Origin of the sequence: Streptacidiphilus pinicola (genome assembly GCF_003258295.1) — a bacterium.
GTDB classification, from domain to species: domain Bacteria; phylum Actinomycetota; class Actinomycetes; order Streptomycetales; family Streptomycetaceae; genus Streptacidiphilus; species Streptacidiphilus pinicola.
Map to the genome: position 1 here is coordinate 1 of NZ_QKYN01000037.1, position 115,343 is coordinate 115,343.

89 protein-coding genes (1 of these 89 running past the window's edge) are annotated in these 115,343 nt (G+C 71.3%); 47 read left to right on the top strand and 42 right to left on the bottom strand.

Translation table 11 applies throughout. From position 1 onward, the window contains the following. Positions 1 to 295: 295 nt before the first annotated feature. The 3 genes from DN069_RS09400 to DN069_RS39960 all read right to left on the bottom strand — a co-directional run bounded on the left by DN069_RS09400 (position 296) and on the right by DN069_RS39960 (position 1,926). Positions 296 to 634 (bottom strand): NmrA family NAD(P)-binding protein, encoded by a 339-nt coding sequence (locus DN069_RS09400; RefSeq protein WP_165845440.1) that lies wholly within the window; start codon positions 632 to 634, stop codon positions 296 to 298. Positions 635 to 645: 11 nt separating this feature from the next. Next, positions 646 to 1,173: a P-loop NTPase family protein gene (locus tag DN069_RS09405; protein ID WP_111500422.1), complete on the bottom strand. Its 528-nt coding sequence runs from the start codon at positions 1,171 to 1,173 to the stop codon at positions 646 to 648. A gap of 318 nt (positions 1,174 to 1,491) precedes the next feature. After that, positions 1,492 to 1,926, bottom strand: coding sequence for an RICIN domain-containing protein (locus tag DN069_RS39960; RefSeq protein ID WP_165845441.1), 435 nt, complete (start codon positions 1,924 to 1,926; stop codon positions 1,492 to 1,494). Between the two features lie 416 nt (positions 1,927 to 2,342). Between DN069_RS39960 and pqqA the strand changes: the two genes are divergently transcribed. From pqqA to pqqB, 5 genes are read left to right on the top strand one after another with little or no spacing between them, the layout of a single operon-like run. Then, positions 2,343 to 2,528: a pyrroloquinoline quinone precursor peptide PqqA gene (gene pqqA / locus DN069_RS09420; RefSeq protein WP_165845442.1), complete on the top strand. Its 186-nt coding sequence runs from the start codon at positions 2,343 to 2,345 to the stop codon at positions 2,526 to 2,528. A gap of 56 nt (positions 2,529 to 2,584) precedes the next feature. Beyond that, the gene (gene pqqC, locus DN069_RS09425) at positions 2,585 to 3,322 is read left to right on the top strand and encodes a pyrroloquinoline-quinone synthase PqqC (protein WP_243639035.1); all 738 of its coding nucleotides are present in this window, start codon (positions 2,585 to 2,587) and stop codon (positions 3,320 to 3,322) included. A 20-nt stretch (positions 3,323 to 3,342) separates the two neighbouring features. Then, entirely contained in the window at positions 3,343 to 3,606 is a 264-nt protein-coding gene (gene pqqD / locus DN069_RS09430; RefSeq protein ID WP_111500580.1) for a pyrroloquinoline quinone biosynthesis peptide chaperone PqqD, read from the top strand. Beyond that, positions 3,599 to 4,741, top strand: coding sequence for a pyrroloquinoline quinone biosynthesis protein PqqE (gene pqqE / locus DN069_RS09435; protein ID WP_111500581.1), 1,143 nt, complete (start codon positions 3,599 to 3,601; stop codon positions 4,739 to 4,741). The genes pqqD and pqqE overlap by 8 nt, the downstream gene beginning before the upstream one ends. 15 nt (positions 4,742 to 4,756) lie before the next feature. After that, positions 4,757 to 5,776, top strand: coding sequence for a pyrroloquinoline quinone biosynthesis protein PqqB (pqqB, locus tag DN069_RS09440; RefSeq protein ID WP_111500426.1), 1,020 nt, complete (start codon positions 4,757 to 4,759; stop codon positions 5,774 to 5,776). Here pqqB and DN069_RS09445 read toward each other — a convergent pair. Then, entirely contained in the window at positions 5,689 to 6,531 is an 843-nt protein-coding gene (locus DN069_RS09445) for an SAM-dependent methyltransferase (RefSeq protein ID WP_165845443.1), read from the bottom strand. The two genes, pqqB and DN069_RS09445, sit on opposite strands and share 88 nt — an antisense overlap. Before the next feature lie 230 nt (positions 6,532 to 6,761). Here DN069_RS09445 and DN069_RS09450 point away from each other — a divergent pair, with 230 nt between their 5' ends. Both DN069_RS09450 and DN069_RS09455 read left to right on the top strand, forming a co-directional pair. Beyond that, on the top strand, positions 6,762 to 8,933 hold the full coding sequence (locus DN069_RS09450; RefSeq protein WP_133259864.1) for a hypothetical protein: 2,172 nt from the start codon (positions 6,762 to 6,764) through the stop codon (positions 8,931 to 8,933). Between the two features lie 126 nt (positions 8,934 to 9,059). Next, positions 9,060 to 9,572, top strand: a complete 513-nt coding sequence (locus DN069_RS09455) for a hypothetical protein (RefSeq protein WP_133259865.1) — start codon at positions 9,060 to 9,062, stop codon at positions 9,570 to 9,572. Positions 9,573 to 9,595: 23 nt separating this feature from the next. On the opposite strand, the gene DN069_RS09460 is transcribed toward DN069_RS09455, so the two are convergent. From DN069_RS09460 to DN069_RS09470, 3 genes are all read right to left on the bottom strand, one after another. Next, positions 9,596 to 10,147 (bottom strand): hypothetical protein, encoded by a 552-nt coding sequence (locus tag DN069_RS09460; RefSeq protein ID WP_133259866.1) that lies wholly within the window; start codon positions 10,145 to 10,147, stop codon positions 9,596 to 9,598. A gap of 98 nt (positions 10,148 to 10,245) precedes the next feature. After that, complete coding sequence (locus tag DN069_RS09465) at positions 10,246 to 11,214, bottom strand: phosphotransferase family protein (protein ID WP_111500431.1); 969 nt, start codon at positions 11,212 to 11,214, stop codon at positions 10,246 to 10,248. Between the two features lie 363 nt (positions 11,215 to 11,577). Beyond that, positions 11,578 to 12,447: a DUF11 domain-containing protein gene (locus DN069_RS09470; protein WP_165845444.1), complete on the bottom strand. Its 870-nt coding sequence runs from the start codon at positions 12,445 to 12,447 to the stop codon at positions 11,578 to 11,580. 815 nt (positions 12,448 to 13,262) lie between these two features. Between DN069_RS09470 and DN069_RS09475 the strand changes: the two genes are divergently transcribed. Next, positions 13,263 to 16,412, top strand: coding sequence for a putative bifunctional diguanylate cyclase/phosphodiesterase (locus DN069_RS09475; RefSeq protein WP_111500433.1), 3,150 nt, complete (start codon positions 13,263 to 13,265; stop codon positions 16,410 to 16,412). Between the two features lie 17 nt (positions 16,413 to 16,429). Beyond that, positions 16,430 to 20,569 carry an amino acid adenylation domain-containing protein gene (locus DN069_RS09480; protein ID WP_165845445.1) on the top strand — a complete coding sequence of 1,380 codons (4,140 nt, stop codon included), beginning with the start codon at positions 16,430 to 16,432 and terminating at the stop codon, positions 20,567 to 20,569. 59 nt (positions 20,570 to 20,628) lie between these two features. Here the strand turns inward: DN069_RS09480 and DN069_RS09485 are convergent, their stop codons facing one another. The 5 genes from DN069_RS09485 to DN069_RS09505 form a co-directional block, all read right to left on the bottom strand. Next, complete coding sequence (locus DN069_RS09485) at positions 20,629 to 22,098, bottom strand: glycosyltransferase family 2 protein (RefSeq protein ID WP_207892103.1); 1,470 nt, start codon at positions 22,096 to 22,098, stop codon at positions 20,629 to 20,631. Next, complete coding sequence (locus tag DN069_RS09490; RefSeq protein ID WP_111500435.1) at positions 22,095 to 23,201, bottom strand: HEAT repeat domain-containing protein; 1,107 nt, start codon at positions 23,199 to 23,201, stop codon at positions 22,095 to 22,097. Before DN069_RS09490 ends, DN069_RS09485 begins: the two co-directional genes overlap by 4 nt. Next, positions 23,198 to 23,572 (bottom strand): response regulator transcription factor, encoded by a 375-nt coding sequence (locus DN069_RS09495; RefSeq protein WP_111500436.1) that lies wholly within the window; start codon positions 23,570 to 23,572, stop codon positions 23,198 to 23,200. Before DN069_RS09495 ends, DN069_RS09490 begins: the two co-directional genes overlap by 4 nt. Before the next feature lie 480 nt (positions 23,573 to 24,052). Next, positions 24,053 to 25,615, bottom strand: coding sequence for a S53 family peptidase (locus DN069_RS09500; protein ID WP_165845446.1), 1,563 nt, complete (start codon positions 25,613 to 25,615; stop codon positions 24,053 to 24,055). Between the two features lie 257 nt (positions 25,616 to 25,872). After that, positions 25,873 to 26,469, bottom strand: a complete 597-nt coding sequence (locus tag DN069_RS09505; RefSeq protein ID WP_133259867.1) for a hypothetical protein — start codon at positions 26,467 to 26,469, stop codon at positions 25,873 to 25,875. Positions 26,470 to 26,870: 401 nt separating this feature from the next. Between DN069_RS09505 and DN069_RS09510 the strand changes: the two genes are divergently transcribed. Further along, entirely contained in the window at positions 26,871 to 27,842 is a 972-nt protein-coding gene (locus DN069_RS09510; RefSeq protein ID WP_111500439.1) for an NAD-dependent epimerase/dehydratase family protein, read from the top strand. 66 nt (positions 27,843 to 27,908) lie between these two features. Further along, complete coding sequence (locus DN069_RS09515) at positions 27,909 to 29,129, top strand: glycosyltransferase family 4 protein (protein WP_111500440.1); 1,221 nt, start codon at positions 27,909 to 27,911, stop codon at positions 29,127 to 29,129. A gap of 724 nt (positions 29,130 to 29,853) precedes the next feature. Here the strand turns inward: DN069_RS09515 and DN069_RS09520 are convergent. Continuing rightward, positions 29,854 to 30,561 (bottom strand): DUF2637 domain-containing protein, encoded by a 708-nt coding sequence (locus tag DN069_RS09520; RefSeq protein ID WP_165845447.1) that lies wholly within the window; start codon positions 30,559 to 30,561, stop codon positions 29,854 to 29,856. A gap of 881 nt (positions 30,562 to 31,442) precedes the next feature. On the opposite strand from DN069_RS09520, the gene DN069_RS09525 reads away from it, so the two are divergent. The 6 genes from DN069_RS09525 (at position 31,443) to DN069_RS09550 (ending at position 38,329) form a co-directional block, all read left to right on the top strand. After that, on the top strand, positions 31,443 to 32,924 hold the full coding sequence (locus DN069_RS09525; RefSeq protein WP_111500442.1) for an ANTAR domain-containing protein: 1,482 nt from the start codon (positions 31,443 to 31,445) through the stop codon (positions 32,922 to 32,924). Positions 32,925 to 33,272: 348 nt separating this feature from the next. Beyond that, complete coding sequence (locus DN069_RS40870) at positions 33,273 to 33,500, top strand: hypothetical protein (RefSeq protein WP_133259868.1); 228 nt, start codon at positions 33,273 to 33,275, stop codon at positions 33,498 to 33,500. Next, positions 33,497 to 34,315 carry a class I SAM-dependent methyltransferase gene (locus tag DN069_RS09535; protein ID WP_111500444.1) on the top strand — a complete coding sequence of 273 codons (819 nt, stop codon included), beginning with the start codon at positions 33,497 to 33,499 and terminating at the stop codon, positions 34,313 to 34,315. The genes DN069_RS40870 and DN069_RS09535 overlap by 4 nt, the downstream gene beginning before the upstream one ends. 166 nt (positions 34,316 to 34,481) lie before the next feature. Next, entirely contained in the window at positions 34,482 to 35,918 is a 1,437-nt protein-coding gene (locus DN069_RS09540; RefSeq protein ID WP_111500445.1) for a tyrosine-protein kinase domain-containing protein, read from the top strand. Beyond that, on the top strand, positions 35,918 to 36,922 hold the full coding sequence (locus tag DN069_RS09545; RefSeq protein WP_111500446.1) for a GDP-L-fucose synthase family protein: 1,005 nt from the start codon (positions 35,918 to 35,920) through the stop codon (positions 36,920 to 36,922). The genes DN069_RS09540 and DN069_RS09545 overlap by 1 nt, the downstream gene beginning before the upstream one ends. Before the next feature lie 33 nt (positions 36,923 to 36,955). Then, positions 36,956 to 38,329: a UDP-glucose dehydrogenase family protein gene (locus tag DN069_RS09550; RefSeq protein WP_111500447.1), complete on the top strand. Its 1,374-nt coding sequence runs from the start codon at positions 36,956 to 36,958 to the stop codon at positions 38,327 to 38,329. Between the two features lie 163 nt (positions 38,330 to 38,492). On the opposite strand, the gene DN069_RS09555 is transcribed toward DN069_RS09550, so the two are convergent. The 4 genes from DN069_RS09555 to DN069_RS09570 form a co-directional block, all read right to left on the bottom strand. Further along, entirely contained in the window at positions 38,493 to 38,930 is a 438-nt protein-coding gene (locus DN069_RS09555) for a hypothetical protein (protein WP_111500448.1), read from the bottom strand. Between the two features lie 161 nt (positions 38,931 to 39,091). Further along, positions 39,092 to 40,312 (bottom strand): glycoside hydrolase family 16 protein, encoded by a 1,221-nt coding sequence (locus tag DN069_RS42585; protein WP_111500449.1) that lies wholly within the window; start codon positions 40,310 to 40,312, stop codon positions 39,092 to 39,094. A gap of 274 nt (positions 40,313 to 40,586) precedes the next feature. After that, positions 40,587 to 40,829: a hypothetical protein gene (locus DN069_RS09565; protein ID WP_111500450.1), complete on the bottom strand. Its 243-nt coding sequence runs from the start codon at positions 40,827 to 40,829 to the stop codon at positions 40,587 to 40,589. 113 nt (positions 40,830 to 40,942) lie between these two features. Then, a complete protein-coding gene (locus DN069_RS09570) occupies positions 40,943 to 41,509 on the bottom strand; it encodes a hypothetical protein (protein ID WP_111500451.1) in 567 nt (188 codons plus the stop codon). Between the two features lie 2,054 nt (positions 41,510 to 43,563). On the opposite strand from DN069_RS09570, the gene DN069_RS09575 reads away from it, so the two are divergent. The 4 genes from DN069_RS09575 to DN069_RS09590 all read left to right on the top strand — a co-directional run bounded on the left by DN069_RS09575 (position 43,564) and on the right by DN069_RS09590 (position 49,583). Continuing rightward, entirely contained in the window at positions 43,564 to 44,613 is a 1,050-nt protein-coding gene (locus tag DN069_RS09575) for a ParA family protein (RefSeq protein WP_243639041.1), read from the top strand. Further along, complete coding sequence (locus DN069_RS09580; RefSeq protein ID WP_111500453.1) at positions 44,610 to 45,620, top strand: ParB/RepB/Spo0J family partition protein; 1,011 nt, start codon at positions 44,610 to 44,612, stop codon at positions 45,618 to 45,620. Before DN069_RS09575 ends, DN069_RS09580 begins: the two co-directional genes overlap by 4 nt. Positions 45,621 to 45,791: 171 nt before the next feature. After that, positions 45,792 to 48,557, top strand: a complete 2,766-nt coding sequence (locus DN069_RS09585; protein WP_111500454.1) for a hybrid sensor histidine kinase/response regulator — start codon at positions 45,792 to 45,794, stop codon at positions 48,555 to 48,557. Between the two features lie 81 nt (positions 48,558 to 48,638). Further along, positions 48,639 to 49,583, top strand: coding sequence for a site-specific integrase (locus DN069_RS09590; protein WP_111500455.1), 945 nt, complete (start codon positions 48,639 to 48,641; stop codon positions 49,581 to 49,583). A 228-nt stretch (positions 49,584 to 49,811) separates the two neighbouring features. Here the strand turns inward: DN069_RS09590 and tpg are convergent, their stop codons facing one another. Genes tpg through DN069_RS09605 form a run of 3 tightly spaced genes read right to left on the bottom strand, consistent with a single transcriptional unit; the run spans position 49,812 to position 55,360 of the window. Continuing rightward, positions 49,812 to 50,366 (bottom strand): telomere-protecting terminal protein Tpg, encoded by a 555-nt coding sequence (gene tpg / locus DN069_RS09595; protein ID WP_111500456.1) that lies wholly within the window; start codon positions 50,364 to 50,366, stop codon positions 49,812 to 49,814. Positions 50,367 to 50,369: 3 nt separating this feature from the next. Then, positions 50,370 to 52,643: a telomere-associated protein Tap gene (gene tap / locus DN069_RS09600; RefSeq protein WP_243639044.1), complete on the bottom strand. Its 2,274-nt coding sequence runs from the start codon at positions 52,641 to 52,643 to the stop codon at positions 50,370 to 50,372. Further along, positions 52,640 to 55,360: an ATP-binding protein gene (locus tag DN069_RS09605; RefSeq protein ID WP_165845449.1), complete on the bottom strand. Its 2,721-nt coding sequence runs from the start codon at positions 55,358 to 55,360 to the stop codon at positions 52,640 to 52,642. The genes tap and DN069_RS09605 overlap by 4 nt, the downstream gene beginning before the upstream one ends. A gap of 493 nt (positions 55,361 to 55,853) precedes the next feature. Here DN069_RS09605 and DN069_RS09610 point away from each other — a divergent pair, with 493 nt between their 5' ends. The 3 genes from DN069_RS09610 to DN069_RS09620 all read left to right on the top strand — a co-directional run bounded on the left by DN069_RS09610 (position 55,854) and on the right by DN069_RS09620 (position 58,106). Next, positions 55,854 to 56,186 (top strand): hypothetical protein, encoded by a 333-nt coding sequence (locus DN069_RS09610; RefSeq protein ID WP_111500458.1) that lies wholly within the window; start codon positions 55,854 to 55,856, stop codon positions 56,184 to 56,186. 48 nt (positions 56,187 to 56,234) lie between these two features. Next, positions 56,235 to 57,641, top strand: a complete 1,407-nt coding sequence (locus DN069_RS09615; RefSeq protein ID WP_207892105.1) for a DUF4331 domain-containing protein — start codon at positions 56,235 to 56,237, stop codon at positions 57,639 to 57,641. A gap of 102 nt (positions 57,642 to 57,743) precedes the next feature. Further along, a complete protein-coding gene (locus DN069_RS09620) occupies positions 57,744 to 58,106 on the top strand; it encodes a hypothetical protein (protein WP_207892106.1) in 363 nt (120 codons plus the stop codon). 33 nt (positions 58,107 to 58,139) lie between these two features. Here the strand turns inward: DN069_RS09620 and DN069_RS09625 are convergent, their stop codons facing one another. Next, positions 58,140 to 59,381 carry a hypothetical protein gene (locus DN069_RS09625; RefSeq protein ID WP_133259869.1) on the bottom strand — a complete coding sequence of 414 codons (1,242 nt, stop codon included), beginning with the start codon at positions 59,379 to 59,381 and terminating at the stop codon, positions 58,140 to 58,142. Between the two features lie 194 nt (positions 59,382 to 59,575). Between DN069_RS09625 and DN069_RS09630 the strand changes: the two genes are divergently transcribed. Next, complete coding sequence (locus DN069_RS09630; RefSeq protein ID WP_165845450.1) at positions 59,576 to 62,080, top strand: choice-of-anchor D domain-containing protein; 2,505 nt, start codon at positions 59,576 to 59,578, stop codon at positions 62,078 to 62,080. On the opposite strand, the gene DN069_RS09635 is transcribed toward DN069_RS09630, so the two are convergent. From DN069_RS09635 to DN069_RS09650, 4 genes are read right to left on the bottom strand one after another with little or no spacing between them, the layout of a single operon-like run. Further along, a complete protein-coding gene (locus DN069_RS09635) occupies positions 62,067 to 63,320 on the bottom strand; it encodes a glycosyltransferase family 4 protein (protein WP_111500462.1) in 1,254 nt (417 codons plus the stop codon). The genes DN069_RS09630 and DN069_RS09635 overlap by 14 nt on opposite strands. Further along, a complete protein-coding gene (locus DN069_RS09640) occupies positions 63,307 to 64,287 on the bottom strand; it encodes a D-glucuronyl C5-epimerase family protein (RefSeq protein ID WP_111500463.1) in 981 nt (326 codons plus the stop codon). The genes DN069_RS09635 and DN069_RS09640 overlap by 14 nt, the downstream gene beginning before the upstream one ends. Next, the gene (locus tag DN069_RS09645) at positions 64,284 to 65,471 is read right to left on the bottom strand and encodes a glycosyltransferase family 4 protein (protein WP_165845451.1); all 1,188 of its coding nucleotides are present in this window, start codon (positions 65,469 to 65,471) and stop codon (positions 64,284 to 64,286) included. Before DN069_RS09645 ends, DN069_RS09640 begins: the two co-directional genes overlap by 4 nt. A gap of 29 nt (positions 65,472 to 65,500) precedes the next feature. Next, a complete protein-coding gene (locus DN069_RS09650; protein WP_133259871.1) occupies positions 65,501 to 68,248 on the bottom strand; it encodes an O-antigen ligase family protein in 2,748 nt (915 codons plus the stop codon). Positions 68,249 to 68,396: 148 nt separating this feature from the next. Here DN069_RS09650 and wecB point away from each other — a divergent pair, with 148 nt between their 5' ends. From wecB to DN069_RS09665, 3 genes are read left to right on the top strand one after another with little or no spacing between them, the layout of a single operon-like run. Further along, the gene (gene wecB, locus DN069_RS09655; RefSeq protein WP_279387887.1) at positions 68,397 to 69,503 is read left to right on the top strand and encodes a non-hydrolyzing UDP-N-acetylglucosamine 2-epimerase; all 1,107 of its coding nucleotides are present in this window, start codon (positions 68,397 to 68,399) and stop codon (positions 69,501 to 69,503) included. Continuing rightward, positions 69,500 to 70,813 (top strand): glycosyltransferase family 4 protein, encoded by a 1,314-nt coding sequence (locus tag DN069_RS09660; protein WP_111500467.1) that lies wholly within the window; start codon positions 69,500 to 69,502, stop codon positions 70,811 to 70,813. The genes wecB and DN069_RS09660 overlap by 4 nt, the downstream gene beginning before the upstream one ends. Continuing rightward, positions 70,810 to 71,421: an acetyltransferase gene (locus DN069_RS09665; protein ID WP_111500468.1), complete on the top strand. Its 612-nt coding sequence runs from the start codon at positions 70,810 to 70,812 to the stop codon at positions 71,419 to 71,421. The genes DN069_RS09660 and DN069_RS09665 overlap by 4 nt, the downstream gene beginning before the upstream one ends. Positions 71,422 to 71,525: 104 nt before the next feature. On the opposite strand, the gene DN069_RS09670 is transcribed toward DN069_RS09665, so the two are convergent. Genes DN069_RS09670 through DN069_RS09690 form a run of 5 tightly spaced genes read right to left on the bottom strand, consistent with a single transcriptional unit; the run spans position 71,526 to position 77,634 of the window. Beyond that, positions 71,526 to 72,848 carry a nucleotide sugar dehydrogenase gene (locus DN069_RS09670; RefSeq protein WP_111500469.1) on the bottom strand — a complete coding sequence of 441 codons (1,323 nt, stop codon included), beginning with the start codon at positions 72,846 to 72,848 and terminating at the stop codon, positions 71,526 to 71,528. Further along, the gene (locus tag DN069_RS09675; protein ID WP_116513678.1) at positions 72,848 to 74,059 is read right to left on the bottom strand and encodes a Gfo/Idh/MocA family protein; all 1,212 of its coding nucleotides are present in this window, start codon (positions 74,057 to 74,059) and stop codon (positions 72,848 to 72,850) included. Before DN069_RS09675 ends, DN069_RS09670 begins: the two co-directional genes overlap by 1 nt. Then, on the bottom strand, positions 74,056 to 75,297 hold the full coding sequence (locus tag DN069_RS09680) for a DegT/DnrJ/EryC1/StrS family aminotransferase (protein ID WP_111500470.1): 1,242 nt from the start codon (positions 75,295 to 75,297) through the stop codon (positions 74,056 to 74,058). The genes DN069_RS09675 and DN069_RS09680 overlap by 4 nt, the downstream gene beginning before the upstream one ends. Continuing rightward, positions 75,290 to 75,982: a sugar transferase gene (locus DN069_RS09685; protein ID WP_207892107.1), complete on the bottom strand. Its 693-nt coding sequence runs from the start codon at positions 75,980 to 75,982 to the stop codon at positions 75,290 to 75,292. The genes DN069_RS09680 and DN069_RS09685 overlap by 8 nt, the downstream gene beginning before the upstream one ends. Then, complete coding sequence (locus DN069_RS09690) at positions 75,979 to 77,634, bottom strand: polysaccharide biosynthesis protein (RefSeq protein ID WP_207892108.1); 1,656 nt, start codon at positions 77,632 to 77,634, stop codon at positions 75,979 to 75,981. The genes DN069_RS09685 and DN069_RS09690 overlap by 4 nt, the downstream gene beginning before the upstream one ends. A 936-nt stretch (positions 77,635 to 78,570) precedes the next feature. Between DN069_RS09690 and DN069_RS09695 the strand changes: the two genes are divergently transcribed. From DN069_RS09695 to DN069_RS09725, 8 genes are all read left to right on the top strand, one after another. Beyond that, on the top strand, positions 78,571 to 80,049 hold the full coding sequence (locus DN069_RS09695; RefSeq protein ID WP_111500472.1) for a polysaccharide biosynthesis tyrosine autokinase: 1,479 nt from the start codon (positions 78,571 to 78,573) through the stop codon (positions 80,047 to 80,049). A 49-nt stretch (positions 80,050 to 80,098) separates the two neighbouring features. Then, entirely contained in the window at positions 80,099 to 80,728 is a 630-nt protein-coding gene (locus DN069_RS09700) for an arsenate reductase/protein-tyrosine-phosphatase family protein (RefSeq protein ID WP_165845453.1), read from the top strand. Beyond that, on the top strand, positions 80,725 to 82,473 hold the full coding sequence (locus tag DN069_RS40875) for an aminotransferase class V-fold PLP-dependent enzyme (protein WP_111500474.1): 1,749 nt from the start codon (positions 80,725 to 80,727) through the stop codon (positions 82,471 to 82,473). The genes DN069_RS09700 and DN069_RS40875 overlap by 4 nt, the downstream gene beginning before the upstream one ends. 389 nt (positions 82,474 to 82,862) lie before the next feature. Next, positions 82,863 to 83,741 carry a lysozyme family protein gene (locus DN069_RS41445; protein ID WP_243639047.1) on the top strand — a complete coding sequence of 293 codons (879 nt, stop codon included), beginning with the start codon at positions 82,863 to 82,865 and terminating at the stop codon, positions 83,739 to 83,741. Between the two features lie 107 nt (positions 83,742 to 83,848). Further along, positions 83,849 to 85,087 carry an MFS transporter gene (locus tag DN069_RS41450; RefSeq protein WP_243639048.1) on the top strand — a complete coding sequence of 413 codons (1,239 nt, stop codon included), beginning with the start codon at positions 83,849 to 83,851 and terminating at the stop codon, positions 85,085 to 85,087. 796 nt (positions 85,088 to 85,883) lie between these two features. Further along, positions 85,884 to 86,312, top strand: coding sequence for a hypothetical protein (locus tag DN069_RS09715; RefSeq protein WP_133259872.1), 429 nt, complete (start codon positions 85,884 to 85,886; stop codon positions 86,310 to 86,312). Positions 86,313 to 86,397: 85 nt separating this feature from the next. Next, positions 86,398 to 88,113 carry a DUF4012 domain-containing protein gene (locus DN069_RS09720; RefSeq protein WP_111500477.1) on the top strand — a complete coding sequence of 572 codons (1,716 nt, stop codon included), beginning with the start codon at positions 86,398 to 86,400 and terminating at the stop codon, positions 88,111 to 88,113. 635 nt (positions 88,114 to 88,748) lie between these two features. Beyond that, positions 88,749 to 89,753 carry a right-handed parallel beta-helix repeat-containing protein gene (locus DN069_RS09725; RefSeq protein WP_133259873.1) on the top strand — a complete coding sequence of 335 codons (1,005 nt, stop codon included), beginning with the start codon at positions 88,749 to 88,751 and terminating at the stop codon, positions 89,751 to 89,753. A 71-nt stretch (positions 89,754 to 89,824) separates the two neighbouring features. Here the strand turns inward: DN069_RS09725 and DN069_RS09730 are convergent, their stop codons facing one another. From DN069_RS09730 to DN069_RS39980, 3 genes are all read right to left on the bottom strand, one after another. Beyond that, on the bottom strand, positions 89,825 to 90,907 hold the full coding sequence (locus DN069_RS09730; protein WP_165845454.1) for a WxL protein peptidoglycan domain-containing protein: 1,083 nt from the start codon (positions 90,905 to 90,907) through the stop codon (positions 89,825 to 89,827). Positions 90,908 to 90,938: 31 nt separating this feature from the next. Then, positions 90,939 to 92,051 (bottom strand): hypothetical protein, encoded by a 1,113-nt coding sequence (locus DN069_RS09735; RefSeq protein ID WP_111500480.1) that lies wholly within the window; start codon positions 92,049 to 92,051, stop codon positions 90,939 to 90,941. Positions 92,052 to 92,336: 285 nt separating this feature from the next. Then, positions 92,337 to 92,933: a WxL domain-containing protein gene (locus DN069_RS39980; protein ID WP_165845455.1), complete on the bottom strand. Its 597-nt coding sequence runs from the start codon at positions 92,931 to 92,933 to the stop codon at positions 92,337 to 92,339. A 369-nt stretch (positions 92,934 to 93,302) separates the two neighbouring features. Between DN069_RS39980 and DN069_RS39985 the strand changes: the two genes are divergently transcribed. From DN069_RS39985 to DN069_RS09750, 3 genes are read left to right on the top strand one after another with little or no spacing between them, the layout of a single operon-like run. Next, a complete protein-coding gene (locus DN069_RS39985) occupies positions 93,303 to 93,647 on the top strand; it encodes a hypothetical protein (protein WP_165845456.1) in 345 nt (114 codons plus the stop codon). Further along, entirely contained in the window at positions 93,644 to 95,104 is a 1,461-nt protein-coding gene (locus tag DN069_RS09745; RefSeq protein WP_111500482.1) for an FAD-binding oxidoreductase, read from the top strand. The genes DN069_RS39985 and DN069_RS09745 overlap by 4 nt, the downstream gene beginning before the upstream one ends. Positions 95,105 to 95,161: 57 nt before the next feature. Continuing rightward, the gene (locus DN069_RS09750; RefSeq protein WP_111500483.1) at positions 95,162 to 96,340 is read left to right on the top strand and encodes a ferritin-like domain-containing protein; all 1,179 of its coding nucleotides are present in this window, start codon (positions 95,162 to 95,164) and stop codon (positions 96,338 to 96,340) included. Positions 96,341 to 96,402: 62 nt separating this feature from the next. On the opposite strand, the gene DN069_RS09755 is transcribed toward DN069_RS09750, so the two are convergent. Next, positions 96,403 to 97,752, bottom strand: a complete 1,350-nt coding sequence (locus DN069_RS09755; RefSeq protein WP_111500484.1) for a ricin-type beta-trefoil lectin domain protein — start codon at positions 97,750 to 97,752, stop codon at positions 96,403 to 96,405. Between the two features lie 616 nt (positions 97,753 to 98,368). Between DN069_RS09755 and DN069_RS09760 the strand changes: the two genes are divergently transcribed. From DN069_RS09760 to DN069_RS09770, 3 genes are all read left to right on the top strand, one after another. Continuing rightward, positions 98,369 to 99,694, top strand: a complete 1,326-nt coding sequence (locus DN069_RS09760) for a uracil-xanthine permease family protein (RefSeq protein ID WP_111500485.1) — start codon at positions 98,369 to 98,371, stop codon at positions 99,692 to 99,694. Positions 99,695 to 99,760: 66 nt separating this feature from the next. Beyond that, the gene (locus DN069_RS09765; protein WP_111500486.1) at positions 99,761 to 101,200 is read left to right on the top strand and encodes an amidohydrolase family protein; all 1,440 of its coding nucleotides are present in this window, start codon (positions 99,761 to 99,763) and stop codon (positions 101,198 to 101,200) included. Continuing rightward, complete coding sequence (locus DN069_RS09770) at positions 101,197 to 101,907, top strand: sulfite exporter TauE/SafE family protein (RefSeq protein ID WP_111500487.1); 711 nt, start codon at positions 101,197 to 101,199, stop codon at positions 101,905 to 101,907. Before DN069_RS09765 ends, DN069_RS09770 begins: the two co-directional genes overlap by 4 nt. On the opposite strand, the gene DN069_RS09775 is transcribed toward DN069_RS09770, so the two are convergent. Further along, the gene (locus DN069_RS09775) at positions 101,891 to 102,928 is read right to left on the bottom strand and encodes a LacI family DNA-binding transcriptional regulator (RefSeq protein WP_111500488.1); all 1,038 of its coding nucleotides are present in this window, start codon (positions 102,926 to 102,928) and stop codon (positions 101,891 to 101,893) included. The genes DN069_RS09770 and DN069_RS09775 overlap by 17 nt on opposite strands. Before the next feature lie 180 nt (positions 102,929 to 103,108). On the opposite strand from DN069_RS09775, the gene DN069_RS09780 reads away from it, so the two are divergent. Together DN069_RS09780 and DN069_RS09785 are read left to right on the top strand one after the other, a co-directional pair. Further along, positions 103,109 to 103,747, top strand: a complete 639-nt coding sequence (locus DN069_RS09780) for a dihydrofolate reductase family protein (RefSeq protein ID WP_111500489.1) — start codon at positions 103,109 to 103,111, stop codon at positions 103,745 to 103,747. A 41-nt stretch (positions 103,748 to 103,788) separates the two neighbouring features. Next, on the top strand, positions 103,789 to 104,526 hold the full coding sequence (locus tag DN069_RS09785; RefSeq protein WP_111500490.1) for a VOC family protein: 738 nt from the start codon (positions 103,789 to 103,791) through the stop codon (positions 104,524 to 104,526). 7 nt (positions 104,527 to 104,533) lie between these two features. Here the strand turns inward: DN069_RS09785 and DN069_RS09790 are convergent, their stop codons facing one another. From DN069_RS09790 to DN069_RS09805, 4 genes are read right to left on the bottom strand one after another with little or no spacing between them, the layout of a single operon-like run. Beyond that, positions 104,534 to 105,166: a sarcosine oxidase subunit gamma gene (locus DN069_RS09790; protein WP_111500491.1), complete on the bottom strand. Its 633-nt coding sequence runs from the start codon at positions 105,164 to 105,166 to the stop codon at positions 104,534 to 104,536. Further along, positions 105,156 to 108,014, bottom strand: a complete 2,859-nt coding sequence (locus DN069_RS09795) for an FAD-dependent oxidoreductase (protein ID WP_111500492.1) — start codon at positions 108,012 to 108,014, stop codon at positions 105,156 to 105,158. The genes DN069_RS09790 and DN069_RS09795 overlap by 11 nt, the downstream gene beginning before the upstream one ends. Continuing rightward, a complete protein-coding gene (locus DN069_RS09800) occupies positions 108,011 to 108,304 on the bottom strand; it encodes a sarcosine oxidase subunit delta (protein ID WP_111500493.1) in 294 nt (97 codons plus the stop codon). Before DN069_RS09800 ends, DN069_RS09795 begins: the two co-directional genes overlap by 4 nt. A gap of 41 nt (positions 108,305 to 108,345) precedes the next feature. Further along, positions 108,346 to 109,566 carry a sarcosine oxidase subunit beta family protein gene (locus DN069_RS09805; RefSeq protein ID WP_111500494.1) on the bottom strand — a complete coding sequence of 407 codons (1,221 nt, stop codon included), beginning with the start codon at positions 109,564 to 109,566 and terminating at the stop codon, positions 108,346 to 108,348. Between the two features lie 228 nt (positions 109,567 to 109,794). On the opposite strand from DN069_RS09805, the gene betA reads away from it, so the two are divergent. Both betA and DN069_RS09815 read left to right on the top strand, forming a co-directional pair. Continuing rightward, the gene (gene betA / locus DN069_RS09810; RefSeq protein WP_111500495.1) at positions 109,795 to 111,453 is read left to right on the top strand and encodes a choline dehydrogenase; all 1,659 of its coding nucleotides are present in this window, start codon (positions 109,795 to 109,797) and stop codon (positions 111,451 to 111,453) included. A 102-nt stretch (positions 111,454 to 111,555) separates the two neighbouring features. Next, positions 111,556 to 112,281 carry a Type 1 glutamine amidotransferase-like domain-containing protein gene (locus tag DN069_RS09815; RefSeq protein WP_111500496.1) on the top strand — a complete coding sequence of 242 codons (726 nt, stop codon included), beginning with the start codon at positions 111,556 to 111,558 and terminating at the stop codon, positions 112,279 to 112,281. 46 nt (positions 112,282 to 112,327) lie between these two features. Here the strand turns inward: DN069_RS09815 and DN069_RS09820 are convergent, their stop codons facing one another. Both DN069_RS09820 and DN069_RS09825 read right to left on the bottom strand, forming a co-directional pair. After that, positions 112,328 to 113,515 carry an NAD(P)/FAD-dependent oxidoreductase gene (locus DN069_RS09820; RefSeq protein WP_111500497.1) on the bottom strand — a complete coding sequence of 396 codons (1,188 nt, stop codon included), beginning with the start codon at positions 113,513 to 113,515 and terminating at the stop codon, positions 112,328 to 112,330. Beyond that, entirely contained in the window at positions 113,512 to 113,832 is a 321-nt protein-coding gene (locus tag DN069_RS09825) for a bifunctional 3-phenylpropionate/cinnamic acid dioxygenase ferredoxin subunit (RefSeq protein ID WP_111500498.1), read from the bottom strand. The genes DN069_RS09820 and DN069_RS09825 overlap by 4 nt, the downstream gene beginning before the upstream one ends. Positions 113,833 to 113,952: 120 nt before the next feature. On the opposite strand from DN069_RS09825, the gene DN069_RS09830 reads away from it, so the two are divergent. Further along, positions 113,953 to 114,741 carry an IclR family transcriptional regulator gene (locus tag DN069_RS09830; RefSeq protein WP_207892109.1) on the top strand — a complete coding sequence of 263 codons (789 nt, stop codon included), beginning with the start codon at positions 113,953 to 113,955 and terminating at the stop codon, positions 114,739 to 114,741. 134 nt (positions 114,742 to 114,875) lie between these two features. Here DN069_RS09830 and DN069_RS09835 read toward each other — a convergent pair whose 3' ends face one another. Beyond that, positions 114,876 to 115,343, bottom strand: partial view of an APC family permease gene (locus DN069_RS09835; RefSeq protein ID WP_111500499.1) — the final stretch only. Its footprint extends 1,071 nt past the window's final position; only the last 468 of its 1,539 coding nucleotides appear in the window; its start codon lies off the right edge, out of view — the gene reads right to left on this strand; the stop codon is at positions 114,876 to 114,878.

Genomic DNA, 115,343 nt, shown 5'->3' on the forward strand with positions numbered 1-115,343 from the left:
CCCACAAGCACCGGCCGATGCGACACCGCCAACTGCGCCCCCGCAAGCTCCCCCTCAAACCCCACATCCCCCGCAACCACCACCCGCCCCAAAACCCGCCCCCGCAAACCCTCAACCACTTCACCGTCCAACACCACACCCGACTCCACGCCACCCACGCCACCCACGCCAGACGCACCCATCACAAACCCCTTCCAACACACCGCACCACGCGGCCCAGTCATCGAAACCAGCTCGCTGCAAGCCGGCCCACACGCACACGCGCGCACACACACCCGCGACGGAAACAACATCACTACCCCGAACCGGTCGAGCGCGACTCGAACGAGCAACACCCCCCACGCCAGTCTGCCCACAACCAGCACCCCCAGCCCGGGATGCAGGACAAACCCGCGACATGCCGGTCGAAGGCCCACACCTCTTCCAGCGGCACGTGGTGGTTGCGCGCGGAAAGTCGTGTGTGGCGGCCAAAGACCTCCGCGATCTGAGGCAGGGTCAGGAAGTCGCCGGCCAGCGGGACGGCACAGCCGAGGAGCTGCTCGGGGCGGTCGAAGGCGAGTGCCGCGAACACGCCGATGTCGCGCGTCGAGATCAGTGAGAGCGGGATGTCGGCGCGGACAGGGAGGTCGGCCACCACAGCACGGGTCAGTCGCCGTTCCCCGCCAGGCCGCTGTCCCGGAGCACCAGGTCGACGGTTGCCTGCAACGAACTCGTGCTCGGCACCACCGTCTCGACCGCACCCGGGAGAAGGTCGAGCTCGCGATACCACGCACGCATCTCGGACGCCCCGAACTCGGCGGACTCGGGTTTGCCCGCGTGGCGTACCAGGGTCTCCTCGAACGGGACGTCCAAGTAGTACATGCGGGTCAGCCCACAGTGATCACGCCGCAAGGCCTCGAGCATCGCTCCGTACCGGTCGCTGTTCAGGATTCCTTCGACGACCACGTGAAACCCGTGGTCGAGTGAGTAGCGCGCCACCGTGTCGATCAAACCGATCGCGTGACAGCCCGGGATGTCAGGCTCCCGCAGCACCTGCCGACGAAGAACGTCCTGCTGGACCAGCGCCACACCCCGGCCGAAACGCCGCCGGATCCCCTCCGCCACCGACGACTTCCCCGAGGCCGAGTTGCCGCGCAGGATCACGAGTCGGGTGGTTGGCTCGCCTACCGTCACGTGCCCACCGTAACGACCCAGACCGTCACCAGGTGACCCGCCTCACCTCGCCTCGACCGATCACAAACCGGGCGCGCCGGCCCGCCGGGCTGCTGTTCGCCTCCGAGATGCTCCTGAAGAGCAACCACGGCGGCACCTGGCGCCGCGCCGACTACACCGAGTGGCTCACCCGGGCCATGGCCTGTCTGGCATCGGCGCAGCATCCGCCAGCCCGGAAGCCGGCCCCGCTACCCGAAAACCGATCGGCTACGACGAGCTGACGTCCCGGGCCGGCTCGCCAACCGAGTCACACAACGGCGCCGCGGGCCGGAGGTCGGCTCACCTCGCTCCGGCGAGTCGCCAGGCCTGCCTCCCGACGGGGCCGTCGCCGCAGTCGGAGAGGAACACGTAGCCGAAACGCTCGGTCGTGAGGCACCGGCCGGTGGCCGCGTTCATGAGCTTGCCGTTCGCGCGCTGCGTCCACAGCGAGTTGTCACTCAGGCACGAGCGCACGACGGCTACGGTGCGATAGCCCTCGCTCTCCAGGCAGCCGCCGTCCGACGAGAAGATTCGTTCCACTGCCGCGTTCCTGTGGGTGGCGCGCACCTCCCACAGCTGGCGGAGGCTGTCGAATCCCATCCCGCAGCCTCCCGTACGGACAGCGCCTCCGTAGCGGTCCGCTTCCAGGCAGCGTCCGGTCAAAAGATTGACCATCCGCCCCCGCTCGTCGGCGTGCGCCGCCGTGGCGGTACCGGTGAACAAGGCGAGGGCCACGGAGGCGACGACAGCGGCGCGGCACCGCTTCATCCACGACGTTCGGCTCATACGGCATCCCTTCAAAGGGCCATGACAAGGAGGACCCGTTCGTGCCAGAGCCTCCAGGACGACGGATCGTCGCTCATCGAACCAATGGCGGATCCAGAAGTAACGCACGCCGCCCGCCTGTCGCGTGTCGAACGCCCGGCACTCGATGAACCTCCCCACCGCGCTTCGGCCTTCCATCGACGAGCGCAGCGACAAGGTCGACGCCGAGCGACCAGAGCGCCGTGGGCCGTTCGGGTGGGTCTTGGAGCCAGTCTGTGGTCTGCCCCCGCGCACGCGGAAGCACTTTCAGGGCAAGCCCCCGCGCAGTGTCACGGTGGGCACCCGCCGCGCCCCGAGCGCCGACCGCCATGCAAGGAGTGGTCCCTGTGGTCCGCAAGTCCGAGAAGACCGAGAAGACCGCCACACCGCCGCAGCCCGAGCCCGAGACCGGCTCACAAACGCCCGAGCAGCAGGCCGTCCAGCCCGCGTCGGTTCGGGCCGCGTGGGACCGGCCCGATTTCCAGTCCGTCGACACGGCCATGGAGGTCACCGCTTACGCGGGGCGCGACTGAGCCGTCCCGGAAACCTCTATGAGCATCCTTCAACTCATCGTCGTCCCGGAGGAGTCGTGCGCCTGCTCAGGACCGAAGCGCCCGCCGTTGCGGCGCCCCCGCTCACGGGCGCCGAGTTCCGCGCCGCGCTGTCCGCACTGGAGCCCCGCTACTGGGACGCCCACCCCTTCCACACGCGGCTGCACCAGGGCCTGCTCGACGAGGACGGGTTGCGCCTCTGGGTGGCGAACCGCTGGTACTACCAGCGGTCCATTCCACAGAAGGACGCCGCCATCCTCGCCAACTGCCCACTGGCGGAGGTCCGCCGCCAGTGGCTGCCGCGGATCGTCTACCACGACGGCGCCGACGCGGGATCGGGTGGCACCGAGATGTGGCTGCGGCTGGCCGAAGCGGTGGGGCTGAGCCGGGCAGCAGTGCTGTCCGAGGAGCACGTCCTGCCGGGCGTGCGCTTCGCCGTGGACGCCTACATCTCCTTCGCGCGCCGTCAGCCGTGGCTGGAGTCGGTCGCGTCCGGCCTGACGGAGCTGTTCTCGCCCGGCCTGTTGCGCCACCGGCTGCGGCGACTGCGCGAGCACTACCCGTGGATCGCCGATCAGGGCCTTGCCTACTTCACCGCCCGCCTGGACGTCGTGGAGGCCGAGGGCGCGGGAACGCTGGACCTGGTGGTCCGCCACGCCACCACGCGCGCCCAGCAGGACGCCTGCGTGGCCGCGCTGTCGTTCAAGTGCCAGGTCCTGCAGGCCGTGCTGGACGCCGTCGACTACCGGTACACCGCCGCACAGGCGAAGCCGTGACGACCGGCCCGACGGCCGCCGTGGGACCAGCTCCGGCCCCACGGCTTGGACCAGGCGTCCGGTTCACCCATGACGCCGCCCGTGCTGCCGACCTCCTCCTGCTCCCGGAGAAGGTCCTGGTGCTGAACACCACCGCCGCGGCCGTGCTGGCACTGTGCGACGGGAGCCGCGGCCTCGACGAGATCACGGCAGCGCTGAAGGACCGCTACGAGCACGTCAACAGGCAGGATGTCATCGACCTGCTCGCCAGGCTCGAACAGCACCGTGCGGTCGCGCATGGCTGAGGCAGACCGGCCCTGGGAGGTTGCGGCTCCCTTCGGGCTGCTGGCCGAACTCACCCACCGCTGTCCATTGCACTGCCCTTACTGTGCCAACCCAATTCAACTCACCCCGCGGGCCGACGAACTGACCACGGCCCAGTGGAAGGACGTGATCTCCCAGGCCCACGCGATCGGCGTCGTGCAGCTGCACCTCTCCGGTGGTGAGCCTCTGGCCCGCGCCGACCTGCCCGAGCTGGCTTTCCACGCCCGCAGCTCGGGCGCCTACGTCAACCTGGTCACCAGCGGCGTCGGGCTGACCCGCGAACGAGCGTTGCTCCTCGCCGATCGCGGTGTCGACCACGTCCAGCTCTCCCTCCAGGACGCGGACGCCGGCCCCGCCGACTACGTCGCGGGAGCCCGCGCACACCAGTGCAAGCTGGCCGCAGCGAAGGCGATCACCGGCGCCGGGCTGCCGCTGACCGTCAACATCGTCCTGCACCGCGGCAACATCGGTCGGACCGCACGCATCATCGACCTCGCCGTCGCCCTGGGCGCGGACCGCGTCGAGCTGGCCAACGCCCAGTTCTACGGATGGGGTCTGCTCAACCGCTCCACGCTGCTCCCCACCCGGGACCAGCTCGACGCGTCGCTCGTGGCCGTCGAACAGGCACGCACCCGGCACGCTGCGGCCGGCCGCGGACCGCACATCGTTCACGTCGTCTCCGACTACTACGCCGGCCGCCCCAAGCCGTGCATGGACGGCTGGGCGCGACGGCAACTCACCGTGACCCCGTCCGGGGACGTGCTGCCCTGCCCCGGCGCCTCGGTGATCCGCTCTCTGCCGGTGGAGAACGCGCTGCGCCGTCCGCTCGCCGAGATCTGGTACGACTCCGAGGCGTTCAACGCGTTCCGCGGCACCGGCTGGATGTCCGACCCGTGCCGGTCCTGCCCCAGCCGGCACGAGGACTTCGGCGGCTGCCGCTGCCAGGCCTTCCACCTCACCGGCGACGCGGCCCGCACCGACCCCGTCTGTCGCCTCTCCCCCGACCGCGCCCTGATCGACTCCGCGCTGGCCCAGGCAGGCGGACTCCCTCAGGCGGACCACGTCATGCGGACGCCGCCAGTGGCCGACGCGCGAACCGCGTCGGAAGGACGCTGACATGGGGACCGCCGCGTGAAGGTGATCGTGCTCGGGACCGCCGCCGGAGGAGGCTTCCCCCAGTGGAACTGTGCCTGCGCCCTCTGCGCCGCGGCGAGGCAGGGACGCCTGCCGGCCCGGACCGGGGACTGCGTCGCCGTCAGCGGCGACGCACGCTCCTGGTGGCTGCTCAACACCTCACCCGACCTCTGCGCCCAACTCCTGGCCACCCCCGCCCTCGCACCTGGCCCCGGCACGCGCGACACACCCCTGCGCGGCGTGCTGCTCACCGATGCGGAGGCCGACCACATCCTCGGCCTCCCCCTCCTGCGCGGCGGCCCGCCACTCGAAGTCCTCGCCGGAGCCACCGTCCTCGAAGCCCTGCCGCTACGGGAGGTCATCGATTCCTATACGCCCTGGCACTGGACCGCGCTGACACCGGACACCCCCTACGAACTCGCCGGAGGACTGACGGTCACGCTGCACCCGATCGGCCGCAAAGCCCCGAAATTCGTCAACTCCCCTACTGAATACGCCAGCTGGGTCTGCGCCTACCGCATCGAAGCCCGCCCCGACGGAGGCACACTGCTCTACGCGCCGTGCTTCGACACCTGGAGCCCAGCACTGGACGCACTGGTGGCAAGCGTGGACTGCGCCCTGCTCGACGGCACGTTCCACTCCGCCGACGAACTCGCACCAGTCGCACCCGGCGCCACCGCGCAGCGAACCATGGGTCACCTGCCGATCACCGGCCCGGGTGGCAGCCTCGCAGCGCTGACCCGCCACCCGCGAGTACGCCGGATCTACACCCACCTCAACAACACCAACCCCCTGCTCGACCCCGACTCCCCCGCCCACCGGTCGGTCACTGCGGCCGGAGTCCAACTCCTCCCAGACGGGACAGAACTGACCCTGCCCCGGCCAGCACACCAGCCACTCCACGACCCCGGCCGACCCACCGAACCACCTCACTTCACCGAAGCCGCCCCCGCAGCCGGCACCCCCCAGGGCTTGCACCCCACACCTGCCAGACCACTCAGACGCGCAGGCCCGTAACGCGCTCCGGCCAGGTCGGCACGCCAGTCGCGGGTCGGCACCAGTCCCGGCTCCACCAGTTCCCAGCCGTTGAAGAAGGCCGCGATCTCGCTGCGGGTGCGCAGATGGATCGGTGCGATGTCCTGCGAGTGGACCCGCGCCGCCTGGAATGTGCCGGCCAGCCGTTGGGTGTCCTCGGCGTGGCTGAGAGCCAGGCAACTGCCTGGCGTGAGAGCGTCGCAGTAGCGCGCGACGACGTCGGCCGGCCGGCCCGCGTGGGGGATGCCGTGCAACACAGCGATCATCAGCACCGCGGTCGGTCGGTCCGGATCGAACAAGCGCCGCGCCTGGGGCGAACCCAGCACGCCGGCGGTGTCGCGCAGATCGGCCCGCAGCGCGGCGCAGGTCCCCTCGGGAAGCAGGAGTTGGTTGTGCGCGACCACGACGGGGTCGTGATCGACGTACAGGACGCGCGCGTCCTCGACACCCGCCTCACGGGTCACCTCGTGGGCTGCGCCTCTGGTCGCCAGCCCCGACCCGAGGTCGAGGAACTGGCGGATCCCCGCCGCGGCCAGGAGGCGGACCGCGCGAACAGCGAAGGCGCGGTTCACCCGCACCACGTTCGGCAGATCGGGCATCGCCTCCGCGAGCCGACGAGCGGCCTGCCGGTCCGCCTCAAAGTTCACGGTCCCGCCGAGGATGCAGTCGTAGACCCGGGCGATACACGGCTGGGTCGGGTCGACTGCCGACGGAACCGGACCAGGCCCCTGGCTCACACGCACCCTCCTTTCACGTCCGGCCGCCAACCCGACAGCCGTATCCGCCCAAATTCACTGAGCGCCGACACCCGGAGCCACGCGGCCCGCCGACCAAGCCGACTGACCCTCGATGCCGAACCTCGAAACCGTTCGCGCGCGGCTGCTTCCGGACCAGACCCGCGCGCGTGGCCGAACCACCTCCTCGTCGGCGAACTACGTTATGCGTTGTTCGTTCTACTCTGTGTCATATGACCGGAATCGACCAGAGCGAGCCCGGCGAATCGCCCCGCCGGCGGCCGCAGGGTCGGCTGCCGCACGGACCCCGCAGGCGCCTGGTGCCGCTCGTCGCCGCATTGATTCTGCTCGCCGCGGCCACAGGCATCGGCGTGGCGATCACGCAATGGACGCACACCGCCCCCGGGCCCTCCAGGGCACCGGCCGTCCGGGAGATCAGGGGACTGCACGCGATCGCGACCGCCGACGCGTCCGGCTACGCACTGTTCACCACAGCCGGAACCGTCCGGTTCCTGCCCGGCGTCGACCTCGGTGCCACCATCCCGGGGCACCAACCCGGCGAACTCGCCATCACCGTCGCCGACTACACCAGATGGTTCGACCAGATGGGCCGGCTCGGGATCCACGCCGTGCGGATCTACACCATCCACCCTCCCGACTTCTATCGCGCACTGCGGGGCTACGACACCGCCCACCCCACCGACCCGATCTACCTGGTCCAGGGCGTCTACCTGCCCAACGACGTCTACCTCCAGAAGCAGAACCTCTACGATCCGCAGGCCACGGAGACGTTCCGTCAGGAGCTGCGTGACGCCGTCTCAGCCGTCAGCGGGAAGCTGATCCGCCCGCCACGGCCCGGGTTCGCGAGCGGGACCTGGACCGCCGATCTGTCACGATGGACGGCCGGCTGGGTCATCGGCGTCGAGTGGGACCCCTACGCCACTGCCGCCACCGACCGGGCCAATCCCCACGCGCCCGCCGTCCACGGGCGCTATTTCGCCAGCACTCCGGACGCCACACCGACCGAACGCTGGATCGCCGCCCGCATGGACGACACCGCCTCAGCCGAAGCGGCCGAGGGATGGACCGCACCACTGGCCTTCGCCAACTGGCCCACCACCGACCCGCTGCGCCACCTCAACGAACCCAACCCGCAGGAGGACATGGTCGGTGTGGACGCCTCCCACGTGCTCCCGACCCGCAACTGGCCCGGGGGCACCTTCGCGAGCTTCCACGTCTACCCGTACTACCCGGACTTCCTGCAGTACCAGCCGAGCCTGCAGACCTACCTCCGGGCCGGGCGCGTGGACCCCTACGCCGGCTACCTGCACGACCTGCTCGCGCACTTCAAAGGCGTGATGCCCGTGATGATCACCGAGTTCGGCGTGCCGTCGTCACTGGGGTCGGCCCACAACGCGCCACTCGGCCGGACGCAGGGCGAGCACAGCGAGCAGGACTCCATGCGGACCGACGCGCAGTTGCTGCTCATGATGCGCCAACTCGGCATGGCGGGAGCGTTCGTCTTCGAGTGGACCGACGAGTGGTACAAGAAGACCTGGAACACCCAGCTCCACCAGATCCCACTGGACCGGCTGCAACTGTGGCACGACACCTTCACCAACGAGCAGTACTTCGGCGTCCTCGCCACCGACCCGGTCCCCTTCGGCCCTCCCCAGACCATCTACCGGAACCCCGGCGCGACGACCGTCCAACAGGTCACCGCCACCCTGGACGCGTCCTTCATCCACCTCGCCGTCACCTTCGCCCGCCCGCCCAGCACAGGCATCACGCTCGGTCTGGACACCGTCCCCACCCGCGCCACCACACCACCCCCCGGCTCCACCGACCGGCACGCCGCCTACGCGGTCGTCCTCGACCCGCTCCATCACACCGGCCAGACCTGGGTACGCGACGAACTCGACCCCGACCAGGTCGACTACGCACCCATCCCGGACGACGCCCGCCCCGCGGCGCAGGACGGCTGGCGCCCCCTCGAACTCGTCACCGACCGGCCCTGGACCCTGCCGCTGACGCACGTGAGCACCCGCATGCAGTTCGACAACGTCGGCCTGCTCCGCTATGGAGACTGGGCACCTGACGCCCCGAACTACGACAGCCTCGCCCTGTGGCACCTGACCGGCGCCGAGCTCGATCTGCGCATCCCCTGGGCCATGGCCGGGATCAGCGACCCCTCCTCACACCAGGCACTCGTCCCCCGGGGCATGAACCAGGCCACCAGCCGCACCGTCTCGGACATCAGCCTCACCGTCACCGACGACGCCCCCACCGCACAGCAGGCCGGCGCCCTCCGCTGGTCCGACTGGCAGACCGTCCAGTACACCGAGCGCACCAAACCCGCGGCAGCGGCACTCCACGACGCCTTCACCGCGGTCAGCACACCCTGACATCCACACCGGCGCGTCCTCGGGTTCCCCCGAGGGGGCCGTCCCCCTTGCCAGCATGGAGCACAGATGACCGGCCGTTCCCTCCGACTCCGTTGTGCCGCGATCACCGCAACCCTTGCGGCCGGGATGACAGGCATCACCACCGGCTGCTCGTCCTCCAGCGGCTCAGCCGCGTCGAGTTCGGCATCCAGCTCCGCGGTGCCGCCCCGCGTCAGCGCGTCCGGGGGTACCACCGTCGTGCACCTGTACGGCGTCCAGCAGTCGAGTGGGGTGTACCAGCCGAACGGGAGTGCTGTGGCCGATCCGAGTGCCTCACCGGCGCCGGGCAGCTACCTGGTGGGCACCGACACCGATTACGACGGCGACCACACCAGCCACTCGGCCCAGGCGGTGGGCACCGACCACCTGTACTGCCTGATCACAGAGGCCCCGACCACCGGCACCTGCTCCGCCGAGATCGAGTTGGGCACGGCGATGCTGATCTCCGACGGCTCGACCCAGGACCTCTCGGCCAACGGGGCGATGACCTTCCCGATCACCAACGGCACCGGTCGCTTTGCCGGAGTCCACGGAACCGTGACGGTCACCGGGGTCACCGGCACCAACAACTCCGACTTCACCATCACATACTCCCGTTGACTGAACCTGGCGGGCAGCCCCGATCACGGGTGATCGCGCAACCCCTGCTCGATCTGCACCCAGATCGCCTCCAGATCCATGTCGCCGGCGGCCGCGAGCGCCCATGCCTGCCACGCGGTGACCTCGCCGAGCCTCAAGACCACCTCGAACAGCGCCTCCTGGTCATCCGCCAGCAGCTTCTCCAGGACCTGCGCACCGAAGGTGCCGTCCAGAAGGTGATCCAGCACTTTGGCGACGTGTGCACCGTTCCTCCCGGAGCCGCACTGCGCCGCCAGTTGACGAGCCAGCTCCCGGGGGTCGCCGGCATCCGTCTGGGACGCCAGCGCCGGGACCAGCCAGCTCAGCACGAGCACCACTCCGGCCGTCAGGTGAGCGATGCCGTCGAACGTCCCCGCGTCGGCATCCCGGTACAGGACCTCCGCGAGGATCCGTCCGGCCGCGTAGTCCTTGAGGTCACTATCCCGACACGAGGCCGGATACAGCGAGGCACGCAGCAGCGGCACCACGCGACCGGCCGCGGCCGCACGGGTGGCCCCCACCCGGGGTGCGAGTTGCAGCGCCAGGGAGTCGGTCATGCGCTCCAGTGTGGGGGCGGTGCGCGCCACACGCCCGGGTTTGCAGGAAGTTCCCCAGGCCGCTCACTGAACGGCCAGTGCGGTCGACGTGCACAGCCTCACCAACCGGTGCGGTGCCGGAGCCAGGCACGCCCGATCTCGGCCATCTGCCGCTGGTAGGGGCGCAGGCGTGGGGCCCGGGATGGAGCCGGGAGCCGCCAGGAGTTCTCCCAGTAGCCGGTGAGGGCGATGGCGAAGAAGGTGATGGCCTCGGGGGGAGCGTCTGCCCAGGCGGCGACGTTGCTACTCATGAGCGCCTCGGCCTCTTCGGGGGTGTGCCCGGCCTGGATGAGGTGGGGCAGGAACAACGCCGGATCGATCCACGCGGCGCCCCGGTGCAGATAGGCCCAGTCGACGACGACGTCGGTCCCGCTCTGGCCGAGGAGCATGGTGTCCGGCCCCAGGTCGGCATGGAGCAGGATGGTGCCGTCCGCGTAGGGCAGCCAGAAGCGCTCAGTGGCGGCAAGCCGGTCGAGGTTGCGCGTGGCCCAGGGATCGAGGGCGGCAGCCGTCTCCGCGAACTGCCGCCATCCGCGGAATTCCTCGCCCAAGACCGTGATGAAGCCGGGCGCTTCCGGGACCGGTGCCGGCGTGACCGCGGCGGTGAGGCGGTCCAGGAGTCCGAGGGCGCGGGCGAGGTCGGGAGAGCCAGGGGTGAGGTCCGGGTGCCGAGCTCCGGCGATGCCCTCGAAGGCCATCAGCCACCAGCCGGACGTCCGCCATGCGTGGCGCAGTCGTGGAACCGGCACCCCGGCGGGCACCAGCAGTTGGTTGATCGCACTCTCCTGCCGGTAGCGCTGGTACAGGACGTGCTCAGTGGGGATGCCCTTGAGGAACAGCCGGGCGCCGGTGGCGAAACGCAGGCGGGCGGCGAGGCCCGCGAAGCGTGCGCCGGCAAGTGTGTGGACCTCGACGACCGGGGCTCCCGCCAGTGACTCCACCTCCGCACGGACCTTGGCGGGAAGCAGGAACCAGTCGGTTCCCGCGTCGGCGTCCGCCAGGTTGTTGACGACGTTCTCGTCGGCCACCAGTCCCCTCCAGCCATTGGGATGTTGGAGATCTTAGAGCCCAAGCCTCGACAAATTCTTCACAATTGGGGATCTGCATGCGGTCTGCTTCGACGGAGAAAGGTATAGACCTCCTGCTCAGTGAGGCTGCGGCGGCGCCCGAAGCCGGAAAGGCGGGTCTCCACACATCGCACACATATGAGATGGTCGGCCGCTGCCGCAGCGGCCTTGGGCGCACGGCTTCCCACCGCCGAGCGTAGAGCGCCATCCGTCAGGCCGACAGGACTGTCGTCACGTCAAGGCCCGGACGTGCCAGGCCCCGCATCCGTCCGGGATGCGGGGCCTGGGTCTCATGCCACGTCGGGTGTCACCCGCGCGCCGGCACTAGCAGTGCCGGTGCCGGGACTTGACGATGACGGTCTTGTGGATGTGGAACTTGGTGTCCACCTTGGTTCCGACCTTCGTCGCCTGGGCCTGGAGTTGGCCTTCGTGCTGGCCCTGGCCCTGGTGCTGGCCCTGACCCTGGCCCTGACCCTGGCCCTGGTGCTGGCCCTGGTGAGCAGTGGCGTGCGCCGAGGTGTGGTTCAGGTTCAGCGCGGTGCTGTTGTTGTCGTTGTGGCTGTTGTTGCGGTTGTCGATCTTGATGTTGACTCCACCCTTGCCGGAGCCCGGGTCCTCGTCGCCGGAGAGGATCCGGGTCGGGTCCGACGCCGAAGCGACGGGCACGAGGCCCTCACCGAAGTCGAAGGACAGCGCGGCCGTGTTGGTGACGAACTCCGGCGCGTCGTCCGCCACGTTCACGGTCAGGTAGATCGTCGGGAACTCGGTGGCCGAGTCCAGGGACCCGCCCCGCTCGCACGTCAGCGTGGCCAGCTGGCAGTCCCAGCCGACACCGCTCATCGAGGTGGCGGTCATCGACGCAGGCAGGTAGTCGGTGACCAGGAAGCCCCCGGTGGCGTCCAGGCCGGAGTTGCCCACCGTGATCATGTAGGTGGCGTTGTGCTGGCCCTGCTTGAACGGCCCGATGTGGGACTTGGCGATGGACAGGCCCAGCCCGGGGATCACGGGCTGCTTCGGGGCCGGCTTGGCCCGGCCGGCCGGACGTCCTGCGCGAGTGGGTCGCGGCTGAGACTTCTCGACCGCGCCGAGGACGTGCGCGAGCGGCCGCTCATGGCCGGGCGAGAGGGCGACGTTGACTCCCTCCGAGGCTCCGAGGCCGGGCCCCTGGCCCAGCGCCGAGGCCGGCGCGCTCATTCCGAGGACTCCAACGCCCGCTGCCACCACTGCCGCTATGCACGAACTGCGCATGCAAATCCCTCCTTCTTCTCCGAGCACAGCCGCGCAGGCTCGTCGCTCTACGCAATCAGTTAGCTACGCTCCGTTGCGAGCGAGCATATGGTGATCACCGCCGGTTTTCCCGCCGCGCATCCGGTCGTCCTGACCGAGGCGCCGCGTGGGCGGCTCGTCCCTCCGGCATAAGCGGTCGTCGCGGGGCGCCGACTCGGCCACCGAACAGGGGCCTTTCGACGACGTGCGGGAGCCACCTCGCCAAGCGCGGTGGCATCCTGGCCGGCGCTTCTGGAAGCCGAACGCGACACAGCATCTTTGTCCTTTTGCCGCACGTGAGTTGGAACCCGGCCGGTCGGACGCGACTCGGGATTCGCGGGTGCGCCGCGGGACCCGTGCGGGAGCCTGGGGAGCACTCCTCACTCACCGGTTCGCGCGGACGCCGCAAGAAGGGCGGCCGCCGGTTCCACCGACCTACCGGAGCGCGAAATCCAGGTCGGCATCCGGGCGACGGCGCTCGGCGAATACGGCCACCGCGTGCTCACGACTCCCCAGTTGATTGATCCCTGGTCAGAACCGCTCCGCCCCGTGGCGATGTCAGCAAGTGCAGGTCAAAGGCGGCGGGTATAGCGTGGTGACGGGCCGATCTGTGGACCGCGAAGGAGGCTTGGGACAGGTTACGGAAGTCGCGTACCCGTCTGCATGCGGCTGCGCCGGCCCCCGCCACGCCGCGACGTTCTCGTCGGCCTCTGGCCTGCCGAAGGGGCCGGGGAGGTGCGGTCGTGAGATCTCAACGGCGATCACATCCTTATCTGCTGACCGGCTTCGGCCTGTGGGCGGCTCTCCTCATCTGCCTCTACTACGCGTTCTCCAGCCAGCGGCTGATATTCGTGGCCATCGGCCTGAGCGGCGTGTCCGCCATTCTGTTGGGCGTCGCCGTCAACCGGCCGGCCGGCCGCTTGCCGTGGCTGCTTCTCGCCGCCGCGAATCTCAGCTTCGCGGCCGGGGAGTTCGCCCAGATCGTGCTCATCCAGTTCCTGCACGAGAACCCGTTCCCCTCGACGGCGGACGCCTTCTACCTGGCCACCTACGTCCTGTACGCGGCAGGGCTGCTCGGCTTCGTCCGGTGGCGTTCGGCCCGGCGGGACCGCGCCAGCTTCGTCGACGCGCTGACGCTGACCGTCGGCCTGGCCCTGCTCTGCTGGATCTATGTGATCGTTCCCTACGCGCACACCGCCGGACTGACGTGGCTCCAGAAGGCCATCACCATCGCCTATCCACTGGGGGACATCCTGGTACTGGCGGTGCTGCTGCGTCTGCTGGCTCCGCGCGGCGGCAAGAGCGTCTCCGTGGTGCTGCTCACCGTAGGTACCCTGGGCCTGCTCGCCTCCGACATCGCTTACGCGCTGATCCAGCTGTACGGCACGTGGCGGACCGGCACCGTGGTCGATCTGGGCTGGGCCGTCTTCTACACCGCCTGGGGCGCAGCCGCCCTGCACCCGTCGATGGTGACGCTGACGCAGCCCGTCGCGGTGAAGCCGGAGACTGGCCGGGGGCGACTGGGTCTGCTCACCCTCGCCTCTTTGATCGCGCCCGGCATGCTGCTGCTGGCCGCCGCCCGCGGCGACACCAGGAACGCCGGCGTGATCGGAGCCTTCTCCGCCGTCCTGTTCTTCCTCGTGCTCTACCGGCTCTCCGGGGTGGCGGCCACACACCGCCAGTCGGTGACCCGCGAGCAGGTGCTGCGGGTCGCGGTGGCGGAGCTCGGTCAGGCGACGTCGCCTTCCGATGTCGCCACGGCCGTCCACGCCGCCACGATCGCCCTGCTCAGCGGTTCCGGCCAGGAGGCCGTGTTCACGGCCAGGGATGAGGCCGGCGTCTGGCTGTCCAGGGCGACACGCGTCGAATTCGAGCAGTCGGCACCTCTGGCGGGCCCGGCATTGTGCGCGCTGGTCGGAGACGGCCGTCCACGCCAGTTGGCCTCCGACCGTCTGCCGGAGCCGCTCGTGGCCCAAGTGCCGCGTCGGCGAAGCGCGCTGGTCTGCCCGATCGCCTTGCCTGAGGCGGATGCGGAGGATCCCGTCATCGGTGCGCTGGTCGTGGTCGGGGACGAGCGGGAACTGCTGGTGCTCCACGACAGTCTGGTGACCCTCACCACCCAGGCCGCGCAGGCCCTGCAACGCATCCTGCTCAGCCACGAGGTCAGCAAGCGCAACAGCGAGGCGTACTTCAGGACCCTGGTGCAGAACGCGTCGGACGTCGTCCTCATCCTCGACGACGACCGGATCCGGTACGCGAGCCCGTCGGCCGACCAGGTGCTGGGCTCGCCCACGCTGGCCGGGAGCCGCCTGACCGACCTGGTCCCGCCGCAGGAGAGCCGCGCGGTGGTCCGCGCTCTGGATCAGATGCGGGAGCCGGAGTTCCAGGGTCGCCGGGTGCACTGGCGCATGCTGCGGGCCGACCAGACCACGATCGAGGTCGAGGTCCGCTGCAGCGATCTGCGGGAGGACCCGACCGTGGGCGGGCTGGTGCTGACCCTGCGCGATGTGACCGAGCAACGCAAGCTCGAGCGGGAGCTGACCCACCGGGCCTTCCACGACCCGCTGACCGGTCTGGCGAACCGGGTGCTGTTCGAGGAGCGCATCTCCCACGCGCTGACGCAGAGCCAGCGCGCCGGGAGGGTGGTCGGCGTTCTCTTCGTCGACGTGGACGACTTCAAGGTTGTTAACGACGTACAAGGTCACGCGGTCGGCGACGAGCTCCTGGTCGCTCTGTCGCTGCGTCTGTCGACCACCGTCCGTGCCTCCGACACGGCCGCGCGGATCGGCGGGGACGAGTTCGCCCTGCTCGTCGAGGACCCGATGACCCCCGAGGACGTGGAGACCTTCGCGGACCACGTCCTCGAGGTCTTCGCGGAGCCCTTCCGGCTCAGCGTGGGGATGGTGAGTGTCTATGCGAGCGTAGGCATCGCGACCACGGAGGACAGCTTCGACGCGGTGGAGCTGCTGGCCCACGCGGATCTCGCGCTGTACGAGGCGAAGACGGCCGGCAAGCGCCAGTGGCGCCGCTACCACCCCGCCCTGCAGAGCGGCATGGTGGAGCGGCACGCACTGCAGGAGAGCCTGGACCGGGCGGAGATCGAGTCGTTCAAGGTCGTCTACCAGGCCATCGTGGAACTCGGCTCGGGGCGGGTCGCCGGGTTCGAGGCGCTGCTTCGCTGGCCGCACTCCACCCGGGGCATGGTGATGCCGGAGCAGTTCATCCCGCTCGCGGAGGAGAGCGGGCAGATCGTGCCCCTGGGCAGCTGGGTGCTCGTGCAGGCGTCCAAGGAGGCCGTCGCGTGGCACGCGATGCTCACCGAGCGGAACCCGGGGCCGCCCGGCGTTGCCCTCGGCGCCAAACTGCCGTACGTGAGCGTGAACGTCTCGCCGCGGCAGTTCCGGGATCGCAGCTTCTTCGAGGTGATGCAGTGGTCCTTGGACCGCAGCGGCATCGACCCGTCCAGCCTGGTGCTGGAGCTGACGGAGGGTCTGCTGCTGCGGCGGGACGACCGCGTCCTCAAGGAGATGCGGGCCCTGACCGAGCTGGGCATCCGGATCGCGATCGACGACTTCGGAACGGGCTACTCGTCGCTGAGCTACCTGCGCGAGTTCCCGATCTCGATCCTCAAGATCGACAAGTCCTTCATCGACGAGCTCGGCCACTCACCCCAGCAGTACGCCCTGGTCGAGGGGATCACGCATCTGGCCGACACCCTCGGCATGAAGGTGATCGCCGAGGGCGTGGAGAACACCACGCAGCGGGACCTGCTGATCTCGATGGGCTGCCCGCTCGGTCAGGGCTTCCTGTTCTCCCGGCCACTGGACTCCGAGTCGGCACAGTCACTCCTGCTGGCCGAGTCGTCCGGGATCCCGACACACGGCACGTTGTGACACCTGGAGGTCCCAAGGTGACGGAAGAGCAGCCCTTCGATGACCGCCGCGAGGCGCATGTCCTGCTGCGCGACGACGGAACGCACCGCGCCGTGTGGCCGGCGCACCTGCCCCTGCCGGAAGGCTGGCAGCAGGTCGGCGAGGACGCCCCGTCAGCCGCCGACTGCGCCGCCGCCCTCCGCGGGGAGCAGGCCAGGTCGCCGCTCGGCCGTCGGGTCGCCGACGAGGACGGGGCCCGCGCGCCGGCCCGGCCCGGCAACGCTGCGACGGTGTCCGCGACGATCCGGGCACTCGCGCGGTCCTGCCCGCAGGCACCCGCCGTGCTGTGCGAGGACGCCGAACTCGACTACCGGGAGCTGGACGAGCGCGCCGACCGTCTCGCCGACCGACTGCGCGCCCGCGGCGTTCGGCCGGACGCGGTGGTGGCGGTGTGCCTGGACCGGACGCCCGATCTGGTCGTCTCGCTCCTCGCGGTGCAGCGGGCCGGCTCCGCCTTCCTCCCGCTCGACCCCGCCGCGCCCCCGCAGCGGCTGACCCGGCTCGCCACCGACGTCCGCGCCACACATGTCCTGACGAACCGCCGGCACGCCCCGCTGTTCGCGGCGCTGTCCGCGGATGCCGCGGAACGGTCCGACCCCGGGGCCGAGGGCTTGCCCTCGGTCGTCGCCGTGGAGGATCTGCTCGCCGATCCGGCGGATGTCGGGGACCCCTCGGACCGGCCGTCGCACGACCCCGATCCTGACGGTCTGGCCTACGTCATCTACACCTCCGGGTCGACCGGACCGCCGAAAGGGATCGCGGTCACCCACCGGGCCCTGGCCGGCTCCCTGTCGGCGGCGGCGGACTACTACGGCCTGGGCGCGGGAGACCGGGTGCTCCACCTGGCCGCGCTCGGCTTCGACACCTCACTCGAGCAGATCTTCGCACCGCTCACCGCGGGAGCCGCCGTGGTGCTGACCGGCGAACAGGTGTGGGCGCCCACCGAACTTCTGCGGGGCGTCCCCGAACACGGCGTCACGGTCATCGACCTCACCCCCGCGTACTGGCGTCGACTGCTCGATCTGCTGGGCCCGGGCCAGGAGCGGCTCACCTCGGTGCGCCTGGTCATCCTGGGCGGCGAGATCGTGCATGCGAAGGACTGCGAGGCCTGGCTCCGGCATTTCCCCGGCACCAGGCTGGTGAACGCGTACGGCCTGACCGAGACGACCATCACCTCGACGGCGGGCGACCTCACCGAGCAGGTCCTCACCGCGCCGGGCGGTGCGCCCGCGCCGGTGGGCCGCGCGCTTCGGGGCTCGCAGGTCCATGTCCTCGATCCGCAGCTGCGCCCCGTGGCGCCCGGCGAGCGCGGTGAGGTCTACGTCGGCGGGTCCCACCTGGCCGAAGGCATCTGGGACCGGCCCGACCTGACCGCCCTGCAGTTCCTGCCGGACCCCTACGCCGGCATTCCGGGAGCGCGGATGTACCGCACGGGCGACACCGGGCGTTGGCGTGCGGACGGAAACCTGGAGATCCTCGGCCGGGTCGACGACCAGGTCAAGATCCGCGGGTTCAGGATCGACCCGGCGGAGATCGAGAGCGTGCTGCGCTCCCAGCCGGGCGTGGTCCAGGCGGTGGTGACGGTACGCCCCGCCCGCCAGGGCGGTGACACGGAGTTGGCGGCCTTCTACACGCTCGCAGGAGGCCCCTCGGCGCAACTGGACCCCTCGCCCGAGCGGCTGCGCTCGGCGTTGGCGGACGTCCTGCCCGGCTACATGGTCCCGGCGGTGTTCACCGCGCTGCCGCAGCTGCCGCTGACCCCGAACGGCAAGATCGACCGCAAGTCCCTGCCGCACGCCGAACCGGTCCTGGTCTCCGTCCAGGGGCGACCGGCGCTGCCGCCCACCCCCGTACACGCGGGGATGGCCGAGCTGTGGGGGCGGATCCTGGACGTGCCGCAGATCGAGGCCGAGGACGACTTCTTCGAGCTCGGTGGGAACTCCCTGCTGGCGATGGAGATGCTGGCCCGCGCGAGGATCATGTTCGGCATCGACATCGACCAGACCCGCGAGCTGGCCCGGTCCCTGCTCCACCACTCCACTCTCTCCGCCTTCGCGGAATGCGCGCGGCAGGCCCGGGCGGGCACCCTGGCCGAGGCCGAGCACGTCGTGACGGACTTCGCCGCCGAATCCCAGCTGCTCCTCAGTTGGAGCCGCAGCGAGGCTCGGCCGCCGATCTGGCAACAGCCGGCCGACGTGCTGCTCAGCGGCGCCACCGGCCTGTGCGGCTCGCACATGCTCGCCCACCTGCTGGAGCACAGCCGGGCACGGGTCCACTGCCTGGTCCGGGCGGCGGACGCGGAGCAGGCGTGGGAGCGCATCCGGGCCGCCCACCAGCGGTACCTGCGGCACGACCTGGACGTCGACCTGCGCGACGAGCGAATCCTGCCGATCGTAAGCGACCTGAGCCGTCCCCGGTTCGGGCTCCCCCAAGGCACCTTCACCCGCCTCGGGGACACCGTCGACGTCATCTACCACTTCGGCGGCCTGGTCAACTTCATCTACCCGTACCAGGATCTGCGGGCCGTCAACGTCGACTCCGTCCGCGAGATGGTACGCCTGGCCGCGCCGCGGTCCGTCCCCCTGCACTACACCTCCAGCATGGCGGTCTTCGCCGGCTTCGGTCCGGCCGGCGTCCGGACGGTCAGCGAGGACACGCCGCTGCACTACGCCGACTACCTGTCGGTCGGATACGTGGAGACCAAGTGGGTGGCCGAGGCGATGCTGCAGCAAGCCGCCCGGGAAGGCGTTCCGGTGGTCGTGTACCGGCTCCAGGACGTCACCGGGTCGACCAGTACCGGCGTCCTCAACACCTCCACCGAGATCTGCGCGCTGATCAGGTTCATGGCCGACACCGGTCGCTGCCCGGCCGTCGACCTCCCCCTCGACTTCCTTCCGGCGGACGTCTTCGCGCAGGCCGTCGGGCACATCTCCACGACCCGCCCGGCCCGTGGCGGCGTCTACCACCTGACCAACCCGAGGCCGGCGCTGGTGAGTTCGCTTGCCGACTGCCTGCGGTTGCGGGGCTATCCGGTCGAGCTGGTCCCCTACGCCACCTGGGTCGCCGACCTGGTCCAGTTCGCGGCCGGCCATCCCACACATCCCATGACGCCGTTCGTGCCCTTGTTCGTGGACCGGTGCAACGGAGCCGATCTCACCGTCAGCGAGATGTACCTGCAGAACGTCTTCCCGGCGTTCACCCGGGTCAAGGCCGAACGGGCCCTGCTCGACAGCGGGGTCGAGATCCCGCCGGTGGACCTGCGCATGCTCGACAGCTATGTGGACTTCCTCCAGTCGGAGGGGTACCTCGAGCCGCCGCGCGGTCCGGTCCACGGGCGGCAGCACGTCGGCTGGGCCGAGATCGACCTGTCCCAGGCCGCCCGGGAAGGGCCGGTGGCGTTCGGTGGCGAACTCGGTCCCGACCAGCTCATGGCGGCCTACAGGGCGGGGGCCTTTCCGATCCCCGTCACCGACGACGCCAGCCGTGCCCGTCAACAGGCAAGCTGCGCCGAGGGTGTGGCGGCCGGCAGGATCCCGTTCGCCGGGCCCCGCACCGGCGATCCCTGGGCGGTCGCCTGGTGGTCGCCGGATCCGAGACCGGTCCTGCCCCCTGCCGAGGTGCACCTCAGTCGCAGACTCGCGCGGCGCCTGCGCAACCGGCTGCAGTGGACGACCACCGTGGACCGTGACTTCGAAACGGTCGTCCGGTCCTGCCGCGACGGGCGGGATCCGGTGTGGCTGACCGACGACCTGGTCCGCAGCCTGGTGCGCCTGCATGAAGCCGGCCGGGCGCACAGCGTCGAAGTCTGGGACGGCGAGCAGCTGATCGGCGGCGTGTTCGGGGTTCGGCTCGGCCGGGTGTTCAGCCTCGACTCGATGTTCGGCCGTCAGGTCGGCGCCGCTCAGGTCGCGGTGGCGGATCTGGCGCGGCGGTTCGCGCAGGCCGGCGGGGCCGTACTGGACGCCCAGTGGGACAGCCCGCATGTGCGGGCGATGGGTGCTGTCCTGCTGCCCCGGGCCCGGTACCTCGCGCTGTTGCGGGACCGCACCGGCCCGGAACTGCCGCTGCCGGCCGGGGTCGAGAAGGCCGCGCGGCTGGTGTCGGAGCCGATCTCCTGACCGCCTGCGCGGGAGCCGTCACACCACCGGGAGGTGCGCCCGCCACCGGAGGCCGGCACTCACCGCGCATCCTCGTCGCCCGTGTCCACGGTGAAGCCGCGCCGGCTCATGGCACCCCAGACCTGCGGGGCTCCGCGCAGGGCGTCCCACATGCCGCGGACCCGCCACCAAGCCGTGAACTGGCGGTAGCCGATGTTCTCGGCCAGCGCCCCCACGAGTGCGCCGCCCAGGTCGCGCCAGCGGGGGTACCGGTGGAACGCGTACTCCTCGGCGACGAGGGCGGCCAGGCTGACGACCATGGCGTAGCCGTAGGCGACGAGCAGGAAGCGCCACAGGAACGTCAGGTCGACGGCGCCCAGCAGGAGCCCGAGCGGCACCAGGACCAGGCCGGAGAGTTCGACCACGGGGGCCAGCAGCTCGAACAGCACGTAGAATGGGAGCGCCAGCATGCCGACCCGGCCGTAGCGGCGGTTGCCGATCAGGCGCCGGTGTTTGAGCAGGATCTCGGTGAGGCCGCGATGCCAGCGCCGACGCTGCCGACCGAGGATCAGCGGGGTCTCCGGCGCCTCGCTCCACGAGATCGGCTCGCCCACGAAGACGATCCGGTAGTCGCGGTGGTGCTCACGCTGGTGCCGGTGGAGTCGGACGACCAGTTCCGCGTCCTCGCCCAGACAGTCCGGGTCCATGCCGCCGATCGCGACCACGGCGTCCCGGCGGAAGAGCCCGAAGGCCCCCGCGATCACCAGCAGTCCGCCGACGCGGGACCAGCCCGTCCGGCCGAGCAGGAAGGCGCGCAGGTACTCGACCGTCTGGATCCTGGCGAGCAGGCGTTGCGGCATCCGGACCTGCGCGATGCGTCCTGCCAGCACGGTGCAGCCGTTGGCGACGCCGACGACCCCGCCCGCCGCCACCACGTGCAGGGGGTCGTCGGCGAAGGGCTTGGCGATGGCGAGCAGCGCCTGCGGGTCGAGGATCGAGTCCGCGTCGACCATGCAGAGCAGCGGATAACGGGCGAGGTCGATTCCGAGGTTGAGGGCGTCCGCCTTGCCGCCGTTGCGCTTGCGGGCGACCAGCAGCGGTACGGCCCCGCCCCGCGGCAGGTGGACCGACTCCACCTCGCCTCGCGCGGTCACCTCGCCGGGGACCACGTACGGCACCTCGGTCAGGTCGAACGCCTCGGTCAGCCGTTCCAAGGTGGCGTCCGTCGAGCCGTCGTCGACGACGATCACTTCGAAGCTGGGGTAGCGGAGCAGCAGCATCGCCTCCACTGCGGAGACGATGCCGGCCTCCTCGTTGTGCGCGGGCACGATCACCGAGACGGGCAGGGTGAACGGGCTTGCCGCGATGTCGTCGTAGCCCGCGAACGGCGCTCGGCGCAGATGGCGCGCGAAGTCGCCTGCGGCGATCAGGACCAGGACGAGGTAGGCGGTGTTGATGGCGAGGAAGTAGCCCAGGATGGCGGCGTCGGTGACGTGGATGACCTGGATCAGGACCTCGTGCCCCGGCACCGGGAACAGTGCGCCCCTCACGTCTCCACCGTCGGGTCCCCGGCCGGGCGTGCCCTGCCCTTGCTGATCGCGGCCTGGGCGAGCGCCGCGCCGGCCTGTCTGGCGGCCCGATCGCCGTGGATGCCCCCAAGAACGCGGCGCAGCTCCCACTCGCCCCCCTGGCCGAGCCGCGCCATGGAACGGGCCGCGGTGGCCGCCACGCGCGGAACCGGGTCGCCGAGCAGTTCCCCGAGCCGCCCGGCCACACCTGGGTCGCCGAGGCGACCCAGCGAGCCGGCCGCCACGGCGCGCAGGCTCTCGGGCCGATCCGGGCCCAGGGCGTCGAGCAGCGGTTCCAGGGCCTGCGGCGCACCGAGGGATCCGAGGGCGCGGGCTGCCCTGATCTGTACCTCGGGATGGGGGTCGGTGGTCAGGGCGAGGGCGATCCTCGGCGCCCAGGCGGTCGCGCCCACGGCACCCAGGACCTCGACGGCGACGGCCCGCACCAGTGGCTGCGAGGCGTCGAGGCCTTCCGCGACCAGGGGTTGGCTGTCCGGACCGAGAGCGGTCAGCGCCAGCACCACCACCGACGGCGGAACCGCGAAGCGCCCGTGGAGCGCACCGAGGAGGGCGGGCACAGCGGAGGCGTCCCCCATCCGTCCCAGGGCCCTGGCCGCCACCACCCGCAGGTCGGGGTCCGCGTCGCGCAGCAGCGGCAGCAACGCCCCCACCGCCGCCTGATGACGCAACTGGCCCAGGGTCTCGGCGGCTCGTGCGCGCCGGATCCGGCCCTCTCGCCCCAGGTCCGACATGGCCCGTTCGGCGAGTCCGCGCCGCTCGAAGAGCTCGACGAGCGAGCTCGACGCCTGACCGGTCACCTTGCCGAGGAAGACCTGGGCGACCGGCTCCAGCGCGGTCCAGCTGTGGTCGTCCAACTCGGCCAGCGTGTCGAGGATGCCGGCCCTCTCGTCGTCCTCGGCGCACAGGAGCGCGAGCAACCGGGCACGGTGGGGCTCGGCGGCCCGCTCCGCGCGGACCTGCCGGACCTGACGCCGGACGCGCAGACCGACCAGAACGGCCAGCAGCACCGCGCCCGCCACGGCGAGCACCCCCGCGGCCACGTCGAGCAGTCCGAGGGAGCTCATCGGGCGAGCCTCGCGAGCACGGCCTCGACCCGGCTGATGAGCTCGCGAGGGCTGAAAGGCTTGACGATGTAGTCGTCGGCGCCTGCCGCGAAGCCCGTCTCGACGTCGGCCTCCTGGGAACGCGCGGTCAGCAGGATCACCGGCAGGGCTCTTGTCGCCGCGTCGGCCCGCAGTTCGCGGCAGACATCCAGGCCGGACATCCCCGGCATCCTGACGTCGAGGAGCACGAGGTCCACGTGGTGTTCGCGGACCGACTTGAGGGCGGCCAGCCCGTTCTCGGCGGCGATCACGTCGTGGCCCGCGTGGGTGAGTTTGTAGGACACCAGATTGCGGATGTCGATGTCGTCATCGGCCACCAGGACGGCTGCCATCGCCCCCTCCTTTCGCTCGTGATCGGTCCTCGAGCGGCTCCGCACCGGCGCAGGCACGGTTCGGGTGGAAAGGACAGGTGCCCGGCCAGGATGACGGGGGGTGAACGTCGCGGGCCCCAGACCTGAATGAGGCCCGCGACGTCGTCTGTCCATGGTCGGGCCGCTCTGATGCGGAGGCAGGGCAAGAGCCACGCGGACCGGCACATCCATGGACAGGCGATCCCGCTTCGGAGTTGACCGTGCAGCGCGGCGGCCGACCGGGGGCGTCTCCCTGCTGCCAGGTTGGGGCAGTGGAGATCATCGGTCGCCGCGTGAGCACGTGAAGGGCGCCCAGCCCTCCGAAGCGGTCACGACCGGCCCAACGACAGCCGGCCGCGCAGGGTGCGGCCGCTCCCCCGGGCGAGTGATCCACACCAGCCATTCGGACCTGCGGCGAGTCGGGCGAGTTGGTAAGGGCGACCGCAAGCCCTGGCCAATTCCTCATCCGTGCAACCGATTCGGGCGGGACGGCGCGGCCGCCCGCGCCCCGTCGAACGGGACCCACCCGCCTGCCTGGAGGACGCCGGCCACAGCACCTCGGCCCAGGGTGAAGCGGTAGAGGGTGGGCGGGGCGAAGCCCAGCCGTGGTTGCTGAAGAGACGCGGCCCGCTGGTCGTAACCCGCCGCCAGCGCGGTCCACAGCGCTGTCGCGACGCCGGTTCCGCCCGCCGTCCGCCACCGGCCGTCGGCGTGGACCACCGGCCCCCGCACGACCCGCGCTGTCACGTCCGGGACCTCGCGCCGCCCATAGGGATCGACTCCAACCCAACGCGCCTGCCACCAGGGCTGCGCGAAGACCGCGGACCGACCGCGCCCGCTCTCGGTGCCGCCAGTCGCGGCGTCGTCCGCGGCTCCCACCGCTGTCACATGGGGGTCCGATGCGGGGAAGAGCACACCGCCGCCGGAGTCGTCTGATGCTTCGGAACCGTGATCCGCCGGGGCGTAGAAGCCGACTCCTTCCGCCGCGCCCTCCTCCAGGACCAGATCGATCGCCCGCATGCCACTCCCCGTCCGCTGTTCCTCGGGGGCGCCCCATCCGGTCATCGCCACCGGGATGCCGGCGTCGATAACGCTCTGCCAGGCGTCGACCTCTCCCGCCGCGCTGTTCTCGGCGGAGAACACCACCGTCGCGGTGTCCGGTGCCACCGCCTGGACTGTCTCGATCTCGGCCTCGACCGCTGCACGGCCGGCGTCCCCGTCGACCGGCCCTCCGTCGACCAGTCGCAGTTCCGGCGCGGGCGACGCCAGGGCGAACCGGCGGTCGTACGCGGCGACGTCCTGCGGGCGGAAGCCCGCGAACTCCGCGAGGGCCACCCGTGGTCGCGGCCCGCTGCGATCCCCCCGGGTGTTCGACACGGAGCCCTGGGCGTCGCGGAGCTGAGCGGGCGTCAGGCCGTCGGCCCCGCCGAAGCTCACAGTCGGCCGGCGCACGGCGCGATCGGTCAGACCGGCGATGTCCGCGACGAGATACCCCGGGTCCGCCGGGAGCTCCGGGGGCGTGGCGTTGCCGTAGAACACACGGCCGGAGGCGGGATCGCGCCAGGTGTCCAGACGGATCCCGAGGGTCCGCTCCACATCGGCCGCGCTCGCGGAGGCGTCCACCACGAGGCGGCCGGAGTGGACGTCGTCGATGTGGAAGCCGTTGCCCTCGAGGTAGGCGCGCAGACGCTCGATCTCGGCGACCGTGCGGCCGTAGCGGGCGGCAAACTGGCTTCCCCGCAGGTACTGCCGGTAGCGGGGCGAGTCGGGGTCGTCGACCTCGGCGACGTAGGTGTCCAGGTCCGCCCTGTCCCGTGCGGCCAGCGTGAAGGCGAGCCGAAGGTAGGCGCGGTGAGGCAGGTGCCCCAGATGCTGAGCTCGGCCGGTTCCGGGAAGCACGTCGTCCCGCAGGACACGGGGCGGCGCGGTGAGCTCCGCGGCGTGGGCCGCCGGCAGGACGGCGGACAGCGCCACGAGAACGGCGAAGGCACCGGCCTTGAGTCGCGCGACGGGGCGCAGGCGCACGGGGTTCCTCCCAGCGGGATCCGCCCGGCGTGGAACCGCCGGTCCATGTGGTGTTCCGAGCCTGGGCGGGCCACACGCGACCGGGGCCGAAGGATGGGTCGCGTGTGGCCTGGAATCAAGTCCGCCCCCAACTACGGCGTCCCGCAACCGGAAGGCGTCCGCTCGGGGCACACAAGGCCAGCCGACGAGTCAGTTCGGGTGCGCTTTTGCGGAGTTGAACCTGAGGGCCCAAAACGGGCCTTGGGCCCGCCCGTTGGTCAGTCGTCGTGGCGCGGGCGCCTGCGGCGCAGGGCCCACCCTCCCAGACCGGTGCCGACCGTCATCGCCCCGGCGGCCAGCAACGGCCTGGTGAACTGCTGGGCCTGGCGCGTCTGGACGGGTGGTTGAGCGGTGTCCTCCACTCCTACCCGCGCAGACGCGGTACCACCGGAGGCACTCGACAGGACCTGGAGCGGGGTGGCCGCCAGGACGTGGTGGCTCTTGGTCGTGGCCAGCATGAGCAGGTGGTCGCCAGGGGCCGTTCCAGCCGGGATGGTCACCGATCCGCAGACATGGCCGTGGGCGTCCGGGACGAGCGTGGCCAGTGTCTGCGGCGGCCGGTCGTGGCGCTTCGGCACATCGGCATGCGGGCTCCCGGACGGCGACGGACCGGGGAGCGCCGGCAGGGTCGGCAGGGCCAGTTCGACCACGATGGGCTCCCCGAACGGAAGCGTCGCGGTGAAGGTGAGCCGCCCGCCGGAGATCACCAAGGTGGTGCTCACGACGAACGGCCCGCCGCCGGGCGGATAGGCCTCCGCATCTGCCGCGGAGGCGCCGGTCACCGCGCCCAGGCACGACAGTCCCGTCGCAGCCACGACGATCCCTGCTCTCCTCGCCAGCTTCGGCCACGCAACCATCTTCCCCACTCCTCCGACTCGCGGATTCGAACTCCTCGGCGCACGGGCGGGTCAACGCACCGCACGGCACCATCTGTACGGAGCCCGGGCACCGCTCCCACCTGTGCGGACCTCGAATCCTCCGAACGGCTCAGCCACGGGGGCTCGAAGCACTCGGTCGGCCGTCGTCGGGCGGATCCCCGGTCGCGACGACACTCGGCCGAGTTCCCCACTCAGTGCAACGCTCAATGAACTGGCCTGGTCGGCGTGTTGGCCCCATGTGCAGCCCTTCGGCTCGCCGGACCCGAGACACTTGTCCCGACGACATGTTTGAGCGGTCCGCGTGAGTCCGCCCGAGAGGATTGCCATTGCGCGCAGTAGTGACGGGAGGGGCCGGCTTCATCGGCTCCCATCTGTGTGAGCGTCTCCTTGCGCGGGGATGCCGGGTCGTGTGCGTGGACAACTTCTCCACCTCCGTCTGGTCCAACGTCCAGCACCTGACCCAGCGCCCTGACTTCCGCCTACTGCGCTGGGATGTGACCCGGCCGGTGCGGGTCAGCGGAACCGTGGACGCCGTGTACCACCTGGCGTCGCCGGCTTCGCCGCGGGACTACCTGGCCATGCCGCTGGAGACCCTCCGCACCGGCGCCCTGGGCACCTGGAACACACTGGAACTGGCGGAGCAGCACCGGGCACGGTACCTCCTGGTCTCCGCCTCCGCGTCGTACGGCAACCCCCAGGTCCACCCGCAGCCGGAGGGCTACTGGGGAAACGTGAACCCGGTGGGGCCGAGCTCCGTCTACGACGAGGCCAAGCGTTACGCGGAGGCGCTGACGACGGCCTACCGGCAGCGGCGTGACGTGGACGCGAAGATCGTGCGCGTCTTCCACGCCTTCGGACCGCGCATGCGGCTCGACGACGGGCGCGCGATCCCGACGTTCGTCCGGCAGGCGCTCCTGCGGCAGCCCATCACGGTGACCGGCAGGGGCACGCAGTCCCGCTCTCCGTGCTACGTCGCGGACATCGTGGACGGACTGCTGGCCATGATGGACAGCGACGCGTCCGGCCCCCTGAACCTGGGCAGTCCGCATGAGCTGTCCATGCGGCAGCTGGCTCACCGAATCGCACGTCTGGCCGGTTCGCCCGCCCCGATCAGGCTCGTCCCACGACGCCGGGAGGACCCGGAGCGGCAGTGCCCGGACATCACGGCCGCTCGGCGCGTCCTGCGGTGGGAGCCGAGAACGCCGCTCGATATCGGGTTGGGCCTGACCGTCAACTGGTTCCGGCAACAGCTCAGGGTCGACAGGGCGCTGCCGCCCACCATCGCGCCGGAGCCGGCGGGCTCCGGCTGACGACCCCGCCGCGGCGGCCGGGTCGCGGGCACCCTCTTCCCCCAATCCCCTTATCGTGAGGCCCTGATGCAGGTCAAGAGCTCGCCGGACGCGAGGCGCCGTGGTCGGCCCGACCTCCCCCTGCGCATCGCGCTGGTGCACGGTTTCGGCAGCCCGGCGCACCCCCGTGGCGAGGATGAGGCGGTGCGCGACCAGGCCGCCGCCCTCCGGCGGATCGGCTGCGAGGTGTCGATCGTGGGCGCGAGCACGGACGACCGCCCGCGCGGGCTCCTCCGTGCGGCGCGTACCGGTGCGGAGCTCGCCCTCGGCCTCGGCCGGTGTCCGGACCAGGAGTTGCGGCAGTTGCAGCCCCATGTCGTCCATGTGCACAACCTCTTCCCCGCCTTCGCGCGCGGCTGGCTGCGCCGCTGGGCCGGGCCGTTGATCGCCACCGTCCACAACTACCGGCCGATGTGCGCGGCCGCCACACTGTTCCGCGACGGACAGGTGTGCACGCGGTGCCTGGACGGCTCGCCCTGGACGGGCGTCCGTCACCGCTGCTTTCGCCAGTCAGCGGTGGCCACGGTCCCGCTGGCCCTGGCCGCCCGGCGCGGGGCCGCCAGGGACCCTTTGCTCAGCCGCGCCGACCGGATCGCGGTCCCCTCCCAACTCAGCTGGGACCTGTACCGCAAGGCGGGGCTCCCGGTGGAGAGGCTGGCGCTGCTGCCCCACTTCGTCCCGCAACCTCCGTCCGCCGGCGCGCCGACCGACGGCGTCGGCCGCTGGGCCTACGTGGGACGCCTGAGCCGCGAGAAGGGCGTGGTGGACATGCTGCGCCGCTGGCCCACGACGGAGCCGCTCGACGTCGTCGGGGACGGCGACCTGGCTCGGGAGTGCCGTCGCGCCGCCCCGCCCTCGGTGCGCTTCGTGGGGACGCTCGATCGGGAGGAGGTGCGCCGGCGGATGCCCTGGTGGACTGGTCTCGTCTTCCCGAGCCGGGGCTTCGAGTCGGCTCCGCTCGTCTATCCCGAAGCGCTGGCGGCCGGCCTTCCGGTCGTGGCCTGGGCCGGATCGTCCGTGGCCTACGCGGTGCGCCTGCACGAGACCGGCGCGGTGGTGGGGCGCGGCGAACGCCTCGGCCCGATCCTCGACTCGGTCCGACACCGACGCCCCTCGCTGCGCGAGCACTGCCGTCACGCGTACCAGGCGGAGTTCTCCGAAGCACGCTGGGCCGAGCTCACCCTGCGCGTCTACCGGCAGGCGGCACAGCGCCGCGTGGCGCTGCAGACGGAGCGAGGCACAGGGTGACGCGGCGACGCGTGCCCTTCGCGCGGTCCTGACGAACGGGACCCGTACCGGCTCCCCCACGGCACAGCGGACATGTCATACGACAATCGCCTGGCGCAGGTCAGATTTGCAGAATTTGCGGCGCCCATCGCCCGACTCGTCCGAAGCCGCGCAAGGAGTCGGAATCAGGGTGCCGCCCTTGGGGCAGACTCACCTGGACGCGACAGGCCAAACCGGTCCGCCAACCGGACGAACCCAGGACTATGACTATGTTTTCGGCATATGCCGAGGTCTGACCGCCCTCCGAATAGTGACATACGCATTTTCAGGACGGGCACGCCACGGCCGGGAAAATCGATTCGGCATCACGGCTACGGCGATGGCTGCCACCAGGCCGAGGAAGACCATCGCGGATCCGAGGGACGCCTCCGGCGTCCCGGGCCGCGGGAGACCAACGCATGCCACTCGGGATCCGGCTCGCCAGGGACCTGGCGCCCGTGCGAGTGCCACAGCCGGGCCAACTGATCGAAGAGGGGCGTGGATCCCTGCGGATCCACCGGCGACACCGCCACGGCCAGCGACTCCACGGGATCGAGTCGCGTGGTCTCCCACGTTGCGAGGCCTCCCACCAGGCTGACGGGGCCTTCTCCGAACTCCGTCCAGGTCATTGCGTGTTCTCCTCTCCATTGATGCTCTCCGGGCCGCCCGAGCGGCTGCGGCACCGCCGGTGGGCGGGGTCCCCCGCTCAGCCCCTTCGCCCGCGGTGCCGGCGCGCCCGCGACGCCTGACGGCGCTGCCCCCGACTCATGCGGAGCTGGCGCACGAGTTGGTGCAGGGCCACCGCCGCGGTGATCGGCGGAAGGCCGGCGACGACCGTGTCGACCGTGGTGCGCGGAACGTCCGCGATGCACAACACGGTTGCGACCGACGAGAACGCGACCACCACGCACCAGGAATGCACGACGCGGCGCCCGTCCAGCGCCGCCCGCAGCAGGGACAGACAGGCGGCGAGCCACGGGCCGTAGATCACGACGGGCCAGGGCTGGGCGAGACTCTGCGGCACCCGCGGTTCCGCGAGGTGGTGCAACGGGCCGTAGGACAGCAGATACCCGAGGGCGCACACCGCGGTTGCGATCAGCGCGGTGGCACCTTCGATGAGCGAGCACACCACGGTCGGCCGGTTCGGGCGCTTGGCCTGCCTGCGGTGAGAACGGCGGGAAGGCTCCTCAGGGATCGTCCCACCGTTGCGCCGGGACGTGGATGGGGCGCCGCCCTGGGCCTCGGCCCCGTCACGCGAACGCAGGCCCTCGTCGGACCGGCACGCCGACAGAGCGTCGCTCCACCAGTGCTCGACGAGGGTGTCCTCGGCGGACGGCCAGCCGTCGGCCGAGGCCTCGAAACCCGTCAGCGGCCCGGTGAACGGACCGAGGGGGTCAGCGACCGGCCGGTACACCGGGCACCCCTGATCCACGACGTCGCAGCGGCTTCGACGGGGTCGGTCCGCCCCGGCCCGAGCGGGAAATACCTTCCGGCGACCGCCCTTCTTCTTTACTGCACCGCGAACGGCACGGCAATACGGCTGAAGCAGGGAGTTTCTCCGGCGTCGGCGCTCCGCACACTGAATTCACATCGGAGGAAACGACCTTCGATCTCCGACGGATGCGCCCCCCAAGGGTGACATTCAATATGCAACCGGTTTGCGGCTCGACCAAATCGGCCATCCCCCGGGGATAATCAGCGAGCCGGGACGGCCAAGAACAACTCCACGAAGGGCCAGGATTAGGCGCGCCGGCCCGTTCGAACGCCGGACCGCTCACCAGCCGCTAAGCGCGCATTATTCGCATTGGTTTTCGAGCGACCCATACCCGGCTGTGGTGCACACTCGCTCTCCGTCCGGCCGACCTCAACCGCGCGTCCGCGACCTTTCCCATGACCCTCCCGAGGCCGTCGAAGCTCGGCGACACGCGGCACGAAGTGCCAGGTCAGAGCAGACCTGCCAGAACATCGGCCGAGGCTGCGCGACGCTCTGCGACCGAAACTGGTCGTGCTCGACGAAACTACCCATGACATGACTAGACAAACCGACCAAAGCCACAGCACAGGACAGCGACGATCTTGATCAACGCGTGTGCGCTCGGTGGAATTACCCAGGGGAGGCGAAGAAAGGCGCCAGAACTTTTTGCCCCTCTGTTACCTTCATAAGATTCCAGAGAAACCTTTCTTCAAAAGCGATCTGTGCGCCTTCGTGTTAACGTCTCGGACACATCGCCGCGGAAGGGGAAACGCAGTTCCAAACGCGCGAAGGGTATCGGCAAGCTTGCGAGGAGCCATGCAATGTTGACCCGTGAGGAATACAACGAGGCTCGCGTGCTGCAGAGCCAGGGCTGGTCGGTGTCCGCCATCGCCCGACACCTGTCCCGAGATCGCAAAACGGTGAGGTCGTATCTCACCGGACGCCGCAAGCCCGGCGTCAGGCGCGCCCCCGAGGACTCCTTCCAGCGCTTCGCCCCCTACTGCACACAGCGGCTGACGGACGCGGCCCACCTCCCGGCCAGCGATCTGTACGAGGAGATCGTCGAACTCGGCTACACGGGTGGCTACTCGACCTTCACCCGGGCGCTGCGCAAGCACGACCTGCGGCCCCTGTGTCCGACGTGCAACCGCCGGGCCGGCGCTGCGACCCAGTCCGCGGAGCCCCGGACCACGGAGAGCGTGTACCTCACCGTGCTCCGACTGCTGGATCCGCCCCTGCACTGGGGGTTCGGCAAGTGCGCCTACCTCGCCGTCGGCAGGCTCGGCACATCGGGGCGCTGGCGTTCCGTCCTTACGGAAAGCGACGGCTTCGCCTACATGGTGGAGGCGATCGACGAGGTGCTGCGGCGCCTGGGCGGGACAGGAGCCCGTTGGATCCTCGACCCTTCCGTGGTCGCCGACACCAGGACCGCCGGCCGGAACCTGCGCGAACTCGCGTCGGCCGCCGAGTACTACGGGGCCTCGGTCGAGACCGCTCCGCCGCGCGGCGAACGCGGCGGCGGCCTGTCCGAGGAGGATCTGCGCCAGATCATGTGCGCCTGGCGCACCATCAGCTCGACCTGCCCGCTACGGGCGGCGCAGGAGCGGTTCGATCAGCTGGGCCGGCGCCTGGACACCAGGCGGGCCCAAACCGCACAGCCGCGCGGCGCCGAGAGGGCGCCCTCGCTGCTGCCGCTGCCGGACACGCCCTACCCGGCGCAGATCTGCGCGATGCGAACGGTGGCACCGCGAGGGCTGGTCCCGTTCCGCGGAAACACCTACACCGTCGCCCCCGATCTGGCGGGCGCGGCCGTGGAGGTCCGCTGGCGTCTCGGGGAGGCCCAGGTCTCGATCGCCGCCACCAGTGGGGCTGTCATCGCCCGACAAGTCCTCGCTCCGCGGGGTTCCCGGCGCACCGTCAGCGGACCGACCGAGCCGATCACGCTCGAACGACAGGTGAGGCCGCCACGCCCACAGGGCACGCTGTGCCGGCGCAGCGGCTACGTTCCCCTCTCGGCGGCGGCAGCCGCAGAGGCCCGCAGGCTGCGGACGGAGGATCCCGAGGTCGCCAGACGCTGGTCGGACCAGCAGGCCTGGACGGCCATCGCCCAGGCCAAGGGACTCCTGGCCGCACACCGGGGCATCAGCGTCGAGGAAGCCTTCAACGTGTTGAGCGACTGGGCCCGCACCCATCGGCTGGGGCTCGCGGCCCTGGCGCGCGACATCGTCAACGGGACGGGCACCTCCGAGCTCGTCCTCGGGGCGCGGCACGGCGCCGAAGTCAGTTGGCCCCTGAGTTCCTGAGCCGTTCCAGGCGCGCGAAAGCGCGCTCGGCGCACGTCGGCGGAGCTCGGGCACGCTTATATTCACCTGAATTCCGCTAAACGAAAATCCTCGCCCGTCCGGGGGCGCGGCCGCTCTTGGCGCGTCGTGCCCCCGTGCTACGATCCAGCAGCCGGAAACAATTTTGATCCGTCCACGGACCGCATGAGAGGAATCGGGGCCTTGACTATTTCGGCCTCGGTTCGTGAATCAACCCGGCAGCAGGCCGTGGGAATGACTCGCGAACAGGTGTCGGCAGCCACGGAGCAGGCCCGCACACTCGAAAGACTGCGCATGTGGGCGAGTTCTTCAGAAGGCGATCGGGCGATCATGAGCGAAATCGAGCAGTGCCACGAGGAATGGCTGCGGATCGCTGTCCTCATGGCAGCGCAGCGCATGACCACCTATCAGCTCGAAGGGGACCCCTTGGCCAGGCTGCAGATTTTCGCGGCGAGCGGCGGGCGCACGCCGGAAGTGTTGCCCGGACCGGTGGCCGGTGGGATTCCCGAACGCTCCCGCCCGACCGTGCCTCGGGCCCGCTCCGCCGCCGGGCGATGACCCGCACGGATCCGCGGACGCGCCTGCGTCCGCTGCCGCTCGGCATCCCCCCTGTCGCGGGCGAGGACGTCCTGTGGCTGCGTGGGCAGAGCCTGCGCGACGCGGTCGTCGCCGGGGCCCACGAGCTGGTGACCGACGTCCTGGACCGCACCGGATCCTGCCTGGCCATGGAACTCGGGGCAGGTCGTGGCAGGCTGACGGACCATCTCGTGGCCGCCGGCTGCGAGGTCGAGGCCGTCACCGCCAGCGATCCAGGTGCGGCGATCCTGCGGCATCGTTTCCGGCACAATCCACGGGTGCGCGTGATCCACGATGCGGATCACCGTGACTTCGCCACCGGCCGGCCGCTCGGCGCCGCCGTCTGCGTTTCGGCGCTTCCGCTCGATCCCGACTACCTGTTCACCGTCCGGCTGCTCATCTCCAGGCTCCGGCCGGGCGGCTCACTGCTGTGCACGCACGTGCCTCCCCCGCAGTCCGCGCGAAGGAAGTTCGGCCTGGTCATTGGCAAGGGGCTCGGCATTCCGCGGCAGATCGGAAAGGGCGGCAACCTGGTGGCCCGGCCTCCCTGGGCCGGTTGCCTGGGCCCTGCGTATGCGGGATGCGACCTTCCCCCGCACCCCGAATACGCAGGGCCGCCGTCGGGGCTGACCGCCGAGTACCTGGCGGCCTTTCTGCAGAAGCGGTTCCGCTACGTCGACGTCAGATACCACAGCGTGTTTCCCCGGATGGTGCGCTCCACGACGCTGCGGGGCTTTGCGCCGTCGGCTTTCACTATCTTGGCCGTCGACCTGCGCGCCGGGCACGACATGAATTGATCAGCCCGGCGCCGGCAAATACGGGGAAGTGCTCGTCCAATTTACCCAGAGGGCGAGCTAATTCCGTCCGACGTGTGCTGCAAATGGGTGTGACAGGCGCGGTCCGGTGCTCCGGACGACCTATCTTGACAGCTGACTCACCCCCAGTCTCGAGGGACGGCCATTTGTGGACTTGCGCGACTACATCATGCTGTTGGCCCGGCGTTGGCGCATCGTAGCCGCCGTGCTGCTGCTCGGCGCCGTGGTCGGGTATCTCGGTGGACATGCGGAAACTCCGCAATACAAAGCGACCGCAACCCTATTCGTGCCGCCGCCCCCGGCAGCCTCCGGGTCCCGGGCGCCGTCGTACGCCGCCATCGCCGCCAGTCCTCAGGTCACCGCCCCGGTCGTCCACGAGTTGGGGCTGCCGCTGACTCCGGGTCAGCTGGCCCGCCGCATCAGCGCGGACGCACCACCCGGCACCGCCCTGGTGCGCATCTCCGCGGACGACCCGGTTCCGGCCGCCGCGACGCGCATCGCCAATGCGGTGGCGCAGCGCCTGGCCGTGATCGTCGAGAGGCTCGATCGTCCAGCCGGTGGCGGTTCCGCGCCGGTGAGACCGACGGTCGCGATCCCGGCCTCCGTACCGTCGGCACCGCATCTGCCGACCCTGCTGCTGGACCTGACGATCGGCCTCCTGGCCGGGCTCGTGGCGGGCCTCGTGCTCGCGCTGTTCATGGACGGCGCCGACAGCGTCCTGCGCACGGCCGACGCGCTCGCCGTGGAGCTGGATCTCATCGGCGGCCCGCCCCTGCTCGGCACCATTCCGAAGGACGGCCGCGTGGCGCGGCGTTCTGTCGCCGTGCTCGCCGACCCGCACGGCCCGCGGGCGGAGGGCTACCGCAGAGTCCGGACCAACCTGCGCTTCGTCCCGTCCGATCGGGGCGCGAAGGTGCTTGCGGTCACCAGCGCTCTGCCCGGGGAGGGAAAGACCAGCACCGCCGTGAACCTGGCGGCCGCCCTGGCCGAGACCGGCGCCCGTGTCTGCCTGGTCGACGCCGATCTGCGTCGTGCGCGGGTCGCCGACACGCTCGGTCTGACGCGCAGCGCGGGGTTGTCCACGGCCCTGCTCGGGCAGGCCGGGCTCGACGACGTCCTGCAGCACCTGGACACCTTCACCGTGCTCGCCAGCGGGCCTCTCCCGTCCAACCCCACCGAGTTGCTCGGGACCGAGGCCATGCGGCGCACGCTGCTGGACCTCGCCGAGCGCTTCGACCATGTGCTGGTCGACACCGCACCTCTGCTCCCGGTGGCGGACGCCACCGTCCTGGCGCCGGCCGTGGACGGCTACCTTCTGGTCGTCCGGGCACACCGGACCACCCGGCGCGAACTGGCCCGATCCGTGCGCGCCCTGCAGCACACGGGAACCGCGCTGACCGGAACGGTGCTGAACGGGTCCTCGGGGCGCGGCGATGCGGGGTCGTACCGGTGCCGCCGACCGACCTTGGCCAGGGTGCCCGCCCCGCGCCGGTACCGCCCCGTGTTGCAGCTGCTGGCCCGTCCATGCGGACCGACGCCGCACGCCATCGCCCCCTTCCCCACGACTGAGAGCGCACTGCCGTGATGACTGCACCCCCTTCTCTGCTCGCCGCCCCGGACCCTGCCGCCCGCGCAGGGCTCCCACGATCCACTCGGATCTTCGTCGCGGGTGCCGGCGGGATGGTCGGCAGGGCGATCTGCGACCAGCTGCGGCGGGAGGGGTTCAGCGACCTGCTGCGCCCGGACTCGCGGCAACTCGACCTGCGCAACCGTCAGGCCGTCTTCGACTGGTTCTGCACGCACCATCCGGAGGCGGTGATCCTCACCGCTGCCCGTACGGGCGGGATCAAGGCCGTCACGACCAGACCGCTCAGCCTTCTCTCCGACAACCTGCGCATCCAGGTGAACGTCCTGGACGCCGCGGCGCAGTCGGGGGTCGGCCGACTGCTCTTCCTCGGTTCGAAGTGCGTGTACCCGCAGGACGCCGCCCAACCGATCGGCGAAGAAGCCCTTTTCACCGGCGCGTTGGAGCCGGCGGACAGCGCCAACGCCGTGGCCAAGATCGCGGGGATCGAGCATGTGCTGGCCGTGCGCCGGCAGCTCGGACTCCGGTGGATCACCGCCGTGCCCTGCAACCTGTACGGCCCGCACGACAACTTCCATCCGGAGCAGGCGAGGGTCGTACCCGCGCTGATGCGCCGCTACCACCGAGCCCGGCTGTCGGGCCAGCAGATCGTGCGCAACTGGGGCACCGGCACCCCTCGACGCGAGTTGTTGCACGTCGACGACCTCGCCCGGGCCTGCCTGCTGCTGCTGGAGCGGTACGACGACCCGAGTCCGATCAACGTGGGCACGGGCGAGGACGTGACGATCAAGGAGCTGGCCTCGATGGTCGCGGCGACCGTGGATTACCGGGGCGCGGTCGTGTGGGACGCGGATCAGCCCGACGGTTCGCCGGGCGGGCGTCTGGACGTCTCCCGGATCACCGCCCTCGGCTGGAAGCCGCAGGTGTCCTTGGGGGAAGGGCTGGCGCGCACGTACGCGTGGTTCTCCCCGGGCTTTGCCGCAGGCACCGTCCGCGGTAGCTGACGATCCGTCCGTCTCTTCGAAAGGTCCTCATCAGTGAGGCTCACCGTCATCGGCTGTGGCCACCTCGGGGCCACTCACGCCGCCTGCATGGCCGAACTGGGTCACGACGTCCTCGGCGTCGACACCGACCCGGAGCGCGTGCACCTGCTCAACCGAGGCAAGGCGCCCTTCTTCGAAGCGGAGTTGGACGAACTGCTGGTCCGGCACACGTGCTCCGGAAAGCTCCGCTTCACCACCTCGTACGCCCAGGCGGGCAGCTTCGGCGAGGTCCACTTCCTCACCCTCGGCACCCCGCGGGCCGACCGCGGCAACGCGACGGACGTCTCCCACCTGCTGTCCGCTGTCCGGCAGTTGTCGCCGCACCTGCGCCAGCCGTCGTTGGTCGTGGGCAGGTCCACCGTTCCGGTCGGCACCGCCGCCCGGATGGCCGGCTACCTCAAGCGCATCAGCTCGGCCGGGCCCGAGACGCATCTGGCGTGGAACCCGGAGTTTCTGCGCGAGTCCACCGCGATCCACGACACCCTGTATCCCGACCGCATCGTCGTCGGACTGGACAGCGAGGACGCCGCCGTCGACGAGGCGATGCTCCGTCAGGTGTACCGGCCCATCCTGCGCAAGGGCGCGCCGTTCCTGACCACCGATCTCGCGACCTCCGAGCTGGTGAAGTGCGCGGCCAACGCCTTCCTGGCCACGAAGATCTCGTTCATCAACGCCATGGCCGAATTGTGCGAGGCCGCCAACGCCGACGTCTACCAACTCACCGAGGCGCTCGCGCACGACGAACGCATCGGCGCCGGTGGAATGTGGCCGGGGCTGGGCTTCGGCGGCGGGTGCCTGCCCAAGGACATCCACGGGTTCATGGCGGCCGCCGCCTCACTGGGCACCGGACAGTCGCTCGCCTTCCTGCGCGAGGTGGACGCGGTGAACACTCGTCGCCGAAGCCGGGTCGTGTGGCTCGCCCGTCAGCGCTGCGGCGGAAACCTGGACGGCAAGCGCATCGCCATCTGGGGTGCCGCGTTCAAACCCATGACGGACGACGTGCGGGACTCGCCCGCTCTGGCCGTCGCCCACTCCCTGTTCCGCAAGGGCGCCCGGGTCGTCGTGCACGATCCGATGGCTCTGGACAAGGCACGCAAGTCGCACCCGCATCTGACCTTCTGCGAGGACCTCACCGAGAGCACCGTCGAGGCGGACCTGCTCCTCCACCTCACCGACTGGCCGCAGTACCGGCGGGCGGCGCCGGAACAGCTGATGCCCCGGGTGGCGAGGCCCTACGTGATCGATGCCAGGGGCGCTCTGGATGCCGGGCGCTGGCGGCGTGCGGGGTGGACCTACGACTGCCTGGGCCGGCCGCCGTTCCCGGGGCAGGCGGTCGGGCCGGACGGCCATCTGACACGGAACCGATGATCGGCGCAGCGCCTCGCGCGTCGTCGGGGCCCGCAGGTTGCTCCTGGCGGGCCCCGACGACGTGGGTCCGGACAGTTCCCTCGGAACACGGGCCACGACCATGACCACTCTTCGACGTGGAGCCGTTCCCTGTCCGGGCCTCAGGCGGCCGGCATCCGCGCGATCAGTGGCCCCGCTCGGAGCCCCGGTGCACCGTGATGGTGAACTCGGTCGTCTCGATCTTCAGGAGCACGACCTGGTGGAACACGTGGATCTTGACACTGTCGTGCTTCTCCGCCTCGAGCGGGTCGGTCATGCCGTGCTGAGGAATGGGGTGCTCCGGCCGGGTCTGCGGACCCTTCTCCGGCGTGATGAAGACCGGACGGATGGTGTCGACCGCGGGCATGGCCCCGGGCAGGCTGTGCTGCCCCTGGGTGTGCGCCTGCGTGGAGACGACGGAGTGCCCGTCGCACGACGCGTCCGCGGTGATGTTGACGACGTGTGTGGCGGGCAGGGCGATGGGGGCGGCGCTCGCCGCGCCTCCGGCCGCCAGCGTGAGGCCGAGAGCCGCGGCCGGAAGGCCCGCTGCGGCCAGTAGCCGCCCGCACTTCGAGGAAACCATGTGACTACTCCTTGGCGTGGCGTTGCTGGCCCCGTCGGTGCAGGGGCCATCGAGCAGCCACATCTGTACGATCGGCCTCCATGGCCCACACCCCGGGGGGCGGCAATGGGGCCGAACAGGGCATGAGGTTCCCTCGTGCAGCCCAAGAACCAAGCCGGCCACTAACGGTAGACGCGCACGTAGTCCGCGGCGAAGGAGAAGGGTGCGGTGCTCGTCGGCGAGGGGTGGTATTCGCCCGCGGAGACCGACAAGTTGAGGATGAGGTAGGCGGACCAGCCGGCGCCGACACCCGTCCCGTCCTGGTACACCATGCGGCCGTTGACGTACCACTGGACCGAGTCGGCACCGTAGGAGGTGCCGATGGTCACCCACTGCCCCGGCCTTATCGCGCTCGAGTCCGTGTAGTAGTCGTGGGCCGGGTTCACATGGTTGGTGAACTCCAGCAGGTTCGGGTTGTCCGGGTGGTACTCGAAGGAGTCGATCTCGTTGTTCCCGTCCCGCCAGGTCCACAGCGCCGGCCACGCGCCCACCGCGGTGGGCAGTTTCACCCGGGTCTCGATGTAGTCGCCGGTTCTGACCTGGAAGCCCTGGGAGGTGCCCTCCGTGGTGAGCAGACCTGTCGTCCAGGCGCGCAGGCCGTTCTCCAGGACGTGACTGCTCGGCTGGGCGGTGAAGGTGACGGCCCCGCCGCCGACCGCGACGTCGGACGGCAACAGCCAGTCGAGCTTGTTGTCGTCGGGGTTGTGGTTCGCGTACCGGTAGGACGACGTCGTGGAGCTGTTCCACTTGGCGGGCGACAGGGCCGAGCCGAACTCCTCCGACCACGCCAGGCTCTTGCCCGTGGTGGGGCCGGTGGTGGGCGCGGCCCCGACCACCATGGTCGCGGAGGGCAGGTTGATCCAGGCGTCGGCGACCTCGTACGCGCCGAACACGGTGTAGGTGCCGGCGGCGAAGGCTCGTGTGCCGGTGGTGAGGGAGTAACCAGAGGGACACACCCGCGGGTTGTCGGTCCCGGGGAAGTCGAGGTTGTCGCCCTTCGCGTCCCTGACCGCGACCACCACACGCTGCGGCGTGAAACAGGAGCTGGACCGCAGTTCCAGGGTCGCCTGGACGGGCACGTTCGCGGTCGCGTAGGCGGGGCCGAGTTCGATCTCGGTGACGGTGGGTCCGGTGGTTCCGAGCAGTCCGCTCGCCCAGAGGCCCACCGCCAACAGCCCGCCGGCGGGCAGGACGAGATAGCCGACCAGCCGGTTCCGGTGGCCTCCGGGCCATCGTCCGGCCGCCCGACGAGCGGCGCTGCGGAGGTCGGCCGACGTGGGTATCGAGGTCGTGCTGTCCGGTTCCTCATCGCGGCCGCGGCTGCGGCCGAAGACTTGCTTCATGGCTCGGGCCTCACATGTCCCCAGGGAATCGTCAGGCCCCCGACCGCGCCGTGGGCGCGCCTGTCCCATCCGTAACACGGGGCGCAGGAGGCCGCATCAGCTGCGAGGACGGCGAACTGCGCTGGAAGGAACGGGCGCTCACGGAATCTGGGCAACGCCAGGGTAGGTGTCGGCCGACCCGGGCACCGTTCGGCCGACACCCGGCTGTCGCCTTGCTCACCGAACTTCCCCACCGCACTGGGATTTTCCGGTGGGCTCCGAGGCAGTGCCCCGCTCACACGGCGACCGCCCGGGCACTCCCGCCGTTGTCCTCGACGCGGTGCAGGGCTTGCACGAACTCGACCAGGAGGTCGCAGGAGTAGGCCAGCGTGACGCGTCCGCTCCCGTCCCAGAGATAGCCTGCGCGCTTCTCGCCGTCGGTGTTCCACCGGTCCGGCACCAGCACCCACGAGCCGAGTCGGCAGACGGGATACCTGGACAGGTCGGTGGGGATCGGCGGGTTGGGATTGATCACCATGTCTCGCCAACGACCGTGCGCTGCAGGCGTGTGCGAGCCGTTCGGGCTTCCTTCCATCATCTGTTTCGCGGCGACCGGTGAAATTCCCCGGCGGTCGGCTCTCCTGCGTCCCCTCAGCCGCCGTTCACGGCGTGCAGGCGCAGCCGTGCGCGGCCGGGTGGGCCGTGCTGGGCCCGGCGCACGAGGTCGACGAGCCGGGGGGTGTAGACCCTTGCGGCGAATTCCGCACCGCAGGTTTCCAGCGCCGCGCGGACCAGGGAGGGGTCTTGGAGGGCCGCCGCGCGCAGCTGGGCGATCTCGTCCCGGGTCGGGCCGCAGTCGTCGTCACGTCCGCCGACAGCGCCGTCCGGCCCGGCCGCGTGCGCGCTGCGCACCGTGGGCAAGGGCGCGGCCATGGCGCGCGCGAAGGCCGACCGCACCGCCGGATCGGTCGGCGGCTGCCAGGGACCCTCCCACTCCTGCCGGCTCCGTGCCGGGTCGACGTGTCGGTCGCGCCATGCCTCGACGAGGTTGGCGCGCTGGGCGGGTGTCACCGCGACCAGGTGGGCGCCCTTGAGCCGGTGGGCCAGGAAGGCGCTGGGCCTGCGCACCCGGGCCGGTGGTTCCGACAGGCTCAGCCAGGCCACGACTTCGACGGCATGCCAGCCCGCGTCGGCCACCTCCCGCGCGACCCAGGCCACTCTGGGCAGCGCCGCCCTGCCCAGCCAGGGGACCTGCTCGATCAGCTCCTTGGCCAGCCGGAAACGCCGGGCCAGCGGACCGGATGGGCGTCGGGCGGGTGTGTCGGGTTCGGCGGATCCGTGTGCAGACGCTGCGTGGGCAGTCCGGGTGTCTCGCGTGGGTGTCCGCCCATCAGGGGGAAAGCAGGAAGCAACGGTCGCAGGACCACCACCGGAAACACTCTCCATTGGGGTGCAACAACGACTTCTGCCAGCGGAGTTGACCAAGGCCGTCGGGCACCGGCGCGGACCCGGGGAACCTCCTCCGGTGCCTCGTCGCCGCGGCGACGAGGCACCCGACCGCGCCGCCGCGAGGAGGCCCAGTGCGGCCATCCGGTCCCGGCCGTCGTCGGCGATTCCGACGGCCCGGCGCCGTACGCCCTCCCCGGTCGTGCACACGCCCAGCGCGACGTCGAACTGCGGGGGGATCACCAGGGCGAACTCCGACGCCAGCGCGACGCGGCCCGGCGCGCGAGAACCCCTGACGAGATAGGCCAGCAGTCCGGCCTCCCTGAGCATCCCCAGGTGATACTGGACGGACCGCTCGCTCAGCTCCAGCTTCCGGGCCAGATAGGCCACTCCCGGCCGGCACGGGGACAGCGTGGAGAGCAGCCGAGCGACGCGGAGGGTGGTCGCGCCGAAGCGTGGACCGTGCCGCCGGACGGGCCGGTGGCACCCGCTCTCGGCGACCCAGCACACCGCCTGCAGCCAGCCGTAGCCGCTCCGGGCCAGCCGGCTCCGGGTCGTGACGAGCCATTGACCTGCTTCTGGCACCGCAAGGGGTTCCGGCGATTCGACGGTGCCCGCCGGTTCGTCCCCGCTCAGCACGTCGACCGGGCCCGCGCGGACAAGATTCCCCTGCTGGGGACTCCGACTTCCCCACCCCGAAGAAATGTGATCCACATCACATTCAAGGGAGCCGGAGGTCGGTGTCGAGGGCGGCCCGCGAGCCGGATGCCTGCACGAACGCCCTTGCACGTACGAAAGGCGACCGGCGGATCCGGAGGCGCCCAGCGCCACGTCGGCGGCAGGCGGAACTGACAACAGGCATGAAGGTATTGCAAAATGGCACCGTGTCCTGGAGAGGGCGCAAAAGTGCAGCCGCTACGGCTGTGGATTCAGCGGAATCCTTGAGTTCGACCAGTGCGCCGTCGGTCGGCACCGACGGCGTCCGATCCTCGGTCGGGGACTGTGGCGGTCCCGGGAACGAGACAAGTGGTTCGAGAGAGCGAACGGTGTGGCGCCGTTCAGCTTTCGAACGCCGGGCTCCTGGAGCAGGAAGGCCCGCTGTCGGCTAAACCATCGCTGTCCCTCCGTCGCAGAAGGACGGCGTCGGCCGGATTGTCCGGCTCGCGCCGCCGGGGAGGGAGCGGAATCGAATGTGGCGCGAGCGCGCCACCGAACGACGCATCGACCGTGGGCCGTTGCACCGGGGGCGGGTAGAGGTACCCTTCATTTCATCGACTCCTGGTGACGACAGGATGTTCGGTCGGGTCCGAATCGGATCGAGAGCCCCCGTGATCCTGACCAGGTCACGGGGGCTGCCTTCGATCCCGATCACGCCGCAGCGTACCCGCTTTCATCAGCCCCTCCAGCGCTCGGATTCAGCCGACAAAACCCGTGCCGATTCCGGCTGGTGACGCCGAACCAGCCTCGATCAGGGCGTCTACCCGTGGCAGAGAAGAGAATTTTGGCCCGCAGTCGGCGTCACGGAACGCGGCCGGCCCCGCGGATGCTCACTGAAATTGGACGAGGCCGCTCGTCAAAATCCCCAACGCGCTCGGCGAATCTCCCCGGCCTGGAGCCGCACACGCCGAAGCCAAGGCGTGTTCGGCAACCGACGCGGCGTCAGTCGGCCATTTCCACAGGAAGATCGCACGCATAGCAGGGCGCGGGGCGTGAGTACTCTCGCTGCCATGGCAACACAGCCCCTCGAGAACGGCCGCGAGCAACTGGTCTCAACACTGGCCGCGCCCCTGCGCAGAGAATTCAAAGTACGTGCCTTTGCCCATCGAATGAACGTCCACGAAGCGGCGGAGGAGGCGCTGACCCACTGGCAGACCTGTCACCACTCCCCGACCGTTCCGACGACGGGCGCGCTCGCCTGGGCGGTCAGCCTTTCCGTCGGAATCCCCGAAGCGTTCAAGGCCTCCTGCGGCAGGCGAGGGGTGACGGAGGCTCAGGGACTCGCACAGGCCCTGAGCCTGTGGCTGGAGAACAACCCGCTCCCCACCCTGGAACCCGCTCCCCAGCCGGTCGCACGCCTGATGATCGCCAATCAGAAAGGTGGCGTGGGCAAGACGTTCCTCGCCTCGGGAATCGCACAGGCCCTGGCCGAGGAAGGACGACGGGTCCTCCTGATCGACTACGACCCGCAGGGCCATCTCACGGCCGAGCTGGGTTTCGAGGACCTGATCTACGAGGACGACACCGAGACCCTCATGATGCACATGGACGGCACGGCGCGGCAGGACATCCACGAGCTGCTGGTGGCGCTCGACCACGGGCGCTTCGGTGGACGGCTCCACCTGCTGCCCGCATCCGACGACGCGTTCCTGCGGGACATCGCCCTGTCCAAGGTGTCCTTCAGCGAGGCGGCTCTGGAGCGGGCGCTGGAACCGCTCGAGGACGACTACGACGTCATCATCCTCGACGGGCCGCCCAGTCTCGGCCTCAACATGGACACGGCGCTCTACTACGTCCGGCGTCGGGCCGGTGAGTTGGCCGACCGGTCCGGCGTCCTGAGCCCGGTGTGGGCCAACCGCGCCTCGCACCGCGCGGTGCGCCTCCTCAAGGCCCAGAAGGACGACCTGTGCCGCAAGGGCAGGATCGAGGTCGACTACCTCGGACTCGTCATCAACGCCTACGACAGCCGACGCGGCAAGCTCGTCCAGGAGAACCGCGCTCAGTGGGAGAAGAGCACGGCCCCGCCGGTCATGGCCGTGATCGGCGACCTGAAGCACGGCCGCGAGGCGGCCGACGGGGAGATTCCGCTGCTCGAGTACGCACCCGAGAGCGACCACGCCTGTGCCATGCGGGATCTGGCCAGGGAGCTGGCGCTTTGACCCCCGCCCCGAAGCGTGTGACCCGAGGGTTCGAGATCGACGAGCACGGCCAGGCCAGGGACCCCGGGCCGCGGCCGGTCAGGACACGCCAGGAGATCATCAAGGGGGTGCGCAGGACCGCGCCGCAGCGGGTGGAGCTCTCCCGTCTGGCGCACAACCCGTTCAACCCGCGCGACCAGTTGACCGGGGTGGAGGAGGTCGCGGACTCGCTACGGGTCCGGGGGCAGGTGCAGCCCGTGACGGTCGTGGGGCGCGCGGCGTTCCTCCAGGCCCATCCCGGCCAGGAGGAGCAGCTGGGCGCGGCGGACTATGTCGTCATCGACGGCAACCGCCGACTGGCCGCGGCCGGCCACGCCGGGCTGGCGGATCTGCGTGTCGACGTCAACGACGACCTGGCGGCCAGTGCGGCCGACATCCTGGAGAGCGCCCTCGTGGCGAACATCCACCGCATGGACGTGCCGCCGCTGGACCAGGCGAAGGCCATCGAGGAACTGGTGCGCGCTCACGGCTCCCAGAGCGCGGTGGCCAGGCGCCTCGGCAAAACACCCGCCTGGGTCTCCCAACGCCTCGCGCTGCTCCAACTCACCCCCGAACTCCAGGATCTGGTGCAAGCCGGCGGCCTCAACGTCGAGGCCGCGCGCCGCATCGGACGCCTGCCCAGGACCGACCAGGCGCAGGCGGCCGAACGGGACCTCCGCTCCGGTGCGCGCAAGGTCCGCAGGCATCGGAAACAGCCCGATGCAGACGCCGAGTCCCCGACCGCCACCTTGCCCGAACCCGCGCAAGCAGAACCGGGCCGGCACAACGGCGACGCTCATCGAGAACCGGACGCCGAGCGGAGCCTTAACGCCGTTAACGCCGTTCACGCTGGGGTGCTGGGTCGACGGCCTCCGTCGGAGATCGCCGACCTCATCGCTTCGGCCTACTCCAAGCAGGAGTTGCTCGTCGTCGTCGCGCGGCTGCTCGCCATCCTCCAGGACTTCCCCGGCACCCTGGGAGAAGCGTGAACCGGTCGGCTGGGTCCGGCCGTTGTTCGCCCGGCAACGAAATGGGGACTTCCGGGAATCAGCGCCCTTCGCGCTTCGCGCCCGGTTGCGGCCCCGGAAGCCCGGGGGTGCCATGGGAAGCACCAGGCCTCGGCGGTCACCCGGCGACGGCGGTCCACGGAAGGCGCGGCCATGGACGACAACGTGCGGCAGAACAGGCGGGGCGGCAACTCGGCGAGCATGGAGGAGGAGCGCTTCCGGCTGCTCCTGAAGAACTCTCCGGACATGGTCTTCCGTCGCGCCGCGCGAGGGACGCTGCTGGACGTCTCGGAACCCGCACGGGACATGCTGGGTGCCGAGGTCGACGACATCGTGGGCACCGACATCACCGCGTGGATCCATCAGGAGGATCTCCAGGACTTCCGTGACGCCCAGCAGGACCTCGAAAAGTGGGGCCGTGCCGTCGTCGTCCTGCGCCTGCTCCCTCGCCACGGCGAGCCCTTCTGGGCCGAGGTGACGTCCTGGCAGGTCCTCGACGAGGCCGGAGGCCTCGTCGAGGTGCGCGGGTTCGTCCGCCACAGCGGGGAACACGGACGCGGGGAGCTGCTGCGGGCGCTGCAGGAGCAGGCCCGCGCGGTCATCGACAGCGCCAACGACGCGTTCGTGTCGGTCGACGAGCAGGGGCTCGTGATCGACTGGAACCCCAGCGCGGAATCGATGTTCGGCTTCTCACGCCAGGCCATGATGGGCCGTCCCCTGGTGGAGACCGTCATTCCGGAGCGGCACCGCGCGGCCCACCGAGCCGCTCTGGCGCGGGTCGTGACCGGCGGTGACTCCTACATGCTCGGACAGCAGGTGGAGCTCACGGCCTTGCACCGCGACGGACACGAGTTCCAGATCGAGCTCGCGGTCTGGCCGATGCGGCTGGGGACGATCCGCTGCTTCAACGCCTTCGTTCGCGACATCACCGAACGCAAACAGGCTGAACGCGACCTCGCGCGTGCCCGGGACGAGGCCCTGCGCGCCTCCGAGATCAAGTCCCAGTTCGTCGCGACGATCAGCCACGAGATCCGTACGCCCATGAACGGGGTGATCGGGCTGAGCGAGTTGCTGCTCGACACCGACCTCGACCCCGTCCAGCGACGTTACGCGGAGGGCGTCCGGGACGCGGGGTCGGCCCTGCTCTCGCTGATCAACGACGTGCTGGACTTCTCCAAGCTCGAGGCGGGCAAGCTGGTCCTCGAGGACATCGTCTTCGACCCCCGGCTCCTGGTCGAGGAGGCGGTGGCACTGGTCGCCCAGTCGGCCACGGCCGGCGAGGTGGAGTTCCTGACGGACGCCGACCCCGACCTGCCGGCCGCCGTGCTGGCAGACGCCACTCGGGTGCGCCAGATCCTGCTGAACCTCGTCTCCAACGCCGCGAAGTTCACCCACGCGGGAGAGATCGTGGTGCGCGCCCGCCCGCAGGGGGACGAGGTCCACATCGAGGTGGCCGACACCGGTATCGGCATCGATCCGGCCCAGCAGGAGCGCCTGTTCGACGCATTCGCGCAGGCGGACTCCTCCACCACGCGACGCTACGGCGGCACCGGTCTGGGCCTGGCCATCTGCCGGCGCCTCGTGGACGCCCTGGGCGGCGCCATGGGCGTGCGCAGCCGACCAGGGCACGGCAGCACGTTCTGGTTCACTTTCCCCCTGCGGCTGCCAGCGAAGGGCGAGCAGCCGCCGCCCGTGGCACAGCCGGCCTCCCTGCACGGACGGCGGGTTCTGGTCGTCGACGACAACCAGACCAACCGCGAGATCCTGGAGACGCAGCTGCGGAACTGGCTGATGCGACCCGTCGCGGTGGACAGCGGCCCACGGGCGCTGGACGAACTCCGGCGCGCCTGCACGGCCGGCGAGCCCTACGAACTGGCGATCATCGACCATCGCATGCCCGGCATGGACGGGCTGGAGCTGGCCGAACGCGTCACCACCGCCCCGGCGCTGGCCGGGACCCGGCTCTTGCTGCTCTCCTCGGACGGCGTTCTCGACCCCGCCCAGTTGCAGGCGGCCGGGATCCGCGACAGCGTGTGCAAGCCGGTGCGGCAGGCCGATCTCCTCGACCGTCTTGCCCGTCTGATGAGCCCAGGCGCGGTGACCCGCACGCCGGCTCAGGATCGCCTCCCCGCGCCGGCGGCACCGCTCGAACGCGGCAAGGTCCTCCTGGTCGAGGACAACGAGATCAACCAGACGGTCGCACTGGGCATGCTGGCCCGGCTCGGCTACGACGCCGACGTCGCCGGTGACGGCGTCGAAGCCCTCGAGCTCCTCGCGGAACGCCGCTACCGGGCCGTGCTGATGGACTGCCGCATGCCCCGCATGGACGGCTACACCACCACCCACCTCCTGCGCGACCGCGAATGGGAGGGGAACGCGCCGCGCCTGCCCGTCATCGCCATGACCGCCAGCGCTCTGGCGGAGGATCGGGAACGCTGCCTTGCCGCCGGCATGGACGACTACATCACCAAGCCCCTCGCGGCATCCGATCTCGACCGTGCCCTGAGCCGGTGGACCGACCCCGGGACCGCCACCACCGACGTCGATCCCGCGCCAGGGTCCGCGGACCCCCTCCTGCACCGTCTGGCGGAGATCCGTGGAGAGGACACCCCGGAGGGTCTTCGCCTGGTCACCGATCTGGTCGACTCCTTCCTGGAGCGGGTGCCCGGGCTCGTCGACGCGCTCCGGGCCGCAGCCGACAGGGGTGACGCCACCTCGATCGAGGAGCACGCGCACACCCTGAAGGGCGCCGCGGGAAACGTGGGAGCCGCCGATCTGGCGTCGTGCGCCGCCGAGTTGGAGGACCTCGCGCGCACCGGCCGCGGCGCCGAGGCGTCGGGCGTGGCTGCGAGGCTCGGCCCGCTGCTGGACCAGGTGCGTAGGGCGCTGCGATCCGCGGACCTCCGCCGGCTTCCCTGACCGTGACGCCCCGTCTCCGACCCCGTCGGAGGCGCGGCCGGACGCGTCGTTCGGCGCCGAGGTGTCTGCCAGACTGCTTCGGTGACCGCCGCCGAACCGACGCCGAGCGCGTCGCCGCTCACGCTCCCGTCCGCACTCGAGGACTTCTTCGCCCGCACGATCCCCACCGGCAGCGCGTCCCTGCGCGAACGGCACGCCTGGACCCGCCGAGAGCTGGCAGTCGCTCTGACGCTTCCTCAATTTCCCCAGGTGCGTTCCGTCGAGGAGCTCTTCACCACCCCGGTGCTCGCCCAGCTGTGGGAGCTCGGGTGCAGCGACGCGCTGCGCTCCCGGACCGCCCGCCGCGGTCGGCACGAGGGCCCGCAGTCCCGCAACACCCGCCGGGCACGCTGGAGTTCCCTGCACCGGCTGCTCACGCTGTCGGGATGCGAGGCGCGACTGCCGCCACGTCCCGCCCTGGAGCCGCCGCCCACGCCCCCGGCGGACTTGACGGCGTATCGAGTGGCGGAGCATGTCCAGGCGCACACCGGACGCCGGGTCCGCGGCGGCGTGGACCTCAAGATGGTGCGGCTACTGGCCCTGGTCGGCCTGATCCTCGACACCGGAGCCCGAACAGCCGAGCTGCACGCGCTGCGCTGGGCCGACTTCGGCCCCCGTCTGCGCACCGTCACTCTGGTGCGTCACCCGCAGGGGGCCGACCCGGGCACGCCGCCACTGCGGCAGGTGTTCGCCCTGACTCCGCGTACCCGCGCCGCGCTCCGGGACTGGCGTGTCCACCGGGACCGCCTCGCGGCCTCGATCCAGGGCTCCGACGAGGACAAGGTGTGGGTCACCCTGTCCGCCTCCCTGAGCGGCCCCCCGGGGCGCAGCCTGGCCCTCGGCGGGCTCGCGCGCACCTACAACGCCGTCACCGACCTGCTCTCGGCCTGGACCGGGGAGCCGTTGCCACCCCATCTCAAGGACCTGTCCCTCGCCCGGGCCGAGGCGGTCATCCCGCTCTCCTCCGAACCAGTGGCCGAGACCTGACGGCCTGTCGCCTGCCTGCGGGCCGCGCAGCGGGCCGCACGTCATGTTGCGGCCGCGCAGCGGCCGGCGTTCCCCTCCCCCGGAGGGCCGCGCAGCGGCCCGTTTCGGAGGCGAAGCCTCCGCACTCCGATGGTGCGCAGCACCATCGGAACCCGCTCCGCGGGGGGCGGGCATGGCCGCAGTGCTTCTTATCTTGCCCTCATGCAGCTGACCCGTCCTTGGTTCCGGTCAGAACCGCACGTCGAAATAGGCGACGTCGGTGAACTCGACCCGCAGGCCCTGCGCCCGTCCACCGTCCTTGAAGTAGCTCTCCTGGAGCCCCTCGGCGACGATCTCGCGCAGCTGCCGGTCACTCACTCCTCGTTCCTGCGCCTCGAAGAGCCGTGCGGCGTAGTCCGGGGGCAGGTGGACGGTGAGGCGACGTTCCCGGGGATCGTCGCTGCTGCCGACCGGCGCGGTGTAGCCGAACCGAGCCCGCGTCTCGACGGTGATACCGCCCGAGGCGGCTGCCTGCCTGCGGGCCCGCCGACGCACAACGGGCTGCCAGGTCTTGGCAACCTCCCGGTCCAGGGCCTCGCGCAGGGCGCGTTGAGGGTGCTGCAGTGTGCCGGCCAGATAGCGCTCGACCGTGCGCTTCGTGGTGCCGAGCCTGGCCGCGACCCTCGCCTTGTCCTGCTTCTCCGCACGCATCAACTCCTGGACCTGCTTGCGCGGCTGCGTGGGGAGCGGCCGGGTGAGGTGCTCGAGGTCACGGCGTGTCAGCGCGTCGGTGATCTCTTCCACTGGTCACTCCCCCTCGTCCAGGACGCTGTCCCCGCCCTTGATGTGACGGGCGGGATTCAACGGCTGCGGGCTGTGTTCGAGGAGCTCGACCGCCCAGAGCATGGCCTGCACGCCTTCCGGCTTGGCCAGACCGGGTGCGGCGCCGAGGCGGAACGTGCCCGGCAGCACACGGCCGCTCCCGGTCAGCGGCAGGACCCCCAGCGGGTCGGGGGTGGGCGCGGCGTAGACCACGCAGTCGGACAGCACGCCGAGCGGGTACCGGCCGCCGGCCTTGGCGACGTTCGCCATCTTGCGGTGCATGTTGACCCTGGCCCTGGAGATGACCGCGGCTCGGATGTCGGGGCGCCAGGTCGGCCGATTCAGCGCCGGCCAGCGCTGGAAGTCCCGGTGACCGACGCCCTGGGCGCGCTCGCGGAGCTTGCCGATGCCGCCCTTGACGGTTCCCTTGATCGCCGACAGGACGATCCCGATCTCGCGGTGGCGCTGGACGGCGGCGAGCAGCCGGTCGTCGTCCAGTCGCTGGAGATCCGTCAGCCGGGCGTCCTGGAGTGCCCGTCGCAGCGCGCCCAGGTCGCCGGTGCTGGTCCTGAGCATCTGGTGGGCGGCCAGGGCGGCGAGAAAGGCCCGTTCGTCGGCGTCCTTCCCCACCGGGATGCCGGCCTCGGCGACGGTGGTGACGTAGGCCTCCCGGAGCCGGTCGTGCCACGGGTCCAGGTAGGGCCCGGACTCGTGGCGCAGGAACGCCTCGATCGGCTGGACGTCGTGTCCGAGCTCCTGGGCGTAGGCGACGGTCGGGGTCGCGTACCAGGCCGGGCCCTCGGGGCGCTTGCCGCAGGAGGTGAAGGGGTTGGGCAGGCGTGGATCGAGGTCGATTCCGGAAAGGTCGACGTACCAGCTGCCGGGAGTCCGCTTGTCGAAGCGGGGCCGGTTCTCGTGCACCGGCGCCGACAACCCGACGTCGAGACGCGAGGCGGCAGAGAGGAACGCCGTGGTCAGGTCGAGGCCGACCGCGTAGGGCTGCACCAGTTCCTCGTCCGTGACGGTCTCGATCGGTCGGATCCACTGGCACGCCTCCTCGTCCAGGAAACCCTTGGTCCACCCCTCGGCGACGGGGTGGTCGGGGGTCGCCTCCGGCGGCGCCGGATCCACGGCGGCCGTCAGCGCACCCGGATTCGCCCCGGAGACCCACGCGCAGGTCGCGGGATCCCTCACCGGCCGGCTCGGTGGGCGCAGTGCCGTCATCAGTTCCATCCCGGTCACCGCGGTCGAGCCGCGGGGCGTCAGCACCCTGACCGCGTAGACGCCCAAAACGCGGGCCAGGTCCGGCGCGGGCAGCGTGGCGGCGTCGCCCCAGAAGCGCTCGTCCAGCGCCCCCCACGGCACGATCGCGAGTTGCACGCACTGTCGCCGACCGTCCTTGACGGGCCGGTAGATGCGCGCCCAGGGGCCGAAGCCGCGCTTGGTGAGCTCCCACTTCGCCTTCCGCAGCTGTCTGACGACCCTGTGGTCCTCCGGCAGACGCTGGGTGCGTCGGGCCAGGTCGACGTGGTGGGCGGGCAGCCGTCGGCCGGGGTGGAGGTCCTCGTCCCGCAGGGTGCCGGGCAGCCCGAGGCGCTCCGCCGCCCCGGTGGTCAGGACGACCAGCGGATCCCCCTCCCGGCCGAACCGGTGCAGCCTTGGGCTGCCGAGACCCGACTCTGTCAGGGCCCAGGCCACCAGCTGCGCCGGCGTCGTCGCCGGGCACCGTAGCTTGACGCCGCCGGCCCCGTAGGCGGTGCCGTCCCCGTCCAGCACCGCGAGCGGCCCGCTCGGGAAGCAGCGACTCCCACCCCCCGAGGAGCCGACCGGGTTGTCGCGTGGGACCGGCGTCTCGATCGCGCTGGACCGCTCCGAGGACGAACGCGACGCCTCGGACGCGGGGCCGTCCTCCACTGCTGCGACGGACTCGCGCGGGGGCACGGCCACCGCCGGAACGGCCGTCCGTTCCGCCACGGTGGTGGCCGGAGCGGGGAAGCGCTCCGACCACGTCTCCAGCAGCCGCTGGTAGGCCTGCCGGCGCGGAGGTCGGGGCTCGGAGCGTCCGTTCTCCCAGTTCCGCACCGTCTGCGCCGTTGTGGCCAGCGCTTGCGCGACCGCGCTCGGCGGGAGGCCGGCGGCCTCCCGCAGCCTCGTCCGCTCGGCGGGGGCGGGCAGCCGCGACGCCTGAGGGTCGTTCAGCAACGCGTCCACGGCCTCGAACAGCCGACTCTCGGTCGCCTCCGGATCGGTTCTGGTCACGTCGCGCTCGACTCCGTCAGCTCAGGGGAGGCGCACAGGCTGGAGGAACGATCGGTGCCTCCGCTCGATCCGGGGTGATGGGCGTCGGCCGACCGGCTCAGCGCCGCACGTGCCCGGCGCACCAGTGCGTCGGCGGAGCAGGTCTCGGCCGCCTCCTCGGCGCGCCGGCCGGCGGTGACGGCGTCGCGTCCGCCGGCGTCCAGCGCCTCGGCCAACTCCGTCAGGGCGCAGGCGCGTTCGTAGGGTGCCGGAACGCGTTCCAGCATCCGGACGGCCGAGTCCAGCAGCGTCACCCTCGCATGCGGGTCCGGCTCGACGTCGGCGCAGGAGCGGCGGGCCGCGCCGATCCCCGAGAGCGTGCCGTAGCGCTCGGCCCGCCTGTGCTGGTCGGCCGCCACCTCCCGGGCCCGATCCAGATCGCCCAGCCGCGCGCAGGCCGTGACGAGCAGGCGCTGCCAGCCACTCAGTCCGGGATTGTGGATGCCGTGTCCGTCCAAGCGCGCTGCGGCCTGCGTCATCTCCGCCTCGGCGGCGGCGAACGCGCCCTGCTCCAGCAGCAGTGCGCCGCGGACGGTCTGCGGGTCGGGGACGACGACGGCGTTGGGGTACGGCGCGTGGAGCCGGCAGCGGGCGGCGAGCGCTCGCGCCTCGTCCGCCTTGCCGCGCGCGTTGAGCACGGCGATCATGGTGGCGCCCGCGTACCAGTGCACGGGCGTGCCCGTGCCCACGCGGTCGGCCAGCTCCAGACCCCACCGCGCGCACCCTTCGGCGTCGGCCAGGTCGCCGGTGCGGTAGTGCACGAAGCCGAGGACCGTGTGCCCGAAAGCCAGGTGCGCGCCGCGCCAGCCGGCCTGCTCGTACTCGGCGATACCCTGGCCGAAGAGTTCCAGCGCCCGTTCGCGGCGGTCCCCGTACATGTAGGTGAGCGCGACCAGCACCGGCACTTCGAAGCCCCACTCGGGGTGCGCCCAGCGCAGCTCCCCCTCGAGGGCGCGGTCGCTGTAGCGGAGTGCGAGGTCCACCGGCTCGCCGCGCACCGTGGCGTCCCAGGCGCGCAGCCCCAGGACGTAGCGAGCCGCGATGGACCGGTCGCCCGAGGTGTAGAGGCGTTCGGCCAGCTCTGCCAACCGTACGGAACGCTCCCGCGACCCCTCCTCCCGCGCGTCGAAGGCTCCCCACATGAAGTTCCACAGCTGCATCTTGAGCCACACGGCGGGGTCCGTCGCCCGGCTCGCCTCCGTCCGCATGATGGCGGCCGCCCGGGCGAGGTCGTCGCTGTGCGCGAGTGACTGCGCGAGCCGGACGCTGATCTGTTCGCGCAGGTGCGTCGGGATCACCGGTTGCTCCAGCGCCGCACGCAGGTGCTCGGAGGTGAGCGCCGGGTCGTACAGCAGGGTGGAGCAGCCGAGTTCGAAGAGCACCCGGGCCCGCTCGGCGACGGGCGGTGGTTCCTCCACCGCGCGCGCCAGGCAGCGCTGCGCGGCCTCCGGCGCCCCTGCCTGCATGAACAGGCGCGCCGCCTCCCGGAGGTGCTCGACGACCCGGGCGTCGCCACGCGGCGGCACCTCCAGCCAGTGTCGGGCGGCGACCACCGGGCTGCGGCCCGCTTCCAGAAGCGCTCGCGCCGAGCGTTGGTGCAGTGCGGTTCGCTCCTCATCGGGAATGTCGCGGTAGACCGAGGTCGCGATCAACGGGTGGACGAACTCCAGTATCTGATGTCCAGTCAGGACACGCTCGCGCCGCAGCACGTCCAGGGCGGCACGCGCCTCGGTCGGGCCGTGCCCGGCGACATCCCCCGCCAGTTGGAGTGGCGTCACCATGCCGAGGACCGCGACCGCGCGCGCCAGCCCAAGGGGCCCGCTTCCCAACTGCTGCAGCCTCGCGATGAGTCCGCTGCCCGTGGTCTCCGCGGCCAGCCGCCGCAGCTCGGGCCAGGACGACTCCACCGGGGCGATCCCCCGGTTGCGGGCCTTCCCCACCAGCTCCACCGTCTCGAAGGGGTTGCCTCCCGCCACAGCCCAGACATCGCGACAGAAGGCGTCCTCCACCGCCGTCCCGGAGCCGTCCGGGTAGAGCTCGCGCACGAGGGTGTCCACCCCCTCCGGCGTGAGCGGGGGGAGCCCGAGCAGGCTGGCCCCGTTGTCGTCGCCGACCCTCCGGAACTCATCAGCCCAGTCCGGCAGTTCGTCGGGACGATAGGCAACCGCCACGAGGATGGGCGAGTTCGTGACCCTGGCCGCGAAGCCGGCGAGCCAGGTGAGCGATTCGGCATCGGCCCAGTGGGCGTCGTCGACGACCAGGACCAGTGGCCCGCGCGCGAAGGCGAGGTTGGTGACCACCCAGTCCAGGCCGTCCCGCACGCCCTGGGGGTCGGGAGCGGCGCGGCCCGCCGCGACGCCGACCGCCGCACCCACGATGTCGTGCCACCCGCCGAGCAGTTCCCGACGCTCCGCGTCCTCGGCGGGTCCCAGCAGCGGCTCCAGCAGACCCCTGACCACGTGGAACGCGGTCCCCTGCTCCCGCTCGCCACCGCGGGCGGCCAGCACCAGCAGCCCGGCCGACCGCGCGGCCGCCTGCACGGCCGCGAGGAGACTGGTCTTGCCGAGCCCTGCCGCTCCGGTGACGATGAGCAGGTCCCCGCTGTGCTCGTCTCGCAGCGCGCCCACGGCCGCCTGGATGATGTCGAGTTCGTCTTCGCGTTCGAGCAGACCCTGCACGCAGACCTCCCTGCTTTCGCTTGGGAGCCTAGCCTCGCGCTCCGTGCACCAACCTCCTCTCGCCTCAACGAGGGTGCAGGCGGAAGCACTCCGCTGCACCCGGCTTCCGGCCCGCGGTCTCATCCGGCCTGGTCATCGCCGGGACAGCCGTCCGGCGGGCGGGCGAGCGCTCTCCGAGATTGTCCAGCTGCCGCTCACCCCACCGGACAGGCCCGCTCTCCGAGACTCCCCACCCTTGCGCCGGCCGGCCCATCGCGTGACTGCCCACCGTTGGCGTCGCGACCCTCGCTCGGGCGCACCCGGCCCAGGGATTCACCCGGACGGACCGGCCGCCGCACCCCACCTGCGATGCGCTCACGCAATGCGCCCAGCGGCCCTGACTGCGGCTTCGCCGCGTACTTGACTGTGCGTCACTGCGCTGGATTGATTGCCGACGAACAGCCGCCGTCTCGTATCCACGGCGCTCCCCCCAATCCCTGATGGAGGACTGTCGATGTCCAGCACCCCGGAAGCGGCCCGACCGGACCACCCGGATCGATCCGACGGAACGCCACCGCTCTCCCGACGCCGACTGATCAAGCAGGCGACGGCGGCGGGGGCGGTCACCGTCGTCGCGGGACTCGCCCTCGGCGCCCGCGCGGACGCCGCGGTGGCGGACACGTCCGCGAGCCACAGCCAGCGCCCCGGCCGGAACGAGCAGGACGAACCGCTGATCGTGCGGGTCGTCGACGCCCACACGGGCGAGCTGGACTTCTTCCAGGGCCAGCGGCACCACCGGGTGCGCGACGCCCAGCTCGTCGCCGAACTGCTCCGCGCATCCCGCTGACCGGCCTCCCCACCGGCCTCGCGCCTGTCCAACCCGTCCGCCGCACCTGTGAGGTTCATCTTGTCGTCCCACCGCGAAGCACCGGAGATCTCGAAGGACCCGGTCGCCGACAGCACTGATCTGTACGCCTTCGTGAGCCCAGACGCTCCTGGGACCGTGACGCTGATCGCCAACTACATTCCGCTCCAGAACCCGGCCGGTGGCCCGAACTTCTACGAGTTCGGCGACGACGTCCTGTACGAGATCCACATCGACAACGACGGCGACGGGCGCGCCGACATCAGCTACCAGTTCCGGTTCACCACGCATCTGCGCAACCGTGACACCTTCCTCTACAACACCGGCCCGATCGCGTCCCTGAACTCGCCCAACTGGAACCGATTCCAGACGTACACGCTGACGCGCGTCGAAGCCGGCGGACGCACCACGACACTGGGCGAGGACCTCACCTGCCCGCCCTGCAACGTAGGGCCGCTGTCCACCCCCGACTACCCGGCGCTCGCCGACGCCGCCGTGCACCATCTGCGGGGCGGGCGAAAGGTCTTCGCCGGACAGCGGGCGGAGGGCTTCTACGTCGACCTCGGCTCCATCTTCGACCTCGCGGACCTGCGCCCGTTCCAGTCCCTGCAGGTCTTTGCGAAGGCGCAGGGACTGCCCGACCAGCCAGGGGTGAACGCCACCAAGGAGCTGAACGTCCACAGCCTCGCGCTGCAGGTCCCGATCCACGAGCTCACGCACCAGGGCTGGCACGGGACCCAGGTGCACGATTCCCGGGCCACCATCGGCGTCTGGACCAGCGCGAGCAGGCGTGCGGCGCGCGTCATCGAGGCGGGCGAGGGAACCGACTCGGAGTCCGGGCCGTTCGTGCAGGTCTCCCGGCTCGGGAACCCGCTGTTCAACGAGGTCATCGTGCCGATGAGCCGCAAGGACGAGTGGAACGCGGTCCCCCCGGCGGACGACAAGAGGTTCGCGACCTATGTGGCGCACCCGGAGCTCGCCAGGCTGCTTCCGGTCCTGTACCCGGGGGTCTTCCCCAACCTGGCCGCGCTCGACGCGTCGGACAAGGCCCGCGCCGACCTGCTCGCGATCCTGCTCACCGGCATCCCCAAGGGCGTCATCCCCGGATTCCAGAACTTCACCGGCGCGACCGAGGCCGACATGCTGCGCCTCAACGTGTCCGTTCCACCCTCGGCCCACCCCAACATCCTCGGCCTGATCGCCGGCGACAAGGCCGGCTACCCCAACGGCCGCCGCGTCTTCGACGACGTCGTCACGATCGAACTGCGTGCCATCGCCGGGCTGACGTACCCGCTCGTCGACCACGGCTTCACGCCCGACGCGGCGGCAAGCGTGGTCACCGACGGTTTGACCGACTCCTCGCCCGAGGCGCCGTACCTGACGACGTTCCCCTATCTCGGGGTCCCCTACGACGGCTACCACCACCCCGCCTCCTGATCGTCGTTCCCCGCTCCCCTGTCCGAAGCTCCGGCGTCCATGACGGCCCCAAGGCCGCACGGACGCCGGAGCTCACGTTGTCGCCCCGCAAGGAACCCTCCCATGGCCCACACGCACGGCAACCCCGCCGCCCGCGCCGCACTCCCCCGACCTCGTGAACACGCGCCGCTGCCCGCCCCCTCGTACGAGGGCAGCGTCGTGCTCGACATCGGGGCGGGCACCGGCGCTCTGGTGATCCACGCGCGCGCCGAACAGGATGGTCTGGAGATCCATGTCAGCCCCGTCAACCGCCCCCTGCACCGGACGCACGCCGCGGTCCGGCCCCGTCACCTGCCCGACGGCACTTCCCACGCCGCGGTCATCACCCCGCTTCCCACCGGCATGTACACGGTCTGGGACGGTGACGCGGCCCACGGCCTCGTCACCGTGACGGACGGCCAGGTCAGCGAGTACCGGTGGGCTTGACGCCGGCCCGGGGCCGGGCCGGCGGCGCTGGGATCAGCCTGCGGCCCGGCCCCGGGCGACGGCGACGTCTCCGGGCTCGTGCCCGACGACCGGGTGCGAAACGATCGGGTGCGCGATCGTGCACGAGTCGGTGTCATTGGACCAGTCGGACTGCTCGGCAAAGGTGCCGGTGCCCATGGCGACGTCGGCCGCTCCGCCAGGAGTGCGGGGTGTGAGCCAGGCGCACTCGTCCGCGTCCTCCTCGCCGTTGTAGGAGCTGGAGGTGTTGTTGGTCCAGCCGCCCGCCGGGAGCGGGTCCGACATCGCCTCGTGCCACTCGTGCCCGAGCGTGATCGTCCAGCCGTCCCACAGACCGGGCGAGTTGACGAAGCCGGTGCCGCACGACGCCCCGGCGTCCATGGTGTACGGCTGGTTGGAGAACGCGAGGTTGCCGTAGGGAGAGGCCACCGCGCCGCCGGTGAGCGTGGGGTCCGCGGTCGAGTCGTGCCAGGCGCAGTACTGGCCCAGGTAGTGGTCGGGGTCGGTCCCGTGCGGGGACAGGATCACGTAGTAGGCCTGACGATTGGCGGCGGGCGTGGTGTTGCCGAAGTGCCGTGCCGCGGCGACGGCAACCTGTCCGAGCTGGTGGCCCGACGCGCTGCCCGGCGAACGGGCGGAGTCGTACCACACTCCGGCGAGGACGCCGCCGCTCTGATAGGGGATGAAACGGGCTCCCACCGGGCAACCGGTGGCACCGGCGGCGACGTTCGGGCCGTCGCACCACTGCGTCAGATCCGCCGACCACCGCTCGCCGCCGGTGCCCACCCCCTTGAACATCTCCTGGGCCACCGGCGCGGCACCGTACGGGTCGCCGGAGAACGTCGCGTCCAGCCTGCGGTTGACGCCCTGGGCTCCCCACTGCGAGCCGTAGAAGACCAGGTAGACCTTCACCTTCCCGTCCAGGACGCCCACGCCGCCGATGCCGCCGCCGTAGGAGAGCGTCTGGGGGACGACGGGGACGCCGGCGGAGTCATGCGCCTTCACCCAGCTCCGCATCTTCGCGTCGCCCGACCGCGTCGGGACGACGCCGTGCCGGTACGGGTGACCCGACGCGGGGTCGTAGGGGTCGGACGGGCGGACGCCGCGAGCGTGAGGTGTGCGGCCGGCGGTCTCGCCGACGGAAGGGGTCCTGGACGGAGTCGTCGCCGTGGCCGACGGAGTGCCGCCGATCAGGAGGGCGGTCACACCGACCGCGCTCAACACCACGGCTGCTGCGGGATAGCGATGGGTTCTCATGCGCTCATGCCTTCACCGTTCCGCCGTGCCAGGACGCTCGGATCGCGACGATCCACCCGCCCGGTCCAATGCCCGCTCGCTCAAAGTCCGCACCCAGCCAACCTGGTTGACACATCAGGCAACTGGGGAACGGAGAGCGTCCGCCGTGGCACCGGGGTGTACCGGGTGGCCCGACGCATCCTCCGATCATGGTGATGAGACAGAAAACCGCATGCCTGCTAGCTGTTCTGACGACGAGTCTGGCGCTCGGCGCGGTCGGTGTCGGCGCGTCGACACCTGCCGGCGCCGACGAGTTCACGATCTCCCAGGACACGCTGCGCACCGGCTGGGATCCGAACGAGCCCGGGCTGACCCCCGCACAGGTGTCCAGCTCCCAGTTCGGCCTGCGCTTCTCCACGGCCGTGGACGGGCAGGTCTACGCCCAACCCCTGGTCGTCGGCGGCACGGTGGTCACGGCCACCGAGAAGGACCAGGTGTACGGGATCGACGCCACCACGGGAGCGATCCACTGGAGCAGACGGCTCGGCACACCATGGGCGGCTGCCAACATCGGCTGCGGTGACCTCACCCCCGACATCGGCGTGACCGGCACCCCCGTCTACGACCCGGCCACCAACGCCGTCTACGTGACCGCCAAGACCGACCACCCCGACGGCGCCCACCCGGCCTGGTTCCTGCACGCGCTCGACCCGGCCACCGGAGCTGAGCGCAGCGGCTGGCCCGTGCGGATCCACGGCGCCCCCTCCAACGACCCGACGCGGCACTTCGACTCCTTCACCGCCGCCCAGCGACCGGGTCTGCTGCTGCTCGGCGGCAGGGTGTACGCCGGCTTCGGCTCGTACTGCGACAAGGGCCCGTACGTGGGCTACGTGGCGAGCGTCGACACCCGCACCCGTGCCGAGAACCTCTGGGCCACGGAGTCCTCCTCCGGCCACGGCGAGGCCGGGATCTGGCAGTCCGGTGGCGGACTGGTATCGGACGGACCGGGACGGATCTTCTTCGCCACCGGCAACGGTCAGACTCCGTCCGCCGTCCCCGGCGACCACCCACCGGGCCGGCTCTCGGAGTCGGTGGTCCGGCTCGGGGTCAGCGCGGACGGCTCGATGCACGCCCGGGACTTCTTCAGTCCCGTCAACGCCCCGGCTCTGGACCACAGCGACGGCGACCTGGGCTCCGGCGGGCCGCTGGGCCTGCCCTCGGTACCCTTCGGCGCCAGCGCCGCGCACCCGCACCTGCTCGTCGAGGTCGGCAAGGACGGCCGGGTCTTCCTGCTGGACCGCGACCACCTCGGCGGCCGAGGCCAGGGACCCGGCGGCTCGGACGCGGTCCTCGGCGTCACCGGGCCGTTCCAGGGCGTCTGGGGCCATCCGGCGGCCTACGGCGGCCAGGGGGGCATCGTCTACGAGATCAGTTCGCGCGGAAGGCTGCGCGCTCTCGCCTTCGGGCTGGACGCGAGCGGCAACCCGGGACTGCGCTGGGCCGGCGTCAGTTCGGAGTCCTTCGGCTACACCTCCGGCTCACCGGTGGTGACCTCCGACGGCACCGAGCCGGAGTCCGCGACCGTCTGGTCGGAGGCCACCGACGGCGGCAACGGTGCCCACGGCCGACTGCGCGCGTACGACGCCGTTCCGAGCGGCGGACGGCTGCGACTGCTCTTCTCCGCGCCGATCGGCCGGACCTCGAAGTTCGCCGTCCCGGCTACCAGCGGCGGCCGTGTCTACGTCGGCACCCGCGACGGCCGTCTGCTCGCCTTCGGGCTGCCGACGGGCGCGGCTTTGCTGGGGGCCTCGACCGACTTCGGCGACGTGGCAGTGGGCTCGGCCAGGACTGTGGACATCACGGTCAAGGCCACCCGGACGGTCACGATCACCGGCGTCAGCGCCACCGGCGGGTCGTTCACCGCCGCACCGGCAGGTCTGCCCAGGGTGTTGACGGCCGGTCGGACCTACACGGTCCCGGTGACGTTCGCACCCGCGACTGCAGGACCAGCGAGCGGGCTACTGACCTTCACGAGCAACCTCGCCTCCTTCAGCTTCGGCCTCACCGGCTACGGGACCAAGCCCGGTTTCACCGCCTTTCCCAACAGGCTCGACTTCGGGCAGATCGCCACCGGCACCAAGCAGACCCTCGGGTTGAGTTTCACCAACACCGGGACCGCACCCGAGCGCGTGACGGCGACATCGGCGCCGCACGCTCCCTTCTCCGCCCCGGGCCTGGCCGCCGCCGACGGCCTGACGGTCCAGCCGAAGCAGTCGGTGACGGTGGACGTCACCTACGCGCCGACCGTCGCGTCCGGCGGCGACACCGGTTCGCTGGGGGTCACCGGGCCGGACGGCACCGCCACCGTGCTGCTCAGCGGCAGCGCCGTCCAAGGGGCCCCGCACCTGACGATCACTCCGGCCACCACGGCCTACGGCTCCGTTCCGGTCGGCTCCTCGAAGGCGCTGACCTTCGACATCGCGAACACCGGGAACATCCCGCTGACCATCATGAAGGCCGCACCGCCGGCCGCGCCGTTCGTCGTCGGCAACCCCGTCAGCGAGGGGCGGGTGCTGGCCCCCGGAGAGGTCGTGCACCAGTTGGTCGCCTTCTCGCCGACCGCGACCGGCCCGTTCACCGGGAGCTACCAGGTCACCGCCAACGACGGCCAGGGCCCGCAGACGGAAACCCTCACCGGGACCGGTTCTACCGCCCGGTAGCTCGCGGGTACGCCCGCGTGTCCGGCTGAGGGCGGACCAGGTCCCGGTACAGTCGCTCCAGTCGGGCGATCTGGACGGAGCCGCGCTCGGTGCGGCCGATGAGCTCGCGGTTCGCCGCGCGATCGGCCGCGCCCAGCGGTTCGGCGGCTGTCAGGGCATTGGCCAGAGCGGTGTGCAGCGGCTCGGCAAGCAGGTCGGCCAGCAGACCGTCCGCCGCCAACTCCCGGTACGGCGCGATGTCCGCGAGCAGCAGGCGGCACCCGGCCGCCGCCGCCTCCAGCACCGAGGAGCTGCGCTGGTCGGCGCACGGTACCGAGACCGCGACCTCGCTCGCACGCATGAGGGCGAACAACTCCTCCTGGCCGAGCAGCCGATCGATCACCGTGATGCGGTCGGCCGCCTGCCGGGCTCGGCCGCGCAGCAGGGTCAGGTAGTCCTGCTGCGCGCGCGCCGCGCCGGGCTGGGCCGGCCGGTGGCCGGCGAGGAGCACCAGGTGCAGGTCGGGCCGGACCCGGGTGGCGGCGGCGAACGCCTCGAGAATCTCCTGCGACCGGTAGACCGGTGCGGTGGTGCGGATCGACAGCACGACGGTGGCATCGGCCGGGATGCCGAAACGCGCGCGCGTCAGCCGGGCGTCGTGGCCCTCATCGCCGTCGAGGTCGGCGTCGGAGCCGCCGTCGAGGAGGTCGTCCGGCACGCCCCAGGAGAGCACGGTGACCAGCGCACTGGGCACCCGGTAGCGGCTCACGACCTTCGCCGCGACCTCCCTGGAGGTCGGCAGCACCCAGGCGGCGCGGCGCAGGGCGAGACCTGCCACCAGCGCTCGACCGGCGTGGCGCTCGGCCGCCCGCAGTTCCGAGCCCCAAGGGGTGACCACGCTCGGCGCCGCGCGCGTCGGCAGTGCGAGGGACAGCGCCCCGTGCACGCCGAGGGTGTGGACGTGGATGACGTCCGGTCGGATCCGGCGCACCTCGCGGCGCAGCCAGCCGGCCGTGCGCAGCACGCGCCACGGCCACCAGGATCCGGCTGCGGGTGCGCACGAGAGGCGCCAGTCTCCGGCTCCTGAGCCCGGGCCCGGATGGTGCCAGCTGCACACCGTCACCGCATGCCCCCGCCCTGTCAGAGCGTCCGCCCAACGGCGGGTGTGGGCCGATCCGGCCGGTGCCAGCATCAGCACGCGCAGCGGGGCGGCCGGGCCGGGCCCGGTCGACTCCGCCGCGCGGAGGTCAGCCTCCGGCATGGCGTTCACCCAGCACGAAGCGGCCTTTGCCGACCGCGGCGCGCAGCCGCCGGAGCGGGCCGCGGGTGTAGTCGTCCCAGCCGGTGGCCGTCGTCAGCCAGCGCTGGTCGGCGAGCAGCCGGCCGGCCGCGGTCAGCAACGAGACGTGCAGGCAGTGGTAGGCGAGGCTGGCGGGCGCGCGGTAGCGCAGGTCGTACCGGGTCCAGTAACCCAGGTCGAACCCGGGCAGCGAGTCGCGGATCCGGTCCGCCGCCCGACCGGCGACCTCGACCGTGCCCAGGTGACGTCCCAGTTCCAGCAGTCCGAACAGCGCGAAGATCGCGCCGTTGAGGATGTGACCGGCGGGCTCCGAGGGGCACTCCTCGAGGAACGGCCGCCGCCCGGGCTCGTCGTAGTGCGAACAGCCGCCCGTCGACAGCGGCCGCAGCATCAGCTCCGTGGCGCCCCGGCAGGCGTCCAGGAAGGAGCCCTCGCCCGTGACGGCGTATCCCCGCAGCATCACCGAGACCGCCAGGCCCTGGGCCATCGCCGAGTACCACCCCGGGCCCACGCCGTAGCGCGGCACCGGGACGGGGTAGCGCCAGCCACCGTTGCCGTCCTGGGCGGCACGCAACCAACCGGCCTGGTCCAGTAGTGCCTGGACGTCCAGCGGCCGGTCGGCGCGGGTGTCGGCGTGCCAGCCGGCGCGGCGGGCGCCGGTGTGCCGCCCCAGCGCGTACAGGCTCATCGAGACGGGGTTGTGGTAGAGCTCGCCGTTCGGGGCGCGCGTCACGACCAGTCGTTCGTCGTCCAGGGCGAACGCGGAGGTCATCGGGCGCAGGTCGAGCGGGTAGCGGTCCGGCGGGCCGGCCGTCGACGGTTGAGGGAGCAGCGGAACGTCCACGGGAAAGCTGGGCCGCCGCAGATCACCCAGCCCCCTTCGCAGCAGCTGGCCCGGGCCCGGCCGGGTGCTCTGCCGGCCGGTCACGGCCGACTCCGACGGAACCGGCCGCGGCTCGGGCGCGTGGCGAGTGTCCGGTGGTAGAGCTCGTTCACCTGACCGGCCGTCCCGGCGATGTCGAACTGACGCAGCACCAGTTCCCGCCCTCGGTCCGCCAGTTCGCGCCGTCTTTCGGGATCGGCGAGCAGTTCGTCCACGGCCTGCGCGAGTGCCGCCGGATCGGCGGGCGGAACCAGCAGGCCGGTCCGGCCGTGCTGGACGGTGTCCGGCAGTCCGCCGACCTCGGTCGCGACCACGCCTTTGCGCATCAGCAGCGCCTCCGCCGCGGTGTAGCAGGCCGATTCGTCCAGCGACGGATTCACCAGCACGTCCAGACCGGCCATGACCGAGGCGATGTCGCTCCGAAGGCCGGTGAACTCGACCCGGTCGGCGACGCCGAGGCGGGCGGCGCGGTCCTCCAGCCCGCGCCGGTACCACCCGTCGCCGACCAGTTCGTCGCCGACGACGAAGAACCTCGCGTCGGGATGCCGTCGCAGGATCAGCGGTACCGCGTCGATGAAGACCTCGTGCCCCTTCACGCCGATCTCCCGGAAGTCCCGGAACCGGCTCGGGTACATGTAGGCGACCATGCCTACGGCGGGCGTCGTCCTGCTGAGGGCGAACTCGCTGCGGAACGGCTGCGCCGAGGCGGCGGGGTCGAACCGGTGGACGTCACAGCCGTAGTAGCTGACCTCGACCGCGCGGGCACCCATCGCCCGGTAGCGCGCCGCGATCGCCCGGCAGGAGCCGAGCACCAGGTCGTCCCGGCGCAGCGAGATCCGGTCCAGGATCCGGAACGGCGCCATCCGCAGATGGACCAGTCCGGGCACCTGGGACACCATCAGCGCCTCCCGGTAGCAGGCCGACGCGGCGCGGGCGGCCAGCATGGCGATGATCAGATGGGCGTGGACGACGTCCGGGCGGTACCCCCTGACGAACCTTGTCAGCCGCCACTGCCCGCGGATGATCCCTGGCCACTGCCGCAGCCGGCGGGACAGCCCGAACGGGATGATCTCCACCCGCACCCCGTCGATCGCGCGCAGCCGGTCGGCCAGCGGGCCCTCGCGCGGCAGCACCGCACAGACCTCGTTCCCCAGCCGGGCCAGCCCCGCGACCTGGTCGTGGAACCAGCTCCCGCCCACGGCGGTCGAGGTGATCTGGAGGATGCGCAACGGTCGCTCCGTTCCGGTCATCTGCCCGCTCACCGCCCCACCAGGAGCGGGACCGGCACCGGCTCCGCGGTCGGGGCCGCTGCCACCGCCGCGCCACGTTCCGGGGCCCGTCCGGCGGCCAGGACGATCAGCAGCAGACCTGCCAGCAGCGGTGGCACCAGCAGCACTTCACCGAAGGCGGAGCAGACGCCGGCGCCGGCCAGGGCCAGCGCCGCCGCCTCCCCTGCCGTCCGCTCCGCCGGCTCCCGCGACCGCAGCGCCGACCAGGCGCGCCGCACACCGAGCGCGATGAGCAGGCCGACGCCGGCGGCCCCGAGCAGGCCGGTCTGCGAGAGGACGGTCAGGTAGGTGTTGTGGGCGAACTCGAGCAGGGGGAACTGGAGGAACATCGCGTTGTAATCTCCGGTGGCGCGGTAGTAGAGGGGCAGCAGGCCGGCGAAGTTCAGGTATCCGACACCGAAGACCGGATGGGCGTCGAACATCCGCAGCGCGCTGCTCCACAGGTCGAGCCGCACCGCGGAATCGGCGTCCAGCGTGTCGCCGCCGAGCACCGAGGCGAACCGGGCCGCGATCGCCGCCGGCACCAGCGGCGCCAGGCACGCCGCGCCGAACACCACGGCCGGCAGGCCGCGCAACGGCCGCCGGAAGGCGTGGATCGCGAACACGACGACTCCGGCCAGGTAGGCGGCGCGGCTGAGCGAGTACGCGACACCGACGGTGAGCGCCAGCACACCGCCCCAGCACGCCAGTCGCGACAGTCCCGCCCGCGCGGTCCTGGTACGGGCCAGCAGCACGGCGGTCGCCATCACGAGCAGCGCGCCCACGGCATTGTGGTTGGCCGTGCCGGGCTGGGTGATGGCCAGGACCGCGACATCGCTCGGGGCCTGGTCCGCGTTGCGTGCGAACACGGCACCGGCCTGCACGATCTCCATCACCGCCAGGGCCGCGCAGCCGCAGCAGAAGACCAGGAGCACCCGGTCGAGGACAACCCCCGGCGTCGCGAGCAAGGGCACCAGCAACAGGGGCCCGCTGACCAGCAGCAGGTACTGCCAGTGACGCGTGCCCCCCGCGTCGCTCCCGCCCATCACGGCACTGGCCGCGACCAGGCAGCCGACCGTGCCGGCCGTCATAAGGACCCCGGCAAGCCTCGGCCGGGCGAGGCCCCGACCGCTGACGGCCCGGCTCAGCAGACAGACCGCCAGGAGCGCGACCAGCCGCTTCGGCGTCACCAGCGACGCTCCCGCCTGGGATTGGGACAACGGGATCACCAGCGCGAGCGCGTACAGCCCCACGTCCGGAACCAGCAGGCAGACCAGGACGGCGACCCCCAGGCCGGCCCCCACAACGGCGGGGCCGGAGCCGGCGGCGATCAGGCCGGCCGCCGTCGCGGCGGGCAGCGCCAGAACGAGCAACAGGATCGAGCGGCTGTCCGTCGCGGCCCACGCGCGCCGCACGGGCACGAACCACCGTTGCGCGCCCAACTGTGCCATCCCCCGGATCGCAGGGTCGGCGACGCCGCGCTCCCCCCGCCGACCAGCCCTGGTACTCCGACGGACCCCAAGGCCCACCAGCAGCGCGAACACCAGATACCCGGCCGAGTCGGCGCCGGCCGCCCCGGCGGCGCCGTAGCGCGGCGTCAGCACGCCGAGCAGCGCGAGGTTGAGAGCGGCTCCCACACCGGTCGCAGTGATCACCGGACGGAGCAGATCCGTCGCCGCGAGGTAGGCCTGGAGCGACCGGCCGGCCGCGAACAGCACCAGGCCGGGGAGCATCGCCCACACCACCCATGCGGCCCCGGCGTACGGCCGCCCGTAGATGGCCGGGATGAGGGCAGGCACCCCCACCGCGGCCACCAGGGCCAGCAGCGCGGTGGCCGCGAACACGCTCCCCGCGATCCGCGTCGCGGCCCGCGCGTCGACGGCGCCCGAGGTCACCCGGGGAAACAACACCAGCGCGACCGCGGTCGGCAGCAGGGAGAGGCTCTCGGCGACGGGCAGCGACACGGCGTACAGCGCGACCGCCCCGGCCCCCGCCAACAGCTGGATCACCGGCACGTCCAACCGCAGCATGCCGTAGTGCAGCACGTTCGGCAGATAAGCCTTGACGGCGAACCCGCCGAAGCGCCGGACCGGGACGGACTCACCGTCGGGGTGAACCCGGGCAGTGGACGCGGCGAGCAGCACCACGGCACCGACCGACTGCCCGACCAGGACGGACAGGAAGCAGGTGCCCACCGTCAGGGAGTCGGTGGCCAGCAGACCGACCACGCCCGCCAGATAGCAGGCCGACGGCACGGCGGTCGCGAGGTTGTACGTGGTGACGCGGCCACGGCCGATCTCGGCGGTGCCCAGCAGCGTGGTCAGCAAGGTCACCGGGCACAGGGCGGCCGAGAGCACGGCGAGGCGGAGCGGCACCGCGAGCAGCACCACCGGACACCAGCGGCCGACCAACAGCCAGAGCGCGGCCAGCGCCGACCCGCACACCAGCGAGAACACCAGGCTCCAGCGCACGATCTGACGGAACGCCGTGTGAGAGATCCCGGCGAACCGTGCGTTGGCGTTGTCCATGCCGAGGACCGCGACGATGCTCAGCACCGTCGGCGCCGCGACCATGACCGCGAGCACCCCTCGGCCCTGCACCCCGAGACCACGCGCCGAGACCACGCCCGCCGCGAAGCTCATCGCCGTGGCCAACAGCCTGGCGGCCAGTGTGCCGCCCACCGCTGCCGGGCTGACCCCCGGCAGCCGGGCGCGCATGCCTTCCATGATTCGCTGCACCTGAGAACGTCCTCCGAAATCACCAGCGAGCACAACAGGTCGATTCAAGCACGGAGGGTAGTGTGCCAAGTACGCACAGTAGTGCGTGTTTCGGCGACGCCACTCTTCCGGCGTCCGCCGCACTGCGTCGAAAGGGTCGGCCGTGAAAGTGGTCAGTGTGGTAGGTGCGCGTCCTCAGTTCGTCAAACTGGCTCCGATCGCACAGCAGTTGGCCTTGCGCGGTGACGAGCACACGATCGTCCACACCGGCCAGCACTACCACCCGCTGCTGTCCCAGTCCTTCTTCGACGAACTCCGCATTCCGCCGCCCGCGTTCAACCTGGAGGCCGGGTCGGCCGATCACGCGACGCAGGTCAGCGAGATGCTGATCCGGCTCGACCCGGTGCTGGCGCGGACGCGCCCGGACTGGGTGCTGACCTATGGCGACACCACCTCCACGCTCGCCGGGACCTTGGCGGCGGCCGCCCGGAACCTGCCGATCGCACACCTGGAATCGGGCTTGCGCTCCTTCGACCGGACCATGCCCGAGGAACGCCATCGGATCGTCGCCGACCACCTCGCCGACCTGCTGCTCGCCCCCACTGCGGCGGCGCTTGCCAACCTGGCCGCCGAAGGTCTGGCCGCGCGCTCGGTGCTGACCGGAGACCTGATGGTGGACGCGCTGTGCGCCGTCATCAACCCCTCGGCCGGGCCGAGCGCGCCCCTGCCGCCCTTCCTCGCCGACCTGGACGGCGGGTACCTGCTGGCCACAGTGCACCGGGCGGCCACCACGGACGACCCCGACCGATTGGCCGCCGTCGTGGCCGCGCTCACGGCCTGCACGCAGCCCGTGTGGCTGCTGGTCCACCCCCGACTGGCGGCCCGTTGCCGCCAGTTCGGCATCGGGCTGACCGGTGGATCCCTGCGTACGACCGATCCGCTGCCCTACCGCACCATGGTCACCGCCCTGGCCGCCGCCGCCGGGCTCATCACCGACTCCGGTGGCCTGCAGAAGGAGGCACTCGTCCTGGGGGTCCCGTGCAGCACCCTGCGGACCGAGACGGAATGGCCGGAAACCCTGGAAGGCGGATGGAACGTCCTGGTCCCCGATCCGCGCGACCTCCCGGTCGTGGCGGCCCGGGCGCGCCCGGCCGGGCCACCACCGAGCCCCTTCGGCGACGGCCGCGCCGCCGCCGGAATCGTCACCGAACTGGCCACCCGGGCTGAGCACATGCCGCTCACGACACGCCCCACCCGCCGGAGCGTGACGGCATGAGGATCTGGATCTTCAACCACTACGCGGCGCCCCCCGACTCCGCCGCCGGCACCCGTCACTACGATCTGGGCCGGGTGTTGGCCGCCGCCGGACACGAAGTCACCGTCTTCGCCAGCAGTTTCAGCCACTTCACCCGGCGGGAGGAGCGGCTCGCCCCCGGCCAGAGGCGGGCCGTCCGGAACGTCGACGGCGTCCGGTTCGTCTGGGTCCGCACTGTTCCCTATGCCTGCAACGGAATCCGCCGGATCCTGAACATGGGCAGCTACGCCGCCCGAGTGCTCCCGGCCCAACAGGACCTGGACCGCCCTGACGTGATCGTGGGCTCCTGTGTTCATCCGGCGGCGGTGCTCGCCGCCTGGGTCGCCGCCCGCCGGCGAGGCTCCCGATTCGTCGTCGAGGTGCGCGATCTGTGGCCGCAGACCCTGATCGACATGGGCCGGCTGCGCGCCGGCGGCCTCCCCGCCCGGATACTGCGTCTGGTCGAGACGTTCTGCTACCGGCGCGCGTCCGCGGTGATCTGCCTGCTGCCCGCGGCGGGCGGATATCTCCGATCCCGGGGGGTTCCGCCCGACCGGATCCACTACGTGCCCAACGGCATCAGTGACACCCGCGCCCCGGCCGACGGCGAACCCGCGACCGCCGGGGGCTCCGTGGACCACGGGCCGCAGGTGACCGATCTGATCACCCGGATCAGGGGGCTGCGCGCTGGGGGCTGCCTCATCGCCGGCTATGTCGGCTCGCACGGCCCCGCCAACGCGCTCGACACCGTTGTCGCCGCGGCGGCCCGACTCCGCGCCGCCGGTGCGCCGCGGATCGCCACCGTGCTGGTCGGCGACGGCCCGGAGAAGGTCGCGTGTCGGCGTCTGGCGGACGAACTGGGGCTGGACAACGTGGTGTTCTGGCCACCCGTGCCGAAGAGCGCCGTCCCGGCCGTGCTCGCCGAGCTGGATGTCGCCCTGTTCTGCCTGCGCGATGTCGCAGTCTTCCGCTACGGCCTCAGCAGCAACAAGCTCTTCGACTATCTGGCCAGCGGCAAGCCCGTGCTCTTCGCCAGCAACGCACCCGGCGGACCGGTCCGTGAATCCGGCGGCGGCGTGTGCGTGCCGGCCGAGTCGCCTGCCGCTCTCGCCGAGGCGTTGACGGCGCTGGCCCGGATGAGCGAGGAGGAACGCCGACAGATGGGCGGCCGCGGCCGCGCCTGGGTCTACCGTCACCATGGCACGACGGCGCTGGCCGCCGCGTTCCTCGCCGCGGTCTCGCAGGCTACCGGACCCACACCGACCAGCGACGCGGCGGAGGTGGCACGATGACCCTGCATATCGTGGGCGCGGGGGGCTTCGGCCGCGAGACGTTGGACGCCGTCCGACGGTCGGCGCAGGCGCCAGAGGTGATCTTCGTCGACGAAGACCCCACCACCGAGAAGCTGGACGGCTGCCATGTCGTGCGGCCCGCCCGGCTGGACCTGGCCGAGCCGGGGCGACACGACTTCGTCGTGGCGATCGCCGACCCCACCGTGCGCCGCAGACTGGCCGACCAGTTCGAGGGACTCGGTCTGCGGCCCGCGACCGTGATCGACTCGAGTGCCGTGGTCTCGGCCGGGGCCAGGATCGGGCCGGGCTGCGTCGTGCTGGGCCACGCCTTCGTCTCCACCGGTACCGTCCTGGGGTCCCACGTCCAGGTCAACTACCAGGTCAGTATCGGTCATGACACTGTGTTGGGAGACTTCGTCACGATTCTTCCCGGGGCCAATGTCGCGGGCAGTGTGACCGTCGCCGCCGCGGCGACGGTCGGCAGCAACGCCGCCGTGCTCCAGGGCCGGCGCATCGGGCCCGCGGCGACCGTGGGCGCGGCGGCGCTGGTGACCCGGGACGTGTCCGCCGGTCAGGTCGTCATCGGCGTTCCGGCCCGACCCCGCTGACCCAGGTCCGGTACCGTCAGGTCACGAAGCAGGGCCGGTCCAGGGGAGCTCCCCGGGACCGGCCCTCACTGCTCTTCGTCAACCGGCCCGCCGGGCGCGCCTGGTCACCGTTCGGCCACCAGAGTCGGGGGCGCGGCCCCGGCGCCGATGGCCAACCGGGGCACCCCGGACCACAGGACCGGATCGGTCACCGACCTGCCGTCCAGCAGAGCGGTCACACCGGGCAGGTCGTCCGGGCCGATCCGGGTGTACTCGGGGTGGTCGGCCTGCACGATCGCGACGTCGCAGGGCTCGCCCAAGTGATAGGGCTCAAGCCCCATTCCGGACAGTTCGTGGTCGTCGAAGAGGGGATCGTGCACCACCGGGACCGCCCCCCGCTCCTCGAGCGCTCGCACGACGGGCAGTGCCCCGGTGAACGCTGTCTCCTTGACCCCACCGCGGTAGGCGAGGCCCAGGACCGCTGCCCGCCGGCCGCGCAGGTCACCGGCCATTGCCGTCAGCATCTCGATCGCACGGGCCGGCATCGCGTCATTGATCTCGCGGGCCAGCAAGGGAAGTCGAGCGGCCGGGTCCCCGGCCGCGTACAGCCATGGGTAGACCGGAATGCAGTGCCCGCCCACGGCGATCCCCGGGCGGTGCAGATGACTGTACGGCTGGCTGTTCGCCGCCTCGACGATCGGCAGCAGGTCCAGACCCGCCTGGTGGGCGAAACAGGCGAACTCGTTGGCCAGTGCGATGTTGACGTCGCGATAGGTCGTCTCGGCCAGCTTGGCCAACTCGGCGGCCTCGGCGGAGCCCAGGTCCCACACGCCGTTCGGCCGCGACAGGTCGGGACGATCGACGAACCGCAGGGAGGACGTGTAGAACTCCGCCGCACGTTCACCGGACGCGGGGTCGATGCCGCCGACCAGCTTCGGATACCGGACCAGATCGGCGAACACACGTCCGCTGGAAACGCGTTCAGGACTGTGACACACGCCGAAGTCCCGGCCTGGCCTCAGCCCGGAGGCGGCGGCCAGCCGGGGCGTGATCCGTCGCCGGGTGGTGTGCACGGGCAGCGTCGTCTCCACGATGACCAGCGATCCGGGCCGCAGACCCGCTCCGACCGCGTCCACCGCGGCGTCCAGCGCGCGGTGGTCCGGTCGCCGGTCGGCGCCGACGACGAGGGGCACCACGATGACGACCACCTCGCTGGTGGAGACCGCCGCCGTGGTGTCGGTGGTGGCCCGGAGCAGATCCATACCCCTGACCTCGGCCAGCCGACCGGTCAGCCCGGGTTCGCCGGGGAAGGGCGGCCGTCCGGCCATGACGTCCGCCACCACGCGCCCGCTGATGTCCGCGCCGGTCACGCGGTGACCCGCGGCGGCGAAAGTGACCGCGAGCGGCAGCCCGATCTTGCCCAGACCGACGACCGTGACCGTCCTCATCAGAACCACCGCCGGGAGCCCGGCATCGGCACGTAGCCCGCCACCAGTGTCGGCAGGCCCCCCGGCGACCAGGCGACCAGGTCCCCTGGCGACGTCACGGCTGCTGACAGGCCCCCTTCGGTGCCCGCGGCCACGGCCTGATCCGCTCTCGGCGGCGCCGGGACCACCGCTTCCCGGACGGCCTCGCGCCGGAGCCGTTCGTCGATCGACCCGCCCGAGGCCGAAACCTCGACCACGGCCGCCGGTTCAGCCAGGATCGCTGCCGTCACGTCCATCACCTCCGCTCCCGCCCACATCGGCACCAGGTCGGCGGTGACGCCCGCGTGTCCGCGCACAGCGGCCACAAAGCCCTCGAGTTCCGCCCGCAGCGGTTCCTGGGCGACGAGCTCGCAGCGGACGGCCTCACCGCCAGGCAGCCGGTCCCCATCACCTCGGTCCGGCAGCCCGGCACCGGCCCCGCTGCCGTGGAACCACAGCGTGCCGCCCAGCAGGTCGCCGCGCAGACACCCGAGTTCGCCCGTCACCGTGACCAGCCGCCGCTTGACCGGGGAGAGCCAGTTGACCAGGTGGTTCACCACCGTGCCGTCCCGCAGCACCCCGACCACGGCCGCCAGGTCCTCATGCCCGCTGGCACCGGTCATCCGGCTGGTCACGGCCGACACTTTGACGTACGGGGCACCGGCGATCCAACGGGTGAGGTCGATGTCGTGGCTGGCGAGGTCCAGCACCACGCCGACATCGCGGATCCGCTGCGGGTACGGTCCCTGCCGGCTTGTCGTGATCTGCAGCACCGTGCCGACCTGACCGCCGCCGATCCGCTCCCGCATGGCCCGCACCACCGGATTGAACCGCTCGATATGGCCGACACAGCCGACCAGGCCGGCGCGTTCGAAGGCCGCGGCAAGCATCCGGGCCTCCTCCGCGTCGGCCGCGAGGGGCTTCTCGATCAGCGCGTGCACGCCCGCCGCGGCCAGTCGGCGGCCGATCGACCCATGCGCCAGCGTGGGAGCAGCCACCACGCAGAGATCCGGATCCAGCTCCAACAACCGGTCCAGTTCCGGGAGGACGGGCACATCGGTCATCCCCGACCCGGCGCCGGGGTCCGGATCGCAGGCCCCGACCAGGCGCACGCCCGGGAGCGCCGCGAGGACCCGGGCGTGATGCCGCCCCATGGTGCCCAGGCCGCACACCGCGGCTCGCAGCTCGCTCATCGGCCTGCGGCTCCCTCGGGCATGGCAGCGGTCGCCGGGGGCGCGGTCGCCGCGGTCGCGCGGCTCACGCGAACAGCGCCGAACGGCACCGTCGCGAGTCCCGCTGCCGCGGTCGCGCGACCGACCGCGGCGATCACCGCTTCCGCGATCTCGGTCACCTCCGACTCGGACAGCCGGTGGTGGACCGGGAACGACAGCATGTCCTGCGCGACGCGGTCGGTGACTGGCAGTTCGGGCGCCGACCGCGTTCCCAGGACTGTTCCGTCCCCGAAGCCCGCGAATACCGGCTGCTGGTGCACCGGCGGGAAGTAGATCCGCGCCTCGATGCCCTGGCCGAGGAGGTCGGCGAGCACGCGATCGCGGATACCCGGAAGCAGGCACGTGTAGATCAACCAGGTCCCCCGTGCGTCGGGGGTCTGCTGAGGGGTCGTCAGGCCGCCAAGCCCCGCGAGTCGTCCGTTCAGGGTTTCCGCGATCGCGAGCTTGCGCTCCAGGATCCCGTCGAGCCTGCGCAGTTGCACCCGACCGATGGCTGCCTGGATCTCGGTCAGGCGCCAGTTGTGACCCAGGATCTCGTGGCGGTACAGCCGGGTCTGGCCGTGGTTGCGCAGCAGCCTCAACCGTGCGGCGACGCCGGGGTCGTCGGTCAGCACGAGGCCGCCCTCACCCGTGGTGATGTTCTTGGTCGGGGTGAAGCTGAACATGGCCGAGTGTCCGAAGGTTCCCACCGGCCGCCCCCGGTACTCGGCACCAGCGGCCTGCGCCGCGTCCTCCAGCAGCACGACCCCCTGCTCGGCGCAGACCTGAGCGAGCCCGTCCAGGTCGCCCGGTTGTCCGGCGTAGTGCACGGTGAGGACCGCCCGGGTGCGCGGGGTGATCCGGGCCGCCACCGACATCGGGTCCAGGTTGAAGGTCTGCGGGTCGATGTCGGCGAACACAGGGGTGGCCCCGACATGGCACACGGAGGTCGCGGTGGCGATGAACGTCATGGACGGGACGATCACCTCGTCGCCCGGTCCGATGCCCTCGGCGAGCAGCATCGCGGCCAGCGCGGCAGTGCCGGTGCAGAAGGTCACACCGAACGCCGCCTTGTGACGGTCGGCGAACTCCCGCCCGAATGCCTCGTTCTCGGGGCCGTTGGTGAGCACGCCGCTGCGCATCACCCTGCGCACGGCATCCACTTCCTCCTCACCGAGGTCGGGGCTGGCCAGCCGGATTCGGAGGTCGCTGTCAGGCACCTGAGTGCATCCTCTCTGTTGTACGGGCGATGGGATCGTCGTCGTGGGCGACGGTGGTACCGCCCCGGGCCAGTACCGCCCAGGCGGTGAACAACAAGATCGTCAGATCGAGGCGCAGGCTCTGGTGGCGCACGTAGCGCAGATCCCACTCGATCCGCTGGGGCCAGCTCAACCACTGCCGGCCACGCACCTGCGCCAGCCCGGTCATGCCCGGCAGGGCTCGCAGCCGGCCCCGCTGCCGATCCGTGTACCGGTGCACCTGGTACGGAAGCGTGGGTCGCGGCCCGACCAGGCTCATCTCACCGCGGAGCACGTTCAGCAACTGCGGGAGTTCGTCCAGGGACAGCCGGCGCAGGACCCGGCCGACCGCGGTCACCTGGGCGACGTCACCGCAGACGGGCGGTCCGGACCCGGCCGCCGGATCCGCCATGGTGCGCAGTTTCCACATCATGAAGGGGCGGCCTTCGCGACCGACCCGCCGCTGCCGGAACAGAGCCGGCCTGCCGTGGGCGATCACATGCACGGCCGCGGCTGCCGCGCAGAGCACCAGGGCCGGCACCAGCAACAGGCACACCAACGCGAGGTCGAGCAACCGCTTGCCGCGGTACGACCTTGACGCCTCGTCGGCATCGGGCCGGGTTGCCGTGCCGGTGCGGTGTCTCTCCGGTGCCGCGGGCGCGGTCACCGGCCGACCTCCGTGCTCCCCGGAAGGGCAGGCAGACCGGGGACGACCGGGCCGGGCGCGGTGGCGGAATCCGCCGGGGGTGCGGAGAGCGGCGAAGGAATCGAACCGGCGGCGGCGATCCTGGCCAGGGTCGCCCGAACCTGGTCGGCTTCGGTCAGCCCGCTCAGCCCGGTCACCTCGGCGGGCTCGAGCGGGGGCACGGGCACCTGGCGGACCAGCGGGTGCCTCGGTCGATCGTCCGCCTCCCCCGTGCCCAGCAGATCCTCGGTCAGCTTCTCACCGGGCCTGAGCCCGGTGAAGACGATCTCCACCCGGCTCGACGCCGCCGCGACCATCCGGCGTGCCAGATCGGCGATCCGGATCTGTTCCCCCATGTCCAGTACCAGCACCTCACCGCTGCGGCCGACAGCGACTGCCTGGAGCACCAGTTGCACGGCTTCGGTGGCCGTCATGAAGTACCGGGCGACCTGCGGATGTGTCACGGTGACCGGCCCTCCCGCGGCGATCTGTGCGGAGAGCGACCCGAGGAACGAGCCCCTGCTCCCCAGCACGTTGCCGAATCTGACGGACACCCAGGTGCCCTGCTCCAGGCCGGCCATGTGCGCGGTGAGCCGTTCGGTGATCCGCTTCGAGGTGCCGAGGACGCTCACCGGGTCCGCGGCCTTGTCAGTGGACACGTTCACGAACGACCGGACGCCGTGGGCTGCCGCCGCCTCCAGCACGTTCAGCGTGCCGAGCGCATTGGTCTTCAGTGCCTCAGCCGGGTACCTCTCCAGGAGCGGGAGATGCTTGAGCGCGGCCGCGTGGAAGACGATCTCCGGCCGCGCGTGCGCGAAGACCTCCCGCATCCTCGGGGCGTCCCTGATGTCGGCGAGAACGGTCTCGTCGGAGTCCAGCAGCGCGCGTCCGTGCAGGGCGAGTTGGACCGCGTGCAGCGCCGACTCGTCCCGGTCCAGCATCACCAGCGACGCCGGTCCCAGACGGTGCAGTTGCCTGCACAGCTCCGATCCGATCGATCCGCCGGCGCCGGTGACCAGAATCCGGCGCCCGGCGAAGTGTGCCGCGACCGACGACAGATCCAGGCGGATCTGCTCACGGCCCAGCAAATGCGTGATGCGCGGATCGCGGACGCCGTCGATCGGAGCGGAACCGGAGACCAGCTCGCCGACGGTGGGGATCACCTTGGCAACGAGACCGGCCGCCTCCGAGGCTGTCACCAACTCCCTGATGAGCCGTCCGTCGCCGCGGCCGCCGGCGATCGCGATCACCATCACGGTGGCCCCCGTCTCGGCGGCCACCTCGGCGATCCGCTCCCGGCCGCCGCGGACCGGCACACCGCAGATGCTCAGCCTGCGTTTGCCCGGGTCGTCGTCGAGCAGGGCCACCGGCCGGTAGAGGGCCCCGTGTTGACCGATCAGGCGGTGCACCAACTGGGTGCCCGCGCTTCCCGCGCCGAACACGATCACCTTGACCGCGGTCGGCGCGGGCCTCCTCGGGCGGCGCCGGACGGCCGCGACGGTGGCGCGCTCAGCGATTATCCCCAGTGCGCTCACCACGGAGGCGATCGCCGCCACGACCGGCGCGCCCCCCACAAGCGGGACCACCGGCATCGTCACCAGGAACACCCCGGTGATCGCGGCGGAGATCAGCACCGCGTTCAACTCCGCCCCAGATCCGGGCTGGAAGCGACCGCAGTACAACCCGCATTCGGCTCCGACAAGGGCCGCGACGGCCCAGGTGACGGCGCACGCGACACCCAACTCCCAAGGAGCCTCGGGCAGACCGTGACCGCCGCTCTGCGTCAGTCCGGCGACATAGAGGCCACCCGTCCACGCGGCCGCGTCAGCGACAACGCGGGCCGCGCGCCATCGGCGCCGGGTGGCAAAGCGCGTCGGCTCGCCATTACTGGCACTGTCCCCATTCAACGTGTCCCCGCATCCTTCGTTCTCGGCGGGCATCCCTTGGAATGCCGGGCTCGTGATGCGTACAACGAATGTGATGACGTGTGATCGGCAGACCACGATCCGTCGCCGCGAGCATACGAGGAGCACTCATTGGCATCGCGGCAACCGCTGTCGCGTGGCGCGCTGGGTAAGTCCATCCGGCTGCCGAGTCGCGCCGGGCGGACACCCCTGCCCCACCAGCGCGGAGGGCACACCCGCGCAGGACTCTTTCCGAGAGCGGAAACCGGATTCTGCATCGCCAACCGCGCTTTGGATGCAGTGGATTTGCCGACCGACGTCCACGGATTCTCATTGAAACCAGGGCAGTTCGACGGCCCTGATCAGTGGACTCACTTCTGCAGAACGGAAGTTGACAATCATTCCAGGACACCGATAGCACCCGGGTCGAGTGCACTGCCCCTCCGAGCGGATCCGCCACCCAGGCGTCGCCACGAGCGTCGAAGAACCCAGAATTCTTGATCAGCGTCCGGGCGACAGCGCTCACCGAAAACGACCAGAGCACTTCCCCGCGGGGCGGCGGGGTGACTTGACCTCAGATCGACGTCTGGTGACTACTATTCGCAACCGAACTCACGCAGTGGGTGACCATGTGCAGGGGAAAGCACGCTGGGAGGCGAGACAGATATGACGCTCCGGAGTTTCCTCGGATTGATCAAAGATCGCTGGAAGCTCATCGTGGTGGTGACCCTCCTTGCCGGAGCCGTCAGCGCCGGCGTGACGGCGCGCACCACCCGGATGTACTCCTCGAGCCTGACCTTCTTCGTCTCCGCCCAGGTCGACTCGTCCAACGTCGTCCAGGCCTACCAGGCCAACCTGCTGTCCCAGCAGAAGGTTCAGTCGTACGCCAACCTGCTGACCGGCCCCATGCTGGCGTCGGCGGTCGTGCAGGCAACCGGAATCTCCATGCCGACAGCCGAGTTGCAGTCGCGGATCTCCGCTCAGGCCGTTCCGCAGACCGTGCTCCTGCGCGCGACGGTGACCAGCGAGTCTCCGCGTCGGGCGCGCGAGATCGCGAGTGCGATCGCCAAGATCTTCCCGGACCAGATCAACGAGCTGGAACACACGGCCACCGGTAAGGCCTCGACCGCGGTCGTCCAGGTCGTGGCACCGCCCAGCTATTCGGACGCCCCGGTTTCACCGCAACCGATCCGCAATGTGGGCACCGGGCTCGTCCTCGGTCTGCTGGCCGGACTGGCCCTCGCCGCCGCCGCCCGCTCGCTCGACACGACGCTGAAGACGGCGGACCAGGTCAGCCAGATGCTCGGTGGCAAGCCCGTGCTGGGCCTGATCCCTTACGACCCGGCCACCCGCAGCAACCCGGTGCCCGGCGACGAATCGCTGGCCGGACCGCGCATGGAGGCGTTCCGCAAACTCCGGGTCAGCTTCGGGTTCCTCGAGGTGGACACCCCGCGCAAGGTCGTCATGTTCACCAGCGCCCTGCCGAACGACGGCAAGAGCACCACCGTGTGCAACCTCGCGATCGCGCTCGGCACCGTCGGCACCCGCACCGTCATCGTCGAGTGCGACATGCGCCGACCGCAGGTCGGCAGGTACCTCGGTCTTCCCAACGGCGCGGGCCTGACCGACGTCCTGCTCGACCGGGCACGGCTGGAGGATGTCATGCAGACCTGGGGTGACGACAGCGTCGACGTGCTGACCAGCGGCATGCTGCCGCCCAACCCGGGCGATCTGCTGGGATCGCGAAAGATGGAGCAGCTGATCGAGAGGCTCCGGGAGCGTTACGAGGTCGTGCTGCTGGACATGCCCCCCGCGCTTGCACTCGCCGACGCCGCCGCGGTCGGCCGGTACTGCGACGGCGCGATCATCGTGACCCGCCACGGCCGTACCAGGGCCGCGCAGTTGCGACGAGTCTGCGATTCACTCACCTCCGCCGGCACTCCGGTGCTCGCCGGTGTGCTGAACATGGTGCGCTCGCGCGACACCGGAGGCGGCCGGTACGGCTACGGTTACGGCTATTACGAGGCCGAAAGGGCGCAGCGCAAGGATGCCCGACTGGGCGCGCAGGCCCGACCCGGCGGTGCCGAAGCGGAGGCCGAGACGCAGACCGCGCAGGCCGGGGGTCTCGCGGGGAGCACGACGTGAGGTCGGACTCGACACCGCCGCGGTGTGGACCGACGGCGGACAAGACCCGATGAGCACCTTCATGCTCCGGTTCGTCTGCACCGCGAACTTGTGCCGGTCACCACTGGCCGAGCGCATCGCGGTGCTGCGAACGCCTGCGACAGCCGCCGCGAGGAGGTGGCTGGTCGTCACCAGCGCCGGCACACATGCCCGGGACGGCATGGGCATGCATCCGCCGGCGGCCCGCCGTCTCACCTCCATGGGCGCCGATCCCGCGGGATTCAGCAGCCGTCGACTGACCGCCGCCATGGTCGCCGAGGACGACCTGGTGCTGACAGCAGATCTCACCCAACGCGACGCCGTGATCGCGCTCTGTCCGGCCGCGTCCCGGCGCACCTTTGTGATCGGGGAGTTCGCCCGGCTGCTGCAGCACACCGAGGTGCCTCGGGGCCGCGCCGGCGCGGCGGACGGTCCTGCCGAAGCCGCTCGGAACGTCGTCGCCAGGGCTGCCAGGTACCGGGGCAGAGTGCCGTGGCGCGAGCCCGCCCTGGACGAGATCGCCGACCCGGACAGCGAGGCCGCGGTCAGCTTCTGCGCCGAGCAGGTCGACCGTGCCGTGACCCAGATCGTCGTCGCCCTGAGCGGCGTGACGCCCAAGCTGGTCCCCCTATCCACGCGAGCAACGGATCCACGATCATGACAACCGTTCAGATGACCGGGCAGCCATCGACCGACCAGGAGGCTGCCACCCCTCCCCGTGAGCCCGTCCTCGGGTCACCCCTGGTCCATCCCACCGCGGAGGTCGAACCCGGCGCCATCGTCGGCGACGGCACCCGGATCTGGCATCAGGTGCAGATTCGCGCCGGTGCGGTCGTCGGCCTCCAGTGCGTGCTCGGGAAGAATGTCTTCGTGGACGGCGGTGCCGTCGTGGGCGACCGGGTGAAGATCCAGAACAACGTCTCGGTGTACCGGGGCGTCCAGTTGGCCGACGAGGTCTTCGTCGGCCCCGCCGCGGTCTTCACCAACGACCTGCGTCCACGCGCGGCCGGACCCTGGCAGGTGCTGCCCACCACGGTGCACCGGGGCGCCTCCATCGGCGCGGGCGCGACGATCGTCTGCGGCGTCGAGATCGGCGCGCGGGCCATGGTCGGCGCGGGTGCGGTGGTCACCCGGTCGGTTCTGCCGCACCAGTTGGTCGCAGGCAACCCCGCCCGGCCGGCGGGCTGGGTCTGCGGCTGCGGCACGGTGCTCTCCCGCGCCGCGACACGGCCCCCATGTCTCACGTGCGACCGGTGCTCCGCGCCGGAGGCGCCGGCCCGGCCCGCCCCGGAAAGACGCCGGATCGGGAGCGGCATGCCCCAGTTGGGCGCCGAGGAGGAGGAAGCCGTCCTCGCGGTCCTTCGGTCCGGCCGACTGACCTGCGGTCCCAGGGTGGAGGCGTTCGAGCGAGCCTTCGCCGCCACGCACGGAGCCGCCCACGCGGTCGCGGTCAGCAACGGGACGACGGCGCTCGTCGCGGCGCTGCGCGCCCACGGCATCGGCGCGGGTGACGAGGTGATCACCAGTCCGCTGACGTTCGCCGGAACCCTCAGCGCCCTGCTCGAGGCAGGCGCCACGGTGCGCTTCGCCGACATCGGGGAGGACTTCCTGCTGGATCCGGCGGCCGTCGCCGCCGCGATCACACCACGGACCCTGGCCGTCATGCCGGTCCACCTGTACGGCCTGCCCGCGGACATGCCTGCTCTCGGCAGTCTCGCCGAGCGTCACGGTCTCACCCTGATCGCGGACGCGGCACAGGCGCACGGCGCCACGGTGGCCGGGCAGTCCGTGGGCGCCGCCTCGACGGCGGCCTTCTCCCTTTACGGCAGCAAGAACATCACCTGCGGCGAGGGCGGCGTCGTCACCACGACCGACGACCACATCGCCGACCGGCTCCGACTGATCCGCAATCACGGCATGCGCGGCCGGTACGAGCACGTGATGCCGGGCTCGAACTACCGGCTCACCGAGTTGCAGGCGGCGATCGCCACCGTGCAACTGGGCCGGCTGCCCGAGATCAACCGGCGACGCGCCGAGAACGCGGCCCGGCTCAGCGCCGGCCTCGCGGACGTCGCCGGGCTGATCACTCCGTCGCAGCCCACCGGCCGGCTCCACGTGTGGCACCAGTACACGGTCCGGCTCACCGACGAGGCCCGGATCGGACGCGACGCACTGATCGCCGCGCTGGAACAGGCCGACATCGAGGCAAGGGTCTTCTATCCCCGGTTGGTCTTCGACTACGACTGCTACCGGAATCACCCTCGGGTCGCGCACCAGGTACTGCCGACGGCGGAACTGATCAGCGGCCAGGTCCTCTCCCTCCCGATCCATCCGGGACTCACGGCCGCGGACATCGACCGAATCGTGGAGAGCGTGCGGCACGCACTGGGTGTCCAGGCGGGCTGAAGCAACCAGGAGCGCCCTGGCCGGACCGGACAGCAGGTCGGGCTAGGCCCCTGTTTCCGATCCGTGTCAGTCCGTAACGCATACGCAGGGAGGCGAGGTTGGAACGGTATCGGACACCGGGTGGCCCTGCGCGTGAGCCGTCCCGTTCGGCCGGCCAGGCTTTCGCCGGGGTATGGAAGCTCACCGCCGCACTCGGGGCGACCGCCGGTCTGGTGGGTCTGCCCTTGGCAGCGGCGCTCCACCTTGCTCCTGGGCCGTTCTCCTGGCCGACCGGCAGGTCGACCGCGTCCGTTGCGGCGACAGCCGGATCTTCGACTGCCGGGGCTGGACAGCCGGGTTTCCTGCTGCCCTCCGTCGACGGCGGCGGTTACCCGGGCAACTACGGATACATGTACAGCACGCCGATCACGTCCGTTCCGCAGGTGCCAACCGAGGCGATCCCTCCCCTCGTGCTTGCCGGCTACCAGCGTGCCACCCAGGCGCTGGCACTGAGAACGCCCCAGTGCCACCTCAACTGGCCGCTCCTGGCCGGGATCGGAAAGGTGGAGTCGAACCATGCCGGGGGTGGCGAGCTCCAGCCCGACGGCACCGCGGTGGTCCCGATCCTGGGTCCCGAACTGAACGGAACGCAGGGGAATCCGGCCGTCCGCGACACCGACCACGGGGCACTGGACGGCGACGTGGTGTGGGACCGGGCGGTAGGACCCATGCAGATCCTGCCTTCCGTCTGGCGGCGTTGGGCCGCCACGGACCGGCCTGGGGTCGCCCCCAACCCGCAGAACGTCTTCGACGCGACGATGACCGCCGGAGAGCTGTTGTGCGCGGCGGGCGGCGATCTGAGTACTCCGTCGGGTCTTCAGCGCGCCGTGGCCGCCTACCATCACCCGCAGGGATACGCCCAGGCCGTACTGGCCTGGACCGCCCTCTACGCCGCCGAATCGCTGACGGACCCGCTGCCCTGGCCTGCTCAGCCGCCTTCCTGGCCGCTGCTTCCCCCGGGCGCCTCCTCCTCGCCGGCCGCCTTCCCCACGGCCCCGGCGGCCAGCACCGCACTGCCGTCCGCTCAGGCCACCACGCCCTGGGCCGCGCCGTCCTCGGCACACGGCTCCACGGGCACCTCTCGTCCGCCAGGGCCACCCGGCGGCACGCCTGCTCCGGCGACCAGGTCAGCCCGACCGTCGCATTCGCCGGTTTCCGGCCACGCGGCACCTTCGTCGGCGTGCGCCTGCCCACCCAGGAGCACGGCCTCCGACCACCCGCGCGGGTAGCAGGAGGCGGCCGCCGCGCGGACGGAAGGGCCGCGCCCCCACGTGGCCGGCACGACCCCGGACGGCCGGATCGTGTCGATCCCACTCATCTCCCTTACGGAGCTCCTGTGCCCGCCGCGCTGTCCGCGCTCGATGCCTATCGCCGGATCTTCGCCGAAGCCCCCGGCAGTCTCGCGTTCTCCACCGCCGGATTCATCGCGCGGATGCCGATGTCGATGATGGGCATCGGCATGGTCACCATGCTCTCCTCGCTGCGCGGCGACTACGCGCTCGGCGGCGCCGTCTCGGCGACGGTCGCGCTGGCCGCGGCCCTGCTCGGCCCACAGGTGGCCCGGCTGGTCGACCGGTACGGGCAGAGCCGCGTCGCGCTGCGGGCGACCGGCGTGACCGTGATCGCCATGGGCGCGCTGCTGCTCTGCGCCGCGCTGGGCGCCCCGGACTGGACGCTCTTCGTCTGCGCCGTCGCCGTCGGCTGCATGCCCACCATGGGCTCACTGGTACGCGCCCGCTGGGTGCACCTCTACCAGGGCTCGCCGCTGCTGCACACCGCCTACTCCTTCGAGTCGGTGGTGGACGAGATCGTCTTCATCGTCGGCCCGATCCTGGTCATCGGCCCTTCGACGTCCTGGTTCCCGGAGGCCGGGCCACTGCTGGCGACCGTGCTGCTCGGCGTCGGCACGCTGCTGTTCTGCGCCCAGGGCCGGACCGAGCCGCCGGTCCACCCGCACGCCCACGCCGCGGCGGGCCGTTCGGCGCTGCGCACCCGCGGCCTGCTGGTGCTGGTGCTGACCTTCGTCGGTGTCGGCGCGGTCTTCGGCAGCGTCGAGGTGACCACCGTCGCCTTCGCCGACCACCTGCACCACAAGGCGCTCTCCTCGGTGGTGCTCGCGGTCTACGCGCTCGGCTCCTGCATCGCGGGCATCGTCTTCGGCGCGCTGAAGCTCAGGGGCCCGCTCTCGCGGCGGTTCCTGGTGGGCATCGTCACGCTGGGGGTGAGTATGCTGCCGCTCCTATTCGTGAAGAACCTCGTGGCCCTGGCGGCGGCGCTGTTCGTCGCCGGGCTGTCCATCTCCCCCACCATCGTCACGAGCATGGGTCTGGTGGAACAGATGGTGCCGGCGGCCAAGCTGACCGAGGGCATGACCTGGATCGCCACCGGGCTGGCCGTGGGGGTGGCCTTCGGCTCCTCCGCCGCGGGCTGGGTGGTGGACGCCGCGGGCGCCTCCGGCGGCTACTGGGTGACGGTGGCCGCGGCAGGGCTCTCGGTCGCCACGGCGTTCCTCGGCTCTCATCTGCTGCGGGAGCTCTCCGAGGCCCGACGTGCTCGAAGTGGTCGCTTTCGGTGAGCGCAGTCGCCCGGACGCCGAGCTCCGCCCCGCCTCCTCCACGCGCCCGCACACCTGAAGTGATCGCCGGGCTGCGCACGCCGCCAACGCTCGAGGATGACAGGTCCCGGGCGCCTGCTCCCTCGCTCGGGTGGGAGGCCTACCCCGTACCCGACATCGGCGAACCGGCAGCGCGGTCTGTCAACGTCGCTGCCGCAGATGTAAATTCACCTTTTCGGCGAAACGACATCCGGGAATGATCCTTGAACTGCCCTGCATCCAGGGAGAAAAACTCATGCCGGTTTGCTGACGAGACCTCAATTCATCGGGATTACTGGCTTGATGACGGGCGACGACAGGCGTTTGAATCGCCGATCCGTTCCCGTGCTCGGATGACCCGCTGAGCGCGGCCCGCACCCTTTGGGCCGCGCAACGACGCCGACAATCGGTCGACTCGCCCCGACAGGAGGGCCTGCGCACGGCCCCACCCAGGAAGTGCGTGTACGTCGAGCCCTGTCGTCACCCTTCGTATGCTCGTGGCTGCACAGCGCAGTCGGCCGATTGCGCAGGCCATCTCGGCACAGAGCACGGAAGGAGCCCATCGATGAATGACAGACGTCCGGCAGCAGAGGACGGACACCCCGCCTCCGTCGCACCACGGGGTGCGACGGTTCGCGGCCGAAGCCTTGCACGGAGGGCGGCGGTCACGTTCGTGGTGCTGGCCGCTTCATTCGTCTTCGCGCCGACGGCGAAGGCCGCCGACTGCACTCCGGGCAGCTACCCACCCGCACAGTGCGCCGCGGAGGTGAGTTCCACGGTGGTGCCTCAGGGTGGCGCACTGACCGTCACCGGCCCGGGTTTCGCACCCGAGTCGTGGGTGTCCATCGACATCCTGAGCCAGGTCGTCCATCTGAAGACGGTGGAGGCGGAAGGCAACGGCCGGGTGAGGGCTCGGGTGCGCATCCCCGACGACTTCGAGGAGGGGACGCACACCCTGATGCTGACCGGCAGGAACCCGGACGGCTCGGAGCGGCGCCTGTCGGCGACCATTGTGGTCGTGGAGGCCGGCCGGGGCGGGGCCTCGGGAGAACCGGGGAACGACGACCACCACGGTGAGGCCGGTGTCCTGGCCCACACGGGCGCGTCCAACACCGTCGAGATGGGGATCGCGGGCGGGGTTCTCCTCAGCGCCGGTGGCTTGACCCTGCGACTGGTGCAACGCCGTCGGCGGACCCGTGCAAGCTGAGCCGTGCACCAGTGGGGTCGGCGGGCCCAGGCAGGAAGTCCATCCGCGTGATCGACGCGGGCGCCGCCGGCTCCTCTTCTGCGCCTTGGCGCTCTTACTGCCGTCGGCGCTGCTGACGGCCTGGCTGCTGGCACAGGCCTGGACGGCGGAAGCCCACCTCGGTGCCGCCCAGGCGACGGTCGCCCGGCTGCGTAACGAGCTGCTCGGCGGCGCCTCGCCCGCCCAACAGGACCGGGACGTGGTCCAACTGCGCGCGGACACGGGAGCCGCGCGTCGGGCCACGTCCGGCATGTGGTGGAGCGCGATGGCTCGCATTCCGCTGGCGGGGCGGCCGCTCAAGACCGTGCACGGTATCGCGGTGGCCGCGGACGCGCTGGCCACGCAGGTGCTGCCCGAGGTCGCAACCTTGCGCCGGGTCGCCGGACCGGCGGGCCTCGTCCGACAGGACGGCGTCGACCTGGGGGCCCTGACGCAGACCGCACCCGTCCTGGCACGACTCGAGGGCAGCCTCACCGAGGTCCGCCACGGCCTGGAGGCACTGCCCGATGCCACCGGCCTCGGCAGAGTCGACGACGCCCGCGCTCGGCTGACCCGCGACGTCGCCTGGCTGGCCGGAGCGGCCGGCGAGGCGAGGACGGCGGTACGGCTGGCGGTGCCGGCGCTCGGCGGATCGGGCCCACGGTCGTACTTCCTCGGGTTCCAGACCAACGCCGAGGCGCGCGGTACCGGCGGCCTGGTCGGCGCCTTCGGCGTGGTGACCGCGAACCACGGCCGGATCACCGTGCACGACCTGTCCTCCGATGACGCGATGGCCCCGGCGCCCGCGCCCGTGGCCGACCTCGGCGCGGCCTTCGAGGCGCGCTACGGGGCCGCGGAGAGCAGCAGGCTGCTCGCCAACTCCAACCTCTCCGCGCACTTTCCCTATGCCGCGCAGATCTGGACCGGTCTCTGGCGTCGGCGCACCGGGCAGCGGCTCGACGGGGCCATCGCCACCGACCCCGTGGGTCTGGCCCAGCTCCTGGAGGCAACCGGACCCGTGCGACTACCGAGCGGCGAGTTGCTCACCGCGAGCGACACCGTCGCCCTCACCGAGAGCACGTCCTACGCCCGCTACACCGACAAGGCCGCCCGCAAACGCTTTCTCGTCCAGGTCGCGCAAGCCGTCAGTGAGGCACTCCTGCACGGCCGTCATGATCCGGTCTCCTTGCTGCGGGCGCTCGGGCACCTCTCCGCGGACGGCCGGCTCCGGATGTGGAGTGCGGATCCCAGCGTCCAGGCGGCGCTCGAGGGCACCGAACTGGCGGGCATCGTGCCCGAGCGCCCCGGGCCGTACGCGGCCCTCGTGCTGAACAACTCCGCCGGCAACAAGCTCGACTACTACGTCGACCGTTCGCTGCGCTACGACCTGGGTCCCTGCGCCGGGGGCTACCGCACGAGCACCGTGCAGATCCGGCTCACCGACCGGGCGCCGACCTCGGGTCTGCCGAGCTACATCACCCTGCGCTCCGACGACCCGACCCACCCGCACCCGCCCGGCTCCACTCTCGTCTGGGTCTCGTTCTACGCGAGCATGGGGGCACAGCTGTGGGACGCCGAACTGGACGGCCGCCCGCTGCTGATGTCGCCGAGCGAGGAGCGCGGTCATCTCGTGCTGTCCACGGAGGTCGAACTGATTCCCGGCCGCCCCCGCGCAGTGGACCTCCGGCTGCTCGAGCCGGCTTCCTCCGCCGCGCCGGTGGTTCCGGTCCAGCCCTTGGTCCGGCCGCAGACCACGCAGGTGCTCGCCACCGCGTGCTCCTGAGCCCTGCCTCCTCAAAGACCTCGTCCTTGCTCCACCCCCACAGCTCGCTCCGCCGGCCCGGCGGGCGCGGACGTTCGCGACCGCGCCCGCCGGGTCGATTCTGCTTTCGTCACCGACGGTGATGGCGCGAGGACTGCACGAGGTCGACAACACGGAAAGTGCTCAATTCGGACAAATCCCCTTGACTCAGCGTGATCGCTGCAGCAATGATGGGGTCTTGGTTCCGAGTGACCAAACGTGGTGGTTGGCGCTGAGGCGCCCGAGACGGTCGGCGCTCATTTTCTCCGGGCCGGTATGTGCGGGTGGGGCAACGGCGGGGGCATCGCACACCGGGGGCTGGTTCCAGGCCCGTGCGTCACGACACCGTCTCTTCTCATCTCCGCAGGCACCGTTGCGCCAACAGTCGCCCTGCCTAGCGAGCTGACGGTCGATCACCAGACCGTGGTGTGAAGAACCTCGGTGCCCCAGTGGTGGAGTTCCCCTGTGCCGCGTCGCGGCGAAGCCATGCCCGACGACGCCCTACGGGTCCTGCGGAGTCTGTCTTTTGAAGGTCCGAAAGAAGTCTCTCCGTGCTTACACCACCCCGCTCCCTCGCCCTTTTCCGTCGCCGAGGGATCGTCAAGCTGTGCGCCATCATGGCCGCAGGAACGGCCGCCTTCTCCATTCCACTGGTGACGACGATGTCGAGTCCGGCGGCCGCGCTGCAGAAGAGCCCACAGGCGGCCGCCGAGGACGACACCGCCTACATCCAGCAACTGCTCGACAATCCGGTCGGCAACGTGGTGAACCTTCCGTACCGGCCGCCTTCCAACCCGTTCATCATCAGGCCCGGGCTCACCATCCCGCGCGGTGAGGTCATCAGCGGGAACGGCACGACCCTGAGGGTCATGAGCGGCTACGGAAACTACCGCGCCGTCCTGACGGCCCCGGCGAGCTCGGACCTTTCCGGTCTCACCATCAAGGGTGTCGACTTCGACCAGAATTCGGCAGGCAATCCGATTTCCGGCATGTGCGCCTCGACCGGATCGCAGAACTGTCTGTCGCCGGCCTCGCCCCGGTTCGTGCTCGCCGTCCTCTCCGGGACCGGAATAACCATAACCCAGGACACGTTCACCGGCACCAACAACACGAATACGGTTGTGACCGGCGGCGGAACGCACAACGTCATCCTGTCCTACAACACGTTCTCGACCGTGGACAGCCCATGGCACGACCACTCGTCCGTGTACACATCGGGGACCAATACGGAGATCTACGGGAACACCTTCAACGGCAATGCGGCCGTCGCCGCGGCCGTCGAGGTGCACGGCGACCAGGTGAACGTCAGCGCGAACAAGATAAGCGGCTACTACCGCGGATTCAACATCGTGGCTTCTGACACCGTCCTCTCGAACAACACCGTCTACGCGGCCGCGAACGTCGTCGACCTTTTCTCGGTCACGGCGCCCAGCCTGCACAATGTGGCCATCACGCAGAATTCCATCCAGCTCAACCTCCCCTACTGGCGACCGGTGATGCAGTCGCTCGGCCGGGCCATGCCGGCCCCTCAGTACACCCAGTTCGTCATCTACGACGCGGCTTCGACCTACCCGTTCGCCGCCATCAGCATCACGGGGAACAAGTCGATCCCCCTCTCGTGACGTGCCCACTCGCCTGGTCGGGACGTCCGCGTCCCCTCGCAGATCGTCCCCGTCCGGCGAAGCGATGACCATCAGCCCTTCCCGTCCGGCGGAGGAGCCGGCCGCTGCCTCTGGCGCAGGACGATCAACGACCCCAGCGCCACGAGGATGAGCGCTCCCAGAGAGGTGAGTGCGATGGCCCACAGGGGAGTGGTGGCGGCCGGCAGTACGGCGTAGGTGCCGGGACCTGAGTGGATGATCCTGGCCTGGGTCAGCGACGGCAGATCCACCGTGCCGGACCAGAGGACCGAGTCGCCGTTGTGGACGTCCAGGCGGACGCTGCACGGGAGTTGTCCGCTGTGCAGACCTGGAGCATTGACCGGAACTGTGGCCTGTCCGCCGGGCAGGACGGTCTGCAGGACGAGGACGTAGGAGTGGCGTCGGCCGCCCGTGCCGCAGGAGACGGTCCCTGTCGCCTTGGCGAACCTCTGCCCGTCGTTGCTCACGGGGATCAACAGGCGTGGCATGGATCCCATCCAGACCGCTGCCATCGGCGAAACCGTCAGGGCGGTCCTCATACGCGACAGTGGGCCGACGGTGACCGCGACACCCGTGGTGACTCTGTTGACGATGATCGCTTGCGCCGAGGCCTGCCCGTTGGAGCCGACGCGTACCCTCGCGGGCCGATCGGCGGACTCGGCCGTGATACCAGCGAGGTACTGCGCGGAAGCGATGCCGTCGGGAACAGTCACCCGAAATGAGATCATCCGGCGCTCATGAGGAGCCAGACTCACCGTGGCGGGCAGCCCCGTCACCCAGCAACCCGGCCCCGCACACGCTCCAGGAGGGCTCTGATAGGCCGTGCCCGAGTTCGCTGCCGTGATGCCGTTGGAGACGTCCAGCTTCAACTGCTCGGCCACGTCGCCGGTGTTGGTGACGATCACGCTGTCCTGAAGCGATCCCCCGGGCGGCACCGAAAGATCGAAGTACGACCGCGGTGAGCCGGCCGGCGTCGGGGCCGGTGCCAGACCGAAGGTGGCAGGGCCGACGACGCCACTGTCACGTACCGGGCAGGCGGCTGCGGTCCCGGCGGCGGTCATCATCAGGGCGCTGAGGATCGCCACGCCTACCGCGGCCTGCGGGCCACGCGGGTGTGTGACGGGTGACGTGCTCACCGGATCGCCTCCTTGGCGCGGCATGCTCCGCTCATGGCCCCGACACCACCGTCGCAGTCACGGTCGAGGTGTAGGAACCGGCTCTGGCGTTGGCGGGGATGTTGATCCACCATCCGACCGGATGAGCCGCGCTGGCGCCGCCAAGGGTGGCCGGGCCCACGCCGCTGCCAGCCGGATCGTCGTAGACGGTCAGCGGGGTCGGCGTGGAGGCGCCGGTGGTGATGGCGACCGGATAGGCCGTGCTGGAGACCGGAGGCGTGCAGCTGGTCATGCAGATCGAGCTGGGCGCCGTGGTGGCCGTGGGCGAGGACAGACTGCCGGTGAGCACGAGGGTGCCCGAATCGGGCAGGGTGTGGGCGCCGGAGGTGAACGTCGTGGCCGAGACGGTGATGTGCCAGCCCGCGCCCGAGTTGGTCTCGTCGTCCACGCTGAACCGCTGGTCCGCGGCGACGGCGTCGACGGCGCTCTGGTCGGTTCCGGTGAGTGCGGCGGCCCAGTTCAGTGCGCTCGGCGAGGTGAGCTTCAGAGGACCGGTGAACGACACGGCCGGGGTGACACCGGAGTCGATGGGGGTGCTCGGCCCGCTTCTGGTCACGATCTCGGAGGTGTAGGTACCCGCCGTGGAGGTGTTGGTGAGTCCGTCGACCTCGATCGAGAACGCGGTCGGAGTGAGCGTGAGCAGGGAGATGCCCGAGTAGGTCAAGGTCGTCCCGGAGAGGCTCACGCTGCCGCCCAGGCCTGAGGGGGTGACGCTGCCGAGGGTAGGCGTCCCGGCCGTGCCGGGTGGCACCGACATCGTGACCGAGGTGATGGTCAGGCTCGCGGTCGCCGTGGTGAAGGTGAAGGTGTAGCCGGCGTTCGTGGCACCGACGGACGTGGAGGACACTGACCACCCCGGGCCACTGAGCGCTCGGGCGGTGAAGGTCACCCCGCTGCTGGTGGCGGTGTCCACCGCACTCGCTCCGCTGAGGGTGGTGACCGTGGAGGTGTAGCCGCCGGCGGTACCGGTGTTGGTCAGCCCGTTGACCTGGATCGAGACCGCCGTACCCGAGGCGACGGTGGTGGAGGAGAAGGAGTAGGTGAGCGTGCTTCCGGCCAGGGAAGCGCTGCCGCCCGCCGCACTGGCCGGACGCACCGTGCCCACGCTCACGCTCCCACCCGTTCCGGACGGCACCGTCATCGTGACCGAACTGAGCGAGGAGGTCGTCGCCGTGGTGAAGGCGTAGGCGTAACTCGCGCCCGTAGCACCGGTCGTCGTCCTGCTCGCCGTCCACGTGACGGAAGAAAGCGTCGCCGCACTCGCGCGAGGGCCGAGCCAGAGGATGCTCATCACGCACCACACGACCGCCAGTACCCGCCGGCCCAACGGCCGTCGGCCGGACTCGCTCAACCGATCCTCCGTCACTGCGTCCGTCGTCCCCGTTCGGCTTCAGGGTCCGGAGATGACTTCCATGGTGATGGTGGACGTGTAGGTGCCCGCGGCTGCGCCGGCCGGGATGTTGATCCACCAACCGATCGGGCTGGCCGCTGTGCTGCCGCCGATGACGACCTGTCCCAGGCCGGTACCCGCCGCGGTGTCGTAGACCGTGACCGGCGTCGGCGAGGAAGCGGCCGTGGTGACGGCGACGGGGTAGGTGGTCGAGTTGCTCGGCAGGGTGCATGTCCCGGTACAGGTGGCGGATGGTGCGGTGCCGGCGCTCACCGAACTCGTGCTGCCGTTGGTGGAGAACGTGCCGGCGTCGGGAAGGGTGTGCGACCCGCTGGTGAACGTGGTGGCGGAGGTGGTGACGTGCCAGCCCGCACCACTGCCCGTGGCGTCGTCGACGGTGTACTGCTGGTCCGCGGCCGTGGTGTCGACGACGCTCTGGTTGAGGCCGTTCAACGTCGTGGCCCAGGCCAGCGACGACGGCGAGGTCAAGGTCAAGGTGCCCGCGCTCAGCGTGGCGGTACCGGTCAGGGTGCAACTGGTGCCCGCCGCGATCGCCGAACCGCAGGCGACGGCGTTCGCCGTGTCGGGCGGTGCCACGGCGGACCCTGCCGACAACCCACCAACCAGGACCGCCAACGCGCCGAACGCGCGAGAAAGGCGTCGCATGGCTTCACCGCCTTCCACTCGTGGGGAACGCGTTCCACAGGCAACGACCGAGATGACACTCAGCCACGATACGAAACGCGACATCCGGGGCAACTCGACGGACTTGCGGGCTCGACGTAATTCCCCACCGGCGTCGCGCTCATGTGCCCACGGCCGGACGGGTGGTGTTTCGGCGCCTGCGCGAGCTCCTTCGGGCACGTCATCGGCGCACGTCAAAACGATTCTCTCGCCTCGTGGGAAGGCTGACGGTAAGCACGTCGGGGTCCCGGCGCCGTCGCGGACCCAGCCAGTGTGGCGGTCATGGCAATTGATCTGAAGCAGACGGCGATCCACCCTGACCTGGCGGCCGTCCTTCCGACGTGCAACACCCGAGAGGCGGTGCGGGCGGCCCTGGGTGACACCCAGGGCAACATCCTCAAGGGCCACGACCGCGGCTCCAGCCGCCATCTGTTCGTCACCTTCAGGACGAGCAGCGGCGGCGACCGGACCAAGGCCCGGCAGTGGCCGGCTTCGATGGCCCAACCCGAGTACGTCACCTCGGCCCTGACGCAGTGGGAGGAGGCCGCCACCTTCGTGCCGAGCCTGAGCGCGCTGCGACGCTTCAGCACCGTCGAACCGGCCGCCTCGCGCGGGGCCGGAGCATGAGCATCCACCACCACGCCGTGGACGGTCTGGCCCGGCGCCTGAGCGGCTACGTCCGTGAGCCGGGCAGCCCCGCGTACGACCGCGTCGTCGCCATCGACAACGGCCGCACGCGGACGCCGCCGGCGTACCTCGTGCGGGCCAACGCGGTGGCCGACGTCGCAGGCGCCATCGACTTCGCCAGGGCACTGGAGCTGCCGTTGACCGTGCGCGGCGGTGGCCACAGCGCCGCCGGCTACCGCCTCAACCGCGGCGGCGTGGTCCTGGACCTCGCTCTGATGAGAGCGATGACGTTGGACCGGGAGACCCGGCGGCTGCGCGTCCAGATGGGCGCCACCTGGAACGACGTGTACAGGTACGTGGCCCGCAGCGCGGCTCCGCTGATCCCGGTCGGCGGCGGCTGCCTGACCGTGGGCCCGCCCGACTTCCTGCAGGGCGGCGGCTACAGCCTCGTCTCCCGCTCCTACGGGCTCGGCAGCGACAACGTCGTGGAGATCAAGCTCGTCGACGCCGCGGGCCGACTGCGCACCCTGACCGCGGACGCCCCCGACGAGGCCGACCGGGAACTGTTCTGGGCCTGCCGGGGCGGTGGCGGCGGCAACTTCGGTGTCGCCGTCGAGATGACCCTGCAGTTGCAGACGCCCGCGGCGGCGACCATGCTCGGCGGCCGGCTCTCCTACCCGCTCGAACGAGCGTCCGAGGTGATCGCGGCCTATGACGCGTGGACGAAGGACCTTCCGGAGGCGATGGCCGCCTACGGCCACGTCGGCCTCGAACCCGACCCTGCCGAGCCGACCCGGAAGATCCCCGCCTTCCGGATCACCCCCGTCTACAACGGGGAGTACGCCGACGGCACAGACCTGATCCAGCCGATGCTGCGCCTGGCCCCCTTCGACGCGCGCTTCTACTCGATGCCGCTCCCGGCCTGGGAGAGCGTCATGGGCCGGTCCACCGTGGTCGGCGAACGCCAGGCCTACATCCGTTCGGGGATGATCGGCGAGACGGGCTGGCACCCGGACATGATCCACTCCGTCCAGGAGATGATCGCCCGCTCGCCCTCACCCGACAGTTTCGTGGCCTGGACGCACGGCCGCGGCAAGGTCCGGCACCCGGACGGGCAGAACCACGGGCCCTACCCGCACCGCGACAGGCGCTACATCTTCGAGCTGAAGGCCGTCTGGACCGACCCGGCGCAGACCCGGTCCAACGTGGAGTGGGCCTTCGATTTCGGCGAGGCGCTCAGCGCCGACTTCCACGGCGCCCACGTGAACGACATGGACCCGCTGCGGAAGGACTGGGCCACCGCCTACTACGGCGAGAACCTGGCCCGGCTGCGGGCGATCAAGGCCGCCACCGACCCCGATGGCTTCTTCCGGTTCCAGCAGTCGGTCGACTCCGCCTTCGAACCGGACCTGCGCCGCCCGCTGGACCTCAGCCCCCTCAACCGCACCATCTGCTGAGCCCGCAGCCCACGGGAGCACTCACATGAACACCACGTGCCTGAAGGAGCACGAGAAATGACCGTAGACGCACCCGCCCCGATCTCCACGCTCAAGGACCTCAAGGCCGCCCTGCAACTCGCCATCGGCCTCGAACTCAGCACCATCCCCGTGTACCTGACCGCCCTCTACTCCCTGAAGGAGGGCCACAACACCGACGTGGCCGTGGCGATCCGCAGCGTCGTCATGGAGGAGATGCTTCACATGACCCTCGCCGCCAACGTCCTCAATGCTCTCGGCGAGGTCCCCTGCACAGCCCCGGTCGACTTCCAGAGTCGCAGGAACCTGAGCCCGATCCCGGCCTACCCGCTGGAGAGCCCCCTCGTTTCCGGCATCGGCAAGCTCGATCTGCGGCCGCTCACACCCGAAGCGGTGGCGGGCTTCGTCCGCATCGAGCACCCGCTGCACGGCGCCGCCGAGCTGGCGGACATCCCACTCAGCTCAAGCGGCTACCGCACCATCGGCCAGTTCTACAACGCGATCGACCACGCGCTCGGCGACCGCACCGTCTGCCCGGACGACGCCTTCGAGCCGCTGCGCCAAGTACCGGGCAGCGCCTACTACGGAGGCGCCGGCCGCGTGATCGAGGTCACGGACCGGGAGACGGCACGGCAGGCCGTCAGGACGATCCTGGACCAGGGCGAGGGCCTGCCCGAGGAGTACCTCCACGAGCCGGCCAAGAAGGTCACGGACGCCGACCGGCTCGGCTCCGGCTGGCAGATGTACTCCCACTACGCCCGCTTCCGCGAGATCCAGACCGGCCGCCGGTTCCGCACCGACCAGCTGGCCGAGGACCCACCCGCGGGCGCGATGCTGCTCGTCGACTACAGCGCCGTCCACCCGGCGCTCTCCGTCCCCCGCAACTTCCACACCCTCGGCAGCTCGGAAGCCGCCGCCCTGGACGCCTTCGACCTCGCCTACTCCGAGCTGGTCGACGACGTCTACCTCGCCTTCGCGCGCCGGCCGAGACAGGTCTCCAGCCCGCCGGTCGCAGACCCCGGCCGGGACCGTCCGACGCTCCAGCCGGCGGTCCACGGCATGTACGCCCTGAAGATCCGGGCCATCACCCTGATGCGCACCCCCAACCCGGCCGCGCCCGGGCGCACCCTGTGCCCCCGTTTCGCCTACGTGCCGCCGGGCGGCGACCGCGACAAGCTCGTGCAGGACGTCGCGACCATGCGCGGACTGCACCGGTGATCTCCATGGTCACCAAGTGGTGGTGGCCGCCGCCGCGCGGGCAACCGGGAGAACCGGCACCGTCAGGGCAGCTTCCACTGCTGGTTGGTGCTGTCCGCGCAGGTCCAGATCTGGGCCTGGGTGCCCGAGCCGCCCCAGCCGGTGTCGTCCAGGCACTTGCCCGAATTCGGATTCAGCAGTTCGCCGTTGGACTGCGGCACCCACGTCTGCGCGCCGGTTCCGTTGCAGTCGTACAGGTCCACGGTCGTGCCGTTGGCCGTACCGGCCGCGTTGACGTCCAGGCACTTGCCCAACACGGTGAGCTGGTTGCTGGACGTCACCGTCCACTGCTGGGCGCTCGTGCCGTTGCAGGTGTAGATCTGCACCGGGTTGAAGTTGGCGGTGCTGGCCGAGCGGTCGTCCAGGCACAGGCCGTTGTAGGCCAGCGTGACCTGACCCGTGCCACCGCCGGGCGGTGGGGTGGTGTTGCCGGTGAGCTGGTTGAAGATGCGCGAGTAGGCGTAGCCGACCGGCTTGTCGTAACCGTCGACCTCCCAGAACGCCAGCTCGGAGATGCCGTTGGAGGCCGCGAAGCTCTCCAGCGACTGCGCGTCCGACTGGGAGAAGACCATGCCGTCGTCGTTGGTGCCGGCGATCGGGGTCAGGCCCATCTTCGCGTACGCGGCCGCGGTGGAGATGCCGTACAGACCCGCAAGTTGGCTGGCCGTGCCCTGCGCGGAGGACTCGGCGTCGCCGAGCACCGGCTTGTTGTCGTAGTAGTCCATGGTCATGATGTTGACCAGGGAGACGTTGACGCCCGCGCTCTGCGCGTCCTGCAGCAGCGCGTACTGCGAGGCGTTGCCGGTCGGCAGGCCGCTGGCCGAGACGCCCAGGGTGAAGTCGACCTGCACGTTCGGGTTCTGGCGCTGCAAAGCGGCCAGGGCCTGGTCGCGGCGCGAGGTCGCGGCGGTGTCGGACAGCGTGGAGCCCTCGATGTCGAAGTCCAGCCGGGTCACGCCGGTGCTGTTGACGATGTTCGCGTAGGCGTTGGTGAGGGACGTGACGTCCGTACAGGTCTGCGCCAGTTCCCCGCCGGACGCGCCGCCGGAGGAGATCATGACCTGCCCGCCGCTCGACTGGAGCGAACTGATCTGGGAGTTGAAGGTGTTGAGGGCGTAGTTCCCGGCTTCCCACATCGGCGTACAGCCCGACTGCGGGATGAGGAACGCCAGCGTGTAGTCCTTCAGGCCGGTGGCGCTCATATCGGCCGCCATGTCACCTGCGGTGCTGGAGGAGAGTTGCAGGTACGGGGCGGCGAACGAGCCGGGGAAGGCCGGACCCGCGGCCTGCGCGGACGGCTGCACGCCGAGCGCCAGGCCGCCTGCGGCGAGCGGCAGCGCGACTGCCGAAGCCAGGGCGCGAAGTGATCGCATCTCAGGAACTCCTTTGGTGGGGCAGGAGGATGGGAAGCGTCGCTGGGCCCGAGCGACGGCGCGCACGACGAGACCCGGACACGCCTGGTGGGAAAAGGCAGGTGGGGGCTGTCGGGTGCACGACGATTGAACTCTTGAACTCGTCCCAGCGTCAAGGCTTCTGACCACATGTGGTCTGGACCATCGGACTCGGCCGCTTGACCTAGGGAAACCGTCAGATACGCACTGCCGCTGCGAGGGGCTCCGCATCCACGGATGGCAGAGATCGCTCTCCTGTCGACATCCGTTGAAGGCTCACACCCGGCATAGCGGACATGCGCGTCCGGAAGATGGTTCGTCGGTGCCGGGCACCTGCGCCGCGCTATCCGTGCCGCTGGTGCGACGCCGCGATGCCCGTGCCCTGAGCCTTGACAGGCCCCGACGGCGTTCGCACACTGGCAGGCAAATCGATTTGGCCGCCTTTTCTGGATGCACTCGGCGACCTGGCCAAATCGATTTGGCCCGCACCATCCGTGCAGGACGAGCCGAACGGAGCTCGATCGTGTCCCTTCCCCCCGCAGCCCACGCCGTTCCCCCGGCCGTGCACCCCGTCGACGAACGCCGTCCGGTCCATCGGATGCTGCTCTTCGGCGTCCAACACGTCCTCGTCATGGCCGCGACCCCCATCTCCAGCGTCTTCCTGGTCAGCGCCACGCTCGGCCTGAAGCCGGACCTCAGCGTCGACCTGCTGTCAGCCGCCTTCGTGCTGTCGGGGATCGGCTCGCTGCTGCAGTCCCTCGGCCCCCGAGGCTTCGGCGCCAAGCTGCCGTTCGTGATGCTGCCGGGCGGCGCGCCGCTCGTGCTCTTCCTGTCCATCGCCCACCAGCACGGCCTGCCCACCGCCACCGGCGCCGTCATCCTGACCGGGGCGTTCTACTTCGTCGTGCTTCCGCTCTTCTCCTGGCTGCTGAAGTTCTTCCCACCGCTCGTCATCGGCACGATGATCGTGATCGTCGGGGTGAACCTGGTGAGGGTCGGCGCGCTGCTGATCACCGGCCAGCCCGGAACCCCCGGCTTCGCGGCCCCCCGCAACCTCGTCCTCGGCCTGGCCACGATCGGCCTCACCGTGGCCCTGTACTGGCTGTGCACAGGCGTGCTGAGACAGCTCGCCGTCATGCTCGGCCTGGTCGCCGGAACGGCGCTCGCCGCCGCCATGGGCGCACTCCACCTGCCGCACCTGGGCGCGGGCGGCCCGCTCCACGCGCCCCAGCTGATGCCGTTCGGCTCACCCCGCTTCGACCTGCTCGCCTCGCTGCCGCTGCTCGTCTACAGCCTCGCCTCGATGGCCGAGGCCACCGGACAGACCGTCATCAACGGCGAGGCCGTGGGCCGGCAGATCGACGCCCGCCGGGACGCCCCGCGCACGATCCGCGGCGACGCGGCCGTGTCGGTGCTCGGCGGCTTCTTCGGACTGCCGCTCATGGTCACCAGCGGAGAGAACATCGGCATCGTCCGCATCACCGGCGTCCGCTCACGCTTCGTCACCGTCGCCGCGGGGCTGGTCCTGGTCGCCGTCGGTCTCCTCTCCCCCGTCACCCGCCTGATCGGCGCCGTCCCCGCCCCCGTGGTCGGTGGCAGCGCGATGGTGGTCTACGGCGTCATCGCCGTGCTCGGCGTGCAGATGCTCGGGCGCGCGAACCTGGACGACCACACCAACGCGTTCACCTGCGCGGTCGCGCTCGCGCTCGGCCTGCTGCCGATCCTCGTGCCCGGCGTCTACACCCAGCTCGCCCCGAACGTCCGGATCCTGCTGGAGAGCGGCGTCGCCGTGGGCGCGTTCACCGCCGTGATCCTCAACGCCCTGTTCCATCATGTCCGGCCGAAGCTCTTCGGCCGGGACGACACCGACTCCCCGTCCGCCGCGAACCCGGTCCACCATCCCCCGGCGCCCGTCGGCCACTGACCGACCTGACAGCAGGTCAGCACCGCTGCCACCGCCGTCAGGACTCTCCACCCGAAAGTGAGAACGATGCGATTCCCCGACCCGAGCTGCTTCCAGGGCGAACGGATGCAGCTGCTGGAACCCGAGGTGCTCCTCACGCCCGAAGGACCGGTCCGCGACCACGCCGTCGTCGTCGAGGACGCGACGTTCCGCGCGGTGGGACCGGCGGCCGTGCTGGCGCAGCGGTATCCGCGGCTGCGCCGGATCCGGCTCGACGGCTGCCTGCTGATGCCCGGATTCGTCGACACGCATCACCACCTCACGCAGAAGCTCGGCGGCTCGCTCGCGTTCGGCGAACCGTCGGAGATCTTCCGCCGCGTCTGGGAACCGCTCGAAGGGACGCTCGACGTCGAATCGGCCTACCTGTCGACGAAGTTGGCCGCGCTGGAGGCGTTGCGCGGCGGGTTCACGACGGTGGTCGACGCCGGCACCCGGGCACCGGTCGACGTGGAGGCGGTAGCGTCGGCGACGCGCGACGCCGGGATCCGCTGCGTGCTGGGACTGGTCTGCGCCGACAGGGACGGTGCCTCCTCGCCGGTCGAGGTCCTGGCCGGCGCGGAGAAGCACCTCGCCCGGTACCGGAACGACCCGTTGGTCCATCCCTCCCTCGCCGTCCCGATCCCGGAGGCCGCGACCGACCGGGTCCTCCAGGCCACCGCCCGCCTGGCGGCCGAAGCCGGCGCGGTCGTGCAGATCCACGTCAACGAGCACCTGGCCTCAGTGGAGCGCTCACTGCTCGCGCGCGGTGAGCGGCCCCTCGAACACCTCCATCAGCTGGGCGCGCTCGGACCGCAGTTGCTCGCGGCTCACGCGACGCTGCTGACCCCGCGCGAGCTGATGCTGCTGCGCGACACCGGGACGGCCGTCAGCTACAACCCGGTGGCCAGCGCCTGGAAGGGCAATGCCGTGGCGCCCGCCACCGCGATGGCCGAGCTGGGCATCCGGTTCGGGATCGGCACGGACGGGACCCGTGGCGACGCGTTCCGTCTGGTCTGCGCGGCCGAGTTCGCCCAGCGCATCAGCTACGGCCTGGCGACCGGGGACTCCTCGTGCGGGGCGGGATGGACCTGGCTGGACCATGCGACCCGGCTGGGCGCCGAGGCCGCCGGGCTCGGCGCGGTCACCGGACAGATCGCGACCGGCTCCCAGGCCGACTTCCTGCTCGTGGACATCGACGGGCCGGAGCTGCGGCCCTCGTGGGACCTGCCCTGGGAGCTGGTGCGGCTGGCCAACCGCGACCAGATCAGGGCCGTGTTCGTCGCCGGTCGGCTCCGGTTGTGGCAGGGCTGGCCGCCCGACTGGGACGGCCCCGCCCTCGTCGCGGACGCCGCCCGGATCGCCCGCGAGGTCGTCGCCCGGGCGCCGATCGTCCGCGCCCATCCGACGTCGACGGAGCATCGTGCGGCAGCGCGGCGTGTGGCGGTCGCGCAGGCGACGACGGCCCGAGCCGGGCTGGAGGAGCTGTGAGCGTCCAGGCGGCGGTCCTGCTGGCGGTGGTGGTCGCCCTGGCGGCGTTCGTCCAGGGAACCGGCGGGCTCGGGTTCGCGCTGATCGTGGCGCCCGTCGCGGGGCTGCTGGCACCCGGACTGCTGCCGGTCTTCCTCCTCGCGGCGATGATCCCGCTGAACCTGTACGTGGCCTGGCGCGAACGGGCCAGCCTCGATCTGCGCGGGGCGGGATGGATCATCGCGGCCCGGCTCGCGGCGACACCCGCCGGGCTGGCGCTGCTGTGGTTGGTGCCGGGGCGGCGCATCGGCCTGCTCGTCGGCGCGGCCACCGTCCTGGCCGCGGTGGTCAGCCTGGTCGCCCCCTCGTTCACTCCGGGCCGAGCCGCCTACCTGGGCGCCGGGCTGGTCACCGGCCTCACCGAGACCGCGACCGGCGTAGGCGGCCCGCCGCTGGCGCTGGTCTACCAGCACCGGCCCCCGCAGGAGCTGCGCTCGACCGTGGCCGCGTGCTTCCTGGTCGGCGAACTCGCGTCACTGGGGCTGCTGTTCGCCACCGGACGCGGACACCCTGGCCAGCTGTGGCCGGCCCTGCTGTTCCTGCCCGCCCTCGCCGCCGGGGCGGCGCTGAGCCGCCTGGTCCACCGGCGGGTGGACGCCCGCCGGATGCGGACCTTCGTCCTCGCTTTCGCGCTGGTGTCCGGCCTGGTGCTCATGGTCGGGACGTGATCCGGGCCGTCGAGGCCCTGGGCACCACGCGGGGTTCCGGCAGCTGCCGGCCCGACGGGGCGGCCTCGCCGCCCAGTTGGGCCAGCAGCAGCTCGACGGCGTCGGTCGCGGCCCGCTCCAGGTGAAGGTCCACGGCCGTCAGCGGCGGCTCGCAGGTGCGGGCGCGCAGCCCGTCGTAGCGGGTGGCGACCATGATGTCGGCCGGGACGCTGCGGCCGCTGTCGTGGATCGCGCGCACGGCGCCGGCCGCCAGCGCGTCGACCAGGACGCACACCGCGTCCACGTCGGGGTGCTCGGTCAGCAGGGCGGCGCAGCAGTCGTAGCCGGCCTGCTCGCCGCCGGCCTCCCCGGCGGTGGCGATGACCGGCGCCTGTCCGTGGTCGGCGGCGTCCTGCCGGAACACGCTCTGCGCCTCCAGTGAGGCGTGCCGCGGGCTGGATCCGGTGATGAGCGCCGGCCGGCGGGCGCCCCGCTCGCGCAGGTGCCGCACCAGCAGCTCGGCGACCCGCCGGTCCTGCAGGTCCACCCAGAGCCCGTCGTCCGGCGGGCCGCCGAGCACCACGTAGGGCAGCGACCATGCGCGCAGCCTGGTCACGACCGGGTCGTCGGCCGCGGGCTCGACGACGATGGCACCGTCCACGTCCACGGACTCCAGGCCCGCGCCGGAGGTGACCGGCGGAACCAGCACCAGCGCGTAGCCGTGGGTGAGGGCCCGCTCCGCCGCCGCGGCGGCGACCTCCATGTAGAAGCCGAGCCGGGAGGGGCCTCCTGCCACGGCGAGCGGCATGGACGAGGCGAGCGCGAGGGAGAGTGCCCGCCCCTGGCGCAGCCGCTGGGCCCGCAGGTTCGGACGGTAGCCGAGCTCGGCGGCGACCCGCCGAACGCGCTCGCGGGTCTTCGGGTCGACCTTGCCCAGGCCGTTGAGGGCGTGCGAGACCGTCGTCCGGGAGACGCCCGCGGCCGCCGCGACGTCCGCGATGGTCGGCGGTCGCTGCCCTGCAGGCGAGGGAGACGGTCGCACGCTGGCTCCTTGCTCGGGTCGGGCTTTCCCTGGTGGCGCCCACCAGTCTCCCGCATCGTTCGCCCTCGTCGAGTCGGACGCCGAAGATCGTGGTGGCCGGGTGTCGATTTCGGGCGTCGCCGTTCGTCGTGAGGACAGAGCGGCGGCGCGAGGCCGTCGCAGGTTCTTACGGAGGTTCTCATGAAGCTCACTCTCACCACCTTCGTCACGCTCGACGGTGTCATGCAGGGGCCCGGCGGCCCGGAGGAGGACCCGAGCGGCGGTTTCCGGGACGGCGGCTGGCTGGTCCCGTTCGCCGACGAGCGGATGGGCGAGATCGTCGCCGAGCAGTTCGCCGACGCCGACGCCTTCCTGCTCGGCCGCGGCACCTACGAGATCTTCGCCGGGTTCTGGCCCAAGGTCACCGACCCGGACGATGCCGTCGCGGCGGCGCTGAACGGCCGCCCGAAGTTCGTGGTCTCCACCAGGCTCACGGAGGCGGACTGGTCCGGGACCACGATCATCCGTGACGACGTCGTCGCGCGGATCCGGGAGCTCAAGGAGCGGCCCGGTGGCGACCTGCAGGTCCACGGCAGCCACGGGCTGGCGCAGACCCTGATCCGGCACCGCCTCGTCGACGAGTACCGGCTGTGGGTGTACCCGCTGGTCCTGGGCCACGGCAAGCGCCTGTTCGGCGAGGGCGCCGTGCCGACGGCACTGGAGCGGGTGGACACGCGGTTCACCACGACCGGCGTCGCCGTCCACACCTACCGCCCGACCGGTCTGCCCTCGTACGGCGCGTTCGCCGTCTCGTCCGAGGGGTCCAACACGCCGAGGTGACCACGGGTCCGTGACGGGCATGCCGTTCTAGGATCTGCGGCATGGCGACACGACTCGTTCAGATCAACATGAAGGCCCGGGACGACGCCGCGCTCGGGCGGTTCTGGGCGGAGGCACTGGGTTGGGGTCTCGGCAGTGAGGCGCCGGGTGTGACCAACCTCGAACCCGTGGGCTTCACCTACCCCGACCCCTCCGCCGTCTGCATCGACCTCGTCGTCTCCCCGGAACCCAAGACGGTCAAGAACCGGGTGCACCTCGATCTGGCCACCACCTCGCCCGCCCATCAGGCGGAGTGGGTCGCCCGCCTGAGGGATCTGGGCGCGACCCCCGTCGACGTCGGTCAGGGCGACGTCCCGTGGGCGGTCCTGGCCGACCCGGAGGGCAACGAGTTCTGCGTCCTGGAACCGCGCGAGGTCTACCGGGACACCGGACCCGTCGCCGCGGTCATCGTCGACTGCACTGATCCGCGGGCGATGGCCCGCTTCTGGAGCGAGGCGACGGACTGGAAGGTGCACGAGGTCGCCGACGACTTCGCGAGCCTGCGCTCCGCCCAAGGTGTGGGCCCCTACCTGGAGTTCATCCGCACCCCCGACACCAAGACCGTGTGGAACCGGGTCCACCTCGACGTCCGGCCGTACCGCGGCGACGACATGGCGGCGGAGGAGGCGCGACTCCGCGCCCTGGGCGCGACCGACCCGGGCATCGACCAGTCCGCCCTCGCCTGGACGGTGCTGGCCGATCCGGAGGGCAACGAGTTCTGTCTCCTCACTCCTGCCTGACCCTGCGTCACGGCGTGGACTCCGACATCGCGTCGAGCAGCCAATCCGCCAGGTACCGGGCGAAGGAGGCGCGGACCAGCAGGCGGTAGGTCGGTTCGGCGTCCGTCTGGTCGAGGATGACCTGGACCTTGGAGACCGTCGTCTGGGCGCAGTGGCCGGGGCCGAAGGCGCGGGGGTGGAGATCGAGGGAGCAGCCGTGTTCCAGGACGGCACGGGCGGAAGGACCGGAGAGTTCCAGGGTGGTGCGGTTGGCGGAGAGGTCGACGAGCGAGCCGGGTTCGTCGCCGAGGACCTGACGGAGTGTCTGTTCGACGCCGGGGGCGGTGCCGTCCGGGCCGACAACGAGCCACTCGTCCGGTCCGAGCCAGAGGACCCGGAGCGCGCCGGTCACGGTCACCGAGGCCGTGCGGTCGGGCAGGGGTGTGCCGAGGGCCTCGGCGACGCGGCGGGCCGCGGGGCCGATCGGGTCGAGGCGGAGGTTGAGCTGCGCGAGGTAGGGGATCTCGCGCAGCCGCACGCCCCGCGGGCCGGGGGCGGAGCCGGCGGCGAGTCGGTCGGCGAGGCCGCCGAGCGGGCTGCGCCGCAGGTGGGCCAGGCGGTCAACGGCGCGGTTGTCCGCGGCGAGGCTGTCAGCCGTCACGGCGTGTTCCCTTCGGGTCGAAGAGGACGGGTTCGGTGATGGTCGCGGTGATCGTGCGGCCGTCCGCCAGCGGCGCGAGCACCGTGTCGCCGATGCGGTCGCGGCCGCCGCGCACCAGGGCGAGGGCGAAGGTGCGGCCGAGGGCGGCGCTGCGGTAGCTGGAGGTGACGTGGCCGAGAGGGTCGACGGGGACGGCGGCGAGGTCGGCGCCCGGGGCCACCAACTGGGCGCCCTCCGGGAGCAGTTCAGAGCGGTCGACGGGCAGCAGGCCGACCAGGTGCTTGCGGTCGGCGCGGGAGGTGTCGGGCCGGTCGAAGGAGCGCTTGCCGACGAAGTCCTTGTGCCGGGCGACGATCCACGCCATGCCGAGGTCCTGGGGGGTGACCGTGCCGTCGGTGTCCTGGCCGACGATGGGGTAGCCCTTCTCGGCGCGCAGCACGTGCATGGTCTCGGTGCCGTAGGGGGTGATCCCGGCGTGGGCGCCGTAGGCGAGGACGGCCTCCCAGACCGCGAGGCCGTACCAGCTCGCCACATTGATCTCGTAGGCCAGCTCGCCGGAGAAGGAGATGCGGCAGATCCGGGCCGGGACGCCGTTGGCCAGCTCTGTATGACGGACCGTCATGAACGGGAATGCCTCGTTCGAGACATCCAGCCCGGGCGCGAGTGCGGCGAGGACCTCGCGGGAGCGGGGGCCGACGACTGCCACGGTGGTCCACTGCTCGGTGACGGAGGTGCAGCGCACCCGCAGCTCGGGCCACTCGGTCTGCAGCCACTCCTCCATCCAGTCCAGGACGGCGGCGGCGTTGCCGGTGGTCGTGGTGAGGTAGTAGTGCTCGGGGGCGAGGCGCACGGTGACGCCGTCGTCGAAGACCATGCCGTCGGCGCGGCACATGACGCCGTAGCGGGCGGAGCCGACCGGCAGCTTGGCGAAGCCGTTGGTGTAGAGGCGGTCGAGGAACACCCCGGCGTCCGGGCCGACCACGTCGATCTTGCCGAGGGTGGAGGCGTCCATCATGGCGACGCCCTCGCGGGCCGCGCGGCACTCGCGCCACACGGCCGTGTCCATGTCCTCGCCGGGGCGCGGGTAGTAGTGAGGGCGCTGCCACTGGCCGACGTTCTCGAACACGGCGCCGCGCCGGACGTGCCAGGGGTGGACGGGCGTGGTCCGCACGGGGTCGAAGAGCGGCCCGCGCTCGCGTCCGGCGAGCAGGGCGAAGGAGACCGGGACGTAGGGTCCTCGGTAGGTGGTGGTGCCGACGTCGCCGGGCGAGCGCGCGCCGAGCAGCTGGGCGATGACGCCGATGGCGGCGACACCGCAGGACTTGCCCTGGTCGTGGGCGGTGCCGATGGTCGTGTACCGCTTGATGTGTTCGACCGAGCGCATCCCGGCCCGGATCGCGCGGTGCACGTCGGCGACGGTCGCGTCGCGCTGGGCGTCGACGAAGTGGTCGCGCCAGGTCGACGGGTCGCCCTCCTCGCCGGGGACGAGCCAGACGGGGCGCGGCGGCGCGGGCTGCTCGTCGCCCGAGCATGAGGGCACGACGGGGGCGGTGACGGGGAATCCGGCGGCGGTCGCCGCTTCGGCCCCGGCGGTGAGGCCTTCGCTCAGGCAGCCGGCGAGGTCGTGTCGGCCGCGGCCGGAGCCGACGGCGCGCACGGCCTGGGCCGCACTGTCGGGGACGAAGGCGGCGAGCTGCTCGTCGTAGCGGACGGTGCCGCGGGACATGCTCCACAGGTGCACCGCTGGGCTCCAGCCCCCGCAGACGGCGAGCAGGTCGCACGCCAGCTCCCGGACGGGGCCCGTGAGTTCGGACCCGTCGTCGGCGAGCGCGGAGATCCGCACGCCGGTGAGGCGCGCCTCGCCCTCGGTGCCGACCACGACGGAACCCGTCAGCACCTCGATCCCGGCGGCGCCGGCGGCCTCGACGAGGGCCGCGGGCGGCTCGGGTCGCGTGTCGACCAGGGCCGGGACCGCGGCGCCGGCGGCCGCCAGCTCCAGTGCGGTGGCGTAGGCGCTGTCCCCGGTGGTGAACACCACGGCGCGTCGGCCGGGGAGGACGGCGTGGCGGTTCAGGTAGGAGCGGACGGCGGCGGCCGACATGACGCCGGGTCGGTCGTTGCCCGCGAAGACCAGTGGGCGTTCGTGCGCGCCGGTGGCCAGGACGACCTGGCGGGCCCGGAAGTGCCACAGCCGTCCACCGCCTCCCGGCAGGTCGGGGCGGCGTTCGGCGACGAGCACGTAGTTCTGGTCGTGGTAGCCGATCGCCGTGGCCCGGGTCAGCACCCGTGTCTCCGGCTGTGCGTCCAGTTCGGCGCGGACCTCGGCCACCCAGGTCAGGGCGGGTCGCCCGTCGATCGCCTCGCGACCGCCGCCGAGCAGCGCGCCGCCGAGCTCTGGCTGGTCGTCGACCAGGACGACCCGCGCGCCGGAGCGTCCGGCCGTCAGGGCCGCGGCAAGCCCGGCCGGTCCCCCGCCGACCACGAGGACGTCGGAGTGGAGGTAGCTCTTGTCGTACCTGGCCTCGTCGGGTGCCTCGTCGAGCCGTCCGCGGCCCTGCAGGCTGATGGCGGCGAGCCCGTCGCACAGCTCGACGGTGGTGGCGAGCTGCATCGGCTCGCTGTGCGGGCGCTCCAGCTGCACGAGCGCGTGCGGGTCGTCGACCCCGGCGGTGACGATGCCGCGCGGCCGCTCCCGGTACAGGCTCGGGCCGACGGTGAGGACGCCGTTGGCGAGCAGCGCGGAGGCGAGGGTGTCGCCGCGCAGTCCGGTGTACTCGACGCCGTCGAAGGTGAAGCGCAGCGGCGCGGAGCGGTCCACCCGGCCGCCCGTGGGCAGGCGGTTGCTCATGCGGTCACCTCGGTGTGCGCGTCGGGACGTGCCTGCCCGGCCGGGTAGACGGCCGTGATGTCGTGGGTGACGGTGTGCCGGACCACGTTGAACCAGCGGCGGCAGCCGGCGCTGTGCAACCAGCGCTCCGCGAAGTCGCCCTTGGGGTTGGCGCGGACGAAGAGGTACTCGCCCCACTCGGCGTCGGTCAGTGCCGCGGGGTCGGCGGGGTGGGCGACGTGGGCCTGGCCGCCGTAGTGGTACTCGGTCTCGTCGCGCTCCCCGCACCAGGGGCAGGCGATGAGCAGCATGCGTCCTCCCGTAAGGGTGTCCGTGGCGTGTGAGTGGGGTGTCAGTGCGCGACGGCGGCGGCGCCGTGCTCGTCGATCAGCGCGCCGGTGGTGAACCGCTCCAGGCCGAAGGGCGCGGCCAGCGGGTGGGGGCGTCCGTGGGCGATGGTGTCGGCGTAGACCCAGCCCGAGGCGGGTGTCGCCTTGAAGCCGCCGGTGCCCCAGCCGCAGTTGAGGTAGAGGTTCTCGACCGGCGTCGGTCCGATGATCGGCGAGGCGTCGGGGGTGACGTCGACGATCCCGCCCCAGGTGCGCAGCACGTGGGCGCGGGCGAAGATCGGGAACAGTTCGAGCGCGGCGGCCATCTGATGCTCGATCTGGTGGAAGGAGCCGCGCTGGCCGTAGCCGTTGTAGGAGTCGATGCCGGCGCCCATGACCAGCTCGCCCTTGTGTGCCTGGCTCACGTAGACGTGCACGTGGTTGGACATCACCACGGTCGGGTGCACGGGCTCCAGCAGCTCGGAGACGAGGGCCTGCAGCGGGTGGCTCTGCAGCGGCAGGCGCAGGCCGAGCAGGTCGGTGAGGGTGCTGGTGTGCCCGGCGGCGGCGAGGGCGACCCGGCCGGCGGCGATCCGGCCGCGGCTGGTCTCGACGCCGACAACCGCGCCGTGGCTGTCCCGGACGAAGCCGGTGACCTCGCAGTTCTGGATCAGGTCGACGCCGTGGGAGTCGGCCTTGCGGGCCAGGGCCCAGGCGACGTGGTCGTGCTTGGCGATCCCGGCGCGTGGCTGGAGGGTCGCGCCGAGCACGGGATGGCGCACGTCGGGCGAGGTGTTGACGATGGGACAGAAGGCGCGGACCTCGTCGGGGTCGAGCCACTCGGCGTCGACGCCGCCGAGCCGGTTGGCGCCCACGCGGCGCCGGCCCTCGCGCACGTCCTGGAGGGTGTGGGCGAGGTTGAGCACGCCGCGCTGGCTGAAGAGGAAGTCGTACTCCAGCTCTTCGGGCAGGCCCTCCCAGAGCTTGAGGGCGTGCTCGTAGATCGCCGCGCTCTCCTCGCACAGGTAGTTGGACCGGATGATGGTGGTGTTGCGGGCCATGTTCCCGCCGGCGAGCCAACCGCGTTCCAGGACGGCGACGTTGGTGATGCCGTGGTTGCGGGCCAGGTAGTGGGCGGTGGCCAGGCCGTGGCCGCCGGCGCCCACCACGACGACGTCGTAGGACGGCTTGGGATCGGGTGTGCGCCAGAGCCAGTCGGGGTGCTCCGGCAGCTGGTCGGGCATCGGCGGGTTCCTCCCTGACGTGACTGACGTGCGGAGGCAGGCGGCGAACTTGTTTCAGATTACGCACGGCGTTGCGTAACCCACAACAGTGCGTGGGGGTTGTTCCGCGACGGACTCTCTTGACGGCCCCTCGGAGCGGCCCGAGACTGTTGCGCCATACGGTCTGCGTTTCACTTGATGGAACTCGCCGTTGACGTCACGGTTGCCGAGAGATACGGCAGGAACCCCATGACCTTGCAGAACTACGACTTCGTCATCGTCGGTGGAGGATCGGCGGGTTGCGCGCTCGCCGCCCGCCTGAGCGCGGATCCGGGCAACCGGGTGCTGGTCCTGGAGGCCGGCCGTCCCGACTATCCCTGGGACGTCTTCATCCACATGCCGGCGGCGCTCACCTTCCCCATCGGGAGCCGCTTCTACGACTGGAAGTACGAGTCCGAGCCGGAACCGTTCATGCACGACCGGCGCATCTACCACGCCCGCGGCAAGGTGCTGGGCGGGTCCAGCAGCATCAACGGCATGATCTTCCAACGCGGCAACCCGCTCGACTACGAGCGCTGGGGCGCCGATCCGGGGATGAAGAGCTGGGACTACGCCCACTGCCTCCCCTACTTCAGGAAGATGGAGAACTGCCTCGCCGACCCCGGCACCGGCTGGCGCGGGCACGACGGCCCGCTGGCGATGGAGCGCGGACCTGCCACCAACCCCCTGTTCGGCGCCTTCTTCGAGGCCGTGCAGCAGGCCGGCTATCCGCTGACGGACGACGTCAACGGCTACCGGCAGGAGGGCTTCGCGCCGTTCGACCGCAACCTGCGCCGCGGACGGCGGCTCAGCGCGGCGCGTGCCTACCTGCACCCCGTCAAGAGCCGGCCCAACCTCGAGGTACGGACGCGGGCGCTGGTGACCCGGATCCTCTTCGAGGGCAAGCGCGCCGTCGGCGTCGAGTACAGCCCGCGCGGCGGCGCGCCGCAGCAGGTCCGTGCGGGCAAGGTCATCCTGTCCGGCGGGTCGATCAACTCCCCGCAGCTGCTCCAGCTCTCGGGTGTCGGCAACGCGGACGAGCTGGCCGCGCTGGGCATCGACCCGGTGCACCACCTGCCGGGTGTCGGCGAGAACCTCCAGGACCATCTGGAGGTCTACGTCCAGCACGCCTGCAAGCAGCCCGTCTCGGTGCAGCCGCAGCTGAAGATGTGGCGGCGCCCGTTCATCGGCGCCCAGTGGCTCTTCCTGCGCAGTGGGCCCGGTGCCACCAACCACTTCGAGGGCGGCGGCTTCGTCCGCAGCAACGAGGACGTGGCCTACCCCAACCTGATGTTCCACTTCCTCCCGATCGCCGTCCGCTACGACGGCTCCGCCCCGGCGGGTGGACACGGGTACCAGGTACACATCGGCCCGATGTACTCCGACGCGCGCGGGTCGGTGAAGATCAAGTCGCGTGACCCGCGGGTCCATCCGGCGCTGCGCTTCAACTACCTCTCGACGGAGCAGGACCGCCGCGAGTGGGTGGAGGCCATCCGGGTCACCCGCTCGATCCTGGCCCAGGACGCGCTCGCCCCGTTCAGCGACGGCGAGATCTCCCCCGGCCCGTCGGTGGAGAGCGACGAGCAGGTCCTCGACTGGGTCGCCCGCGACGGCGAGACCGCCCTGCACCCCTCCTGCACCTGCAAGATGGGCACGGACGAGCTGTCCGTCGTGGATCCGGCCACCATGCAGGTCCACGGCCTGGAGGGCCTGCACGTGGTGGACGCCTCGGCGATGCCGTACGTGACCAACGGCAACATCTACGCGCCGGTCATGATGCTCGCGGAGAAGTCCGCGGACCTCATCCTCGGGAACACCCCGCTGGACGCGGACCACGCGGAGTTCTACCGCCACCGCAAGGCGGTCTGATCCCGCCTCAGGGACCCGTGGGCCCCGCACTCCGACGCTTCGGAGTGCGGGGCCCTGGAATTCCTGTGGCCTGCGAGGTCCGCGGCTTGCTAGCGTCCGCGCGTGAACACGTATCTGATCGGTGGCGGCTGGGACGACACGGCGGCGGAACTGGTCTACGGGCCCTTCCTCGCGGCGGCGGGCGGCCCGGAGCCGGTGGTGGCCTGTCTGGTGATCGACGAGGGCGACGGCGCCGAGTACGTCGCGCGCTTCGAGACCGCACTGCGGAAGGCGGCTCCGTGCCGGCCGGTCCCGGTCCTGGTGCCGCTGGGCGGCACGTTCGATCCGGCCGCGCTGGACGGCGTCGACGCGCTACTGGTCTGCGGCGGGCTGACCCCCGCCTACCAGGAGGCGCTGGCACCGGTCCTCGCCGACGTGTCCGCCCGGCTGGCCGAGCGGGGTCTGCCGTACGCGGGCTTCTCGGCCGGGGCCGTCGTCGCCGCGAGCGCGGCACTGGTCGGCGGCTGGCGCTCGCGGGGCACCGCGATCTGCCCGGAGGACACCGCCGAGGACCTGGACGAGCTCGACGTACGGCCGGGCCTCGGCCTCGTGCCGTTCACCGTCGACGTCCACGCCGCCCAGTGGGGCACGCTGCCGCGCCTGATCGAGGCCGTCGCCCTGGGCGCGGCGCCGTCCGGCGTGGCGATCGACGAGAACACCCTGCTCACGGTGGACGGCGGGCGCGCCCGTGTCTCCGGCCTGGGCCGCGTGCACCTGGTGCGGGCGGAGGGCGCGCACGGAGACGTCACGCTGCGCGCCTACCGCTCCGGCGAGGAGTTCGCCCTGTAGGGCGTGGGCTTGGGGGCTTCGACCGTCACGGCGTGGCTTCCTCCGGTCAGGCGGGGCGGGGAAGGGCAACGACGCAGGCCCTAAGGGTGCGGCGCATGCGGACGAAGGCCTTGGCCTGGTCCACCGCCAGCACGGCGACGGCGCGGCCCTCGCGCCGGTAGACGGCGGCGAAGGAGCGGCTCTCCAGGTCGCCCTCGACGAGCTGGGGCTCGTCGCCGGGCCGGAGGTGGCCGGCGAACTGGATGCGGTGGCGGTACTGGTCGGACCAGAAGTACGGCGCGGCGGCGGGTGCCGGCGCGGAGACGCCGGTCAGCAGGGTGCGCACGGCAGTGCGGGGCTGGTCGGTGGCGCTGGTCCAGTGCTCGACTCGGGTGTGGCCGCCGGTGAACAGGTCGAGGCAGCGGGCGACGTCGCCGACCGCCACCACCTGGGGGATGTCCGTCGCGCAGCCCGCGTCGCAGAGGACGCCGTCGTCGACCTGGAGCCCGGACCCGTCGAGCCAGTCCGTCGCCGGGCGGGCTCCGACGCCGACCACGACGACATCGGCGGGGACGACGCGGCCGTCCGCCAGCCGCACGCCGGTGACGCGACCGACCCCCTCCAGGCCGGCGACACCCGCCCCGCACAGCAGCCGGACGCCGTGGTCCGCGTGGAACGAGGCGCAGACGAGTCCCATCTCCCGCCCGAGCGCCCGCTCCAGCGGTGCCTGGGCGGCCTCGATCACGGTGACGTCGAGCCCCAGGGAGCGCGCGGAGGACGCCACCTCCGCGCCGATGAACCCGGCGCCCACGACGGCGACCGCGGGTCGACCGGTGGTGAGCTCGGCACGCAGCGCCTCGGCGTCGTGCAGCGTGCGCAGGGTGTGCACGCCGGCGAGCCCCCGGGCACCCGGCAGGGTCCGCGCGGTGGCCCCGGTCGCGATCACGACGGCGTCGGCCCGCAGGTCCCGTCCGTCGGCGAGCGTCACCGTCCGTGCGGCCGGGGCGAGTCGGACCGCTCGTGCGCCGAGCAGCCAGTCGGCGTCGAGGTCCTGGTACTCCTCGGCGTCGCCCAGCGCGAGGGCGGCTGCGTCGTACTCGCCCGTCAGGAACTGCTTGGAGAGCGGCGGACGGTCGTAGGGCAGGTGGCGCTCCTCCCCCACGACCGTGATCGCCCCCTCGTAGCCCTCCTCGCGCAGCGCCCGCACGGCGCCGAGTCCCGCGAGCGACGCCCCGACGACCAGGACGCTCCTCACGCGGGCTCACCGACGTTGACGTGGAGCAGCACGAGGCCGTCCACGACCTCGACGTGGTGGGTGCGCAGAGCGGCCTTCGCGGGCGGGCAGGTCGGCCGGCCGGTGCGCAGGTCGAAGGAGCTCGCGTGCAGCGGGCATTCGACCAGGCAGCCTTCGAGCCAGCCGTCCGCCAGCGAGGCGTCCTGGTGGGTGCAGGTGTCGTCCACGGCGTAGAGAACCCCGTCGGCGTTGAAGACGGCGACGGGCGCGGGAACGCCTTCCGTCACGCGCAGGGCCTCGCCCGGGGGCAGATCTTCGATGCGGCAGACCGTGATCACTCGGAGCCTCCAGAGTGTCGCGTATCACGCAACTGGATGCGGTATACGCAACATGGTTTCCTCGGGCTGAAGTACTGTCAAGAGGTCGGCAAGCCACGCACAGAGGCATACTGTTGCGCCATGAGCAACGGTGTGCAGCCCGGCGAGTCCCCCGTGCAGTCCGTGGACCGCGCGGTCACGATCCTCGAACTGCTGGCCGCGCGCGGCGAGGCCGGCGTCACCGAGATCGCGGCCGAGCTCGGCGTGCACAAGTCCACGGCGTTCCGGCTGGTCGCGGCGCTGGAGCTGCGCGGGTTGGTCGAGCAGCCCGGCGAGCGCGGCAAGTACCGCCTCGGCCTCGGCCTGGTGCGTCTCGCCGGCGCGGCGACGGTGCGGCTGGATCTGTCCCAGCAGAGCCGTCCGGTCTGCGAGCGACTGGCGGCGGAGGTCGCCGAGACCATCAACGTGGCGATCCTCGACGTGGACGCCGCGGTCAACATCGAGCAGGCGCTCGGGCCTTCGGCCATCACGACCCACAACTGGGTCGGCCAGCGGACGCCACTGCACGCGACATCCAGCGGCAAGGTGCTGCTCGCCCACCTCCCCGAGCCCGCCCTGGCGGCGCGGCTCGCCGCGCCGCTGGAACGCTTCACGGCACAGACCGTCACCGACCCGGCGCGCCTGCGCCGGCAGCTGGAAGCGGCCCGCCGGGACGGATACGCCTCCACCGTGGAGGAGTTGGAGACCGGCCTGAACGCCGTCGCGGCGCCGGTCTTCGCCCACAACGGCCAGGTCGTCGCCGCGATCAGCGCCTCCGGCCCCTCCTTCCGCCTCGCCAAGCCCCGCTTGGCAGAGGTGGCCAAGGCGGTCCGGGAGGCGGCGGCGGAGGTCTCCGCCCGGCTGGGTTACGTTCGGGGAGCGACCCCCTAGGGGCCCGGGGTTCTGCCGATGTGCGGCTCCGCCGCTTGGGCACGAGAAACCACCCTTGGGGGCACCCCCGGCCGAAGGCTGGGGGATTGTCGCGCCCACGCGGCGGAGCCGCACATCAGCGGAGCCTCACGCCCCTAGGAAGTTGCCACGTCCCTTCTGCGATAGCGCAGGTACAGGCCGAGCCCCACGGCGGTGATCACCGCCGTGAAGACGATCGCCCCCCACTGGTAGTACCAGTGGTCGTTCCCGTAGACCGCCGCGCGCGGCCATGCCAGGTTGACGGTCATGGCGGCGCCGTAGAGGACGGCGATGGCGTTGACCGGCGTGCCCCAGCGGCCGAGGTTGAAGTACGGGCCGTGGTCCGGGCGTGGCCACTCGCCGCGCAGGCGGCGCAGCAGCATCGGGCCGGTGACCATCAGGTACGGGATGTAGAAGAGGATGATGGCGACCGAGGTGAGGATGTAGAAGACTCGCTGGTTGCCGATGTTGACCAGCAGTAGCGCGATCGTCAGCACACCCGTGATCAGCGCCGGTACCACCGGCGTCTTGGAGCGCGGGGAGACCTTGGCGATGGCCTTGCCGAACGGCAGCCTGCCGTCGCG

What these genes read in the sequence shown, in the direction of transcription:
- DN069_RS42585 (WP_111500449.1), bottom strand. Translation starts at nt 40,312, where the DNA reads ATGAAGCAAGTCTTCGGCCGCAGCCGCGGCCGCGATGAGGAACCGGAC.
- DN069_RS09545 (WP_111500446.1), top strand. Translation starts at nt 35,918, where the DNA reads ATGACTGCACCCCCTTCTCTGCTCGCCGCCCCGGACCCTGCCGCCCGC.
- betA (WP_111500495.1), top strand. Translation starts at nt 109,795, where the DNA reads ATGACCTTGCAGAACTACGACTTCGTCATCGTCGGTGGAGGATCGGCG.
- DN069_RS09630 (WP_165845450.1), top strand. Translation starts at nt 59,576, where the DNA reads ATGAGACAGAAAACCGCATGCCTGCTAGCTGTTCTGACGACGAGTCTG.
- DN069_RS09585 (WP_111500454.1), top strand. Translation starts at nt 45,792, where the DNA reads ATGGACGACAACGTGCGGCAGAACAGGCGGGGCGGCAACTCGGCGAGC.
- DN069_RS09555 (WP_111500448.1), bottom strand. Translation starts at nt 38,930, where the DNA reads ATGGTTTCCTCGAAGTGCGGGCGGCTACTGGCCGCAGCGGGCCTTCCG.
- DN069_RS09455 (WP_133259865.1), top strand. Translation starts at nt 9,060, where the DNA reads ATGACAGGCATCACCACCGGCTGCTCGTCCTCCAGCGGCTCAGCCGCG.
- DN069_RS09725 (WP_133259873.1), top strand. Translation starts at nt 88,749, where the DNA reads ATGGCCGCAGGAACGGCCGCCTTCTCCATTCCACTGGTGACGACGATG.
- DN069_RS09800 (WP_111500493.1), bottom strand. Translation starts at nt 108,304, where the DNA reads ATGCTGCTCATCGCCTGCCCCTGGTGCGGGGAGCGCGACGAGACCGAG.
- DN069_RS09565 (WP_111500450.1), bottom strand. Translation starts at nt 40,829, where the DNA reads ATGGTGATCAATCCCAACCCGCCGATCCCCACCGACCTGTCCAGGTAT.
- pqqE (WP_111500581.1), top strand. Translation starts at nt 3,599, where the DNA reads ATGGCTGAGGCAGACCGGCCCTGGGAGGTTGCGGCTCCCTTCGGGCTG.
- DN069_RS09765 (WP_111500486.1), top strand. Translation starts at nt 99,761, where the DNA reads ATGCGATTCCCCGACCCGAGCTGCTTCCAGGGCGAACGGATGCAGCTG.
- DN069_RS09660 (WP_111500467.1), top strand. Translation starts at nt 69,500, where the DNA reads ATGAGGATCTGGATCTTCAACCACTACGCGGCGCCCCCCGACTCCGCC.
- DN069_RS09515 (WP_111500440.1), top strand. Translation starts at nt 27,909, where the DNA reads ATGCAGGTCAAGAGCTCGCCGGACGCGAGGCGCCGTGGTCGGCCCGAC.
- DN069_RS40870 (WP_133259868.1), top strand. Translation starts at nt 33,273, where the DNA reads ATGAGCGAAATCGAGCAGTGCCACGAGGAATGGCTGCGGATCGCTGTC.
- DN069_RS09745 (WP_111500482.1), top strand. Translation starts at nt 93,644, where the DNA reads ATGAGCATCCACCACCACGCCGTGGACGGTCTGGCCCGGCGCCTGAGC.
- DN069_RS09805 (WP_111500494.1), bottom strand. Translation starts at nt 109,566, where the DNA reads ATGCCCGACCAGCTGCCGGAGCACCCCGACTGGCTCTGGCGCACACCC.
- DN069_RS09495 (WP_111500436.1), bottom strand. Translation starts at nt 23,572, where the DNA reads ATGGCAGCCGTCCTGGTGGCCGATGACGACATCGACATCCGCAATCTG.
- DN069_RS09760 (WP_111500485.1), top strand. Translation starts at nt 98,369, where the DNA reads ATGCTGCTCTTCGGCGTCCAACACGTCCTCGTCATGGCCGCGACCCCC.
- DN069_RS09575 (WP_243639041.1), top strand. Translation starts at nt 43,564, where the DNA reads ATGAACGTCCACGAAGCGGCGGAGGAGGCGCTGACCCACTGGCAGACC.
- DN069_RS09535 (WP_111500444.1), top strand. Translation starts at nt 33,497, where the DNA reads ATGACCCGCACGGATCCGCGGACGCGCCTGCGTCCGCTGCCGCTCGGC.
- DN069_RS09635 (WP_111500462.1), bottom strand. Translation starts at nt 63,320, where the DNA reads ATGCCGGAGGCTGACCTCCGCGCGGCGGAGTCGACCGGGCCCGGCCCG.
- DN069_RS41445 (WP_243639047.1), top strand. Translation starts at nt 82,863, where the DNA reads ATGTACAGCACGCCGATCACGTCCGTTCCGCAGGTGCCAACCGAGGCG.
- DN069_RS09670 (WP_111500469.1), bottom strand. Translation starts at nt 72,848, where the DNA reads ATGAGGACGGTCACGGTCGTCGGTCTGGGCAAGATCGGGCTGCCGCTC.
- DN069_RS09525 (WP_111500442.1), top strand. Translation starts at nt 31,443, where the DNA reads ATGTTGACCCGTGAGGAATACAACGAGGCTCGCGTGCTGCAGAGCCAG.
- DN069_RS09755 (WP_111500484.1), bottom strand. Translation starts at nt 97,752, where the DNA reads ATGCGATCACTTCGCGCCCTGGCTTCGGCAGTCGCGCTGCCGCTCGCC.
- DN069_RS09795 (WP_111500492.1), bottom strand. Translation starts at nt 108,014, where the DNA reads ATGAGCAACCGCCTGCCCACGGGCGGCCGGGTGGACCGCTCCGCGCCG.
- DN069_RS09675 (WP_116513678.1), bottom strand. Translation starts at nt 74,059, where the DNA reads ATGAGCGAGCTGCGAGCCGCGGTGTGCGGCCTGGGCACCATGGGGCGG.
- DN069_RS09780 (WP_111500489.1), top strand. Translation starts at nt 103,109, where the DNA reads ATGAAGCTCACTCTCACCACCTTCGTCACGCTCGACGGTGTCATGCAG.
- DN069_RS09450 (WP_133259864.1), top strand. Translation starts at nt 6,762, where the DNA reads ATGACCGGAATCGACCAGAGCGAGCCCGGCGAATCGCCCCGCCGGCGG.
- DN069_RS09625 (WP_133259869.1), bottom strand. Translation starts at nt 59,381, where the DNA reads ATGAGAACCCATCGCTATCCCGCAGCAGCCGTGGTGTTGAGCGCGGTC.
- DN069_RS09470 (WP_165845444.1), bottom strand. Translation starts at nt 12,447, where the DNA reads ATGAGCGCGCCGGCCTCGGCGCTGGGCCAGGGGCCCGGCCTCGGAGCC.
- DN069_RS09830 (WP_207892109.1), top strand. Translation starts at nt 113,953, where the DNA reads ATGAGCAACGGTGTGCAGCCCGGCGAGTCCCCCGTGCAGTCCGTGGAC.
- DN069_RS09785 (WP_111500490.1), top strand. Translation starts at nt 103,789, where the DNA reads ATGGCGACACGACTCGTTCAGATCAACATGAAGGCCCGGGACGACGCC.
- DN069_RS09700 (WP_165845453.1), top strand. Translation starts at nt 80,099, where the DNA reads ATGAGCACCTTCATGCTCCGGTTCGTCTGCACCGCGAACTTGTGCCGG.
- DN069_RS39985 (WP_165845456.1), top strand. Translation starts at nt 93,303, where the DNA reads ATGGCAATTGATCTGAAGCAGACGGCGATCCACCCTGACCTGGCGGCC.
- DN069_RS09665 (WP_111500468.1), top strand. Translation starts at nt 70,810, where the DNA reads ATGACCCTGCATATCGTGGGCGCGGGGGGCTTCGGCCGCGAGACGTTG.
- DN069_RS09490 (WP_111500435.1), bottom strand. Translation starts at nt 23,201, where the DNA reads ATGAGCTCCCTCGGACTGCTCGACGTGGCCGCGGGGGTGCTCGCCGTG.
- DN069_RS09460 (WP_133259866.1), bottom strand. Translation starts at nt 10,147, where the DNA reads ATGACCGACTCCCTGGCGCTGCAACTCGCACCCCGGGTGGGGGCCACC.
- DN069_RS09610 (WP_111500458.1), top strand. Translation starts at nt 55,854, where the DNA reads ATGTCCAGCACCCCGGAAGCGGCCCGACCGGACCACCCGGATCGATCC.
- DN069_RS40875 (WP_111500474.1), top strand. Translation starts at nt 80,725, where the DNA reads ATGACAACCGTTCAGATGACCGGGCAGCCATCGACCGACCAGGAGGCT.
- DN069_RS09750 (WP_111500483.1), top strand. Translation starts at nt 95,162, where the DNA reads ATGACCGTAGACGCACCCGCCCCGATCTCCACGCTCAAGGACCTCAAG.
- DN069_RS09620 (WP_207892106.1), top strand. Translation starts at nt 57,744, where the DNA reads ATGGCCCACACGCACGGCAACCCCGCCGCCCGCGCCGCACTCCCCCGA.
- DN069_RS09695 (WP_111500472.1), top strand. Translation starts at nt 78,571, where the DNA reads ATGACGCTCCGGAGTTTCCTCGGATTGATCAAAGATCGCTGGAAGCTC.